Here is a 110,018-nt window from a genome sequence, read left to right as displayed (position 1 = left end):
GCCGGTTGCGCAGGCGGCGACCGGCGCGAGGTTCGGCCCCCGCGCGCCTGTCGCAATCGCGATGTGGCCGCTCGCCGCATCCGGGATGAAGTTCGCCACGAGGAACGGCGTAATCCGCCGCGGCCCCTTCTCCTCGAGGATGCGCTGGTGCTCGAGGATCATGTCCGTGCCGCCGGCGCCCGACCCGAAGATGACGCCCACCATGTCGGCGTTCTCCTCGGTAATCTCCAGCCCGCTGTCGGCCAGGGCGTCCAGCGCCGCGCCAACCCCAAACGTCACCGACCGGTTCATGTACCGTTGCTGCTTCGGGTCCACCCGGCTGCCCAGCTCGTAGCCCTTCACCTCCGCCTGGATGCGGACCGGGTACGGCTCCGGGTCGAACAGCGTAATCGGGCCGATGCCGCTCCGGCCGGCCAGCATCGCCTGCCAGGTCTCCTCCGCCGTGTGGCCCACCGCCGTCACGGCGCCGACCCCGGTCACCACCACCCGCCGGCTCATCGGGCTGCCGCCTCCACCAGCGCCCACCGCTCGGTCAGCAGCCCCTCGTACTCATCGCTGATCGCCACGCTGTTCACGCTGTAGTCGATCCGCCGCACGAGCTTCGTCAGCACCGACCCCGGCCCGACCTCGAGGAACATATCCGCCCCCTCATCGCGCATCCGCTCGATCGTCTTCTGCCACTGCACACCGTGCGTCAGCTGCTCCTTCAGCTCGTGGCAAACCTCCGCGCCCGTCCGCAGCAGGTCCGCGTTCACGTTCCCAACCAGCGGCCGGATCGGGTCCATCACCTTCACCCGGTCGAGGAGCGCCGCCATGCCTTCGCTCGCCTTCGCCATCAGCGGCGAGTGCGACCCGATCGAAATCGGCAGCCGCACGACGCGCCGCGCCTTGGCTTTCTCCGCCAGCTCCATCGCCAGCTTCAGCGGCTTCAGGTAGCCCGAAATCACGCTCTGGCCCTCGCAGTTGGCGTTCGCGAGCCCGACGTACCCCTCCTTCGAGGCCTCCGCGCAGATTTCGAGCACCTTCTCTTCCGGCAGCCCGAGGATGGAGGCCATCCCGCCGGGGTTCTCCTGCCCCGCCTCCTCCATCAGCCGGCCCCGCGCCTCCACCAGCCGGAGGCCGTCTTCGAACGTGATTGACTCCGCCGCCACCGCCGCCGTGAACTCGCCCATCGAGTGCCCGGCGAACAGGTACGGCTGGAACGGCCGCCCGATCGCCGCCCAGCGCTCCTTCAGCGCCTCCAGCCACGCGATCGATGTGACGAAGCTCGCCGGCTGCTGATTCCGCGTCGATTCCAGCTCCTCTGCCGGGCCCTCCCAGCAGAGCTTCGAGAGATTCCGCTCCAGCAGCTCATCCGCGCGCCGGAACACCTCCCGCGCCGCCCGCGAGACCTGCGCCAGCTTCTCTCCCATGCCAACGTGCTGCGAGCCCTGCCCGGGGAAGATCAGGGCGAGCCGCGACCACGGCTTCAGTTCCTGGTCCATGCCGAACCATCCCTTCGCGCACCGGGCCTGCGGGCCCGGCTGGCATGGCAGGATACCAGCACGGCCTTCAGCGGGCGAAGGTTCGCGCCTTCCAAACCGTCACAGCAGGCTCCCCGGGTCGACGTCGACTGCCCACCGCTCGCCCAGCCGCACCTCCGCCACGAGCGCTGCCGGCCGCCGCCCCCGCAGTAGAATCTGCCACCGGTGCTCGCCCCGCACCCGCGGGATGAACGGCCGCGTCGGCCCGAGGATGTCCGGCTCCGCCCGCCCGGCGGCGTCGCGCAGCACCCGCAGCTCGCTCGCCACCCGGCTGGCTTCCTCCAGCCCCGCCTCGAGGTTCGGGTGCCGGTAGATGAGACGCACGAGCCGGCTGAACGGCGGATAGCCTGCCCGCCGCCGGTGCGCGATTTCGGCCTCGTAGAAGCCGCGGTAATCGTGCGCCGCCGCCGCGACGATTGGCGGCGCCTCCGGCTCATACGTCTGGATGACCACCTGCCCCGGCCGGTCCCGCCGCCCGGCCCGCCCGGCCACCTGGCTCAGCAGCTGGAACGTCCGCTCGGCCGCCCGGTAGTCCGGCAGGCTGAGGCCGACGTCCGCGTCCACCACGCCGACCGTCGTCAGTTTCGGCAGGTCGAGCCCCTTCGCCAGCAGCTGCGTCCCGACCACGATGTCGATCGCGCCCGCCTCCAGCTCTGCCACCATCCGCGCGTGCGCGTCTCTTCCCCGCGCCGTGTCGCTGTCCCAGCGCGCCACCCGCGCGCCGGCGAACACCGCTCGCGCCTCTGCCTCGACCCGCTGCGTGCCCACCCCGAACGGCCGGTAGCGCAGGCTGTCGCACTTCGGGCAGCGGTCCTCCAGCCGGCGCGTCCGCCCGCAATGGTGGCAGCGCAGCATCGCGTGGATCGATGCCTCCTGGTCGAGGCTCATCGCCACCTCGCAGGAGGGGCAGAGCGGCAGGTAGCCGCAATCCCGGCAGAGCACGAACCGCGCCGAGCCGCGCCGGTTGACGAACAGGATCGCCTGCTCCCCGCGGCCAGCGCCTGCCGCACCGCCTGCCGCAGCGCCCGGCTGAACATGCTCCGGTTGCCGGCCCGCAGCTCTTCCCGCATGTCCACCACCTCGACGTCCGGCAGCGCGCCTTCCGTCAGCCCCCGCCGGCCGCCGGCGCCACCCGCGCCTTCAGCTCCGCCCGCGCGATCTGCCCCGTCTCCGCCCGGTGGTACGTCACCACGTCCGGCGTCGCGCTCCCGAGGACGACCCGCGCCCCGGTCAGCTCCCCGAGCCGCAGCGCCACCTCCCGCGCGTGGTAGCGCGGCACCGGGTCGGCCTGCTTGTAGCTCCACTCGTGCTCCTCGTCGAGCACGATGAGCCCCGGCTCCCGCGCCGGCGCGAAGATCGCGCTCCGCGAGCCCAGCACCAGCCGCGCCTCGCCGCGGCGCACCCGGAACCACTGGTCGTACAGCTCCCCGGTTGAGAGCTTCGAATGGAACACCGCCAGCTCATCTCCGAACCGCTCGCCGAACCGCCGAATCGCCTGCGGCGTCAGCGAAATCTCCGGCACCAGCACGATGGCGCCCCGGCCCTCGGCCAGCGTCCGCCGCACGAGGTCGAGGTAGACCTCGGTCTTCCCCGCGCCGGTCACGCCGTGTAGCAGCGTCACCCGGGACGCCCACGCCGTCTCCGCCGCTGCCGCCTGCTCCGGCGTCAGCACCGGCGGCGGGCTGCTCCCGCCCCGGACTGCCGCCGCCGGGTCACGCTCCACCCGCCGCTCGTACCGCCGGATGAGTCCCCGGCCCTCCAGCCGCTCGAGGTGCGCCGGCGCCGCGCCCAGCGCCCGCGCCTCGCTCAGCGGGATATCGCCCGCCTCGCTCAGCCGCGCCAGCAGCCGGCCCTCCACCGACCGCTCGCGCGCTCCAGCAGCGCCGCCGCCTCCTCCCGCGCCCGCCCGGCCGGGACAGCCAGCGCGACCCGCCGCTCGAACTTCGGCCGGCCCGCCGGCCGGGCCAGCCCCTGCGCCACGGTGAGGTGCCCGCTCTCCTGCAGCCGCTGGAGGGTTGCCATCTGCACCTGCCCCACGCCCTCCCGCAGCTCATCCAGCGTCACCTGCCCGTGCTCCGCGAGGAACTGGAGGATCGCCCGGTCCTTCGGGTCGACCGGCAGCAGCGGGGGCACCTCGACCGGCGAGACCATCGTCACCGGCTTCTGTCCGAACCCCGCCGGCAGGAAGCACGCCACGCACTCCCACAGCGGCGCGAGGTACTCCTCCGCCATCCAGCGCGCCAGCTCCGTCCGCGCCGGGTCCAGCAGCGGCTCCGGGTCCATCACCGCGGACACCGGCCGCACAGCCTCGACCTCGCTCCGGTCCGTCACCGCGAGCACGATCCCCTGCACGATGCGCGGCCCGAACGGCGCGAACACCGCCATCCCCGGCTCGACCCGCATGCCCGGCGGGATCGCGTAGGTGAACGGCCGCCGCGCCGGCTGCGTCGTGTGGACTGCCACCTCGGCGAACACGGTCCCCGGCGGCGGCACGTACGCCCCGTCGAACCCGGCCGAATCCCCCTCAGCCATGCCGCAATGGTACCCGGGTCCGCGGCCGGCTCAGCCCGCCGCCTCCGCCTCTGCCTCCCCATGCGCCCCGCGACGGCTGACCGGCTCCGCGACCGCCGCGCCGCGCGTCAGCCACAGGAACGCCGGGATGCCGGCCGCCATGATCGCGCCGCCGAAGAAGAACGCCCCTCCAGCGCGAACAGCGACACCACCGCGCCCGAAAGCAGCGACCCCGCCACGATGCCGATGCCGTTCGACGCCGAACTCAGCCCGAGGACGGTCCCCATCCCGGCACGCCGCCCGGCCACCACCTGGATCGCGCCAGCCGAGACCATCGAGAGCGAGCTCGTCGCCCCCATCGCCAGCAGCACCGCCACCGCAGCGCCATAGTTCGGCACGATGCCGAGGCTCGCCAGCAGCGCCGCGTACGCCGCCAGCCCGCCCGCCACCAGCAGCCGCCGGTCCCGCCGGTCCGCGATGCGGCCGAGGATCGGCTGCGCCAGCCCGCCCGTGATGTCCTGCGTCGCGAACGCGATGCCGATCATGATCGGCGTCGCGCCGATGCCCTGCTCCAGCCGCAGCGCGAGGAAGCTCAGGCTCGCCCCCGCCGCCACCGCCACCATCCCCGCGTGCAGCGTCACCGCCAGCACCACGCGGTCGCTCAGCGCCTCCCGGAACGACCGGTCCGTCCGCTCGACCGTCCCCCCGGCCCGCCGCGTCGCCCGCCGCTCCAGCTCGGCCGGGCTGTGCCGCGGCAGCCACATCGTCAGCACCAGCGCCGAGAGCGCCATCATCGACGCCATCGCAACGAATACCGACCGGAAGCCCAGCACCTCGCGCAGCACGCCAGCCACCAGCGGGCCCGTGCCGAACCCGACGATGTCCGCCGTCGCGAATACCCCCAGCCACCTCCCCTCCTGCCCCCGCGGCGTCAGGTCGCCCACGTACGCCCGCGCCACCGAGAAGATCAGGCTCGTGCCCAGCCCGGAGAACGCCCGGAACGCAATCACCTGGTAGAAACTCTGCGCCGTCAGATACCCCAGCGCCGCCACCAGGTAGACCAGCAGCCCCGCCACGATGAACGGTTTCCGCCCGTACCGGTCCGAGAGCCGCCCCGCGAACGGCCCCACGAACGTCTGCACGATGGCGAAGACCGAAAACGTCAGGCCGAGCCAGATGCCCGTCGCGCCCAGCTCCTCCGCGTACACGGGCAGCAGCGGGCTCACCATCGAAATCCCCATCGTCGCCACGAAGACCGCTACGTAGAGGGCGACGAACGGACGCGATCGCATCCCCACGAGCCTACCCGATCCCTTCCTGAACCGCTCGGTGAGCCTACGCGGGGCCGGGTGCTACACTCGCACGAGCCCCATGCCCCGGTCGGCCAGCCCATGAGAAAAATCTTCGACGTCCACATCCACTTCCCGCGCAACTGGGAGAACCCCGACGAAGACCAGGCCCCGATGGTCGACCGCCTCGCCGACATCGCCGTCCGCGTCGGCATCACGAAGGGCTGCATGCTCACCGGCGGCCGCTTCGGCCCCACCTACGAGCGCGGCATGGAGATCCTCGAAAAGTACCGCGACCTCTTCATCCCGGTCGCCGTCATCGACCCGGAAGAAATCGGCCCCGCCGAGGTCCAGCAGCTCTACGACATGGGCTACCGGGGTCTCAAGCTCATCGGCGTCGCCCGCCCCTACGACGAACCCGACTACCTCCCCACCTATGCGAAGGCCGAACAGCTCGGCATGCCCATCCTCTTCCACATCGGCGTCATCGGCGGCGGCCTCGATTACTCCATTACCCACCCGCGCCGCTCCGCCGCCGCCGCGCAGGCCTACCAGCGCATGATGGCCATGCAGAGCCGCATGCCCCCGCGCAACGTCTCAGCGACGCGCATGTCCCCGCTCCACCTCGATACCATCGCCAACCGCTTCCCGAAGCTCAAAATCATTGGCGCCCACGTCGGCAACCAGGGCAACTACGATTACGCCGCCTCTGTCGCCCGCTGGCGTCACAACGTCTGGTTCGACATGAGCGGCGGCGAAACCATCGAGCGCCACCTCGTCGAACGCAAGCTCCTCGCCGCCAACTCCCGGGGCGAGTTCGGCGTCGAAAAACTCGTCTGGGGCAGCGACTGCGGCATGGACGAAATCGCCGAGCACATCCGCCGCTTCGACGCCATGTACGAGCAGCTCGGCCTCACCGAAGACGAGCAGGAGCGGCTCTGGTGGCGCAACGCCGCCGAAATCTACGGCCTCGAAGAGCCGACCTTCGCCGCGGAGTAGCCTCCTGGCCGTGCACTCCATGCCCACGGCGAACGATGGCGGAACGCTGGCGCGCGTCGTCCTCCTGACCCTCGTCGCGGCCGGCGGCCTCATCGCCTCCGTCACCCTCCGCCCCGAACTCCCTGGCTCCCTGGCTCACCGCCGTGCTCGTCGCCTTCGCCACCGACGGCATCGTCCGCCGCCATCCCGGCTGGTCCGGCGGCCCCGTCGATGCGCTCGTCTACACCTTCCTTCCGGCCCTCGGCGTCCTCGGGTCAGCCCTGTTCATCGACCACGCCGTCGAAGGCTATGCCCGCCCTGCGCTCGCCGCCTTCGCCGCGCTCACCGTCGGCGCCGTCGCCTTCGGCGAATACCAGACCGTCGATGTCCGCGCCCGCCTCTACGGTCCCTTCCGCCTCGTCATGGCGGTCGCCACCTACCTCGTCGCCTTCTCCTTCTACGCCGTCCTCTTCACCCGCGACGACCCCTCCCCTCGCGAGCGCCGCCGTCGGCGCGGCGAGCATGCTCCTCGCCCTCGAACTCCTCCGCGAAAGCCGGCTCACCGGCCCCAGCTCCGTCCTCGTTTCCATCGCCATCGGCATTTCGCTCGCCGAACTCCGCCTCGCGCTCTACTTCTTCCCGCTCGATGGCCTCCTCGCCGGCGCCCTCCTCATCATCGCCTTCTACCTCGCAACCGGCATCGTCCACCACCTCCTCGACCACGACCTCGAATGGGCCACCGCCGCCGAGTACGCCGTCGTTACCATCGTCGCCTCGGCAGCGGTTATCTTCGCCCGCGTCTTCGCCTGACCTACGCGGCAGACTGGCCGGGGCCGTGCGCCGCCGCTGCGGGCCAGCCGGCCACGAGCTGCATCCGCTGGATGCCGTGCGACCGCGCCATGTGCCACTCCAGCCACTTCCGCTCGGCGGCCCCGGCAGCGGCGAACCGCGCCATGCATACCGGACACGTCGTCATAGCTTCGCTCCTTTCTCTGCATAAGTATCGTCCGCTCCGTATGAACGAACCGATCAGGGTGAACCCGTCATCACCGCCCGGCATGTCCCCGAGCCGCGCCTTGCCCGCTGCCCCGGATTCGGGTCAACTTTCGCCGTGGCCGCCCTCACCATCTGCTCCTGGAACGTAAACGGCATCCGCTCCGCCCTCAAAGGCGGCCACCTCCAGGCGTGGCTCCAGACCACCGCGCCGGATATCGCCGGCTTCCAGGAAGTCAAGGCCACCCCTGACCAGCTCGACGGCGAGCCCTGGACCGACCTCGGCTACCGGTCGTGGTGGCACCCGGCCCAGCGGGCCGGCTACAGCGGGGCGCTCCTGCTCTCCAAACCCGAGCCGCTCGAAGTCCGCCTTGGGCTCGGCATCGAACGCTTCGACATCGAAGGGCGGGTCATCCAGGCCGATTACCCGGAGTTCACCCTCCTCACATCCTACTACCCCAACGCCGGCCGTGGCGAGGACCGCCTCGCTTACAAGTTCGAGTTCTACGAAGCCTTCCTCGCCCACGTCAACCACCTCCGCAGCCAGGGCCGCTCCCTCGTCTTCATGGGCGACTTCAACATCGCCCACACCGAAATGGACGTCGCCCGCCCGCAGGAGGCCCTCAAAGGCACCGGCTTCCTCCCCGAAGAGCGCGCCTGGATTACGCGCATCATCGAAAACGGCTACGTCGACACCTTCCGCGCCCTCCATCCCGACCAGCGCGACGCCTACACCTACTGGGACCCGTGGCGCGACCGCCGCGCCCGCAACGTCGGCTGGCGCATCGACTACGTCTTCGTCTCCGAAGACCTCATGCCGCGCGTCCGCCGCGCCTTCATCCAGCCCGAGGTCATGGGCTCCGACCACTGTCCCGTTGGCATCGAACTCGACCTCTGACTCCCAGCTCCCAACTCCTTCCCCTCACCCTCGCGTAAACGTACGATTCCCGGTATGCCCCGCCTCCCCGGCGCCGACACCACCTTCCGCGCCCTCCGCCACCGCAACTACCGGCTCCTCTGGCTCGGCCAAACCGGCCATTCCGCCACGCTCTGGATGGACCAGGTCGCCCGCGCCGTCCTCATCCTCGACCTCACCGATTCCGCGGTCATGCTCTCGCTCGTCATCGCGACCCGCCTCGCGCCCATCCTCCTCTTCGGGCTCATCGCCGGCGCCGTGGCGGACCGCTACGACCGGAAGCGCATCCTGACCGTCACCCAGTGCGCCTCCACCGCCTGCCACCTGTTCATCGGCATCGTCGCCGTCGCCGGCATCGTCGAAGTCTGGCACGTCTTCCTCACCGCGGGCGTCGCCGGCACCGCCATGGCCTTCAACCAGCCCGTCCGCCAGTCGCTCATCCCCCGCACCGTCCCGCCCGAGGACCTGCTCAACGCTGTCGCCCTCAACTCCACCGCGCTCAGCTTCATGCGCATCGGCGGCGGCGCCATCGCCGGCGCCCTCCTCGTCGTCACCTCCGTCGGCGGCGTCTACCTCATCACGGCCGGCATCTACCTCCTCGTCATCCTCACCACCCTCCTCATGCGCTTCGACGATGACGGCACATCCCGCCGCCGGAAGGATTCGGGCCTGTTCGCCGACCTCGCCGAGGGCTTCCGCTACGTTGCCAGCCAGCCGGTGCTGTTCGTCGTCACCGGCCTCTCCCTCATCCTGTTCATCTTCGGCTTCCCCTATCAGCAGGTCTTCGTCCCCCTCCTCGCGAAGAAAACACTCGACCTCGGCGATTCCGGGGTCGGCTTCCTTGCCGGCGCGACCGGCGTCGGCGCCTTCGCCGGGTCCCTGTTCGTTGCCTGGAAATCGAACATCGCCCGGCCCGGCCTCCAGCTCGCGATCAACATGCTCGTCTTCGGCGCCGCCCTCGTCGCCATCTCGCTCCAGCAGAACACCTGGCTCACCGCCCTGCTCCTGGCGGTCGCGGGCAGCATGACCGTCACCTACATGGCCTTCACCAACGGTATCCTGCTCTCCAACAGCACGCCGGAGATGCACGGCCGCGTCATGTCGCTGCTCAGCCTCGACAGGGGCCTCATCCCCCTCGGCGCCATCCTCGCCGGCTTCCTCGTGCAGGGCCTCGGCATCCGTCCCGGCCTTTTCACCCTTGGCGCCGCCATCATGGCGATGAGCGGGCTCGTCCTCCTCCTCTTCGGCCGGCGCCTTGCGGACATCCGCTCCGGGGGCGCCGTCCGCGGCCACGTTCCCGCCCCCGAACCGCCCGCCGCAGACACGGCCGGCGGCCGCTCAACCCCGGCCCCGTCCCCTCAGGCCAGTGACCCTGCCTTTGACCCCGCGCGCGCCGCTTCGTATGGTGTAGCGTGGAACGGCGCGCGGACGGCACGCAGCGCCAAGCCCGCCCGGGTCGGGGTGTAGCGCAGCCTGGTAGCGCACTTGAATGGGGTTCAAGAGGTCCCGCGTTCGAATCGCGGCACCCCGACCATCCTCCGCTTCCTACATTGCGGCCGGCCGGAAGTACGGCAGCGTGATCTCCTCCGTCACGTCGTCGAAGACCACCTCGAGCCGCATCCCGATCCGCACCGCGTCCGGGTCGACTTCCACCAGCCGCGACGTCATCCGCGGCCCTTCGTCCAGCTCGACCACCGCAATGACGAACGGCACGTCCGCCTCGAAATCCGGCGACGTCGGCCGCCGCGCCACCGTGTAGCTGTACAGCGTCCCCTTGCCCGAGGCCTCGACCCACTCCAGTCGGTTCGAAAGGCAGCGCGGGCAGTGCGACCGCGGGTAGAAAAACACGTGCCCCGCGTCGCATCGCTGGATGAGCAGCCGGTGCTGCCGCGTCCCGTCCCAGAAGGGCTGCGAAATCGGCGTCGGCACCGGCAGCGGCTCGATGTTCGAACGGTACGTCGGCATCCCGTCATTCCCCCGGAGAATCAGCGAGACCTGCTCGCTCATGAGCCCGCCGTTGCCGTGGACGAACACGGTGTCGCACCGCCGCAGCTGCCGCTCGCCGGCCCGGCCGGTCATCTGCAGGTACGCCTCCGTGATGTGCGACATGCCGCCGGCCATCCCGGCCTGCCCGAAGCTCAGCTGCCCGCCGTGCGTATTCATCGGGAAATCCCCGCGATACGTCAGGTCGTGCTCTTCCACGAACTTCCCGGCCTCGCCCTTTCCGCAGAAGCCCGTATCCTCCAGCGTCAGCAGCACGGTGATCGTGTAGCAGTCGTAGAGCGACGCCAGGTCGATGTCCGAACGCTTCACCCCGGCCATCGCGAACGCCCGGTCGGCTGCCGCCTTGATCGGCGTCTCCGTGAAGCTCGGGTCGTAGGTCACCGAGAGGTGGGTCGTGTTTTCGCCGGCGCCGATGATGTACGCCGGCCGGTGCTTCGCCCGCTTCGCCTTCTCCTTCGACGTCACCACCACCGCAGCGCCCCCGAAGCACGGCATCACGATCTCCAGCATGTGCAGGGGGTCCACGATCACCGGCGAGTTCAGCACATCGTCGATGTCGATCGGGTCGCGGAAGACCGCCTTCGGGTTCGCGGCCGCGTTCGTCCGCTGGTCGACCGCCACCTTCGCCCGCTGCTCATCCGTCAGTCCGTATTCATAGGCGTACCGGTTCGCAATCATCGCGTAGGCATAGTTCTGGCCCACGGCGCCGAATGGATAGTCGAATTCGCCCATCGGCGAGCCCCACGCGCCCATCCGGAACGTCGGGCCGCCGCCCTTCGGATTCTTCGGCCGCGGCAGGGTGTGCACGATGCAGAGCGCGGTTTCGCACAGCCCCAGCTCGATCGCCATCGCCGCCCGGAGGACCGCGCCTGCGCCCGTCGCCCCGCCGAGGTCCACCACTTCGGAGAGGTGCGAACCAATCCCCAGGTACTCCGTCAGGTGGCCCGGCGCGAACAGCCCGCCCGACTCCGCCACATGGCCGGTCATCAGCCCGTCGACGTCATCATGGGTGAAGCCCGCGTCCTCGAGCGCGAGCCGCGCCAGCTCGGCGTACGCCTCCAGCCCCATCCAGGTCCGGTCCGGCCGCCGAACCGGCGCGAACTCGGCGATGCCGACGATCGCCGCCTCGCCGCGCAACCCTCTCATGGGTCGAACCTCCTTCGCGTTTGGAACGCCGGCCGCATCCTACCCGCTCCCGCTCATCAGCGCGATCGGCGCCGGGCAACAAAAAGGCCCCATGGTCGGAGCCTTCGGAGAGGTCTGGAGGCGCCAGCCGGATTCGAACCGGCGGTGAAGGTTTTGCAGACCTCTGCCTTACCACTTGGCCATGGCGCCGGCAATTGTTGCGTTTGGTGCCCAGGGTGAGATTTGAACTCACACGCCTGTACGGCACTGCCCCCTCAAGACAGCGTGTCTGCCATTCCACCACCCGGGCAACGCAATCCACATCCTACGAACCCTCCCCGCCATGCGGCAAGCGCCTGAGGGTCGGCGCCGGGAGACCTGGCAGGGGTGGCAGGACTCGAACCCGCGACACTCGGTTTTGGAGACCGATGCTCTACCAGCTGAGCTACACCCCTGTCCGCCTTCATCGTAGCAAAGCCGGCCCAATGCGGAATCCCCTCCCCTCACGCCGCCCGCGGGTGGCTGCTCAGCGACCCGCACGCCGGGCAGCGCGGCACCCGCGTCACCCGCGGCCGCTCCCCGAACTGGAACCGCGCTCCACACCGGTCGCACTCCAGCTTCCGGAACATCTTCCCCTCGGCAAACTTCGCGGCCCACGTCGGCTGCAGCAGCCTGCGCTCCTCCACGGCGATACCCTCCTGTCATCACTATCGTCACGCGCCCTCAACCGGCGCAGCACCGATCGGACATAAGCCGCCGCGCTTCCTATACTTCCGACGATGCACACGCCCCGCCACCTCCTCAGCTCCGCCGACCTTTCCGCCGACGAAGTTTCCTACCTGCTCGACCTCGCTGCCGCGCTCAAGCGCCGCCCGCAGAAAATCCTGACCGGCAAACACCTCGCCCTCCTCTTCGAAAAAGCCTCCCTCCGCACGCGCGTCAGCTTCGAAATCGCCATGGACCACCTCGGCGCGTTCACTATGTACCTCGACCCCCGCGAGGTCGGCCTCGGCGAACGCGAAGCCATCCGCGATGTCGCGCGCGTCCTCGCGCGCTACGTCGATATCGTCGCCGTCCGCACCTACGGCCAGTCGATCATCGAAGAGTACGCCCGCTTCTCCTCCATTCCCGTCATCAACGCCCTCACCGACGAGGAGCACCCCTGCCAGGCCCTCGCCGACCTCCTCACCCTGCGCGAGCACATGGGCGACCTCCGCGGCCGCTCCCTTGCCTTCGTGGGCGACGGCAACAACGTCTCCACGAGCCTCGTCATCACCGCCGCCGCCCTCGGCATGGACGTTCGCATCGCCTCGCCGCACGGCTACCAGCTCCCCGAATGGGCCATGACCGAAGCCTCCGCCCGTGCCGCCGCCTCCGGCGGAAGCTTCCGCGCCACAACCGACCCCGTCGAAGCCGTGCGCGGCGCCGAAGCCCTCTACACCGACGTCTGGACCTCCATGGGCCAGGAGCGCGAAGCCGAGCGCCGCAAAATCGATTTCGCCGCCTACCAGCTCAACGCCGGGCTCGTCGCCCACGCAAAGCCCGGCGCTTTCATCATGCACGACCTGCCTGCCCACCGCGGTGAAGAAATCACCGACGACGTCTTCGAATCCCCGTCGTCCATCATCTTCGACCAGGCCGAGAACCGCGTCTGGGCCCAGGCGGCCGTCGTCGCCTTCCTCCTCGGCGCCGACCGCCAGGTCGAGCGCTGAACCCGCCGTTCCCCGCCGGCAGCGTATGATGAGGCGGCCCACGCCCCGGGGCCTCCCGCTGCCGCTATGTTCGACCTCGACCACGTCCGCGACGTCCTCGACCAGTTCACGTTTACCAGCGCCGTCGATGTCGTTCTCATCGCCGTCCTGATTTACGCCGCCCTCCGCCTCCTCAGCGGCACCCGCGCGATGACGCAGCTCCGGGGCGTCGTCGCGCTCTTCCTCGTCTTCGTCGTGCTCGGTCGCGTCCTCGACCTCGTCGTCATCAACTTCCTCGTCCAGCACTCCGTCACCGCGCTCCTCGTCGGCGCCGTCATCATCTTCCAGCCCGAAATCCGCCGCGCCCTCGACCGTCTCGGTCGCACCGGCCTCTCCGGCTGGTTCCGCACCGCCGAATACGGCGACGTCATCGATGCCGTCTCCCGCGCTGCCGGCCGGATGGCCGCCGCCCGCCACGGCGGCATCGTCGTCATCGAGCGCGAAACCGGCCTCCAGGACGTCATCGAAACCGGCGTGCCGGTCGATGCCCGCGTCTCCCCGAGCTCCTCACCAGCATCTTCTTCCCCAACTCCCCCTCCACGACATGGCCGTCGTCATCCGCGACCAGCGCGTCGTCGCCGCCGGCTGCGTCCTCCCGCTCGCCTCCGACCCCGCCGACCGCAACCTCGGCACCCGTCACCGCGCGGCGCTCGGCATCACCGAAACCACCGATGCTCTTGCCGTCGTCGTCTCCGAAGAGACCGGCGAAATCAGCGTCGCCCTCAACGGCCGGCTCACCCCGTCCCCGATGAACGCCGCCTCCGGGCCGTCCTCGAATGGGTCCTCGAACCCGATGGGGCCGCCGTCCCCTCCCCCGCCGAGGTGCGCGCGTGAACGGCAACCACCGCCGCCCGTCCCGCCGCCAGGCCGCCCGCCAGGTCCTCGCCGGCTCCGCCCGGTCGCTCCGCGAACACTGGGCCCAGGCCACGTTCAGCCTTCTCGCCGCCTTCGCCATCTGGTTCGTCGTCCAGGACGTGGAAAACCCCCGCGTCTCGGTCACCTTCCCCGAAGAAGGCCAGCCCGCCTCCATCGTCGTCACCGCCGAAAACGCCGGGCCCTACATCGTCCGCGAAAGCCACTCCGTCCGCGTCATCGCCGAAGGACGCGCCGACGACCTCGCCGCCCTCGCGCCGTCCGACTTCGACGCCCGCGTCGACGTCCGCGGCATGCAGCCCGGCGTCGAAGAATTCCGCCAGGTCCGCGTCACCTCCCGCCGGCCCGGCATCCGCGTCCTCCAGGTCATCCCCTCGCAGGTCCGCATCACCCTCGTCGAACCCGCCACCCGCGAAGTGCCGGTCACCATCCGCCGCTCCGGCCAGCTCCCCGCCGGTTTCCGCGAGGACGAATCCGGCACGACCGTCGAGCCCGCCGTCGTTACCATCTCCGGCCTCCCCGAGCGCGTCCAGGCCGTCCAGTCCGTCGACCTCGACGTCAACCTCAGCGGCGTCAAGGACCAGGCCTACGTCGTCACCGGCGAACTCGTCGCCCGGTCCGCCACCGGAACCGTCGAGACTGTCGCCATCTCGCCGCCGCGGGCCACGGCCACCATCCGCATCGTGCAAGCCTTCGTCCAGCGCTCCATCCCGGTCCTCGTCGACCTCAGCGGCGCACCGGCCGTCGGCTACCGCGTCGCCTCCATCACCATCGACCCGCCTGCCGTCACCGTCTCCGGCGAGCGCGCCGTCGTGAACGAGCTGAACGCCGTGACCGCCGAGAAGGTCGACGTCACCGGGGCCCGCACCGAGCTCCGCCTCGTCCGCAACCTCGTCGCCATCCCGAATGTCTCCCTCGACCGCCGCACCGTCACCGTCACCATCAAGTTCGAACCCGTCGAATCAGCCGCGAGCCTCCTCGTCGCTCCCGAGCTCCAAAACCTGCCCCCGGGCTCGCCCGCGACCCGGCGCGGCCGCTCGCCCTCGAAGTCCGCGTCAGCGGCCCCGCCGACCTCGTGTCGGCGCTCCGCCCTTCCGATATCAAGGCCGCGGTCTCCCTCACCGGTGCCACAGCCGGCACCGCAGCCTATCCTGTATCTGTGACCGGTCCCTCTGGACTCAAACTCGAAGCCCCATCGACGGTCACCGTCACCCTCATCCAGGTGCTCCCGTGACCGCAACCGACATCCTCCCCGCGTCGTCATCGTCGGCCGCCCGAACGTGGGCAAGTCGTCGATCTTCAACCGCGTCGTCGGAGAACGCCGCGCCATCGTCGAAGACGAGCCCGGCACCACCCGTGACCGCCTCGAAGCCGACGTCGAATGGCTCGACCGCCGCTTCCGCATCATCGACACCGGCGGCTACGAGACCAACGAACAGAACGTCTACGCCCCCTCATCATGGGGCAGGTCCAGCAGGCCATCGATACGGCTGCGGTCGTCATCTTCGTCGTGGACGCCCGCGACGGCCTCACCGCGAGCGACTACGACATGGCCGATGTCGTCCGCCGCGCCCAAAAACCCACCATCCTCGTTGCCAACAAGGCTGACAACGAGGCGCGCGAACTCGCCGGCATCGCCGAGGCGTCCGCGCTCGGCTTCGGCGAACCGCTCCCTGTCAGCGCCCTCCACGACGTAAACGTCCGCACCATGCTCGACATGGTCGTGGCCCTCTTGCCGGAGATCCCGCTCGTCCCCGAATCGGACCGCACCCGCGTCGCTATCATCGGCCGCCCTAACGTCGGCAAGTCGATGCTTGTCAACGCCATCCTCGGCCAGGAGCGGGTCATCGTCAGCGACGTCGCCGGCACCACCCGCGACGCCATCGACACCGAAATCGACACGCCGGAAGGCTCCTTCGTCCTCATCGATACCGCCGGTGTCCGCCGCCCCGGCAAGCTCGGCAAGGGCGTCGAACGCCACTCCGTCCTCCGCACCACCCGCGCCGTGGAGCGCTGCGATGTCGCCGTCCTCGTCGTCGACGGCAGCGAAGGCGTCACCGCCCAGGACACCCACATCGCCGGCATCGCCGTCGAGAACGCGAAAGGCCTCGTCATCGCCGTCAACAAGACCGACCTCTGGGAGGACCCGGCCGAGCGCAAAGCCTGGGCCGAGCGCCAGATGCGCAGCCGCATCCGCTTCGTGCCCTGGGCCCTCTACACCTTCATTTCCGCGCTCGAACGGCGCGGCCTTCCCGAGCTGCTCCGCCTCGTGCAGGCAGCCCGGGAGGCCCGCCGCCGCCGCATCCCGACGCCCGAATTGAACGCTATCCTCTCCCGCGCCGTCCGCGAGCACGTCCCGCCGCTCGTCCACAACCGGCGCTTCAAACTCTTCTACGCCACCCAGGCCGGCATCGACCCGCCAACCTTCGTCCTCTTCGTGAACGACCCCGAGCTCGTCCATTTCAGCTACCGCCGCTACCTCGAACGCGCCATCCGCGAGGCCGCCGATTTCGAAGGCACCGCCATCAAGCTGGTCTTCAGAGCCCGTTCGGGCGAAGATTCCGCTTCGTGATCCCCTACGTCGTCAACGCCCTCTTCGGTTACCTCCTCGGCTCCCTCCCTGGGGCCTCATCGTCGGCTACCTCTGGCTCGGCCGCGATATCCGCGAATCCGGCAGCGGCAAGACCGGCACCACCAACGTCCTCCGCACCGCCGGCAAAATTCCCGCCGCCATCGTCATGGTCCTCGATATCGCCAAGGGCGCCGTCCCGGCCCTCGTCGGCCGTTACCTCTTCGATTCCAACGAAGTCGCGGCGGTCGGCGCCGGCGCGGCAATCGTCGGCCACGTCTGGCCCGTCTTCGCCGGGTTCCGGGGGCCGCGGCGTCGCCAGCACCTACGGCGGCATCCTCGGCCTCGCCCCGCTCATCTCGCTCTTCTTCCCGCTCATCGGCGCCGTCCTCGTCGGCGCGACCCGCTACGTCTCCTTCATGTCCGTCGTGGGCGTGCCGATCTGCGCGGCGATCATCTGCGGCCTCGCCATCGCCGGGAAGACCGACCCGGCCTTCGCCTGGTACAGCCTCTTCGCCACTGCCCTCGTCGAATACAAGCACATCCCCAATATCCGGCGCCTCCTGAACGGCACCGAACCGCGCATCGGCCAGGGCGGCGACCGGCCCGCCACCGGCTGATGTCCGCCTACGCCGTCCTCGGCGCCACCTCCTGGGGCGTCACCCTCGCCGCCCTCCTCGAACGCGCTGGCAGCGATGTCATCCTCGTCGTCCGCTCGGAACTCGAAGCCCACGCCGTCCGCGCCGCCGGCGGCCTGGAGCGCCTCGGGGCCGGCCGCGTCCTCGGCCCCCGCGTTCACGTCCATCCCGCGCCGCTCACCCCCGGGCACGCAGCCTCCCTCGCCGGCGCGCTCGTCGCCGTCCCCTCGCACGCCGTCCGCGAAAGCGTCCTCGCCAGCGGCCTCCCCGCGACGGTTCCCGTCGTCTCCGCCACCAAGGGCCTCGACCTCGAGACCTCCAGCCGCATGACCGCCCTCCTCGCCGCGCTCGGCTTCGACCCGGCCCGTACGGGCGCCCTCTCCGGTCCGAACCTCGCCCACGAAATCATCCGCGGCCTGCCCGCCGCCGCCGTCGTCGCCGTCCCCGACCCCGACCTCGGCCTCGCGTGGCAGCACGCCCTCTCCCACGGCGCCTTCCGCGTCTACGCTTCCACCGACGTCGTCGGGGTCGAGCTCGCCGGCGCCCTGAAGAACGTCATCGCCATCGCTGCCGGCGCGGCATGGGGGCTCGGCTTCGGCGCCAACGCCGTCGCCGCCATCATGACCCGCGGCCTCGCCGAGATGACGCGTCTCGGGCTCGCCCTCGGTGCCGAACTCGCCACCTTCAACGGCCTCGCCGGCGTCGGCGACCTCGCCGCGACCTGCTTCTCCCCGCTCAGCCGCAACCGCCGCTTCGGCGAACTCCTCGCCGCCGGCCGCTCCCCGCCGAGGCCGCCGCCGAAATCGGCGAAACGGTCGAAGGGGCCCGCACCGCGCCCGTCGCCCTCCGCATGGCCGCCGCTGCCGGCGTCGAGCTCCCCATCACCGCCGAGGTCGCGGCCGTCATCGGCGGCGCCCGCACCGTCCCCGAGGCGATGCTTCGCCTCCTCGGCCGTCCGCTCGCCCGCGAAGAACTCCCCGCCGGTGATGCTACGATCACGGTGATGCCCTCCCCGGGATTCAGCGCTTCCTCGACGCCGTCGCCGCCGGCACCCGGCCCCGGCCCGCGGAGTTCGCCGCCCTCTCCGACCTCGACCGCGCCGATGCCGCCTACCTCCGCGAGCGCTGGCTCGACATCCCCCTCCCGGAGCGCGAATTCCTCCTCGACGAAGCCTACGAACTCGCCGATGAAGACCTCGCCCTCGACTTCACCGCCCTCGGCCGCGTCGGCCTCGCGGACCCCGAGCCGTCCGTCCGCCTCCGCGCCATCCAGGCCCTCTGGGAATCGCTCGACCCGGCCGCCGGCGACCTCCTCGTCACCCTCGTCGAAACCGAGCGCGACCTCGATGTCCGCGCCGCCGCCGCCCGCAGCCTCCTCCGCTTCCTCGAAGCCGCCGAATACGGCCGTCTCGATGAGCGCACCGCCCGGCGCATGACCGCCGCCCTCCTCGAGGCTGCAGCATCCAGCGTGGAAGGCCTCCGCGCTGCTGCGGTCGAGGCGCTCGGCCCCAGCGGCGACCCCCGCGTCCCCGCCGTCATCGAAGCCGCCTACGAAAGCGGCCAGCCCGCCCTCCGCCTCGCCGCCATCCGCGCCATGGGCTATTCCGCGCGCGAAGAATGGGCCGAGTACATCGCCGAACAGCTCGCCGCCGATGACCCCGAAATGCGCTTCGAGGCCGCCCTCGCCGCCGGCGCGCTCGGCTCCGAAGAGCTCGTCCCCGCGCTCGGCGAAGCGCTCAGCGACGACGATGCTGAGGTGCTCTTCGCCGTCATCGAAGCCCTCGGCGACATCGGCGGCGACGAGGGCGTCGAACTCCTCGAATCCTACCGCGACGAAGCGCCGCCCGGCCTCGAAGACGCCGTCGAAGCTGCCCTCGAGGCCGCGCGCGGCATCCAGTTCCGCCGCTTCGGAGAGCTCCCGTGACCTCCCGCTCGCGCCTCCCCATCGAAGACGTCGTCTCCGCCGGCGGCATCCCCGGCGCCGCACCGAAACCGGTGACGTCCAGGTCGCCATCTGCGGCCGCCGCGCCGAGCGCCTCTGGGTGCTCCCCAAGGGCACACCGGATGAGGGGAACCCCTCGAAGAAACGGCCCTCCGCGAAGTCCGCGAAGAAACCGGCCTCGACGTCCGCCTCGGCGAACCGATCGGCAGCATCGAGTACTGGTTCACCGCCAACGGCACCCGCTATCACAAGCGCGTCCACCACTGGCTGATGGAGCCCGTCGGCGGCGACGTCGCTAACCACGACCATGAGTTCGACGAAGTCCGCTGGGTGACCATCCCCGAGGCCCTCGAACTCCTCACCTACGAGGGCGAGCGGAACCTCCTCCGCGAAGCCGCCCGGCGTCTCGGGGTCGAGGTGTGACGCTCGAGACGCCGCCAGCCGGCGACGCTGCCCTCGTCGTCGCCCGCGGCCGGAACGTCCTCCTCCGCCGCCGCCGCCGCAGCGACGCCATCGACGAGTACCACTGGCGGCGCGACCCGGAAACCGCCCGCCTCAACGGCCAGGCGCCCGTCCCCCCTCGTTCGCCCGCTTCCTCGAGACCTTCGAACAGGAAACCCGCCTCGCCGGCTACGGCCGCGACCAGCTCGCCATCGATACCATCGCCGGCGAACACATCGGCACCGTCATGTACTACAACGGTGAAGCCGGCGATTCGGCCGAGCTCGGGATCACCATCGGCGATGCCCGCCGCCGCGGCGCCGGTTTCGGCCGCGAAGCCGTCGTCCTGTTCCTCCGCTACCTCTTCGCCGCCCACCCGTTCCGCGAAATCTACCTCCATACGCTCGAAGCCAACGTGCCCGCCCGCCGCGCCTTTGCCGCCGCCGGCTTCAGCCCCACGGTGGCCGTCCTCCGCGGGGCCGACCGCTACCTCCGCATGGAAGTCCGCCGTGAGTGGTGGCTCCTCTGGGACATGGAAGGCCGCTTCGCCTTCGCCGACCCGCCCCTGCGCCGCCCGGCGGCGACAACCCGCCGTTCACGCCGCTGTCACCCGGGGAATAGCCGCTTCATCACCCCCGGATCTGGGCGCGCTTCCCTGCCTGCCGACCTTCAAGGTAGGGCACGCGCCCCGAACGGCGCTCGGTGCCACGCAGGTAGGTGATATGGAGCACCCATTCCCCCGACCTCCGGGAGCCTCGCCATGCAGCCGGAGTACGCCGAGGAACCGCGCCAGCAGCCGCCGCGCCAGGCCCCCAGCCACCTGCGCGCCTCCCCTCGCTTCCTGAGGCCCCCGACCACATCTACGAACTGGGCCTCCCCGAGCGCTTCATCGAAGACCTCACCCTGAAGACCCTCTACCGCATTACCGTCCCCACGCCCGTCGGCATCGCGAACGCGATGCGCGTCTCTCCCGGCGTCGCCCGCGAGGCCCTCGACGAACTCCGCCGCCAGCGCCTCGTCGAAACGACCTCCGCCTCCGGCCGCCTCGAAACCGAATGGCAGTACCGCCTCACCGAACTCGGCATGCGCGAGGCCGAAAACGCCTTCGGCCGCAGCAAGTATGTCGGCCCCGTGCCCGTCCCCATTCAGGACTACTTCCGCGTCCTCGAACGCGACACCGAAATCGGCGCCCCCGACCCCGTCCGCCTCGCCCGCGCCCTCCAGCAGCTCGTCCTCGCCCGCGACGTCGTCGCCAAAGTCTGCCTCGCGCTCACCAGCGGCCGCCCCGCCATGCTCTGGGGTGCCCCCGGCAACGGCAAGACGACCATCCTCGAACTCACCAGCGAGGCCATCCAGGGCGTCACCCTCATGCCCATGGCTGTCTACGTCAGCGGCCACATCATCCGCCTCTACGACGACCTCGTGCACCAGCCGGTCGAAGGCGATGACACCGCCGACGCTACCTCCCAGTTCGACCGCCGCTGGCTCCGCATCCGCCGGCCCTTCGTCTTCGTCGGCGGCGAACTCCGCCCGGAGGACCTCGACCTCGCCTACGACCCGGCCCTCGGCTACCACCAGGCCCCGGCCCACGTGAAGGCCCACGGCGGCCTCCTCGCCATCGACGACTTCGGCCGCCAGCAGGTCTCCCCCACGCCCTTCTCAACCGCTGGATCGCCGCCCTCGAACGCGGTGAAGACACCATGTCGCTCGTCACCGGCGAGCGCATCACCTTCCCCTTCCGCTCGACCATCTGCTTCAGCACCAACCTCGAGCCGAAGGCGATGCTCGAAGAGGCGCACCTCCGCCGCATCCCGTACAAAATCCGCATCCCCGAACCGACCCCCGAGCAGATGGCCGAAATCTTCCGGCGCTTCGCCGATGCGATGGGCGTCGAAGCCAGCCCCAGGGTATCGAAGTCGCCGTCGAACTCGTCCGCCGCGCCTCGAACGGCAACCTCCGCAGCTGCCACCCGCGCGACATCCTCCAGCTCATCATCGAAGAATCCCGCTTCGTGAAACGTCCGCCCGTGCTCGAGCCCGGCGCCGCCCGCCGCGCCTGCGAGGTCTACTTCGCCGTCGACCCGGGCCCGGTCACGCCGCGCCAGTAACCCCGTCGAGCACTGCCGCGAGCTGCCGCGCCCCGTGCAGCAGGCTCGGCCCCGGCGCCAGGATGTCCGGCGACTTGATTTCGTGCAGCCGGCCGTCGCGCACCGCGCTCACGCGCTCCCAGCCCGGCCGCGCCGCAATCCGCTCGAGCCGCGCCTTCTTCCCGCACCAGCTCGCGATGATGATCTCCGGGTCGCGCCGCGCCACCTCCGCCGGGTCTACCACCCGCTGCCGCGCCGCCCGGCACCCGCGCAGCTCCGGGAAGATGTCCTCCCCGCCGCACCGCTCGATGAGCTCGCTCACCCACGCGATGCCTGAGATCAGCGGGTCGTCCCATTCCTCGAAGTACACCCGCGGCCGCCGCTCCGGCCGGGTCGGCCGCGCCGCAACCGCCTCCAGCGCTGCCTCGAACTGCGCCGCCAGCGCCTCCCCCGCCGCCGGCTCGCCGCACGCCGCCCCGATCAGCCGCATCGCTTGCGCCGTCTCTGCGAGCGTCCGCTGGTTCGTGATGAGCACCGCCACGCCGGCCCGGATGAGCTCCCGCGCAATCTCCGCCTGCAGGTCGCTGAACCCCAGCACGAGGTCCGGCTCGAGCGCCGGGATCCGCTCGACGTGCGCCGTCTGGAAAGCCGCGACCTTCGGCTTCTTCCGCGCCTCCGGCGGCCGGATGGCGTAGCCGCTCACCCCAACGACCCGGTCGCCGGCCCCAACCGCGAATGCGATTTCCGTCGTCTCCGCCGTCAGGCAGACGATCCGCTGCGGCCCGCCGGCCATCTCACGCCTTCTCGAGCTCGAACTCGTACGTCTCGATGACCGGGTTCGCCAGCAGCCGGCTGCACATCTGGTCCACCTGCTCGGCCGCAGCCTTCGCGTCCGCTGCCCGGAGCCGCACCTGGAAGTACTTGCCCGACCGCACGCCTTCGACGCCATCGAACCCGAGCGACCCGAGCGCATTCGCGATGGTCAGCCCCTCCGGGTCGTTCACGGTCGGTTTGAGCGCCACGTACACACGCGCGAGGAACCCCTTCGCCTCGCCCGCCTCCTTCCTGGCCTTTTTCTCGGCCTTCTCCGCCTTCGACTTCCCGTCTTTCTTGCTCACAGCGAAAGCTCCTCTCCAGTCAGCATCCGGTACGCACGGCGGTACCGTTCCGTTGTCGCTTCGACGACGTCGCGCGGCAGCTCCGGGACCGGTTCGCCATCCCGCCAGTTCGCCGCCAGCCAGTCCCGCACCGGCTGCTTGTCGAGGCTCGGCTGCGGCCCGCCGGGCCGGTACTCCTCGGCGAGCCAGAACCGGCTGCTGTCCGGCGTCAGCACCTCGTCGATGAGGATGACCTCCTCGTTCCACCAGCCGAACTCCAGCTTCGTATCGGCGATGATGATCCCCCGCTCCAGCGCCACCGTGTGCGCATACCCGTAGACGGCCATCGTCCGTATCCGCATCGCGTTCGCCGCTTCGGGGCCGACCAGCTCCTCCAGCTCCGAATAGGTGATGTTCCGGTCGTGCCCCTCCGCCGCCTTGGTGCTCGGCGTGAAAATCGGCTCCGGCAGCCGGTCCGACTCGCGCAGCCCCTCAGGCAGCGGGATGCCGCACACCGTCCCCGTCGCCCGGTACTCCTTCCAGCCCGAACCCGAGAGGTACCCCGGGCGATGCACTCCGCGTCCAGCCGTTTCGCCTTCCGCACCAGCATCGACCGCCCGAAGTACTCCGGCCCCAGCTCGAACGGCACCTCGCGGCGGTTCGCCTCCGTCACCACCGCGATGAAGTGGTTCGGCACCACGGCGCCGATGCGCTCGAACCACCACGCCGAGAGCATCGTCAGCACCTTCCCCTTCCCCGGGATTGGGGTCGGCAGCACCACGTCCAGCGCCGAAATCCGGTCCGTCGCCACGATCAGCAGCCGGTCGCCGAGGTCGTACGTATCGCGCACCTTCCCCGGTACACCGGCCACGGCAGCTCCGAGCGGATCATCGTTTCGGCCACGGCTGCGCTCCCTCCAGGTTGAGGTAGAACACCGTCGTCGTCGCGGAGGTGAACGCCACCAGCGGAATCGTCAGGATGCCCTGCAGCACCGAGACGCCCGCCTGCAGCGCGACCTGCGCCCCGCGCGGCCCCGCCACCAGCGCGTCGAGCGCCTGGATGAGCAGGGCGGGCCCGAGGAAGATGAGCAGCGTCAGCAGCATCACTCCCAGCATGCGCAGCATGTGCCCCTGCATCAATGCCCAGCTCCGGCCGAATGCGCCGAACGGCGATCGCCCCTCCAGCAGGAACGCCTGGTGCGTCAGCGCCAGCCGCACCGCGATGTACGGCAGCAGCACCAGCCCGATGAGCGTCAGCGCCAGCCCGGCCGTCACCGCCAGCAAGATGATGAGAATCGCCAGCAGCCCGCCCATCCGCGTGAACGGCGGGTCCAGCGCCTCGCTCAGCGTCAGCCGTTCGCCTCGCAGCAGCCCCGCGATCGACACGATCGCCGCCCCGTGGGCCACCTGCGCGAACAGCGCCTGCGCGGCCGCAGTGATCAGGATGAGGAGCAGGTAGCCGCGGTCGTCGGTCCCGAGTTCGACGTCGCGCAGCACCGTCAGGAGCGCAACCGCCGTCACCCCGGCCGTCAGGACGGCCACCGGGATTTCGACCGCCGCAACCGGCAGCAGCGCCTCCCGCGGCCGCGACGTGATCAGGTCCCACGCCGTGCCGATGACCCGGCGCGCCGGCAGCAGGCCCGCGTTCCCCGGCGCCCCTGCTGCATCACAGGCCGAGGCGCTCGAACGTCGCGCCGATGTTCTTCAGGTAGTAGCCGTAGTCGAACAGCCCCCGCAGCTCCGCTTCCGGCAGCCGCGAGGTCACCTCCGGGTCCGCCAGCAGCAGCTCGAGGAACGGCACCCGCTCGTTCCACGCCCGCATCGCGTTCCGCTGCACGATCGCGTACGCCTCCTGCCGGCTCAGCCCCGTCTCGATGAGCGCCAGCAGCACCCGCTGCGAAAACACCAGCCCGTAGGAGCGTTCGAGATTCTCCCGCATGTGCTCCGGGTAGACCCGCAGGCGCTCCATGATCCCGGTGAACAGGTTCAGCATGTAGTCCAGCACCAGCGTCGCGTCCGGGAACACGATCCGCTCCGTCGACGAGTGGCTGATGTCCCGCTCATGCCACAGGGCCACGTTCTCCATCGCCGTCACGGCGTATCCCCGCAGCACCCGCGCCAGCCCCGTGATCCGCTCGCACAGCTCCGGGTTCCGCTTGTGCGGCATCGCGCTCGAACCCGTCTGTCCCTCGTCGAACGGCTCCTCCGCCTCGCGCACCTCCGTCTTCTGCAGCGCCCGGATCTCCGTCGCGAACTTCTCCAGCGAGGCGCCGATGAGCGCCAGCGTCGTGACGAACTGCGCGTGCCGGTCCCGCTGGATGACCTGCGTCGAGGCCGCCTCGATGCCCAGCCCGAGCTTCTCGCACACCAGCTCCTCCACCCGCGGCGGCACCGAGGCGTGCGTGCCGACCGTCCCCGAGATTGCTCCGACCGCCACGGCATCCCGCGCCGCCACCATCCGCGCGCGGTTCCGGCGCATCTCGTCGACCCACACGGCCAGCTTCAGCCCGAAGGTCGTCGGCTCGGCGTGCACCCCGTGCGTCCGGCCCACGCAGAGCGTATCCCGGTGCGCCCGCGCCTGCCGCTCGAGCACCGCCAGCAGCCCGTCGATATCCGCGATCAGGATGTCGCTCGCATCCCGGAGCTGGAGCGCCGTCGCCGTGTCCCAGACGTCCGAGCTCGTCAGCCCGAAGTGGACGTACCGCCCCTCTTCGCCGAGCGAATCCGCGACCGAGCGGAGGAACGCCGTCACGTCGTGATGCGTGATGGCGAGGTACTCGTTGATCTTCGCGAGGTCGAAGCGCGCATCCCGCCGGATTTTCTCCGCCGCCTCGCGGGGATGACGCCCAGCTCAGCCCACGCCTCGCACGCCGCGACCTCCACATCGAGCCAGCGGCGGTACTTCGCTTCGTCGGTCCAGATGGCGGCCATCTCCGGCCGCGAGTAGCGCGGGATCACCCCGCAATGGTAGCCCGCCGGCCCCGCTCGGAGAAGCCGCGTCAGCCGCCCGCCGCCGCCTCCAGCGCGATGTCCGTCCGGTAGTGCATGTCCTTGAAGTGAATCCGCCGGACGTTGTCGTACACCTTCTCCCGCGCCTCGCGGACCGTCGCGCCCCGCGCGGCAACCGTCAGCGCCCGGCCGCCGCTCGTTACCACCCGCCCGTCGACCAGCTTCGTGCCGCCGTGGAAGACGAACACGTCGGGGTCGACGCGGTCGAGCCCTTCGACCGGGTGGCCGGTCTCGTACTTGCCCGGGTAGCCGCCCGGCACCAGCACCACGCACACCGCCGGCTCCGCTGCCCACCGCACCTCCACCTCCCCCAGCCGCCCCTCCGCCGCCGCGCTCTACGGCGTACAGGTCCGATTCCAGCCGCAGCATGTGCACCTGCGTTTCCGGGTCGCCCGACCGCGCGTTGTACTCGATCACGTTGACGTCGCCGTCCCGCACCATCAGCCCCGGAAAGAGCGTCCCCACGAACGGGTGCCCCTCCGCCGCCATCCCGCGCAGCACCGGGTCGATGACCCGCTCGCGGATGACCGCCGCGAGCCGCTCGTCCACCCCTTTCGTCGGCGCATACGCCCCCATCCCGCCGGTGTTCAGCCCCTGCGCTCCGTCCAGCGCGCGCTTGTAGTCGGTCGCAAACGGCCACAGCACGGCCGTCGTCCCGTCGCAGAACGCATGCGCGCTCGTTTCGAACCCGCTCAGCTCTTCCTCGACCACCACCGTGCTCCCGGCGTCCCCGAACGCCCGCTCGATGAGCATCGACCGCAGGATGCTGATCGCCTCGTCCCGGTTGGCCGCCCCCACGGCGCCCTTCCCGGCCGCGAGCCCCGAGGCCTTCACCCACAGCCGCTGCTCCGGCAGCGATTCGACCCACGCCGCCGCCTCCTCGAACGAGCTGAACGAGCGCCCCCGCGCGGTCGGGATGCCGTGCCGCTCCATGAACGCCTTCGCCCACGCTTTGCTCGCCTCGATGCGCGCCGCCGCCGCCGAGGGGCCGTAGCAGAGCACCCCTCCGCCTGCAGCCGGTCCACGAGCCCCAGCGGCTGCGGGTCGTCCATCGTCGCGAGGTAGAAGTCGACCCGGTGCTCCTTCGCTGCCCGCACCAGCCCGTCGATGTCCGTCGGCCGAATGTCGAGGTTCCGCGCGAGGCTGGCCGTCCCGGCGTTCCCCGGCGCGACGAAGATTTCGCCGACCTGCGGCGACTGCGAAAGCTTCCACGCGACGGCGTGCTCCCGCCCGCCGCTCCCCACCAGAAGGATTCGCGCGCTCATGCGCTCACTCCCACTCGATCGTCCCCGGCGGCTTCGGTGTGATGTCGTACACCACCCGGTTTACCCCGTGGACCTCGTTCACGATCCGGTTCGATATCCGCGAGAGCAGCTCGTGCGGCAGCCGCGCCCAGTCGGCCGTCATCGCGTCGTCGGCCACCACCGCCCGCACGGCCACCGCGTACCCGTACGTTCGGAAGTCGCCCATCACGCCGACCGTCTTCGTGTCGGTGAGCACGGCGAACGCCTGCCAGATGTCCCGGTACAGCCCCGCCTCGCGGATTTCGTCCAGCACGATCCGGTCCGCCTGCCGGAGGATGGCCAGCTTCTCCGCCGTCACCTCGCCGATGCAGCGGATGGCCAGCCCCGGCCCCGGGAACGGGTGGCGCCACACCATCTCCTCCGGCAGGCCGAGCGCCTCGCCGATGCGCCGCACCTCGTCCTTGAACAGGTACCGCAGCGGCTCCACCAGCTCCAGCTTCATGTCCGGCGGCAGCCCGCCGACGTTGTGGTGCGTCTTGATCGTGCTCGCGCCCTTCCCGTGCGAGCCGCTCTCGATGACGTCCGGGTAGAGCGTCCCCTGGCAAAGGAACCGCGCGTCCTCGATCTTCCGCGCCTCCCGTTCGAACACCCGCACGAACGTGTTCCCGATGCGGACGCGCTTCGTCTCCGGGTTCGTCACTTCCGCCAGCTGCGCGAGGAACTCCTCCGCCGCTTCCACGTGCACGAGGTTGATCGCGAGGTTCTTCCGGAAGGTGGTCACCACCTCCTCCGGTTCGCCCGCCCGGAGCAGCCCGTTGTCCACGAAGATGCAGGTGAGCTGGTCGCCCACCGCGCGGTGCACCAGCACCGCCGCGACCGCGCTGTCCACCCCGCCCGAGAGCCCGCAGATGACGCGCCCGCTCCCGACCTGCGCGCGGATGGCCGCCACGGTCTCTTCGATGAAGTTCCCCGGCGTCCACGTCCCTTCGCAGCCGCAGACGCCCTGCACGAAGTTCCGCAGGATGTCCCTGCCCCGCGGGGTGTGCACCACCTCCGGGTGGAACTGCAGGCCGTAGTAGCCCCGGGCCGGGTCGGCCATCACAGCGTGCGGCGAGTTCGCCGTGCTCGCGTACCCCGTAAAGCCCGGCGGCAGCACCTCGATCCGGTCGCCGTGGCTCATCCAGACTTCGAAGTCGGCCGGCAGCCCCTCCAGCAGCGGCGCCGCGTGGTCGCGGTGCGCGACCGCCGGGCCGTACTCCCGCTCCCGCCCCGGTGCGACTTTCCCGCCCAGCTGGTGGGCCATCACCTGCATCCCGTAGCAGATGCCGAGCACCGGCAGCCCCGATTCCCACACCCAGTCCGGCGCCAGCGGCGCGCCGTCCTCGTAGACGCTGTTCGGCCCGCCCGAGAGGATGATGCCCCGCACGTCCATCCCGGCCAGCCGCTCGCGCGGCGTGTCGTACGGCAGCAGCTCGCAGTAGGTGTTCAGCTCACGCACCCGCCGTGCGATGAGCATCGAGAACTGCGACCCGAAATCGAGCACCACGATGCTCTCGTGCCGCTTCGCGGGGTCCTGCGCGCCTGCCGGGGAAGCTGCCGGGTCCGTGCCTGCCATGGAACGCGTTACACTCTGTCCGAACGCTATCCCAACCCGGGGGTCCGGGCAACGGACCCTGCTGCTTGCCGATGACAGCTCCCTCACCGTCCCTCGTCGACCGCGCCGTCGACCTCCTCCGCGCCGGCGAACTCGTCATCCTGCCGACCGACACCGTCTACGGCATCGCCGCCGACGTCCGCATCGACGAGGCCGTGACCGCCATCTACCGCGCGAAACAGCGCGACCCTTCGCAGCCGCTCCAGCTCCTCTTCGGCCGCGACGCTGCGCTCCTCGAGCAATACGCGGCGCCGACCCCGGCCGCGCTCCGCCTCGTCGACGCCCTCGGCCCCGGCGCGTGGACCATCATCGTTCCCGCCCGCCCCGGCTGGTCGAGCCCCGCCCTCTCCGGCGGCGCCACCGTCGGCTTCCGCATCGTCCCCGTCGATATCGTGCTCGATATCGTCGACGCCCTCGGCGCCCCGCTCGCCGCCACGAGCGCCAACGTCCACGGCGGCCCCAGCCCCGTCACCGCCGAAGAAGCCTCGCGCCAGGTCGGCGCCTTCTGCGCGATGACCATCGACGGCGGACCGACCGCCCAGGGCATCGATTCCACCGTCATCGACCTCTCCGGCGGCGAGCCCGTCATCCTCCGCGAAGGCGCCATCGCCGCTCACGACCTCGCCCGTATACTGGGTCTCGCCACCATCCCGGTCCGCAGGAGCGTCCGCTCGTGAAACTCGCCTTCGGCGCCGACCACGCCGGTTTCGAATTGAAAAACCACCTCGCCGACTTCGCCCGCGGCCTGGGCCACGAGGTGCTCGACCTCGGCACCCACTCCTCCGAATCCGTCGACTACCCGGATTTCGCCGAGGCCGTCGCCCGCGCCGTCCTCGACGGCCGCGCCGACCTCGGCGTCGTCCTCTGCTCGAACGGCGTCGGCATCAGCATCACGGCGAACAAAGTCCCCGGCATCCGCTGCGCCCTCTGCCACACCAGCTGGGGCGCCGCCCGCGCCCGCCAGCACGTCGACGCCAACGTCCTCGCCCTCGGCGCATGGGAGATCGGCCGCGGCGTCGCCGAAGACATCCTCCGCGCCTTCCTTGCGAACGAGTTCGAAGGCGGCCGCCACGAACGGCGCGTCGCCAAGCTGCGCGACGTCGAGCGCCGCGGCATCGCGGCGGAAGCGAGCCGCCCGTGAGCGACAGCATCGGCAAGAAGACCGTCCGCGACATCGACGTCCGGGGCAAGCGCGTCCTCGTCCGCGCCGACCTCAACGTCCCCATCGAAGACGGCGTCATCACCGACGACACCCGCATCCGCGAATCCCTGCCCACCATCGAGTACCTGCTCGGGCAGGATGCCCGCGTTATCGTCTGCTCCCACCTCGGCCGGCCGAAAGGCCCCGACCCGGCCCTCTCCCTCGCCCCGGTCGCCGGCCGGATGGCGAACCTCCTCGGCCGCGAAGTCCTCTTCGCCGAGGATTGCGTCGGCCCCGTCGCCGAAGCCGCCGTCGAAGCGATGGGCCGCCACGTCCTCCTCCTCGAGAACCTCCGCTTCCACCCCGGAGAAGAGAAGAACGACCCCGAATTCGCCCGCCAGCTCGCCAGCCTCGCCGACGTCTTCGTCAACGATGCCTTTGGCGCCGCCCACCGCGCGCACGCCTCCACCGAGGGGTGACGCACTACCTGCCCGCCGTCGCCGGTCTCCTCATGGAGAAGGAGGTCCGGTATCTCGGTGCGCTCGTCGCCAGCCCGCCCCGCCCGTTCGCGGCCGTCGTCGGTGGCGCCAAAGTCAGCTCCAAGCTGCCCGCCATCCAGCACCTCCTGCCGAAGGTCGACCTCCTCCTCGTCGGCGGCGGCATGGCGAACACCTTCCTCAAGGCCCGCGGCGTCGACGTCGGCGCATCCCTCGTCGAAGACGACCTGCTCGATGCCGCAGGCGAACTGATGCGCACCGCCGAGTCGCGCGGCGTCGAACTCCACCTCCCCGTCGACGTCGTCGCCGCGAGCCGGTTTGCCGCCGACGCCGAGACGGCCACGGTCCCGGTCGACAGCGTGCCCCGCGGCTACCTCATCCTCGACATCGGCCCCGAAACGGTCCGCCGCTATGCCGAGGCCTTGCGGCGCGCGAAGGCCGTCGTCTGGAACGGCCCGATGGGTGTCTTCGAAATGGAGCCGTTCGCAGCCGGCTCCTTTGAGCTCGCCCGCGCGATCGCAAACCTCGACGCGGTCACGGTCGTCGGCGGCGGCGAGACCGCCGCGGTCGTCGCCGCGACCGGCCTGCAGGACCGCTTCACTCACGTCTCCACCGGCGGCGGTGCATCCCTCGAAATGCTCGAAGGCAAGACCCTCCCAGGCGTGGCGGCCCTCCTCGATGCCTGAGGCGATGCCCGCCTCCCTGCAGCCCCGGCCGTTCCGCTTCCGCGGCCGGTCGCTGCGGCGGCAGCGCTCTGGCTCATCGCCGCCATCCTCGTCGCAGCCGCCGCAGCGACCGGCCGCGTCGCCGTGCAGGACGGCTCCATCCCTGCCGGCTTCGGCGTGATCGTCATCCTCCTCGGCGTCGCGCTCATCGGGTCCATGGCGCTTCGCACCCCCGGTGCCGTCGTCCTTCCCGGCCCCGCCGGTCTCCTCATCCGCTTTCCCCTTGCCATCGACCGCACGATCCCTGGGCCGATATCGAAGCCGCGGAGGTCGTCCGCCATCCCCTCTGGCAGGGGCTCGGCATCCGCCTCTGGCTGGATGGCACCGTCATCCTCGCGACCCTGCCCGGCCCCGCGCTCCAGCTGACCCTCAGCGCGCCTCACCCCGTCACCGTCCTCCCCGGCATCGCGACCGCCCGGCCCCGCCACCTCCGCCTCACGGTCGAGCGGCCCGCCGAGCTCGCCGCCGTCATCGAGAACTACCTCGCCCCGGACAGGAGGCCCTGACCCGTGCGCCGACCCTTCATCGCCGGCAACTGGAAGATGCACACCACCGAGTCCGAAGCCGTCGCCCTCGCGCGGGCCGTCGCCGAGCGCGCCGCCGTCGCAGCCGCGGATGTCGCCGTCTGCGTGCCGTTCCCCCACCTCGCGCCGGTCCGCGAAGCCCTCGGCGGCACCCGCGTCCGCCTCGGCGCGCAGGACGTCTTCTGGGAGCCCGGGGCGCCTACACCGGCGAAGTCAGCGTCCCGATGCTCGAGGACTACTGCCAGCTCGTGATCATCGGCCACTCCGAACGCCGCCAGTACTTCGGCGAGACCGACGACTGGGTCAACCGGAAGCTCCGCGCCGTCCTCGCCTCCCGCCTCGACCCCATCGTCTGCGTCGGCGAAACCCTCGAGCAGCGGCGCGCCGGCGAGACCGAGGCCGTCCTCGAACGCCAGCTCCGCGGCGCGCTCGCCGGCGTCGAACTCACGCACCGCATCACGATCGCCTACGAACCGGTCTGGGCCATCGGCACCGGCGAAACCGCGACTCCCGGGCAGGCCCAGTCCGCCTGCGCCTTCATCCGCGGCCTCCTCCGCCAGCTCGGCGGCGATGTCGCGGAGGTCATCCGAATCCAGTATGGTGGCAGCGTGAACCCCGCCAACGCCGCAGACCTGCTCGCCCAGCCCGACATCGACGGCGCCCTCGTCGGCGGCGCCTCGCTCGATGCCGCCCAGTTTGCCGCCATCGTCGCGGCCGCGCCTGCCTGATGCTCCGCCGCCTCGTCGCCATCGTCGGGCCCACCGGCACCGGCAAGAGCGCTGCCGCGCTCCAGCTCGCGCAGCGGCTCGGCGGCGAGATCGTGAACGCCGACAGCCGCCAGGTCTACCGCGGGATGGACATCGGCACCGCCAAGCCGACGGCCGCCGACCGCCGCCTCGTCCGCCACCATCTCTACGACATCCGCGACCCCCGCGAAGGGTACTCTCTCGCCGAGTACGTCGCCGATGCCCGCGCTGCCTTCGAAAGCGCCTGGGCCCGCGGCACCTTCCCGTGGCTCGTCGGCGGCACCCCCAGTACGCCTGGGCCGTCCTTGAGAACTGGCAGGTCCCCGCCGTCCCGCCCGACCCCGCCCTTCGTGCCGCCCTCGAAGGCGTCGCCCGCGCTGAAGGCCCGGCCGCTCTCCATGCCCGCCTCGCCGCCGTCGACCCCGCGGCAGCCGCGCGCATCGACCCGCGCAACGTCCGCCGCGTCGTCCGCGCGCTCGAGGTCTTCGAAAAGACCGGCCGCCCCATCTCCGCCTGGCAGGAGAAACGCCCGCCTGACTTCGAGTACCTCCTCTTCGCCATCGACGTGCCCCGCAAGGAGCTCTACGAGCGGGTCGACCGCCGCGTCGAGCAGATGTTTGCCGGCGGCCTGCTCGATGAAGTTCGCGCCCTCCTCGAGGCCGGTGTCCCGCCCGATGCCCCCGCCATGTCGTCCATCGGCTACGAAGAAGCGGCCGGCTACCTCCTGGGGCGCTGCACCCTCGACGATGCCATCGAACGGGCGAAGCGCGCCACGCACCGCCTCATCCGCTCCCGGGAGCAGTGGTTCCGCCGTGATGACCCCCGCATCACCTGGGTCCGCGACGCCGAGGACATCGAGCTGCAGGCCAACATCTTCACCGGCGTCTGCACGAACGTCATCCGCGGCGAACGCCGCTAGCGCCGCGCCCGGGTACACTCTCCCCATGCGCGTCACCAAGATGCACGGCCTCGGCAACGACTACGTCTACCTCGCCCCCGCCCGCGAGGACGAACGCGACTGGCCCGAGCTCTCCCGCCGGGTCAGCGACCGCCACTTCGGCGTCGGGAGCGACGGCCTCATCCTCGCCCTGCCGTCGAACGTCGCCGATGTCCGCATGCGCATGTTCAACGCCGACGGCTCCGAAGCCGAGATGTGCGGCAACGGCATCCGCTGCCTCGTCAAGTTCGCCATCGAAGAGGGCCTCGTCCCCGCCGACCGCGACGAGGTCACCGTCGAAACCCTCGCCGGGATCAAGACGCTCCGCGTCATCCGCGAAAACGGCGTCGTCACTGCGGCCCGCGTCGACATGGGCCCGCCCAGCTTCGACCCCGCTTCGCTCCCCGCTGCCGTCGAAGGCCCCGGGCCGGTCATCGACCTCCCCTCTCCGTCGACGGCGTGGACCTCCGCCTCACGCTCGTCAGCATGGGCAACCCCACGCCATCCATTACGTCGACGCCGACCCGGCCGACTTCCCGCTCGAGCGCATCGGCCCGCTCGTCGAGCATCACCCCTCTTTCCGAAACGCGTCAACTTCCAGGTCGTCCGGTGCTCAACCGCGGCGAAGTGAAGCACCGCGTCTGGGAGCGCGGCTCGGGCATCACCCTCGCCTCCGGCACGAGCGCCTCCGCCGTCGCCGCCGCCTCCCGCCTCCGCGGCTTCACCGGCGGCCGCGTCGTCGACCACATGCCCGGCGGCGACCTCATCCTCGAATGGGACGGGGAGGGCTCCGTCTTCATGACCGGCCCGGCCGTCCGCGTCTTCGACGCCGACTGGTACGAAACATAACGGCGAAGGCCGTAACGGCCGCCCGTGGTAGCATGGGAGCCGCCCGCGGGCCGCGCGCCCCGGCGCCCATCCCCACCGCCAGGACTGCTCCCGATGAAACTCGCCCGCCGCGTCGAGGCGCTCCCGCCCTACCTGTTCGCTGAAATCTCCAAGAAAATCGCCGCAAAGCGCGCCAGGGCGTCGACATCGTCACCTTCGGCATCGGCGACCCCGACCTCCCCACGCCCCGCCACATCCTCGACGCGCTCCACCAGGCCGCCGAAGACCCGGTCAACCACCGCTACCCCGAATCCGAAGGCCTGCCCGAGCTCCGCGAGGCGATCGCGCGGTACTACCAGCGCCGCTTCGAGATCTCCTTCGACCCGCTCAAAGAGACGCTCCCCCTCATCGGCTCCAAGGAAGGCATCGGCCATATCGCTCTCTGCTTCATCGACCCCGGCGACATCGCCCTCGTCCCCGACCCCGCCTATCCCGTCTACGAAATCGGCACCATGTTCGCCGGCGGCGAATCGTACCGCCTCGACCTCCGCCGCGAAAACGGCTGGCTGCCCGACCTCGACGCCATCCCCGATGACGTCGCCCGGAAGGCAAAAGTCCTCTGGCTCAACTACCCCAACAACCCCACCGGCGCTGTCGCGCCCCTCGAATTCTTCGAAAAGGCCGTCGCCTGGGCGAAGAAGTACGACGTCGCCATCCTCCACGACAACCCCTACTGCGACGTCGCCTACGACGGCTACGAGCCGGTCAGCATCTTCCAGGTTCCCGGTGCGAAGGACGTCGCCGTCGAGTTCAACTCCTGGTCCAAGGCCTACAACATGACCGGCTGGCGCATCGGCATGGTCGTCGGCAACGCGCAGATGGTCGATGCCCTCATGCGCGTCAAATCCAACCTCGACAGCGGCATCCCGCAGGCCATCCAGAAGATGGCCATCGCCGCCATCGACGGCCCGCAGGACTGCATCGAAGAGCACAACCGCATCTACCAGCGCCGCCGCGACCGCATCGTCGAAGTCCTCCGCAAGTGCGGGCTCGAGGTCGATGTCCCGAAAGCGTCCCTCTACGTCTGGGCGAAGCTGCCCGACGGCGTCACCAGCGCCGATTACGCCGCCCGCCTGATCGACGAGACCGGCGTCGTCGTCACCCCGGGCCGCGGCTACGGCCTCAACGGCGAAGGCTACATCCGCCTTTCCGTCACCACGCCCGATGACCGGCTCGAGGAAGGCATGCGCCGCCTCGAGGCATGGTCCGCGAAGCAGTAGCCGTTCGCCCATTCGCAGGGCCGCCCCCGGCGCGGTACGCTAGGTTCATATGGCCCGTGCGCTCCATCCCACCGCGCCGACCCGCGACCGCGCCATCCTCGTCGCTGCCGAGGTCCCCGGCGCCCTCCTCCCCGCCGACGAATCGCTGAACGAGCTCGCCGAGCTCGCCCGCACCGCCGGCGCGGAGGTCGTCGCCCGCTTCACCCAGCGGGTCGACCACCCCCACCCGGCCACCTACATCGGCAGCGGCAAAGTGCAGGAAGTTACCGAAGCCGTCCGCCTGCACGGCGCCAACGTCGTCATCTTCGACGACGAACTGTCGCCGTCCCAGCAGCGCAACCTCGAAAAGGCCCTCGGCGTCAAGGTCATCGACCGCACCGCCCTCATCCTCGACATCTTTGCGACCCGCGCCCGCACCCGCGAAGGCCGCCTGCAGGTCGAACTCGCCCAGCACCAGTACCTCCTCCCCGTCTCGCTGGCCAGTGGTCCCACCTCGAACGGATGGAAGGCGCCATCGGCACCCGCGGCCCCGGCGAAACCCAGATCGAGACCGACCGTCGCCTCATCCGCAACCGGATTGCGAAAATCCGCCGCGACCTCGAAGAAGTCCGCACCCAGCGCGAGCTCTACCGCCGCCGGCGCGCCCGCAACAACGTCCCCGTCGTCGCCCTCGTCGGCTACACCAACGCCGGCAAGTCGACCCTCATGCGCGCCCTCAGCGGCGCCGACGTCCTCGCTGAAGACCGGCTCTTCGCCACGCTCGACCCCGTCACCCGCCGCATCAGCCTCCCCTCCGGCGAAGTCGTCCTCCTCACCGATACCGTCGGCTTCATCCAGAAGCTCCCCACGGGCCTCGTCGCCGCCTTCCGCGCCACCCTCGAAGAGCTCGAAGACGCCGACCTCCTCCTCCACGTCGTCGATATCGCCCACCCCAACGCCTACCAGCACGTCCAGACCGTCGAGGCCACCCTCCGCGACCTGGGCGTCCACGAAAGCCCCAGCTGATCGCCCTGAACAAGGTCGACCTCCTCCGTCACGAAGACGGCCGCCCCGTCGCCGATTTCGACGAAGCCCGCGCCATCATCCTCGGCGCCGGCGCGCCGCCCGGAACGTCGCCATCATCTCCGCTGCGAAGCGCTGGGGCCTCGACCTCCTCCGCGAGCGCATCGAAGAAGGCCTCGACGGCGGTTTCGAAGCCCTCCCCGTCGAGCTGCCGGCCGTCCTCTCCGCCGCCGTTTGAACGCCGCCGTTCCACCCGGTAGAACTCCGGCTATGAACCCCGAACGGCCGCCAGTTCCGCTCGCCCATCCCGCCGGGCCGCTCGCCGGCTACCGCGTCCTCGACCTCGCCGATGAAAAAGGCCAGCTCGGCACGCGCCTCCTCGCCGAACTCGGTGCGGACGTCATCAAAATCGAGCCGCCCCGCGACGGCGACCCTGCCCGGCAGCACGCCCCGTTCTTCCGCAACGAAGCCGGCGCCGAGACCAGCCTCTTCTGGTGGACCATGAACGCCGGCAAGCGCTCCATCACCCTCCAGCTGAAGCTCGAAGCCGGCCGACAGCTCTTTCACCGCCTCGTCGCCCTCGCCGATATCGTCGTCGAGACGACGATGCCCGGCGAATCAGCCGCCCTTGGCCTCGATTACCCCTCCATCGAACGCGCCAACCCGTCGGCGATTCTCGTCTCCATCACCGGGTTCGGGCAGGACGGACCCTACGCCGGCTGGCACGCGACCGACATCGTCGGCGCCGCGATGGGCGGGCTCATGTACCTCAACGGCGACCCGGAGCGCGGGCCCGTCCGCACCACGGTTCCCCAGGCCTACACCCAGGTGAACGTCCAGGCGATGGTCGGCGCGCTCATCGCGCTCTACGCCCGGCCGCTCAACGGCGGCCGCGGCCAGCACGTCGACGTCTCGATGCAGGAAGCCGTCGCCAACGCCATGGACAACGCCCAGCAGACATGGGACATCCGCCGGGTCAACGCCTCGGGCCCCGGCCTCTACCGCAACACCGCCGGCATCCGCACCGCCCGCTACCTCTTCGAAACCGCCGATGGCTGGGTTGCCGCCCTGCAGGCCGGCGGCCTCATCGGCCAGCAAGCCAACGCCATCATCGACTGGCTCGCCGAACACGGCGAAGCGCGCGGCCTCGATACCCCGAATGGCGCCAGAAGCTCACCTCCCTCCAGCCGCTCGCCCCGGAAGAGCGCGAGTACGTCGAGGAGACCATGGCCGCCTTCTGCCGCACCCGGAAGAAAGAGGAGCTTGTCGCCGAGGCCCAGCGCCGCGGCGCTGGCTGGGCTCCCGTCTTCTCCCCCGCGAAATCGTCGAAAGCAAGCAGCTCGCCGCGCCGGCTGCTGGACCCGCGTCACCCACGAAGACCTCGGCGAATCGTTCATCTATCCCGGCGCGCCCTTCCGCCTCTCCGTCACCCCGTGGATGCAGCGCGGACGCGCCCCGCACATCGGCGAACATAACGAGGAGGTGTACTGCGGCCTCCTCGGCCTCGAACCCAGGAGCTCCGCCGGCTCCGCCTCAGGATGGTGATCTGACCATGTCCGAATCCCCGGAGCAGCCCGTCCGCAAACCCTTCGAAGGCATCCGCGTCGCCGACTTCGCCTGGGTCGGCGTCGGCCCGCTCGTCTCCAAGTACCTGGCCGACCACGGCGCCGAGGTCATCCGCATCGAGAGCGCCACCTACCCCGAGACGCTCCGCCGCGTCGGCCCCTTCGTCGATGACGTCCCCAACGTCGACGGCTCCGGCTACTTCGCGAACTTCAACAGCTCGAAGCTCGGCGTCTCCGTCAACTTCAAGCACCCCAGGGGCCGGAGCTCGTCCGCCGGCTCCTCGCCCGGTGCGATGTCGTCACCGAGTCCTACACCCCGGGCACGATGGCCCGCTTCGGCTTCGACTACGAATCCGTCCGCAAAATCCGCCCGGACGTCATCATGATTTCGATGCCCCTCTACGGCCAGGACGGCCCGTGGGCCCATTACGCCGGCTACGGCCATGTTCTCCAGGCCGCGGCCGGGTTCAATCACTTCACTGGCTGGGAGGACGGCCCGCCCCTCGGCACCGGCGTCGCCTACACCGACTTCCTCGTGCCCCATTTCGCTGCCATCGCTCTCATCGCGGCCCTCGATTACCGCCGGCGCACCGGCGAGGGCCAGTACATCGATTTCTCCCAGTTCGAAGCCGCCATCCACGGCCTCTGGACCGCGGTCCTCGACTGGACCGTGAACGGTCACGAACAAACGCGCCTCGGCAACCACGACCTCGAAGCCGCGCCCCACAACGCCTACCGCTGCCGCGATGGCCGCTGGGTCGTCATCGCCTGCGAAACCGAAAAGCACTGGGAAGGCCTCAAAGCCGCCCTCGGCCGGCCGGAATGGTGCGACATGGAGCGCATGCGCCGCCGCTGGCAGCGCATCAACGAGCAGAAGGAAATCGACCGCCACCTCACCTTCTGGTTCGAAGACTTCACCCGCCTCCCGTCCGAGGCCGCGCTCCAGGTCGAAGAGGGCGTCGACGGCCCGCCCGTCCGCAAGTACACCACCGAGGAGGTGGTCCGGCACTTCCAGTCCTTCGGCGTCCCCTGCGGCATCGTCCAGTCCCCCGAGGAGATGCACGCCGACCCCCAGCTCGCCCACCGCCACCACTACTGGAAGCTCGAGCACCCGGTCATGGGCCTCCGCACCTACGACTCGCCGGCCTTCAAGCTCTCGCTGACGCCGTCCGAGCTCACCCGCCCGGCCCCCTTGCTCGGCGAGCACAACGAGCACGTTTTCAAGCACATCGTCGGCCTCAGCGACGAGGAGTACATCGAGCTCCTCGCCGACGGGGCCTTCGAATAGAGCCCGGCAGGGCAAGTCCGGCTCAGAGCCCGCGGAGACCGCAAACGGCGGGGCCGCCCAGTTAGGCGGCCCCGTCCTTTTCGCAGAGAAACGGCCCCGTCAGCCCCCGGTCGTCGGTGTCGTCCCCGCGCCTGCGCCGGCAGGCGCCTCACCCGTACCGACCGGCCCGCCTTCGACGACCCGGAAGATGCCGTTCATCTGGTCCGGGTGCAGGTCGCAGAGGAAGTAGTACTCCCCGACGCCGGGCGTCGTGAACGTCACCTTCGTCTCGGTCCCGCCGCCGTCGATGATCTCGCCCTCGGCGCCGGGCGCCAGCGTCGGCCCGCCCTTCGTCGTGGTGAAGTGGATGTTGTGCTTCGCGCGGCCATTGTTCACCAGCGTGATGGTAATCTCCGCGTTCGGCCCCGCGACGATCTCCTTCTTGTCGAACCGGTTGTCCGTCGCGACCACCCGGAACGGGTTCGCCGGGACCGTCGGCTGCGGCGTGCCGCCCCCGGTGCCCGTCGATTCACTGGCGAACAGGTTCAGCCCCGCGCCGATCATGAACCCGCCGAGCATCAGCCCCGCGATGACCGTGAAGGCCGCGCCCGTGCCGAACCGGAACGTCACGTCCTTCGTGTCGCGGATGACCTCCATGTCGAACACCTGGACGGTGCCCGGCACCACTTCGTCGGTGTGCTTGGCGATGATGTCCAGCATCGTCTGCCGGGTCTCTTCGTAGGTCGCGAGGCCCTCCCGGTCCGACCACGTCGTTTCCACGAGCACCTGCGACGGTCCCGTCGCAGCGGGCGAGACGATGATGCGGAGGTCCTGGAACCCGTCGAGGTCGCGCAGCTGGTTGTCGCTGCTCTCGAGGTCGTGGATGATGCCGCTCTTCCGCGCCTGGTCGAGCTTGCCCTCTGCCAGCGCGAACGTCACCACCTGCGTGTACCGGGTCGGCTTCGGCTGCCCGTGGGCACCCTCCGCGGCCTTCTTCCGCATCTGGCCGTCCTCGTACGCCCAGCCGAAGACGGCGATGAGCGTGGAGACGATGGCCGCGCCGAGCAGCGGACCGGCGAACGTCTGGTCGTCGACGCGCGACCAGTAAATCAGCGCGCCGCCGAGAAAGAGCGCGGCGACCCCGACGACCAGCGGCCAGATACTCGGGTCTGGCAGGTGGACGTCGTGCTGTTCGCCGTGTGCGTTCGCCTGGTGGTCCATTCGGTGCTATCTCCCCGTGAGTTTCGCGCCTGTGGTGTGTTAGGGAATGATGTAGAGCGTCGTGAACAGCGCGATCCACACCACGTCGACGAAGTGCCAGTAGAACGAGCACGCCTCGACGGCTTCGTGGTTTGCTGCCGTGAACTGCCCGGCGAGTGAGCGCGCCAGGATGATCCCCATGAAGATGACGCCGCCGAGCACGTGCAGGCCGTGGAACCCGGTCAGCGTGTAGAACGTCGTCCCGTAAATCGTGTCTCCGATGCCGAAGTGCAGCTGGCTATAGTCGTACACCTGCATCACGAGGAAGACGAGGCCGAGCACGATCGAAATGAACGTCCAGCGGATGAGCCCCGAGCGGTTCCCGCGCTGGATCGAGAACACCCCGAGCTGGATGGTCACCGAGCTGGTGATGAGGAGAATCGTCGCGATGAACGGCAGCCAGAACTCCACCTCCAGCTTGACGCCCGCGGCCACCTGCTCCGGGGTCAGCAAATACACCGGCGGCCACTCCCGCGCGTCCGAGCGGGCGATGAAGTACGCCGCGAACAGGCCTCCGAAGAACATCACCTCCGAGGCGAGGAACAGGATGAAGCCGAGCATCCCGTTGCTGAGGCCCTGCTTCTCCTGCGTGGCGACCGCGTGCGCTGCCATGAACTCCTCCAGTCTCCCCTGCTATGCCCGTCTGAGCGATGGACCTTCGGCCCCGATTAATGGGCCGCGTTGCCGTGGCGCAGGTCCCAGAGCGGCCGCTCCGAGTGGACCTCCGGCAGGCTGTCGAAGTTGTGCACCGGCGGCGGCGACGTCGTCCACCACTCGAGCGTATTCCCTTCCCACGGGTCGTTCGGCTGGTCCTTCGGCCGAAGGAACGCCATCACCACGTTGATGATGAACGGGATCATCGCCACGCCGATGAGGAACGCCCCGATGGTCGAAATCAGGTTCAGCGTCTCCCAGCCGGCGCTCTCAGAATAGGTGGCGATGCGCCGCGGCATCCCGTCGAGGCCGAGGAGGTGCATCGGGAAGAACGCCAGGTTGAAGCCGATGAACTGCAGCGCGAAGTGGATGCGCGCCAGCCGTTCATCCAGCCGCCTGCCCCAGATCTTCGGGAACCAGTAGTACAGGCCGGCGAACACCGCGAACACCGCGCCGCCGAAGAGGACGTAATGGATGTGCGCCACCACGAAGTACGTGTCGTGAATCGCGAAGTCCACCGGCACCGCCGCGGAGAACGTCCCGTTGATGCCGCCGATGAGGAACATGCTCAGGAAGCCGAGCGCGAACAGCATCGGCGCCTCGAACGTGATCGATCCGCGCCAGAGCGTCCCGAGCCAGTTGAACATCTTCACGCCCGTCGGCACGCCGATCATGAAGGTCATGAAGCCGAACCACGGCTTCAGCACCGCGCCCGTCGTGAACATGTGGTGGGCCCACACGCTGAAGCCGAGGCCGCCGATGCCCATCGTCGCGAAGACGAACGCCTTGTAGCCGAACAGCGGCTTCCGGGCGAATACGGGCAGGATCTCCGAGATGATGCCCATGCCGGGCAGGATCATGATGTAGACCGCGGGGTGCGAATAGAACCAGAAGATGTTCTGCCACAGGATGGCGTTGCCGCCGCCGTTCGGGTCGAAGAACGAGCCGCCGAAGTTCCGGTCGATGTAGAGCATCGCAAGGCCGGAGGCAAGCACCGGCGTCGCGAGCAGCTGCAGCACCGCCGTCACCAGCATCGTCCAGCAGAAGATCGGCATGCGGAACATCGTCATGCCCGGCGCCCGCATCCGGAACATCGTCACCATGAAGTTGGCCGCGCCGATCGTCGAGGAAACGCCGAGGATGATGACGGCGATGATCCACAGGTCCAGCCCGACGCCCGAGCTCCGCGCGAGCGGGCTGTACGCCGTCCAGCCAACGTCAGACGCGCCCCCAAAGAGGAAGCCCGAGAACATCAGCAGCCCCGCGGGCGGGATGAGCCAGAACGACAGCGCATTGATCCGCGGGAACGCCATGTCGGCGGCGCCGATCTGCAGCGGCACGATGTAGTTCCCGAAGCCCGCCCAAACCGGGATGATGAAGAGGAACAGCATCGCCGACGCGTGCATCGTGAAGAGCTGGTTGTACGCGTCGTTGTTCACGAACGTGTTGTCCGCCACGGCCAGCTGCGCCCGGACCAGCAGCGCCAGGATGCCGCCCACCGCGAAGAAGAACATGGTCGTGTAGAGGTAGAGGATCCCCAGTTTCTTGTGGTCGACGGTCGTCAACCAGTCGAGGATCCAGGGCCGTTCGGCGTATGCCGGTCGTGGGATTGCGATGCTCGTCATGCTTCCTCCCGGGCCTCCTTGGCCTCAGCGTTGCTGACCCGCCGGGCTGCCGTCCGGCGTTGAGCCCATCGTGGTGCCGCCGCTCCGCTCACGGCTGCCGCACGGTGGCCTTGTTCGCCACCTGCTCTGCCACCCATGTGTCGAACTCCGCCCGCTCGACCACCCGCACGTGGAACCGCATCAGCGCGTGGTTGATGCCGCACAGCTCAGCGCACTGGCCGGTGAACTCGCCCGTCTGGTTCGCCGTAATCACGAACCGGTTGTCGCGGCCAGGCACGACGTCCAGCTTGTAGTGGAAATTCGGCAGGTAGAACGAGTGGATGACGTCGTTCGACTTCAGCCGGAATTCCACCGGCTCGCCCACCGGGATGACGAAGGTCGGCTCGTTCGCCGCCGTGCCGATGATGGAGAACGTGCCTTCCTGCGCCGGCGCCTGCCCCTGACCGAGGCGCGCCAGGTCGTACGTGAACTGCCACGAGAACTGGAACCCGTCGACCTCGATGCTCAGCGCGTCGCTCGGCGCCTTCTTCTCGACATCCCGCAGCACGATGAAGGAGTACGAGAACAGGGTGATGACGATGAGCACCGGGATCGTCGTCCAGACGATTTCGAGCGCGGTGCTCCCATGGGTCTGCTTCGGCAGTGCGTCGCTCTTCTTCCGGTACCGGATGATGGCGTAGAGCAGCGCGCCCTCGACCGCGAAGAAGACCGCGACGGCGATGATGAGGGTGAACACCCAGAGGTCCTGGATGCGCTTCGCCTGGTCGGTGATCGGCTCCGGCATGCCCCAGCCGGCGAATGCGGGCGAGATGCTTGCGATGGCCAGGAGTGCCGCGGAAATCAGCAGGTTGACCCGGCGGATGACTCGCAGTTTCCCCGTAGACGGCATACTCCTGGCTCCCCTCCCGACCCGTCGCATCCCCGGCTCGCAGGCACACTTCGCGCCAGGGTTTCGGTTGTGAACGGCGTCGCAATCGAGTTATAGACCCGCCCCTCTACCCTGTCAAGGAACGGAAACCCGGCCCCTGAACCTTGTCCCATCGGCCCTTGTCGGCTGGCTGTCATAAGCCCCCGAACGCCGTTCGAGCCCCGCGCCGGCTACAGCGCAGCGTCCACGCCCATCGCAACGAACAGCAGTCCCAGGTACAGCAGCGAGAACTTGTACACCCGCATCGGGGGCATCGAACCCGGCTCCCGCCAGAGCCGCCACGCCATCCACGCGAAGGCCGCGCCGAGCCCCGTCGCAGCCGCGTAGTAGACCAGGCCCATGTCCGCGGCCGGGCCCAGCAGCAGCGTCACCGGGATGAGCATCAGCGTGTACCGCAGGATTTGCGCGCGCGTGTACGCCGGCCCGTCCGTGACGGGCAGCATCGGCACGCCGGCCCGCGCGTAATCGCCCTCGAGGCGCAGCGAGAGCGCCCAAAAATGCGGCGGCGTCCAGAAGAACACGATGGCGAACATCACCCACGCCGCCAGCGGCGCCTCGCCCGTCACCGCCGCCCAGCCCACCACCGGCGGGAACGCTCCCGCCGCGCCGCCGATCACGATGTTCTGCGGCGTCCGCCGCTTCAGCCACATCGTGTAGATGAAGACATAAAACAAGAGCGCGGCCAGCGCGAGCACCGCAGCGGCCAGCGTCGTCGTCGCCCATAAGAATACGAAGGCGCCGGCCCCCAGCGCGATGCCGAACGCCAGCGCGTGTCCCGGCGGCACGGCCCCTGTCACCGTCGGCCGCTCCCGGGTCCGCCGCATGATGGCGTCGATGTCGCGGTCGTACCAGCAGTTGATGACGTTCGCGCCGGCCGCCGAGGCCGTCCCCCGATGAGCGTCGCGAGCACCAGCCACGTCCCCGGCCAGCCGCCGGCCGCCACCACCATCGCCGGCACCGTCGTCACCAGCAGCAGCGAAATCACCCGCGGCTTGGTCAGGATGATGTAATTGCGAACCGTCGCCGCCAGCGAACTCCGGGCCGTGAAGGCCATCTCTGCGGTCATGCGGGCGCCTCAGCTCGCGGCATGGGCGCGCCCCGCCGCGGCGCGGTACGGCTCGTAGAAGGCCAGCGCCGCCCCGGCGCTCAGCACGCCCCAGATGCACCCGGCGATCGCCGTGTGCGCCACCGTCAGCGGGTCCGGGAACGTGTACCAGACGTTCAGCGCGCCGACCAGCACCTGCGCCGCGTACAGCACCCCCAGCGCCAGCGCATACGGCTTCGCCCACGGCAGCTCGCCGCGCCGCCGCCAGGCGGTGATCAGCGCCGGCACCACGAGGAACACGAACCCGCCCGCGAGGTACCGGTGGAGCATATGCGTAATCTCCTGGTCGTCGGCCGCCGGCAGCACGCCGCCGTTGCACAGCGGCCAGCCCGAACAGGCGGTCGCCGCGCCGCTCTCCGCCATATACCCGCCGACCCAGAAGGTGACCGCGAGCCAGCCCAGCCCTGCCGGGCCCACGCGCCGGGCACCCGCCCGATCCCTCGCGTCCGTTCGAAAAAGGCCCGGTGCCGCTCGTCCTCCATGTACATGCCTACCGCCACGACGATGACGCAGGACAGCACGATCATCGCCGTCACGAGGTGTGTCGCCACGATCTCCGGCGGCAGCTCGCGCACGACCGTAATCGCGCCCAGCAGCCCTCGGAACCCGACGAGCGGCACCGTCGCCGTCGCCAGCCACGTGATGAGGGGCACGTGGCGGTAGTACTTCCATGCCAGCACCGCCACGGCGATGACCAGCACGCCGACGATGGACGCGACGAACCGGTGCGAGAACTCGATCCACGCCTCCTGGTGCCCCGGCGGGATCGCCTGCCCGTGGCACAGCGGCCAGTCGGGGCATCCGAGCCCGGAACCGGTCGCCCGGACGAATGCCCCGACCCCGATGAGAACGACGGTGAGAATCGCGGCGAGGATGGCGAGGCGCTGCGCGACGATCATGCCCTGCTACGTAGCCTTTCCTGGCGGCATGGCCAGCCTCGAGCTCTGCTTCGTGCAGGCGGTCCCGCGCCTGCGTTCCCCGTGCCACCAGCGTGCCACCGGCGCCGATGCTCGCGCAAGCGCCAGCGTGAAAAGTGACTGATAGGTCCCCTGTTCAGCGCCCGAACGGCCCCTAAAACCCCTGCGTCCCGTCCAGCCACCGCAGCCCGTCGACCAGCACCCCCGCCACCGAAAGCTCCCAGTGGAGGTGCGGCCCGCTCGAAAGCCCGGTCGACCCGACCCGCCCGACCACGTCGCCGCGCCGCACCGCATGGCCGACTTCCACGCTCCGCTCCGAGAGATGCCCATAACAGGAAAGCACGCCGCCGCCGTGGTCCACCACCACCAGGTTCCCGCGCACCAGCGTCAGTTCGGACATCACCACCGTTCCGTGGTTCGTGCTCCGCACCGGGGTGCCGGCGGGCGCTGCGATATCCGTCCCGCCGTGGTGCCCCGTCCGCGGCCCGCCGTTGAACGACCGCTGCTCGCCGAAATACCCGCTCACCCACACCTCGCCGCCCAGCTCGATCGGGATGATGAACGGCAGCGCCCACTGCCGCGGCGTCACCGTTGCGTACAGGGCATCGAGCCGCGGCTGCTCGGGCTCGAGCGGCGGCCCTTCGGGCGGCGGCGCGTTCGGGTCCGGCGGCGGCAGCCAGATGTCGTCCCACGTCCACTGCGTCGCCCGAACGGTAATCGGCTCCGTGAACCGGAACGTCCCCCGACGGCGTCCGTCGCGGTCACCTCCAGCACGGCCGGGCCCGGCGGGTCGGCTACACCGAAACCGACGAACCCCTCGACGCCCCGCGGCCCCGGGCTCAGCGGCGACACCCGGCCAAAGACCCGGGCCGCCGCCGTCACCGCATGCTCGACTTCCGGGTAAATTGCCCCGCCCTGGAACGGCGTCCGGAATGACAGCCGAACCGCCGGCCGCGGCCCGTCCGTCCCGACGCCCGGCAGCACCACCCGGTGCGGCAGCCCGGCCTGCGCCTGCGCCAGCCCGCCCGGCGCCCCGGCAGCCCGGACCGCCCCGCCGAGGATGGCGCCCGGCGCAGCCAGCCCGAGCCCGAGCGCCGCGATCACCCGCCGACGCGTCGCCATGCGGAGAGGCTACCCGCCCGCGCCGCGGCTGTCATCACCCCGGGGCAAACCGCGCGTTACCGGGTGGTATCGACCGGGCCGAGCGCCCGCCGCGCCGCATCCCGCGCGCCGTCCACCACCGCCAGCAGCCGGGCCGGCTGCGGAATCCCCGGAGCACGAAGTTCTGCACCACGCCCGCCGTCTGGCACTGCACATCGCCGAAGTCGAACAGCGTCTGCAGCACGCCGTGCCGCTCCACCCGCAGGTCCTCGACGTCCACCAGGTCGGTCGATGCCATCTGGTGGTGGAACCAGTGCCGCTTCAGCGAATCCACGAGCCGCTGATTCGTGACCACCCAGATATCGTTCTGGTACCGGTACCACGTGAAGTAGCCGCGAACCGCCCAGTACGCCGCCCCCGCCGCGATGGCGAGCCCGCTCAGCAGCCCGGGCAGCCCGCCGAACCCGTACGTCATCGCCACCGCCGCAATGGCGATGCCAGCCCCGCCGGCGCCTGCGATGACGATCCACGCCATCTTCAGGCTGAAATAGAGCCAGTGCCGCCGCACGAACGCCAGCACCGTCTCCCGGGCTGCAGCGCAAACGGCAGCTTCTTCGACCGCGCGTCCTCGGGCATCGCGCCCGCCATCCTACCCCGCCGCCGGCCGCTTCGGCACCATCACCTTCCGCCGGAAGTAGCACACCTCTTCGCCGCGCTGGTTGAAGCCGCGCGTCTCGACCGTCACGATCCCGCGCGTCCCGTCGGAGGTTTCCTTCTTCTCGAGCACCGTCGTCTCGGCCCGGATCGTGTCCCCGTGGAACGTCGGCTTCAGGTGCTTCAGGCTCTCGATTTCGAGGTTCGCAATCGCTTTCCCCGAGACGTCCGGCACGCTCATCCCCAGCACCAGCGAGTAGACGAGGTTCCCGACGACCACGTTCTGCTTGAAGTGCGTCTCCTCCTCCGCGTACCACCGGTCGCTGTGCAGCGGATGGTGGTTCATCGTGATGTCGCAGAAGAGGTGGTCCATCGCCTCGGTGATCGTCTTCCCGGGCCAGTGCTTATAGACGTCGCCGACTTCGAAATCCTCGTAATACCGCCCGAACTTGTCCCTGCCGTCGTACACGGTCATGCTGCTCTCCCTCCGTGGTCCGAATTGTTCGCCGTCGCCGCGCCCGCCACCGCTAGACGGGGTAATCCTTCACGATGTTCCGGGCGATGACGATCTTCTGGATGTCGCTCGTCCCTTCCGCGATGACCATCAGCGGCGCGTCGCGGTAGTACCGCTCCAGCGGCAGCTCCTTGCTGTAGCCGAGCCCGCCGTGGATGCGCATCGCATCGAGCACGCACTCCTGCGCAATCTCCGTCGCGAACAGCTTTGCCATGCCGGCGTCGAGGTCGCTCCGCACGCCCGAGTCCTTCTTCCGCGCCGCGTCCAGCGTCAGCAGCCGCGCGGCCCGGATCTTCGTAATCATCTCCGCCAGCCGCAGCTGCTGGGCCTGGTGCTCGAAAATCGGCTTCCCGAACGCCTCCCGCTTCTGCGCGTACCGGATCGCGTCGTCGAACGCCGCCTGCGCCACCCCGACGCCGCGGGCCGCCACGTTGATGCGCCCCACCTCCAGCGCGCTCATCACGTGCTGGAAGCCCGGCCTTCCTTCCCGCCGAGCACCTGCGAGGCCGGCACCCGCGCGTCGTCGAACGTCAGCTCCGTCGTCTCGACGCCCTTGTAGCCCAGCTTCTCCAGCTTCCGGCCCGGCGTGAACCCCGGCGTCCCCGCGTCGACGAGGAACGCCGTGATGCCCCGGTGCCGCGGCTGCGCCTCCGGGTCCGTCTTCGTCAGCACGAGGTAGACGCCCGCACGCTGGCCGTTCGTCACCCACATCTTCTGGCCGTTGATGATGTAGTCGTCGCCGTCCCGCCGCGCCGTCGTCTTGATCGCCTGCGCATCGGAGCCCGCGTCCGGCTCCGTGATGCTCAGCGCGCACCGGATCTCCGGCTCCACCAGCCGCGGCAGGTACTTCTGCTTCTGTTCCTCAGTCCCGTACTCGCTGATTGCGTACCCCACGAGGACGTGCGTGTTGATGATGCCCGCGAGGCTCATCCAGCCCCGCGCCAGCTCCATGCAGACGCCCGCGTAGCACTCGAACGTCAGGTCCAGCCCGCCGTACTTCTCCGGGATCTTGATGCCGAAGAGCCCCATCTCCGACATCCCCTTCACCAGCGGCTCCGGGAACTCGTCCGCATGTTCGTAGTGGCTCGCCACCGGCTTCACTTCCCGGTCGACCCACACCCCGACGTTCGTCACGATCTCGCGCGCAATCGGGTCCGCGATGTCAGCTGCGTAGTCCCTGGCCATGCAACAGTCCTGTTTGAGTTCGTGTGTGCGAAGTATCCCCCACCCGCCGGCTAGGGACGATGCGCGCGCCCACTCCCCGCCGCGAACCCGTTAGAATTGCGCGAATGAACGAAAGCCGAACCGCCCTCGGGTTCCCCGGGAGCCGCCCCGGTGGCTGAATTCCGCCCCGCGCCAGCGCTGCCCGGCCGCTCCCGCGGCCCCTCCCTCCGCGCTGCCCTCGTCGTCTTCGATAACCGGCACTACCGGCTGCTCTGGACCTCCTCCCTCTTCTCCTTCACCGGCATGCAGATGCAGATGGTCGCCCGCGCACTCCTCGCGTGGGAGCTGACCGGCTCCTTCGGCGCCGTGGGGCTCATATCGCTCTCCTTCGGCCTGCCGATGCTCCTCTTCTCGCTCGTCGGCGGCTCCCTCGCCGACCGCTTCGAAAGCGCAACCTTACCCTCGCCTCGCAGGTCGCGACTGGCGCCCTCGCGCTCATCAGCGCGCTCATGCTCGTGACGGGCACCATCACCATCGGCTGGCTCTTCCTCCTCGGGCTGGGAGGCGGCACGGCGATGGCCCTCGGCATGCCCGCCCGCATGCCGCTCATGGTCTACCTCGTCGGCCCCCAGAACCTCATGGCCGCCATGGCGATGTCTAACGCCGCCATGAACGCCACCCGCCTCTTCGGCCCCGCTGTCGCCGGCGCGATGGCCGCCGCACTGGAACCTCGAATCCGTTTACTTCACCCAGGCCGCGCTCTACGGCGTCGCCTGTCTCGCCCTCCTCGGCATCCCCACCGGGCTCGGCAGCGCCGTCCCGCACCCCGGCGCCGCCCGCCAGGGCATGTGGCGCGAAATCGGCGACGGCCTCCGCTACGTCCTTTCCGATTCCCGCCTCCGCACGCTCAACCTGATGATGTTCACCGTCGCGTTTTTCGTGATGCCTTACGTCATGCTCCTCGCCGGCTTCGTGCAGGAAGACCTCGGCAAAGGCGAGCGCGAGTACGGCCTCCTGCAATCCGTTTCCGGCGCGGGCGCCCTCCTCGCCTCCCTTGCCATCGCCTCACTCACCGAATTCGACCGGAAGGCGCTCCTCCAGTGGGCCTCCGGCATCGTCGGCGGCGCCGGCCTCGTCGCCCTCGCGGCAGGTTCGCAGGTCTTCGGCTTCGGCGGCGCCCTCGCCGCGACCCTCGTCCTCGGCCTCGCCCTCACTGCCTACCAGACCATCAACAGCACCCTCACCATGGAAGCCGCCCGCCCGGAGTTCTACGGACGGGTCATGAGCATCAACATGCTCAGCTTCAGCGCGATGCCGCTGATGGCACTGGCCCCTCGGCCAGCTCGCCGACGCCATCGGCGCCCGCGCCATGTTCACCGGCCAGGGCCTGTTCGTCGCCGCCTTCCTGGTCGCCATGGCGCTTCTCCAGCCCCGCCACATCTTTGGCCGCTCGCCCGCCGGCTCCCCGGCCGAGCCGGCTCGCCCGGCCCCCGGGCCCGCCCTCGGCAACTGAGTCTGCACTACAGAAACAGCGGACGCCCGGCGTTGGTCGCCGGGCGCCCGCATCAGGCACGTCGCCAAAGGCCCGCCAAGGGGCCCGCGCGTCACGCCCCCTTGAGCGTCTTCAGCCCTTCGCGCGGCGCGCCCACCAGGATCGCCATGTTCCCGTCCGGGTGCCGGTTCTCGTACATCAGCTGGTGGCACAGCCCCGTGTCCTCGAACTTGAACACCTTCGAAAGGCACGGGTCGATCTTGCCCGCCACCACGAGGTCGTTGAACGCATAGGCCTGTTCGTCGTTCGCGAAGTGCGAGCCCTGGAGCCGCTTCTGCCGCATCCACAGGTAGCGCAGGTCGACGTCCGCGTTGTAGCCCGTCGTGCCCGCGCAGATGACCACCATGCCGCCCGTGTCGCACACGAAGATCGAGGTCGGCACCGTGTCCTGGCCCGGGTGTTCGAAGACGATCCGCGGGTTCTTCCGCTCGCCCAGGATGTCCCAGATCGCCTTGCCGAAGGCGCGCGCGCCGGCCGTGAACCGCGCCATCGCCTCGTTGTCCTGCCAGTCCGGCAGCCGGCCCCAGTGGTCGAAGTTCTTCCGGTTGATGCAGCCGACGGCGCCCAGCCGCATGCAGAAATCGAACTTCGATTCGCTCGAAACCACCGCGATCGGCTTCGCGCCGACCTGCGCCGCCAGCTGGATCGCCATCGACCCGAGCCCGCCGGCGCCGCCCCACACCAGCACCACGTCGCCTTCTTTCACCGTGTGCGGCGGCCACCCGAACAGCATCCGGTACGCGGTCGCGCCCACGAGCGTCGGCGCCGCCGCTTCCTCCCACGTCAGGTGCGGCGCCTTCGGCATGCACTGGTGCGCCTGGACGCGCGTGAACTGCGCGAACGATCCCCACGTCGTCTCGTAGCCCCAGATCCGGTAGCTCGGGTGATACATCGGGTCGAGCCCCGCCGCGATCTCCGGCGCGTGCACGTCCCACGTCCCGCAGTGGATGACGACCTCGTCGCCCACCTTCCAGTTCTTCACGTTCGAACCGACGGCCCACACGATGCCCGAGGCATCCGACCCGCCGATGTGGTGGTCCCACGGCTGGCCTTCCTTCTGCCGCGCCGCGATGACGTCCACCGGCACGCCGAGGCCGGCCCAGACGTTGTTGTAGTTCACGCCGGCCGCCATCACGAACACCAGCACGTCGTCCGGCCCCGGCTCCGGCACGTCGATCACCTCGACCTGGAACGCCTGCGTCGGCTGGCCGAAGCGCGATTGCCGGATCACCTGCGCATACATCTTTTTCGGCACATGGCCGAGCGGCGGCATCTCTCCGATTTCGTAGAGGTCTTTTAGCGTCTCCGTCGTCATTCCTTGCTCCTCGGGCGGGCCTCCCGGCCCGTCCCTTCGCGGGTCTGGCACCGGTGAACGGGCCGAATGGCCCCAATGCTAGCCGATCGCTATCGACCGGTAAACGGACATTCGCTTCCAGCCATAGACGGCGCGTATACGACAGCGATGTCGTCTATGCCAGCTGCACCTCAGCACCGTCCCGGGCGCTCCGGTAGCAGGCGTCGACTACCCGGTGGGCCGCCAGCGCCGTCCGGAAGTCGGGAAAAGCGGGCTGTCGCTCCGCCGCGCACCGCAGGAACGCCACGTCTTCCATCATCCCCGCGCGGGCAAGGTCGGCCGTCTCCTCATCCAGCCCGGCCAGCTCCACGTACCGCTCGAACACCTCCTCCGCGCTCATCTCCCGCACCGGCCCGCTGCGGCCTTGCACGCGAATCGGTCCGATGAAGTCGTGCTCGGTCGCGAAATACCCGCCCTCGAAGAACACCTCGAGGTACCGCGTCGACGGCCGGTCATCCAGCCCGTGCCACACCGATGTCAGCGTCGTCTGGTGTCCGCCTTCGTGCTGGAACGTGACGAGCGCCACGTCCTCGATGCCCGGGTGCCCCGGCGTCGCCTCCCGCGTGTGGCACCGCACCGCCGTCACCTCCCCGAACAGCCACCGGAACACGTCCACGTCGTGGATCGAATGCTCGATGAGCGTCCCGCCCCCGGCCCGCTCGAAACTCCCCGCCACGTGCTCCGGTAGTGGCCCCGGATGGGGAAGAACTGGTCATCCCGCAGGTGCGCCGTGAGCAGCGGCCCGAGCCCCGGGTCGCGCATCAGGTCGGCCAGCACTGTCAAGACCGGCGAATACCGCAGCACCAGCCCGACCTGGTTGATGACGCCCGCAGCCTCCACAGCCCCCACCATCTCCTCCACCTCGGTCAGCGTCCGCGCGAGCGGCTTCTCGCAGAACACGTCCAGCCCCCGCCGGGCTGCCTCCCGGACGAGCGCCGGGTGCTCCGCCGTCTCCGTGCAGATGTACACCGCGGTCAGCCCCGGGAACTCGAACAGTTCCGCCGCGTCGTCCGTCACCAGCTCCGCGCCGACGATTGCCCCGAACGCCTCCGCTCGCGCCCGGTCCCGGTCGCATACCGCCACGTAGCGCGCCTCGGCCGCGCCGGCCCGGATGGCGCCGCGCAGGTTGCGCGAGTGGAACCGGCCGATATGGCCGCAGCCGATGAGTCCAACGACGGGAACGGGCACGGGGCGTACCGCCTTCGCGAGTTTTCCGGCATTTTACGGCCGACTTGCCCAATTCCCGGTGAACGCCCCCGCCGCCCGTGCCATGCTCGACTCGCGGCCACCGGCGGGGGATCCACCTGGGGGCGCACGTGACTCCCCGCCGGCGGCCGTCTCCCGTTCTCCCGGGCCGCGCAGATGGAGATGTGATCGAAATCCGGCCCCGAATCAGGGCTCCCGCGGCGGCAACGCCGGCGCCTTCCGGTTGCGCGTCCCGGCCCGCCGTCCGAAACTCAACGTGTTCCCCGGTAGCTCAACGGTAGAGCGCGCGGCTGTTAACCGCTAGGTTCGAGGTTCGAATCCTCGCCGGGGAGCCACTTTCTGACGGCAGGCAACGAAACGGCGCGCCCGGGTCGGCGCGCCGTTGTGCTTGTCCGCTATCGTCGCCTTCGTTGCTCCTCGCGAGATCAGCGCTCGCCGGGTTCACCCCTCGCATGCTCGCCAGCCTCCGCGTTCCCACGCCGAGCCGTGACCCGCGCGAACTCTGCCGGTATACTGCCTGCACGCCAATGGTCGTCCCAGAGTGCGGAAAACGCTGAGAATTGAGCGGCTGAACGAGCGCTCATCGATTCAGGTGATGGTCTCATGGTGTTGATTCGCGAAGAAGATATCATCGACCACGCCGTCGAAAATTGGTCACGGCTGCACATCAACTGTCCTGGTGGCGCAGAAAAGTCGCGGCCGTACTTCGATAAAGAGCGCAACAGGTACACGCTCCTTTGCGACGTTTGCGTTCAGGTGTGTCCGATATGTTTCGATATCTGGTCGAATTGTGGGCACTGGATTGAGGAATTCTACTGGGATGAGGTGATTTGCGCTTCGGCGCTAAAATATGCTGTCCAGGAGTGTTCGGACACGGTTCGAGACCTGGGTTTTTCCAGGTGATCGACGAAGAGACGACGAAGCTTGTCATTTACTCATGGTATAATTCGGTTATAGTCCCGATCGAGGCGGCAGTTAGTATACAGGATATGAGGGAGATCTTCGACTCTGGATTCGACCTTGAATATCCATGGACGAAAGTTGTCACGCAGGATATTGCGTCCGCCGTCTACGCCAGGTCGGAACTGGAAGTCTATGAAGTTCATTATCCGGATCCCCGGGCGTACGTATCGCTGAGGGCGGCTTTACAGCGTTTTTCTGCCAGGACGCCAAGAAAGCGTACTCGGAGCTGGCTCAATTCTTCGACTTCGCAGCCCGCGAGCTCCTCCACATCGTGGCGGAGCTCACGTGACGCCCGCGATCGCTTGACAGCCCGCCCGACCTCCTTATCCTTTCCCCGAAGCGTCCCGAGCGGCAGCGCGAGCTGCCCGGCAACCTGGTAACGCCGCCAAGGTGCCACCATGACGCGGCCCCGCATGACGGGGCAACCAACGGCGGGTATCGCATACCCGCCCCTCGAACCCGGAGGGGCACCGGCAATCCGAACGCCAGCCCCTCCCCGTGAGGGGCTTTTCGCTGCCCCGGAAAGGAGAGCCGCACCGCCCGATTCGCGCCCCCGGCGCAACACCCGGCGGCATCCGCCGCAACCCCATCCCCAATCACGAGTGGCGCGAGGGACCTGGCCCGACGACCGCCCGGCAACCCCGGGGAAACCCCGGAAGGTGCCACAGCCAGGGAACGATTGGAGGTGCACCATGCGCGAAACCCGCTCCTTCCCCGTCACCAACCGCAAGACGCTCGCGGCCCCTATCTCCGGCCGCATCGAGGCCATCCACCACCAGGGCTACGCCGTGGAAGTCCGCCTCGATACCCGGCACTCCTTCCACCTCATCCTCGAAGACGCCCAGGACATCGTCCGCGCCTTCAAAGCCGACCTCCGCGGCCGCTTTGCCGTCTTCGATGGCCGCTTCGTCCACTTCCCGGCAGAGGCGCCAGCCGCCGCCTGACGTGCCCCGGAAAACGACGGTGGCCCGGCCGAAAGGCCGGGCCAGCGGTGCTCGCATGCCTGGTGCTGAGGCTCGGGATCGAACCGAGGACACCGGCATTTTCAGTGCCGTGCTCTACCAACTGAGCTACCTCAGCGCCGTCGCTTCATGCTAGGTTCACTCCCGCCGCCCGGTCAAGGCGTCCTCGCCCGACCGGCGCTATCATTCCCCGCCATGAGCATCCGCCCCTTCACGATCCACGTTCCCGACGAGGTTCTGATCGACCTGCGCGAGCGCCTCGCCCGCACCCGCTGGCCCGACCAGTTCGCCGACGCCGGCTGGGATTACGGCGCAAACCTCAGCTACATCCGCCAGCTCTGCGACTACTGGGCAAACGGCTACGACTGGCGCCTCCACGAAGGCCACCTCAACCGCTACCCCGGCTTCCTCGCGGAGGTCGACGGCGTCGATATCCACTTCTGGCACATCAAAAGCGGCAAGCCCGGCGCACTCCCCTCCTCCTCATCCACGGCTGGCCCGGCTCCATCTTCGAGTTCTACTTCATCATCGACCGCCTCGTGAACCCGGCTGCCCACGGCCACACCGACGCCGACGCCTTCGACCTCGTCATCCCGGCGCTCCCCGGCTTCGGCTTCGGCGGCAAGCCCCGCGAGCGCGGCTGGGGCATCAGCCGCATCGCAGCCGCCTTCCACACCCTCATGACGCAGGAACTCGGCTACCAGCGGTACGGCGTCCAGGGCGGCGACTGGGGCGGCATCATCTCCGCCAAGATGGCCTCCGCCTACCCCGGCCACGTCATCGGCGCCCACCTCAACTTCCTCTTCGTCCAGCCTCCGCCCGACCCCACCGACGAAGACCGCCAGCGCATCGCCGAGCGCGATGCCTTCCAGGCGAACGAAACCGGCTACTCCCTCACCCAGGGAACCAAGCCGGACTCGCTCACGCTCGCGCAGTCCGATTCGCCCGCCGGCCTCGCCGCCTGGGTCATCGAAAAGTTCCACACCTGGGGCGACGTCGGCGACGACATCGAGAAGACGTTCTCGAAGGACGTCCTCCTCACCAACCTCATGTTCTACTGGGCGCCCAACAGCATCGCCAGCGCCGCCCGCATCTATTACGAAGCGCGCCGCGACCCCGCCGGCTTCGTCTATCCGAAAGTCGAAGTCCCGACCGGCGTCGCCGTCTTCCCGCGCGAACCCTGGCGCGTCCCGCGCCGCTGGGCCGAGCAGCGCTTCAACATCGTCCGCTGGACCGAAATGCCCCGCGGCGGGCACTTCGCGGCGCTCGAGCAGCCCGGCCTCCTCGCAGGCGACATCATCACGTTCTTCCGCGGGCTCCGGGCGCGCTGACGCCGCCTACGGCAGGTTGTGGGTGTAGACCTCATTGAAGGTGATGCGGTCGCCCTCCAGCAGCACGAGGTCGAACCCGCGCAGCCGCCGCGTCGACCCGTCCGGCAGCGAAATCGTGCAGTACCAGCGGCCGCAGTAGCCGCCGGGAATGGGCCACACCTCGTCCGGCGTGTAGGTCATCGGCGGCGTCGCCGCGAACAGCCCCTCAAGGTACGCCTGCAGCGCCGCGTGGCCTTTGATGCCGCCCGGCACCTGCGCATCCCGGTACTCCGTCTCCGGGTGGTAGAACTCCAGCAGCCGCGGCACGTCCTTCTCCGTCCACGCCCGCAGCCAATCCGCGTTGTACCGTTCGATGTCCACGCGCGCCTCCGTCCGGCTCAGCAGAGCCGGGGCAAGTCTAGCGCCTGGCCGCTGCCGCGCTACGCCAGCTCGACGATGAGCGTGGCCCGCTCGTTATCAATTGCGTTGATCGAGACCCGCGCGACCCCCGGCAGGTGCATCAGCCGCTCCCGGAAATCGAGCAATTCGCCGAATCCGCTCCCGCGCACGTCCACCTGCACGCGCTGCTGCTGCCGCGCGGGGCGGGTTCGCCGCGCGCCGGTTCCTCCGCCGCCCTCGCCGAGCCGTGCTGGCCCTTCAGTCCGCCGGCGAGCCCCTCGAGCCCCGATACGACCTGCGCGATACCGGCCGCTGCCGCGAGGTACTCCTGCCGGAGCTGCATCAGCGGCGCTGCCAGCGCCTCCGCCAGCGCCGCGCCCACCGGCGTCGCCGGGGCCGCCGGCGCCCGGGTCGCCTCCGCCAGCCGCTCCTCGAGCTCTCCCAGCCGGTCCAGCAGCCGCTCGTAGTCCTGCCGGAGCAGGTCGTACCGCCGCCGGAGCTGGCGCACGGTGGCATCACCCGATGCGGCCTCCTGCAGGCGCTCGAGGATCACATCCTCAGGCTCGCTGTCGTGCTCTCCCACGTCAACCTTCCCGGGAGGCGAGCGCCCGGGAGCCGCGGCCGCGCCTCAGGCCTGCCGCGCCGGGAGCGCCACTCGCTCCCGCCCGCCCTCGAGCCGGTACCCGAAGCCCCGCACCGTCACCAGGTATTGCGGCGCCTCTTCGTTCGGCTCGAGCTTCCGCCGAATCCGGCGGACGTAGACCTTGAACACGTCCTGTGCTTCCCGCGGGAGATAGCGGTAATCGTCCGAGACGGCGTTCAGAATCTCGTGGGGCTTGAGTACCCGCCCGCTGTTGCGGGCCATGTACTCCACGATGCGGAACTCCGCCGCGGTCAGCGGTACCACCATCCCCCGCGCTGCACCTCGCACCGATCAACATCGACCACCAGGTCGCCGACCTGAAGGACGCCGCTGCTGCCCGGCGCACCCGCATCATACGCGCCCGCCCGCCGCAGCACGGCCCGCACCTGCGCCACCACCACTCGCGGGTCCGCTCCCAGCTCGAGGCACGCGTCCGCCCCGGCCGCGAACGCCTCCGCCACCAGCTCCGGCGCCGCTGCTTCGAACACCGCCACGACCGGCCGCCCCCAGCCCGCCAGCCGCGCGATATCGACCAGCCCGCCCACGCCGTCGCCGTCCACCGCCCGGCAGACGATGTCGAACTCTCCCGATTCCGCCATCCGGAGCGCCGTCTCCCCGGGCTCCCGCTCCAGCACCGCCAGCCCCCGCCGTGCAGCGCGCGCACGAATCCCCGCGTCTCCATGCCCGCCGGTGCGACCAGGAGGCAGCTGAGGAAGCGGTACGCGCTGGCCTCGTCCACGTTTACCTGCCGTTTCCCAAACCTTCACCGGCGCGCACGCCGGCATGGTGGCCGAGATTATAAGCACCTTTGTCAAGAGGTAAATACCCTCATTCTGTCAACTGGAATCCCCGACGCCGCGGCCCGCGCACCTTTCGGCCGCAAATCAGGCCAATCCCGCATTGCAGATGGGCGGACCCGCTGCCGAACATGCCGATATGGGACAGGCACAGCGCATCCATACCTACGACGATGACCTCCACGAGCGGCGCCGCCGCCTCGCCATCGTGCGGCCCATCGTCGATTTCGAAGAGGAGCGCCTCAAGCGGCTCCGGGAGAAAGCGCGCGATACCCGCGACCCCTGACCGGGCCGCAGCGCGCGTTTGCCGCCCCCGCTTTCCCGCTCCTATACTTCGGAGACTGCACCGGCGTTCGTGAGAACCCGCCCAAGCGTCCCCGGAGTCGCCAGAGCATGCCGATAACCACCAAGCGCGAGTGGCTGCAGGGCCCCTACGCCAAGGCCATCCAGCGCGCCCCGAGCGCCAGCCCTCCTTCGAAACCACCGGGCGGATGCCCATCGAGCCCATCTACACACAGGACGACCTCGAAGGCTGGGACCCCGTCACGCAGCTCGGGTTCCCCGGCGAATTCCCCTTCACCCGCGGCATCCAGCCCACCATGTACCGCGGCCGCTTCTGGACCATGCGCCAGTACGCCGGCTTCGGCACCGCCGAGGAATCCAACCAGCGCTACCGCTACCTCCTCGCCCAGGGCCAGACCGGCCTTTCCGTCGCCTTCGACCTTCCCACCCAGATCGGCTACGACTCCGACGACCCGATGGCCGCCGGTGAAGTCGGCAAAGTCGGCGTCGCCATCGACTCCATCGAGGACATGCTGACCCTCTTCGACGGCATCCCCCTCGATAAGGTCACCACCTCGATGACCATCAACGCGACCGCCGCCATCCTCCTCGCCCTCTACGTCGCCGTCGGCAAGCAGCAGGGCGTCTCCCCGACAAGCTCGGCGGAACCGTCCAGAACGACATCCTCAAGGAATACATCGCCCGCGGCACCTATATCTACCCGCCGAAGCCTTCCATGCGGCTCATCACCGACATCTTTGCCTACTGCAAAGACCACGTGCCGCAGTGGAACACCATCTCCATCTCCGGCTACCACATGCGCGAGGCCGGCTGCACCGCCGCCCAGGAGATCGCTTTCACCCTCGCCAACGGCATCGCCTACGTCGAAGCCGCCATCGGCGCCGGCCTCGATGTCGATGACTTCGCCGGCCGCCTCAGCTTCTTCTTCGCCTGCCACAACAACTTCCTCGAGGAAGTCGCCAAGTTCCGCGCCGCCCGCCGCCTCTGGGCCCACATCATGCGCGACCGCTTCGAGGCGAAGAACCCGCGCTCCCAGATGCTCCGCTTCCACACGCAGACCGGCGGCGCCACCCTCACCGCGCAGCAGCCCGAGAACAACATCGTCCGCACCACCGTCCAGGCCCTCGCGGCCGTCCTCGGCGGCACCCAGTCCCTCCACACCAATTCCATGGACGAAGCCCTCGCCCTCCCCACCGAGAAGGCCGTCCAGATCGCGCTCCGAACACAGCAGATCCTCGCCTACGAAAGCGGCGTCGCCGATGTTGTCGACCCGCTCGGCGGTTCCTACTTCGTCGAAGACCTCACCAACCGCCTCGAAGCCGAGGCCCGCGAGTACATCGCCGCCATCGACAGCATGGGCGGCGCCCTCGCGGCCATCGAACAGGGCTTCCAGCAGAAGGAGATCCAGGAAGCCGCCTACCGCTACCAGATGCAGGTCGAAAACAAAGAGCGCATCATCGTCGGCGTCAACGAGTTCATCGTCGCCGAAGAAGAGCAGCCCGAAATCCTCCGCGTCGACCCCGCCATCGGCCAGCGGCAGGTCGAAAAGCTCCGCAATCTCCGCGCCACCCGCGACAACGCCGCCGTTGAGCACATGCTCAGCCGCATCGAAGAAGCCGCCCGCGGCACCGAAAACCTCGTCCCCCTCATGGTCGAGGCCGTCGAAAACCGCGTCACCCTCGGCGAAATCTCCCACCGCCTCCGCAAGGTCTGGGGCGAGCAGCGCGAACCGGTGTTCATCTGATGAGCGACGACGACGTCCGGACCCGCGCCGACGAGCGGCGCCGCCTCCTCGCCGAGCTCGAACTCGAGCGGAACCAGCTCATCCGGAACGTCGAGACGTGCCGCATCCGCGATATCGAGCGCCCGTTCATCGGCGAATGGTCCGTCAAAGATATCGTCGGCCACGTCGCCAGCTGGGAAGCTGAGGTCGTCACCGCCATCCGCGAACTCCGCGAAGGCCGCCGGCCAGAACTCTACGACTTCAACCGCTCCCGCCTCGACGCCTGGAACCGCGAGCACGTCGAGCGCAAACGCAGCCTCGACTTCTTCAGCGTCCTCGAACAGCTCCGCACCGGCCGCCAGCGGCTCCTCGACGAACTCGCGCACATCAGCGACGACGACCTCGCCGATGAGGGCTCCCGCTACCGCCGGCTCGTCACGGCCGTCATCGACCACGATCGCGAACACTGGCACGCCATCGCCGCCCGCCTTGCCGGCATGGAAGGCGCCCGCCGCACCGGCGCCCAGTCCATCATCGAAGAAGCCACGTCCTGAGGGGTACCAGCCGCCATGCTCACTAAGATTCACCACGTCGGCATCGTCGTGCACTCCGCCGATGAAGCCCTCAAGTTCTACCGCGACGCCCTCGGCCTGCCCGTCACCGCCGATAAAGTCATCGAAGACCAGGGCGTCCGCGGCGTCCTCCTCCAGATCGGCAACTCCGAAATCGAACTCCTCGAACCCACCCGCGACGACACCGGCGTTGCCCGCTTCCTCGCCAGCCGCGGCGAAGGCATGCACCACATCTGCTTCGAATCCGATGACGTCGCGAAAGAGCTCGAAGCAGCCCGCCAGAAAGGCATCGAACTCATCGACCAGGCGCCCCGCGTCGGACTCGCCGGCATGATCTGCTTCCTCCACCCCCGCTCCAACCACGGCGTCCTGGTCGAATTCGCCACACCCATCGAAGGCCAGCACGGGCACTAGGCCACCCCCATGGACGGCATCGGCGCCACCCACATCGACCACATCGTCATCGCCTCGAACGATTCCGGGGCGGTCGCCGAGACGTTCCGCCGCAACCTTGGCCTCGAAATCAAGCGCACCATGACCCGGCCGGGCACCGGCGCGCAGCTCGCCTTCGCAAAACTCCAGGAAGTCGTCCTCGAGTTCGCCGGCCCGCCCGAACCGAAGCCCGGCGAAGAAGTCAGAGCGCGCCTCTGGGGGCTCGTCCTCGCCGTCCGCGATATCCGCGCCGCCGTCGAGCGCCTCCGCGCCTTCGGCTGCGAGGTCGGCGAACCCAAACCCGCCGTCCAGCCCGGCGCCCTCATCGCCACCGTCAAAACCGGCACCCACGGCGTGCCATTCGCCCTCATCCAGTACGACGCCATCCCACCCGCAACCGGAGCATCCGCATGAAAGCCCTGCGCATCGACCACGTCGGCATCGTCGTCAAAGACCTCGACCAGGCCACCGCCACCTACGCCCGCCACTTCGACCTCCAGGTCGACCCCTCCCGCGGCGGCGAAATCCCCGCCCTCGGCATCAAGAACGCCTTCATGCCCATCGGCGACAGCGCCCTCGAATTTATCCAGCCCCTCACCGACCAGGGCCCCGTCGCCCAGTTCGCCAAAGAGCGCGGCGAAGGCCAGTACCTCCTCTCCATCGAAGTCGACGACGTCGCCGCGGCCGTCGAACACCTCCGCGGCCTCGGCTACCGCGTCGGCGACCCGAACAACGGCATCGCCTTCGTCTCGCCGAAGTCCTCCCACGGCGTCAACCTCCAGCTCATCCAGCGCACTGCGCGCTAGCTCGCTACCATAACGCTCACCTGCACCACCACCACCGAGGGGAGCCATGTCGACAGCAACCGCAACCGGCAAAATCAGGGTGCTCATCGCGAAACCCGGCCTCGATGGCCATGACCGCGGCGCGAAGGTCGTCGCCCGCGCCCTCCGCGACGGCGGCTGTGAGGTCATCTACACCGGCATCCGCCAGACCCCGAGATGATCGCCGAGGCGGCACTCCAGGAAGACGTCGACGTCGTCGGCCTCTCCATCCTCTCCGGCGCCCACCTCGAACTCTTCCCCGCGTCGTCGAAGAACTGAAAAAGCGCGGCCTCGACGACGTCCTCCTCTTCTGCGGCGGCATCATTCCCGAAGAAGACACGGAAGCCCTCCAGAAGCTCGGCTTCAAAGCCATCTTCCGCCCCGGGACGAACACCCAGGACATCGTCAAGTTCGTCTACGACAACGTGAAGAAGTAACGTGGACGAGCTCGTCCAGCGCTTCCTCGCGGGCGACCGCCGCGCGCTCGCCCGCGTCATCACCCGCGTCGAAAACGGCACCCTCGAAGGCCGCGATTACGTCCGCGCCCTCTTCCCGCACTCCGGCCGCGCCCACATCGTCGGCATCACCGGCGGCGCCGGCTCCGGAAAGAGCACTCTCACCGGCGCGCTCGCAGCCGAACTTCGCCGCCGCGGCAAGACCGTCGCCATCATCGCCGTCGATCCCTCCAGCCCCTTCACCCACGGCGCCCTCCTCGGCGACCGCATCCGCATGCAGGACGTCACCATGGATCCCGGCGTCTACATGCGCTCCATGGCCGGCCGCGGCGCGCTCGGCGGCCTCGCACCTGCCATCGCCGACGTCGTCGCCGTCGTCGACGCCTTCGGCTTCGACTACGTCATCATCGAGACCATCGGCGCCGGCCAGGACGAAGTCGAAATCGCCGGCACCGCCATGACCACCGTCCTCGTCAACAACCCCGGCACCGGCGATGACATCCAGGCGCTCAAGGCCGGCATCATCGAAATCGCCGATATCCTCGTCGTCAACAAAGCCGACCACCCCGGCGCCGACGTCCTCGTCAGCCAGCTGCAGGCCCTCCTCGCGCTCTCGCCGGCCGACCAGCGCCGCCCGCCGATTCTCAAGACCATCGCGACCCGGGGTGAAGGCCTCGGCCCGCTCGTCGATGCCATCGACGACCACCGCGCCTACCTCGAGTCCACCGGCCAGCTCGCCGCGCACCGCGCCGAGGATGCCCGCCACCAGCTCTTGGCCATCACCCAGCAGCTTATCCTCGAAGAAATTCGCAAGGCGGCGCCCTCGGCCGTCATCGAAACCCTGACCGAGCGCATCGCCAGCCGCGAACTCGACCCCCATACGGCCGCCGAAGAGCTCGCCGCCCGCGTCCTCCCCGGTCCTGACCCCGCGCCGTGCTACCATCGGCAGCGTGAGCAGCCAGCAGCGCATCCGCACCTGGTTCCGCAAAGGCGAGCGCGTCCGCTACATCTCCCACCTCGATGTGCTCCGTTTCTGGGAGCGCGCCATCCGCCGCGCCGGCCTGCCGCTCGCTTATTCGCAGGGCTTCACTCCCCACCCGAAGCTCTTCTTCGCCTCCCCGCTCCCCCTCGGCTTCACGGCGGAGCAGGAAGTGATGGACGTCATCCTCGAATCCCGCATCGACCCCGCCGAATTCCAGGCCCGGCTCGCCGCACAGGCCACCGGCGACCTCGCCCTCGTCGGCGCGCGCGAGGTCCCCCTCGGCGCGCCCCAGCCCCAGGCCGCCATGCTCTGGTCCGATTACCGCGCCGCCATTCCGGGGCTCGACCCCGCCGTCGCGCGCGCCCGGGTCGATGAGTTCCTCGCCCTCCCCGCGCTCGAATGGCGCGAAGAGCGCGGCGAACGCGAACGCACCTACGACCTCCGCGCTGCCACCGCCTGGCTGACCGCCCGCCCCATCGACGGCGGCACCGAACTCGCCATGCGCCTCCGCACCGACCAGCACATCACCGCCCGCCCGGAAGCTATACTGGCCGCGCTCGTTCCCGGCTTCGAGCCGCAGAGCTTCGTGCGAACCGGCATCGTCCTCGACGACCGCTCGCCAGCGAGGGAACTATGGCGACGCCACGGCCAGTACCTCTGACGGCATTCCAGGTCCGCCCTGCCGTCGCGGCCGATGCCGGCACGCTCTACCCGCTCTGGCTCCGCGCCCGCGAACACAACGCCCGCGTCGACCCGCGCATCGTCCTCGCCCCCGTTGCACCGGAGCAGTTCGAAGCGGCCCTGCGCAGCCAGGTCGAACGCGGCACCGCCAGCGTCTTCGTCGCGGAGTGCGGCGGCGACATCGCCGGCTTCATCTCTGGCGCCATCGAGTCGGCCGGCCCCGACCGGCTCCCCGAACGCCACGCCACCATCGGCTACCTCTGGGTCGAGCCCATGTACCGGCGCCGCGGCATCGCCCGCGCGCTCGTCGGCGCGATCGCCCGCTGGGCCGCCGCCATCGATGGCGTCCGCCACTTCGAAATGCCCGTCCTCGCCGCCGACGAAGAGGCCGCCCGCTTCTGGGCGGCGCTCGGCTTCCGCCCCTTCATCGCCCGCCTCTGGGCGCCCCTCGAGCCCGGGAGGAGGCCCTCCCGTGAGCCTGCTCTACCTCGTTCGCCACGGTGAAACTAACCATAACGCCGAAGAGCGCGGGCTCGGCCGCGCCGACGTGCCCCTCTCGCCCCGCGGCCGTCTCCAGGCCGAGCTCCTCGCTGCCCGCTTTGCCCGCGTGCCCATCGACGCCGTCCTCTCCTCCCCGCTGCAGCGCGCCCTCGCCATCGCCCGCGCCATCGCCGACCACCACGCCCTCGCGGTCGACGTCCGGCCCGAGCTGACCGAGCTCGATGTCGGAGAGACCGAAGGCCTCACCTACGCCGAGATTCGCGAACGCTTCCCCGACTTCTACCGGGCCTGGACCGGCGACGACCCCGCCGCCGTCCCGATGCCCGGCGGCGAATCTCTCGCCGACCTCGCGCGCCGCCTCGAACCGCTCGCCGCCGAACTGCTCGCCGGCCCCGACCGCGTCGCCGTCATCGCCTCCCACAACTTCACACTCCGGGTCCTGGTCTGCCAGCTCCTCGGCATCCCGGTCGCCAGCTTCCGCAACTTCCGGCTGGACCTCGCGTCCGTCACCACCATCTCCATCCAGCACGGCCGCGCCGCCATCCAGGCTCTCAACGACGTCTGCCATCTCGAAGAACCCTTGAACCTTGCCGCCCCCGCGCGTAGCGTCTCCACCTGAGTCATGGCGCCGCCGCTGCTGAGCCGTTCCCGCCTCGTCATCGTCGTCAGCCTCCTCATCGGCGGCTACTTCGTCTACACCGCCGTCCTCGGCATGTACCGCTCCAGCCAGCTGAGCGAATCCCGCGCCCGCGCCGAAGAGCAGCTCCGCGCCCTCGAAGAACAGAAGGCCTACCTCGAAGCCGTCCGCGCCTACGTCGCCTCCGATGCCTACGTCGAACAGGAGGCCCGCCGCCGCTACGGCTACATCCGCGAAGGGAAATCCCGTTTGTCGTCATCAGCCCCCGGCCGCCGAAGAAGCGCAGCCCTCAGGCACCTGGTGGCAGCGGCTCTTCCCCGCTGAACAGTCTCCCGGCCCTGGCTGGGCGCCCTTCCCCGGCGCTCCTGGGCCGTCCGAACCGCCCGCCCGCGCCTCTCGTGCCCTCAGGCAGGCCCTCCGGCGTGTCGAGCGCTTCGCCGCCGAGGAGCGTCTCTTCCGCGGCCGCACCCGCCTCCTCGTCGCCGTCTCCGGCGGCCCCGATTCCCTCGCCCTCCTCCACCTCCTGCTCCGCCTCCGCGAGCGGTTCGGCCTCGACCTGAAGGTCGCCCACTTCGACCACCAGCTCCGGCCAGGCTCCGCCGAGGACCTCCAGTTCGTCCGCGAACATGCCGCCGCCCTCGGCCTCGAAGCCGTCACGGGCGAAGGCCCGGTCCGCGAAGTCGCCGCCCGCCAGCGCCGCGGCATCGAGGAGACCGCCCGCCTCATGCGCTACCAGTTCCTCGCCTTCGCCGCCGAAAAGAGCAGTGCGACGCCGTCGTCACCGGCCACACGGGCGACGACCAGGCCGAAACCGTCCTGCTCCATCTCCTCCGCGGCACGGGCGTCCGCGGCCTCCGTGGCATGCTCCCGGCAGGACAGGTGCCCGGCGCGGCCGGGCGCCCTCCTCCGCCCGCTGCTCAGCCTCCGGCGCGCCGACACCCTCGCCGTCTGCCGCGACCTCGGCCTCCAGCCGCGCGCCGACGAATCCAACCGCGACCCGGTCCACACGCGCAACCGCATCCGGAGCGAACTGCTGCCGGCGCTCTCCGCCTTCAATCCCTCCATCGATGACGCGCTCCTCGGCCTCGCCGAGAGTGCGCGTGACGCCTTCGGTCTCCTCGAACGCCGCTCGTTCGAAGCCCGCGCGGTCGACCGCGGCCCCGTCGGCGCCGTCTACGAGGCCGCCGCGCTCGCCGGCCTCCCCGCCGAGTCGCTCTGGCTCGTCGTCGAGCGCGAGGCCGCGTTCTTCCACCTCGAACCGGCCGTCAACCGCACCCGGCTCGAGAACCTCCGGCAGGTGCTCCGCCGCGGTTCCGGCTCGGTCGCGTTCGGCGACACCGCCGTCGACGTCTCGGCGGGCCGCGTCCGCATCGGCCCGCGCCTCGAACCCGTCGAGCCCCTGCCGCCGGTGCTCCCGGACGTCCCCGGCAGCCGGCGCTTCGGGCCGTGGCGCGTCGACGTCCTCACCTCCCCCGCGGAACCGGCACCGCAGTCCCCTGTCGCGGGACTCGCCGCCGCGAGTCTCCGCGGCGCTCTCCGCGCCCGCCACCTCCAGCCCGGCGACCGCATCGCCTGGCGCGGCGTCACGCGGAAGGTCTCGGACCTGCTCATCGACCAGAAGGTGCCGGCCTGGGAGCGCCCCGGCGCGGTCGCCATCACCGATGCCGGCGGCCCGGCGGCCATTTTCACCGCCTCCGGGGTCTTCGTCCGCGATGCCGGCGAGCCGCCCGACCTCTGGGTCAGGCTCGCGCCGCTCCCCGCTGACCTTCGGCGGCGCGAACAGCGGCACCACCTCATCGAGCAGCCGCGCGGTCTGCGCCGCCAGGTCGTCGTCGTTCTCAGCGATGGGCCGCACCACGAACTTCGACACCCCGGCTGCGATGAACTCGCGGAAGCGCTGCGCGATCTCCTCCGCGCCGCCCACCGCGACGAGCGCGGCGGGGTCGCCGACGCCCGGCAGGCGCGCCAGGCCGGCCAGCTGCCGCTGCACCGCCGGCTCATCGATGCTCCCGAACCGGTAAGAGAAGCCGGCCCCGTAGTGGTCTTCATCGATCGTTCGCCCCGCCTCTGCCGCGGCCCGTTTGACCGCCGCCACGACGGGCGCCACCTGCGCCGGCGTCTGCAGGCCCGCCAGCCAGCCCGTCCCCAGCCGCGCCGTCCGCCGGATGGCGGCCTCTGAACTCCCGCCAATCCAGAGTGGCAGCGGCTGCTGCACCGGCAGCGGCGAGATGACCGCCTCCCGGTAACGGAAGTGCCGGCCTTCGAACGTGAGCCGCTCGCCCGTCCACAACCGCGCCATGATCTCCAGCGCCTCGTCCGCTGCTGCTCCGCGGCCCCGCGGGTCGCGGCCGGTCGCCCGCCATTCCGGTGCTCGCTCGTCGCCGACCCCGAACACCGGCAGCAGCCGCCCGCCGCTCAGGTAATCGAGCGTGGCGCACTCCTTCGCCAGCACCAGCGGGTCGCGGAACGGAACCACCACGGCATTCATCCCCGCCTTCAGCCGCCGCGTCCTTCCCAGCGCCATCCCGATGGCCGCCATTGGCTCCAGCGTCGGCGTGCTCGAAACCAGCCGCTCGCTGAACCAGACGGAATCCGCGCCGCGCTCCTCCAGCAGGTCGATCCACCGCCCGAACGCGTCCGCCGACGAAAACGGGAACCCCGCGACGCCGAACCCGATGCCGATGCCCATGGCCTGCCTCCCTGCGGGCTACCCCGCGCGAACTGCATGAAGAAGCGTGTCAGCCGTTCGTGCAGCCCCGGTTCCGCCGCCAGCAGCCCGCGCACCACCGGCCGCGGCTGGTTGAACCGGAGCGGGTCGCCCAGCACCCCGGTCACCCGGAGCCCGGCCGCCCGGCAGAGCGCCACGCCCGCCGCGACGTCCCACTCCGCCCGGCCGAAGCCCGTCAGTGTTGCGTTGCCGTCGCCCTGCGCCAGCCGCGCCAGCCGGTACGCGACGCTCCCCATCGGCCGCACCAGCGTGCCTTCCGGCAGCGGCGGCAGGTCGTCCCACGCATGCTCGCCGCGCCCGACCAGCGCCTCGAACGGCTGGCCCGTCGGCTCGGTCGCCGGGCGCTCCTCCGCCCCGCAGCAGGCCGCCGCGAACAGCTCGCCCGTCGCCGGGTTGTGCACCACCCCGAGCACCGGCTCGCCGTCCGCCACCAGCGCGATGGAGACCGCAAACTCCGGCACGCCTTCGAGGTACTCCCGCGTCCCGTCGATCGGGTCGACGACCCACGTCCGCGCCGCCCGGAGCCGCGCGGGCGAGTCGCGGTGCTCTTCGCTCAGCCAGCCGTCATCGGGGAACGCCCCCAGCAGCCGCCGTTCGAGCAGCGCCGCCGCCGCGAGGTCCGCCTCCGAGACGAGCTCCCGGCCGGCCTTCCGGCCGTACCGGACGCCTTCCCGCCGAAAGCGCTCGATGACCCCTCCCGCCGCCAGCGCTGCCTCCTTCGCCGCCTCCAGTTCGCGCTCGAACACGCCACCCATTGTAGGGAGGCGCGCCCGCCGGCGTCACGCGAAGGCAGCGAACAGCTCCTCGAACGCCTTCACCTGCCCGCCCTTCGTCGAAGACGGCACCACGATCGGCGTCTTCACCCCGGCCGCGAACCACTGCTCCAGCCCCTCCAGCACCTGCTTCCGGGTGCCGTACAGGGTGCAATCCGAAAGCCAGCGCTCCGACATGAGCCCCGGCAGCGCCTCCCGGTCGCCAGCGCGCAGCGCCGCTTCGATCGCCTTCATCTCCTCGACGTATCCGGCTTCCTTCCAGTAGTTCCGGTAGTTCGGCAGCATCACGTACCCGGTCAGCACGCGCTTCATCACGTTCGCCGCCGCCGCCGGGTCCTCGTCGTCGATGCACATCGGGATCATGTCGCCGATGAAGAAGTCGCCTTCCCGCTTCTCCGCGGGAATGTGCGAGAGCGACTCCGGCATGTGGCTGCGCGCTGCGTTCGCCCAGACTGCGCCCTCGGCAATCTCCACGGCCAGCTCCACCATCTTCTTCCGCAGCGTCGCGAGCACGATCGGCGGCAGCGGGCCGACCTGCTGCGAAGCCGCCCGCATCGCCTCCACGTACTGCCGCATGTCGCTCAGCGGCTTGCCGGGCTTCGCCCCGATGCGCGCGTTCGCCGGCGCGTGGCTTACCCCGATGCCGAGGTAGAACCGCCCATCGCTGATTTCGTGGATGTACGCCGCCGACTGTGCGAGGTCGAACGGAACCCGGTAATAAATCGGGATGATCGACGTCCCGAACTTGATCGTCGATGTCGCGTGCGCAATCGAGAGGCAGAGCCCCATCCCGTCCCCGAAGCTCGCGCAGTAAATCCCCGCGAACCCCGCCGCCTCGAGCTGCTTCGCCGTCTCTGCGGTCCATTTCCTGCGGCCGACCGCCGCCGCGAGCGCCACTGCCGGCTTCTGCATGCGAATCCCCTCCTGGGCTGAACGTCGTGCCCGCGACTATACGGCTCCCGGCCCTTACCGGCCCGGCGGCCTCACGCCTCCTGCCGATACCGCAGCATCCGCCCGCTCCCGGCGCCGGTGTGCCGGCCGTCGTCGTATGCCACCTGCCCGTTCACCACCACCATCCGGATGCCGCGCGGCTCCTGCTTCGGCTGCTCGTAGGTCGCGAGGTCCTCGACGGTCGCCGGGTCGAACAGGACCAGGTCAGCGAACCACCCCTCCCGCACCTGCCCCCGCTTTGCCAGCCCGAACCGTTCGCACGGCGCCGAGGTCATCTTCCTGATGGCCTCTTCGAGCGTCAGCACGCCCCGCTCCCGCACGTACCGCGCCAGCACCCGCGGCATCGTCCCGAACAGCCGCGGGTGCGGGTTCCCTTCAGCACCGGGATGCCGTCCGAGCCGATGAACATCCGCGGGTGGCGCAGGTTCGTCTCGATATCCGCTTCATCGATGATGAACTGGATGCAGATGACCTCCTTGCCACGCGGCGCCGTGAGGATCTGCCGCACCGCCTCCTCGACCGACCACCCCTCGCTCGCCGCGATGTCGGGGACCATCCGCCCCTCGAACTCCCGCCGGTCCGGGCAGCTCGCGATCATCACGTTCTCCGCCCACTCCCGGTCGATCGCTTCGAGGTTCACGTACTGCCACATCGGCCCGCTGCCCGCCGTGTACGGGTAGACGTCGAGCGTCACGCTCGTCCCCGCGGCATGGGCCGCGTCGGCCTTCGCCAGCGATTCGCCCACCCGGCCCCAGTTCCGCCGCCCCGCCGCCTTGTGGTGCGAAATGTGGAGCCCCGTGCCCGCCTCCCGCGCGACGGTGATCGCCTCGTCCACCGCCTCCAGCAGCCGGTCCGCCTCGTTCCGCATGTGCGTCGCGTACAGTCCGCCGTACGGCGCGGCCTCCCGGGCCAGCGCGATGACCTCCTCGGTCCGCGCGTACCGCCCCGGCTCGTAGATCAGCCCCGTCGAGAGCCCTGCGGCGCCCTGCTCCATCGCCCGCGCGACGTGCCCCCGCATCGCCGCCAGCTCGTCCGGCGTCGGCGCCCGCCGCTCCAACCCCATCACGTGCGCCCGGACCCGGTTGTGCCCGACCAGCATCAGGTTGTTGATCGCCGGCCGCTTTGCCATGCACGCCGCGAAGTAGCTCGCGAGGTCCGTCCACCCCGCGCCCGGCCCCGAGATGTCCCCCGGCATGTACTCGCGCCCGGGCTCGTTCGGCACCGTGCTGAAGCCGCAGTTCCCGCTCACGTCCGTCGTCACGCCCTGCGCCAGCTTGAACGCCATATCCGGGTGCCGCAGGAACGCGCCGTCGTCGTGCGAATGCGTGTCCACGAAACCGGGGCAGAGCACCAGCCCCCGCGCGTCCACCTCCCGCCGCCCGGCGGGCGCCTCGCCCACTGCGGCGATGCGGTCCCCCTCGACCGCCACGTCCGCCAGGAAGCCCGGCGCCCCCGTCCCATCGATGACCAGCGCGTTCCGAAAGACCAGGTCAGCTGCCATGCGCGGCATTCTGCGCCTGCCTGCCCCGGCTGTCGACAGCAGCGCACACGCGAATCCTGTACCGTGGAACCCATGCCGAACCGCCTTGCGAACGAAACCAGCCCCTACCTCCGTCAGCACGCCGACAACCCCGTCGATTGGTACCCGTGGGGCAGCGAGGCGTTCGAACGGGCCCGCGCCGAGCAAAGCCGATCCTCCTCTCCGTCGGCTACAGCTCCTGCCACTGGTGCCACGTGATGGCCCACGAATCCTTCGAAAACCCGGCCATCGCCGACCTCATGAACCGCTACTTCGTCAACGTCAAAGTCGACCGCGAAGAGCGCCCCGATGTCGACGCTGTCTACATGGCCGCCGTGCAGGCGATCTCCGGCCAGGGCGGCTGGCCGATGACCGTCTTCCTCACCCCGGAGGGCGAGCCGTTCTATGCCGGCACCTACTTCCCGCCCGAAGACGCCCACGGCCGCCCCGGGTTCCCCGCGTCCTCCAGTTCCTCGCCGAGAAATGGCAGACCGACCGCGAGCGCATCCTCGACTCCGCCCGCGGGCTCACCGAGCACCTCCGCGCCGCTGCCGCCCGCGCAGCCGGCCCCGGCGACGGCATCGCGCCCGCGACGCTCGCCCGCGCAGTCGAGCAATTCGCCGAGGTCTTCGATACCGCCTGGGGCGGCTTCGGCATGGCGCCGAAGTTCCCCTCGCCCGCGAACCTCGAATTCCTCCTCGCGCACTTCGCCGCCAACCCCGGCACCGAAACCGGCCAGGCGGCCGCCGCCATGGCGCTCCACACCCTCCGCGGCATGGCCACCGGCGGCATGTACGACCAGGTCGGCGGCGGCTTCGCCCGCTACAGCGTCGATGAAGCGTGGGTCGTCCCCCACTTCGAAAAGATGCTCTACGACAACGCTCAGCTCGCCCGCGTCTACCTCCACGGCTACCAGCTCACGGGCGACGGCGGCTTCGCCCGCGTCGTCCACGAAACCCTCGAATTCCTCCTCCGCGAGATGCAGGACCCGGCCGGCGGCTTCTACGCCGCTCTCGACGCCGACAGCGAAGGCATCGAAGGCAAGTACTACCTCTGGACCGTCCCCGAACTCGAACAGGTGCTCGGACCCGACGCGCCCCTCGCCATGGCCTGGTACGGCGTGACGCCGGAAGGCAACTTCCGCGACCCGCACCACCCTGAACTCACCGGCCGCAGCGTCCTCACCGCCCGCCCCGATATCGAAGACCTCGAGCGCCGCTTTGGGCTCTCCCAGGACGAGATCCTCGACCGCATCGAGGAGATCCGGGAGCGGCTCTTCTACGCCCGCCAGGAGCGCGTCCCGCCCGGTCTCGACGACAAGGTGCTCACGGACTGGAACGGGCTCGCCCTCGCTGCCTTCGCCGAAGCTGCCCGCGTGCTCGAAGAGCCGGCCTACGCCATGGCCGCGACCCGCCTGGCGGAATTCCTCCGCGCCAACCTCTGGCGCGACGGTGTCCTTTACCACACCTGGAAGGCCGGCGAAGCCCGCGTCCCGGGCATGCTCGAGGACTACACGTATCTCGGCCTCGGCCTTGTCGAACTCTACAAGACGACCGGTGACCTCGCGTGGCTCGATTGGGCCCGCGACCTCTGGGAGGCCGCCCTCGCACGCTTCCGCGACCCCCAAACCGGCACCTTCTTCGATACCGCCAGCGACGCCGAGCAGCTCATCGTCCGCCAGCGCAGCTTTTCCGATGCCGCCACCCCGTCCGGCAACGGCGCCGCCGCCCTCCTCGGCCTCTGGCTCGGCCGCTACTACGGCCCCGCCGAGTGGGAGCGCGTCGTGGAGGACGTCGTGGCCGCCGTCGCCGACCACCTGCTCCGCGCGGTGACCGGCTTCGGCACCATCCTCCACGCGATGGAGTTCGCGCTCGCGCCGCACCGCGAAATCGTCATCGTCGGCGATCCCTCCGCCCGCGCGCCGTTCGAAGGCGTCCTCGCCGCGCGCTACCTCCCCTTCACCGTCGTCGCGCCGACGGCCGACGCCGAGGGCCTGCCCCTGTTCGAAGGCCGCGAGCCGGCGGGCCGCGCTCTCGCCTACGTTTGCGAGAACATGGCTTGCATGGCGCCCACCGAATCCCCGGCCGACCTCGAACGCCAGCTCGGCCCGGCCCCCGCCTTCGCCTGAGCGCTGCCGCCCGTCAGGCGTGGAGCCGTTCGACCGCCGCCAGCGGCGGTTTCGCCGGGTCGACGAGGTACCGCAGCTCCGGCATCGCCACGTCCGCCACGGCGTACGAAGCGCTCACCGGCCAGTACGGGTCGGCCCCCGGCAGGCCCCACGCCTCGCCGTCGAACGCGAGCAGCTCCGGCATCCCGCGGTCCGCGCTGTGGAACTGGTACTCCGGGTCGACCTGGATGAGCCGCGCCGCCGCCGTGCCCTCCCGCTCCACCCGCGCCGTGTTCAGCGTCGCGAGGTACTGGATGTCGGCCCCGCTGATCGCTTCCGGGTCGACGAGATGCGCATCGAGGACTGTGCGGCCGCCGGCCCGGACCGTCACCCAGCACCGGTCGTACCGCCGCGCGAAGTCGATGTCCGCCTCGCTCGCCGGGTAGCCCCAGCGCGCCGCCAGCGCCTCCCGCGCGGCCGCCGAATCGCAGTACGCCCGCACCGAGAGCGCCCGCGGCCGCGCGCCGGAGCGGCAGCCGACCTTCGCCTCCGCCAGCGTGAACGGGCCCGCCGGGCTCTCCGGCACCCGCCACGCCGTCACGACGAGCGTCGGCGGGATGGTCGGGTGGAGCGCGGGCGGCAGGAGGCTCGTCATCGCTCCCTGCTCCAGCTCGTACATCACCTGCAGGATCTGCACGCGCGGCAGCACCCACGGCTCGCCGCCCGGGCGCAGCAGCGGCCCATGCTCGAAATCCGTCGTCGGCCGGGTTCCCACGAGCGGCATCAGTTCCCTCCCACCGCCGCCGGGGCCTTCGCCCCCGGCTTCTCCGCGAACTTCGGCATCACTTCCTTCGCGAACAGCCGCAGGCTCGCCAGCACCTCCTCCTGCGGCACCGTTTCGATCGCATTCAGCAGGAAGTTGATCCGGTCCACACCGACCGACTCCCACTTCTTGATGACCTCGATGATCCGGTCCGGGTTGCCGATGCACAGTCCTTCCGGGATCTGCCCCTCCGGCGCGCTCGTCGCCTCCCGCCGCAGCGCCGGCAGCAGCCCGAGGTTCGGATACGACCGCGTCGGGTAGGCCTGCCGCGCCGCCAGCAGCTGCTCCGCGAGGTAGTTGAACGTCCCCGCCAGCCGCTGGCCCGTCTTCGCCCCGTACTCGTTGTCCTCGTGGCAAAGAGGAAGTTCACCGTGTTCACTTGCTCGTTCACGAACGAGCCCACCGGGTTGCAGTACTTGATGCGCCGCCGGTACTCCGCAATCTTCTGCTCCTGCTCCGCGAAACCCCCGAACGTCAACCCCGGGCTTCCCATCCCCCGGTCCGCGGCGTCCAGCTCCGTCCCCGGGCTCGTCACCGCCACCCACATCGGCGGGTGCGGCTTCTGCAGCGGCTTCGGCAGCACCGCCCGCTGCGGCATGCTGAAGCGCGCCCTGGTAGCCGAACCGCTCCTCCGTCCACATCTTCGGGATGATCCGCACCCATTCGTCCCACGTCTTCTTCGTCTCATCCGGGTCGGCCGACATCCCCCCAGCTCGGTCCACGTCGCCGACCGCCCGGTCCCGAACTCCAGCCGCCCGCCGGAGACGATGTCCATCGTCGCCGCGACCTCGGCCGCCTTGATCGGGTTGTTGAACTCCGGGACGCAGACGACGATGCCGCGCCCGATGCGGATGTTCTTCGTCACCATCGCGCACGCGGTGAGGAACACCTCCGGCGCCGAGCAGTGGGAGTACTCCTCGAGGAAGTGGTGCTCCACCGCCCACACCTGGTCGAAGCCGAGCTCATCGGCCAGCTTCACCTGTTCGAGGCAGTTCTGGTACACCTCGTATTCGGTCGTCGGCCCCCACGGCCGCGGCACCGAAATTTCGTAGAAGATGCCGAATTTCATCGTGCAGGCTCCCTTCTCCTTGCTGTCTGCCCGCCCGGTTGGCGGAATCTAGCACAGCGGCGGCTGCCCTGCCCGCCGCGGTTGCGCACGCTCAGCCGAGCAGCATCGGCGCCGGGACCGCTGCCGGCCCCACCCGCAGCGTTCCCTCGACGATGCACGCCGAGATTGGCAGCAGCGTCCGCAGCTGCCGCCACGGGCTCCCCGGTCGACCCCGGCCGACGGCGTCATCGCCGCGCCCTTCGAAAGCCGCGCCGAGGCCGCCTCGACGCTCACCGGCGCTTCTGCCAGCACCGTCCTGCCGCCCTCCGGCGCGTACACCACCCAGCCGTCCCACCGCAGCATCGCCGGGTCGATGGCGTACGGCGCCGGCAGCCGCGCCTCGGCCAGCGGCCCCGCCGGCCCGGCGATGCGCACGGTCACGTCGTCGCCCTCCCGCTCGATGCGAATGTCGCCCGGCTCGGCCGGGCCTGCCAGCGCCGGGAGCCGCCCCGCGCCTTCGGCGACCGCCGCGACGAGCACGTTCCGCGGCATCATCCGGAACCGCCCGCCGACGCCCAGCGCCGCAAACCGCAGCGGGCCGGCCGCCGTCTCCCCTCGGCGACCAGCAGCCGCGCGTAGCACGGGATGGGGCGGGTCACGTCGGCCGGCATCCACCGCAGCGCGGCATCCCGGTCGACCTCGAAGGTCAGCTGCAGCCAGCGGCCCCGCAGCTCCAGCGGCCCGGCGTCGAACTCCGCCGGCGCCAGCCCGTCGATCGCCAGTGTCCCCCGGTCTGGCATCTCAGTTCCCTCCTGCGCCCGCGGGCGCCGCGCCGATGGCGACCGCGCCCGGCCCGACGACCGCGCCAATCGCCATCGAGAGTTCTGTCACGATGAGCCGCTCCACGTCGTACTGCCGCCGCACCCGGTCGGCCGCCTCTTCCGCCAGCCCCGGCGCCGCTGCGTGCGCCACCACGACGTTCAGCGGCGCGCCGCCGGCCCGCTGGCCCACCCGCCGCACCGCGTCCTCCAGCGCCGCTTCGTGCGTCGCCGCCCGCGCGACGCCGGTCACCCGCGTCCCGATGCGCAGCACCGGCAGGTCCTCCTCCAGCTCCCCGAGCTTCTCCTCGACCAGCGCCAGCCGCCCGCACTCCTCCAGCCACCGCGTCGCTGCCGGCACGACCAGCGCGTCCGCCCGGGGCTCGAGTTCTTCCAGCGCCGCCAGCAGGTCGTCCAGCCCGGCGCCGCCCTGTGCCAGCCCGGCCACCGTCGTCAGCAGCGCCCCGAGCCCTGCGTGGCCCACGCCCGGGTTCGAAATCTTGATCCGCGCGCCCGGCAGGTCGTCCTGCACCGTCAGCATCGCCGCCGAGGCCGTCGTGAAGCTCGGGCTCACGTCGAACGGCGTCACGAGGCAGAGCACCTCCCGCCCGGCCTCCGCCGCCGGCCGGAAGTGGGCGAGGTACGCCGACTCCGGCGGTGCGAACGTCCGCGGCAGCCGCTCCCCGCGCGGATGCGTTCGTAGGCTGCCCGCCACGCCCGCTCATCATCCGCCATCCGCTCGTCCTCGAAGGCAAAGCTCCCTGCCGCCGCGAGTACGCCGAGCTCCGCCGCCGCTTCGGCCCCGAGGCAGGTCGTCGAATCTGTCACCAGCTGAACCTTCGTCACAGGCACCCCCAACGCGGGCTGGCAGGATGCTAGCATAATCGTTAGCCTTCGGCTTACGACCTCCGGGTGGTGCACCAGTGAAATTCGGCATCTTCTACGAACACTCCGTCCTCAAGCCCTGGGACGACCGCTCCGAGCACCGCGTCCTTCACCAGGCCGTCGAACAGGTCGTCCTTGCCGATGAGCTGGGCTTCGACCAGGTCTGGGAGGTCGAACACCACTTCCTCGAGGAGTACTCCCACTCCTCCGCGCCGGAGGTCTTCCTCTCGTACTGCGCCGCGAAGACGAAGCGCATCCGCTTCGGCCACGGCATCGCCCTCATGCTCCCGCCCATCAACCACCCCGCGCGCGTGGCCGAGCGCGCCGCCACCCTCGATATCCTCAGCGACGGCCGCCTCGAATTCGGCACCGGCCGCTCCGCCACCTGGACCGAACTCGCCGCCTTCGGCTGCGAACCTGACCTCACCAAGGAGATGTGGGACGAGTGCACCCGCGCCGTCGTCAAGATGTGGACGACGGACAACTTCTCCTGGAACGGCCGGCATTTCAAAATGCCCCAGCGGAACGTCATCCCCAAACCCCTCCAGAAGCCCCACCCGCCGCTCTGGGTCGCGGTCCAGTCGCCTGAAACCGCCGTCCAGGCGGGCGAGCGCGGCATGGGGATGCTCGGGGTCACGCTCGGCGCTCCGCTCGATTACCAGCAGATGGTGAAGGACTACCGCCGCGCCATCCGCACCTGCGAACCCGTCGGCGAAACCGTCAACGAACAGGTCAACGGCGTCGCCTTCATGTACTGCGACGAAGACGACGCCCGCGCGAAAGCCGTCGGCGGCATGGCCGCCCTGCAGTTCGGCCTCCGCGCGGCTCACCTCGTCGGCGTCGGCGGCATCTACCCGTCGCCGGCCTACCACGCCCACGCCAGCGCCGCCCCGCTCCGCAACCGCCCCGGCGATGTCGTCGGCCCCGTCCGCGAAGGCACCCCTATCGGCGACCCGAAGGCCTGCATCGAAGCCCTCAAGTGGTGGGAAGAGGTCGGCGTCGACCGGATGGTCTTCCTCATCAACACCGGCGAGACCATCCCGCAGGAGCAGGTGCTCAACAGCCTCCGCCTCTTCGCGCGCGAAGTCATGCCGGAGTTCACCCGGAAAGAACGCGCCGAGGCCAAGAAGGCCGCCGAGGCCGCCGCCCGCGAAGCTGCCCAGCGCGCCGCCGCCGGTACGCCGATGCCCGCCTGAGGCTCCTGCGCCGTCAGGCCCGGTCGCGGTACTCCGCCGCGAGCCCCGGGTTCGAAACCTCCAGCTTGTCCAGCGTGACCGTCCGGAGGTGGCTGAGCACGGCCAGCCGCCACGGCCCTTCGTCAGCGTCGCCCCTCCGGATGCGCTCGCACAGGTCGCCGTTCCGCCGGAGCAGCGCCTCCCGCACCTGCGCCAGCCGGGCGGCATCGGCTCGACCCCCAGCAGCCGGTCCAGGCCGTCCCACTCCCGCGCGAGGTGCTCCTCCATCGTCGCCAGCTCCCGCCGGAGCATCTCGACGACGTTCATCGAGACCCGCGCGTGGAAGCTCAGCCGGCCCTGCGTGTTCGGCATCACGTCGTCCCGCAGGTAGCCCGCCACCGCCTCCAGCAGCTCATCAAACGTCGGCCGGTCCTGCATCAGTCCCACCTCCCTTCCAGCAGCTCCAGCAGCACGATCTCCGTCTCCGCCGTCCGCCGGCCGATAGCTGCCAGCTCGACGCTCCGGTTCCGGCCGGTCAGGTACGTGGCTGCCTGCGTCATCGTAATGACGCCCCACTTCAGGTTCCCGAACATCTCGTACCAGAGGAAGTGCTGCCGGTTCACCGGCCGCCCGCCGGCCGCTTCGTACGCCTCGATGAACGCCTCCCGCGTGCCGACCCCGGCCATCGGCTGCTTCCCGCCGAACCGCCACGACTTCACCGCCAGCCAGCCGAGGTCCTCCATCGGGTCGCCCCAGTGCGCCAGCTCCCAGTCGAGGATGCCGCGCACGCCCGTCTCATCGAAGATGAAGTTCCCCAGCCGGAAGTCGCCGTGCACCAGCACTTCCTCGCCCGGGGCGGCAGATGCTGCCGCAGCCAGCGAATCGCCAGCTCGAACACCGGGTGCGGGTCCAGCTCCGCCGTCCGGTAGTTGTTCTCGTAATAGTCGAGCTGCGCCTCGGCCGAGGTCTTCCCCGCCGGCGGATGCTCGAGCCGGGCCAGCTCCGGGTGGTCCGCCTCGCGGATGCTGTGGATGCGCGCGAGGTCAGCGCGCGAGCTGCGCCGGCACCACCTCGCGCGCCTTCGCGTACTGCTCCCCGCGGATGAGCCGCGCCCCGAGCGTCTCGCCCGGCACCCGTCGCATCACGAAGAACGCCACCGGGAACGTGTCGTCCCCGTCCCAGAGCGGCTCCGGCACCGTCACGCCGGCATCCCACGCCGCCTTGATCAGGTGGTATTCCAGCTCCCGCCCCGGGATCGTCGGGGCCCCCGGCACCGGGTCCGCCCGCAGGATCCCCTCGATGCGCCCCGCGGGCGTCTCCGCGTCGAACGACCACGTCTCCCGCGACGCGCCGCCGGAGAGCCGGGCCAGGTTCGAAACCGTGACCGGCCCCCGGTTCGCGCCGCGATGAACCGCTCCAGCCCCTGCTGGACTTCGTCCTTCTGCACGGCCCTACTCGACCTGGTCGAGGTACTCGCTCAGGCCGTAGCCCTTGCGCTCCCCGTCGAGGAGGTACTCGGTCATCCCCTCCCCGATGTGGCTGAACATCCCCGCGCGCCGGTTCCGCAGCGGGATGAACCCCCGCACCGTCCCCTCGACCCGGTGCACTTCGCCGTTGGCGAGCGTCACCGTCGCTTTCAGCGCCTTGTGGTAGTTCGTGTCGCCCTCGTACTCGGTCTCGAGCTCGATGTGCTTGACCTGCACGATGGTGTCCTTCCCCTTGTGGAACACCCCGCCGATGCGGTCGCCCACGATGGAGAGCACCATCCCGAGGTCGTCCCCGAAATTCCCCGTGATCCACCGGTAGCTCGGCGTCGATTGCCAGTACCGCGGCCCCCACGAATGGTCGCGCAGCCCGTGCCCGCTGATGTGCAGCACCGGGCCGTCTTCCACCTGCAGCGTGCCGGTCACGCGCATGTGCTGCTCATAGTGCGCCCGCGCGAACTCGTTCTGCGAGCCGGCGCCGCCCGGCTCCGCAACGTGCCCGTAGATCGGCCCGACCCCTTCGTGCACGAGGTCGAGCCTGATCCGCCTGTGCGGGTTCTCTTTGAACGCCACGCTCGGCTCCCGCATCTCGCGCGGGTCCTTCAGGTAGACGACCGACCCTTCGTAGGTGGTGCGCAGCCGTTCGCCCGGCTCCAGCACCTCGACCTTCAGGCCGCCGGCGTTCCAGCCGTCGTTGCTCGAAATCTGGGGCCGTTTGTAGTTGAACAGCGCCGAACCATCGGGCTGGTAAACGATGACCGTGACCTCGGCGTACCCCTCGTTCGCCCGGTTGCCGATGCGCAGGAAGCCGCCCATCTGCTGCTCCCGGTCGAAGAAGTTGAAGTAGACCGATTCGTTGAAGTTTTCCTCCGGCCCGAGCGGGTGGGTGTAGTCGTCCTCGGGCTTCACGTTGCCGATGATGGTGACCATCGTTCGAACCTCCTGCCGGTGCTGTCTCCCGGCAGGCCCGGATCATACCGGAGCCGCGTCCCGGCCGCCCGCTACTGCGTCGCCGGCGCCAGCGTGCGCAGGTAGTTCACGAGGTGCCAGATCTCCTCGTCGGTCAGCCCCTGCTCCTTCCACGCCGGCATCGCCGTCCCCGGGATGCCGTCCGCGATGAACCGGAACAGCTGCCCGTCCGGGTGCTGCGGCACGTGCACTGTGAGGTCCAGCGGATACGGGTTCAGGTCGAGCCCCGGCGGCGGCACGCCCGTCCGCCCGTGACAGGCGATGCAGTTCGCCTCGTAGAGCGCCCGCCCCGCGCGATCGAATCCGCATCCGGGAACACCGGGTTCGTCGGCAGCCCCGCCGGCGGCTCGTGCGCGTGCACCCCGAACAGCAGCAGCACCCCGAGTCCGAACCCGGCCATCGTGCCGGTGCTCGCCGCCCACCCGAGCCGCCGGTTCAGCTCCCGCGCCGTCCCGCGGCTGAGCGCGAACCCGAGCCCCGCCAGCAGCAGCACCAGCCCGCCGAACTGGTTCCACGACAGCCCGGCCGTCGGCAGCGACCACGGCCCGCCCCGCTGCATCACAGCCGCGGCGAATGCCCCCGCGGGCCGCACATCGAAGAACGTCCGCGCGTCGTCGGCATCCGCCCGCCGGACCTCCACCTCCACCCGCCAGCGCCCCTCGAGCGGCATGTACGGCCCCTGTCCGCTGAATTCGCCCGGTCCCGCCGGCGCCAGCACCAGCGTCGACGGACCGAGCGACTGGTCCTCCTGGTACCGGAACACCAGCCGCACCCGCTGCGCCTCCGCGGGTGCGCCGGCGCCGTCCGCCAGCGCGACGCGGTAGGTGTTGAGGCCCGTCTGGTTCGGGTCGATCCGCAGCGTGACGCGCAGGTCGTTCGCGGGCGCGGCCATCTCGAACGGCCGCCGCTCCGGCGCGATGACGATCGAACGGCTCGTCGTCGTCTGGCTCATCAGCGCCGCCGCCGTGACGACGAGTACGCCCAGCCCCACCTCTGCCGCCGCGCTGAACATGAACCGCCGCGGTTCGCCCGGCCGCTCGCCCGCCAGCCGCGCCTTTCCCCACCGCGCGTTGTACAGCGCCACCGCCAGCAGCGGCGCCGCCAGCCCCAGCTTCGCCAGCAGCACCAGCCCGTACCGCGTCTCGGTCAGCTTCTGCACCGAATCGACGTGGATGAGCGCGCCGAGCAGCCCGGTCGCCAGCAGCACGAAGACGAAGACCGACGCCAGCCGCGCGAACCGCCGCATCAGCGGCCGCCACGCGTCCCGCCGCCGGCCGAACCGGGCCGCAACGACCGCGCCCGCGACCGCGCCCAGCCATCCCACCGCCGCCGCGGCGTGGGTGACGTCGATTGCCATCGCCCACGCGCTCCCCGGCACGGCCGCCGCATGGCTCGTCGCCGTGAACGTGACGAGCTGCCCTGCCGCAAGGGCGACGAGCGCCCCGCCGCCGCCCGCGGCCGCCGCCCGTAGAGCGCCGCCGCCGCCGCGGCGGCCGCCGCCAGCAGCGCCCGCGCCAGCCAGTACCGCCCGAACCGCGTCTCGAAGACCGCTGCCGCGGCGCCGGCGCCGGAATACGTTTCGATCAGCAGCGCGAGGCTGAGTCCCGCCGCGACGAGGCCCGCTGCCGCCCCGAGCACCGCAGCCTGCCCGAGCCGCCGCCGGGTCGCGGCCGGCGCCTCCGGCCACAGCAGCGTCACCAGCCCCGCCCCCGCGGTCAGCATCAGCCCGAGCAGCGCCAGCAGCCGCGTCGCCGTCCCGTCCGGCCGCCCCAACCGGTCAGCCCCGGAACCGACCGCGCCGACGGTGTTCATCGCATCGGGCACCGTCCCGTCCGGGTTGAGCACCGTAAACGGGTACGAGCCGGTCAGCGCGTGGCCGTCGACCAGCGACACATTCGTCCAGATCACGTTGTAGATGCCGGGGTCGAGCGCCGGCAGCCGTGCGCGCATCCGTCCCTGCGTCACGACCGGCGCGCCAATCGCAATCTCGCGGCCCGCGCCGTCGAGCAGCCGGATGCCGCTCGCCCGCGGGTCGATCGGCTCCGTGAAGTCGAGGATCACTTCCGCGGGCGCCTGCCGGAGGAAGGCGTTCGCCGCCGGCTCCGAGGCGACCAGCGCCGCGTGCGCCTGCCCATCGTGAACCGGCAGCGCGAGCGCCAGCACGGTGAAGGCGGCCAGCGCCGCCAGCAGCGCCCGCCTCATTCCCCTCGCCTGCTGAAGACCACGCCCGCCCCGACCCCGACGACGAGCATCACCGCCCCGACGGCCGCCGCGAGCACCCACCCCGTTCCGCTCGACTCGCCCCGCGGCAGCGCCGCCGCGGCCGGCCCCGGCGTCGGGTTCCCCCGAGCAGGCTTTCCTGCAGCACCTCGCGGCCCGGGCTCGGCGCCGCCGCCGGGTCGTAGCGGAACCGCAGCTCGCCGCTGGCCGTGTCGCCGTCGTCGGCGCTCAGCGTCGTCCACCGCACGACGTACTCGCCCGGGGCGAGGTCCGCCGGCAGCGCGACCGAAAGCCGCCGCCGGTCGTTCGGGTCGATGACGGCCGCCTCCCGCGTCACCTCGTTCCCCGCGGCATCGAACACCTTGATGTCGTTGGCGCCCGCCTGCCGGGCCATGTCCTGCGTCATCACGAGGACGATTTCCGTGGGCGGCTCGTTCAGCACCGCGCCGTCGCCCGGCGTCGCCCGGCTCGGCTCGGCGTGGGCGAAGGCCGCTGACGCCGCCGCAAGGGCAAGCAGTCCCGCCGCGATCGCCGCCGCCAGCTTCATGATGCCCAGTCTAGGCCGTCCTCCACGGCGGACAAGGAGCGGCGAGCCCGTGCGCCGCGGCCTTTCCCCAACGCGAACCGGCCCGGCGCGAGCGCCGGGCCGGCCCTGAGGAGGAACCTCCTCCGATCAGCCGCGCGGCAGCCCCAGCCCCCGCGTGGCGATGATGTTCCGCTGGATTTCGCTCGTCCCGCCGGCAATCGTCGAGGCGACCGTCTGCAGGTAGCTGCCCGGCGCGCGCCCTTCATCGGCGCCTCCCGGCCCGTGAGCAGCGCCGACGTGCCGAGCGCCTTCATCGCCGTCCGCGCGATACGCTGGCTCAGCTCCGTGTTGAACAGCTTCGCAATCGAGGCTTCGTGGTTCGGAACCCGGCCCGCAGCCTGGATGCTGATCACCCGGTAGCTGAGCATCTTCGCCGTCGCGGCCTCGATCCACCGGTCCGCGAACTCCGACGCGAACGCCGCGCTCGCGCTCGCCGTCTCCGGCTTCCCCGGTGCTCCTTCCAGTACCGCAGGTAGTACTCCAAAGTCTGCCGCTGGCCCACCGCGTTCCCGATCGACGAGCGCTCGAAATCCGGGGTCGTCGTCCCGATGTACCAGCCCCGGTTGATCTCCCCGACCACGTTCCGGGCCGGCACCCGCACGTCCTCGAAGAACACTTCGTTGAACTGGTGCCCGCCCGCCATGTTGATCAGCGGCCGCACCGTGATGCCCGGGCTGTTCATATCGACGAGGAAGTACGTGATGCCCCGGTGCTTCGGCGCATCCGGGTCCGTCCGCGCCAGCATGAACATCCAGTCCGCGTTGTGCGCGCCGGAGGTCCAGATCTTCTGCCCGTTGATGACGAAGTCGTCGCCGTCCCGGACGGCCCGGGTCTGCAGGCTCGCGAGGTCCGAACCGGAGCCCGGCTCGCTGTACCCCGGCACCACTGCACTTCGCCCCGGAGGATCGCCCCAGGTGCTCCCGCTTCTGGTCATCGTTGCCGTGGATGATGAGCGTCGGTCCGATCATCGAGACGCCCATGCCGCCGACCTGCGGCGCCCGCGCCTCGGCGAATTCCTCGTTCATGATGAACTGCTCCATCACGCCGAGGCCCGCGCCGCCGTACTCCTTCGGCCACGCCGGGGCGATCCAGCCCTTCTTCGCCAGCTTGTCCCGCCACTCACGGAGCACGCCGCCCCGCTCCCGCGCCAGCTCCATCGGGTTCATGTCGGGGTCCACACGCGGCCGCTCCTTCTCGAGGAACTCGCGCACCTCGGCCCGCCATGCGGCCTGTTCAGGCGTATCCCGGAAATCCATCGCCTTCTCCTGCCAAGTCGTTAGGGGCTTTGCGGAACTGTAACGAACCGCAACCCTGACGTAAAGGGAAAGGTCGCGCGGTTCACCGTTCCTGTGCAGGGCGGTCCGGCTCCGCGTAGACTTCGCCCGCACACGAACTCCCTGCCCCGAGAAAGGAACGTCCCCATGAAGGTCGGTTCAGGTTTCGGCGGCACCTGGCTTACCGCCGTCCCCGAGCAGGCGCGCCGCGCCGAAGAGCTCGGGTACGACTTCGCCAGCACGCCCGAAACGCAGCACGATTCCATCCTCGCCGCCACGCTCGCTGCCTACAGCACCGAAAAGCTCGAAGTCCAGACGAGCGTCACCATCGCCTTCCCGCGCAGTCCCACCGTCCTCGCCATGGAAGCCTGGGATATCCAGCACATGAGCAAGGGCCGCTTCGTCCTCGGCCTTGGCTCCCAGGTGAAGGGCCACAACCAGCATCGCTTCAGCGTCGACTGGCCGGGCGCCCCCGCCACGCGCATGAAGGAGTACATCAAGATGCTCCATGCCGTCTGGGACTCCTTCCAGGACGGCAAGAAGCCCGAGTTCATCGGCAAGTTCTACCACTTCACCCTCATGACCCCGAACTTCAATCCGGGGCCGATCCCTACCCGCGCCCGAAAGTCGGCCTCGCCTGCGTCGGCGACGCCATGGCGCGCGTCGCCGGCGAAGTCGCCGACGTGGTCATGCCCCACGGCTTCATGACCGACAAGTACATGCGCGAGGTCGTCCTCCCCAACGTCGCCATCGGCCTGAAGCGCTCCGGCCGCACCTGGCAGGACATCGAAATCGCCGGCGGCGGCTTCACCGTCTTCGGCGAAACCGAGTCCGAAATCGAGCAGGGCCTCGAGCGTCTCCGCCAGCCCATCTCCTTCTACGGCTCCACCCGCTCCTACCACGAAGTCTTCGAAGTCCACGGCCTCAAGAGCCTCGGCATGCAGCTCCACGAGCTCTCGCTCCAGGGCAAGTGGGACGAGATGCAGCGCGTCATCCCGGAGGACGTCCTCCGCGTCTTCGCGCAGACCTCCACCTACGACAAACTGCCCGAATTCGTGGCGAACCACCGGGAGTACGCCTCGCGCATCAGCCTCCCGCTGCCCGCCTCCACCCCTGAGCAGCGCGAGCGCGCGAAGTACATCATCGAGCAGGTTCGCAAGGTCCAGGTCCCGCGGGTGCCGCGCGGCCTCGAAGACCTCTCAGCCGTCCCCGACCGCCCGAAGACCACGGCCTGATCGGTCCCGCCCGCGCTGCCGCCCCGCCCGTGCGAGAATCCGGCCATGACCGGCACCGCCTTCGCACGCGGCGGCGCGGCCGCGTTTGCCGCGGGCGGCGCGTCTCTCGTCGCCGCCGCCGGCTGGCAGCGCGCCGGCGAATTCGCGCTGCTCGAGCGCCCGTGGGATGCCTCAGCGCTCACCTGGGCTGCGCTCGTCGCGCTCGGCGGCTGCGTCGCCGGCCTTCGCTCCTCCCTCGGCGCCGCCCTGCTCCTGCTCGCTGCCGCCTGGTCGGTCGCCGTCATCGCGAGCCTCGGCAGGGTCGAACCTCCCGGGTACGCGGGCGCCGTGCTGCTCGCCGGGGCCGGCATGGCGTTCGCCGCGCTGGCGAGCCGCCGCCGGCCCCGCGCCGCGCTGGCGTCCTTCGCTGCGCTCGCAGCAGTCGCCGCCGCTGCGACGTTCGCCGGCGCCCGCGTCCACGACGCCTACCTCGGCCCCACCCACCCCGCCTCGCCCCTCCGCGCCGCCCCGGTCGACCTCGTCGCATGGGCATGGGCCGGCGCGGTCACCCCGAATTCCTTCGCCGTCACCGCGCAGCTGTCGCATCCCGCCGCTGCTGCCGACCTCGCCCTCGTCGTCCGCCGAGAACCCGGCGGCGCGGAAGTCGGCCGCTTCCCGGCGGCGGCCCTCAGCCCCGCCGGGGCCGCCCGTTTCGATGCCGCCGGACTCCAGCCCGCCACGCGCTACCGCTGGGCCGTCGCCGTCGCTGGCCGCGAAGACCGCTACCGCAGCGGCGCGCTGACCACCCTCCCGGACGGGCGGGCCTCGTTCACCCTCGCCTTCGGCTCCTGCGCGAGCACCGGCTCGAACGGCCAGGTGTTCGACCGCATCCGCGAAACGGCGCCGCTCCTCTTCATCCACACCGGCGATTTCCACTACGAAGACATCGACGACGACGCCCCGGAGGCCATCCGCGCCGCCTACGCGCACTCCCTGCGCGCGCCCGCCCAGCAGGCGCTCTGGCTCGAAGTGCCCGTCCTCTATACGTGGGACGACCACGACTACGGCGGCAACGACAGCGACCGCACGACCCGCTCCCGCGCCGCCGCGCGTGCGGTCTACCGCGAAATCGTTCCCCACTACCCGCTCCCGCTCGATGGCCCCATCGCCCAGGCGGTCACCATTGGCCGCGTTCGCATCATCGTCACCGACAGCCGCTCCGAGCGCGACCCCTCGCGCTCGCCGAACGTCCCCGGGAAGTCCATGCTCGGCGCGCCCCAGCTGGCGTGGCTCTTCGAAGAGCTGCTCCGCGGCCGCGATGAGGCGGCGCTCATCGTCTGGGTCAACAGTGTCCCGTGGATTTCCAGCGAATCCAGCGGCGACAGCTGGGCGGCGTACGCCGACGAACGCCGCCGCATCGCCGACTTCCTCGTCGAGCACCGCATCGACAACCTCGTGATGCTCAGCGGCGACGCCCACATGCTCGCCGCCGATGACGGTTCGAACAACCGCTTCGCGTCGGATGGGCTCGGCCCCGGCTTCCCGGTCTACCACGCCGCCGCGCTCGACCGCCGCGGCTCGGTGAAGGGCGGCCCCTACAGCGAAGGCGCCCGCCCCGGCGGCGGCCAGTTCGGCCTCCTCACCATCGACGACCTCGGGCCCGAGATCCGCGTCACGTTCAGCGGCCGCGACTGGCGCGGCGCCGAACTCCTCCGCCACGAGCGGGTGTTCACCGTCGCGCAGCGGTAGCCGCCGGCGCAGGGTGCCGGTACGCTCCCGCATGGCCCGCACCGTTCGCGTCGTCAACGCCCGCACCGGCGAGCCGGTCGCCGACCGGGTCACCGTCGCTGACTCGTTCTGGAGCCGGTTCCGCGGCCTGATGCTTCGCCGGCCGCTCGAGCCCGGCGAGGGCCTCCTCATCGAGCCCTGCTCCTCGATTCACATGCTGTTCATGCGCTTCGCCATCGATGCCGTCTTCATCGATGGCGAGGGCCGCGTCGTCCGGGTCGCGCGCTACGTGCGGCCGTGGACCGGCGTCGCCGCGGCCCGCGGCGCCCGGGCCGTCATCGAACTCCCTGCCGGCGCCGCCGCAGACCTCGCCGAGGAGAGTTCCTCCGGCTCGAACCTGCCTAGCCGCTCTCGCACCCGATCCCGTCGCGGTCCCGGTCGAACCCGTGCGGGTCCGCCCCGACGACGCGGAACCGCCGGAACGGCATGTCCCCGCAATCGAGGTCGGGCGGGTACGGCGGGATGCACACGTCCGGGTAGGAAGGGTCGCAGTTGGCGCGAGGCGGCTCGGCGATGGGCACCCGGGGTATTCGCGTGGGCGTTGCCTGGAATGGACGCGGCGCCGGCGTCGAAGTCCGGTAGTCATTGCCGATGAACCCCGCCGGGCGAACCCCGGGCTCTCCCTCCCCTCTCCGCAGCCAGCCAGGCAGGCCCACGCGGCGAACAGGGCGAGCCAGAATCTTCGCACGTCATACATCGTAGGCCGCTCGTCAAGTGCGCATCATGCGCCCGGAACGCCCGGCGCCGACGAACCGGGGAGGCGCAACGCGCCTCCCCGGTGAATGCTGAGCGTGCCGGCCCTTGGGGCCTCGCTACTGCTGGACCGGCGTATCCTTCGAGTTCCCCCACTCGGCCCAGGAACCGTCGTACACCTTGTTCCCCTTCCCGAGCCCCACCAGCCGGAGCGTGAAGAGCGAATGTGCCGCGCGCACGCCCGTCTGGCAGTACGTGATCACTTCCGTGTCCTTCGTGATGCCCGCCTTCGCGAACTGCGCCCGCAGCTGGTCCGCCGGCTTCCACACCTTCGGGTCGCCGTCCGTGAGCGAGGCCTGCCAGTCGAGGTTCACCGAAGTTGGCACGTGACCGCCCCGCGCCGCGCGCACATCCGCGCCCGTGTACTCCGCCTGCGAGCGCACGTCGAGGATGACCACGTTGGGGTTCGGGTTCGTCGCCTTCTCTTTGACGTAATCCAGCGCGCAGATCACGTCAGGGTTCGGCTTCGCCGCGAACGTCGCCTTCGCGGGCGTCGGCGCTTCCTTCGAGACCGCCTTGCCCTCCTTCTCCCACTTCGCCCAGCCCCCGTTCAGCACCCGGGCCTTGTCGTGCCCGTAGTAGTCGAGCACCCACCAGAGCCGCGTCGCCCACAGCCCCGTGCCGTCGTCGTAAATGACGACCTCCTTCGCATTGTCGATGCCGAGCGCGCCGACCTTCTCCGCGAACAGGCTCTCACGGATGACATACAGCTTCTCGTCCGGGTCCTTCAGCGCCGCCTGGTCGTACCAGACCGCTCCCGGGATGTGGCCGGCGTCGTACGCCTCTTTCTTTCGGATATCCACGACCACGAGCGAGGGATTTCCGAGCTGCCCCGCCAGCCAGTCCGTCTCGGCGAGCAGATTCGGCTCCGCGTAGCCAGCCGGCTCCGCGGTGCTGCCGTCTGCCGGCGCCGTGCCCGGGTCGTCATCATCGCCGCCGCAGGCCGCCGCCAGGGGAGCGCCAGCAGCACCGCCAGCGCGAGCCCCAGCCACGGCAGCCGAAGTCGCAACAGTCGTTCCATCGTCGAACCTCCAGATCAGCCTTTCGAAAGTTCCGCGGCGCGGCGCGAGATCTCCGCCAGCGCCTGCTTCTGGTCGAGCTTGCCCTCCGCAGGTTCGAGGCGAATCCGCCACGTCCCGCGCCCGGCCGGCTCGATGGTCGAGCGGTAGTTCAGCTTCGCCCCTCCCACGGCACCGTCGAAAGCGCCGGCGCGTGGTCGGTCAGCACCTCGAGACATTCGCCCGCCGGCAGCTTCCCGAGCGCCTCCCGCGCCTTCATCGCCGGGTAGGGGCACATCTCACCGCGGACGTCGAGTTCCATCGTTCCCTCCTTGCTCATCGATTACGGCAGCCGCCGGATCAGCGCCACGCCGATCCAGGCCCCGCCGAAGAGCGCAATGCCATAGACCCACCCCGCCAGCGCCAGCGAGGGATCGACGAAAAGAACGCCCCGATGGTGCAGCCGATGGCGATCACCGAGGCGTACCCCATCAGCAGCCCGCCGGCGCCAGCCTGCACGTACCGGCTCCACTGCCGCGGCCGCCGAATCCGGAATTCGCCGGAAAGCATCGACGCCGTGAACGCCCCGGCCACGAGCCCCAGCATCGTCGCCGTCCGCACCGTGAACCACTTCTCCGCGCCCCCGGGCGTGCAGCCGGCAAGCAGCTCGCTGCCCTTCAGCGGCAGCGAGCTCGCGTTGAACCAGCCGAGGACGTTGTCGGCCCATAGCGAAATCCCGCCCGTCACACCCAGCGGCACCTGCAGCCCGAGCGCGAACACCGAGACGACCGCGAGCGCGATAGCGCCCGTCGCATAGCTCCAGCCGTGCCCGCCCCAGACCTTCTCCCAGCCTTGCCGCAGCTGGTCGCGCCAGCCGAAGGCCGGCTCAGGCGGCGGCGCCGGGAACTCCGGCATCTTCGGCGTCCGCGATTCCCACCACAGCACCGCGACGTAGAGCGCTGCGAGGCCCGCAAGCGTCAGCGCCAGGGCCGCCGGGTAGCCGCCCAGCTCAGCCGGCAGCCACACCGCCGTCCGCTCGCGGATGTCGTTGTCGTACCACCATGCCCACTGGCGGTTCGCGACGATGGTGCCGGCCACGATCCCTGCCATGGCGACCCACGAGGCCACGTACCCCTCGCCCATCCGCCACAGCGACCCCGAGACGCAGCCGCCGGCCAGGACCATCCCGACGCCGAACAGCACGCCGCCGACCACTGTCGCGATGCCGACGGGCTGGATGTGCGGACCGGCCGGCGCGATGCCGAAGCCCGGGTTCGGCGCCAGCCGCGCCTCGAGCAGCACGAAGCCCACCGCCGCCACCGCCAGCCCGAGGAGAATCGCGCGGAAGAGCCGCCCATCGCCCAGCAGGATGAGGTCGCGGAACGCCCCCGCGAAGCACAGCCGGCTCCGCTGGAGGATGACCCCGAACGCTACGCCGATGAGCCAGAACGCCCCGATGGCGAATCCGCGCTGGTCGAGCAGGAGCCACACCGCGACGATGGCGGCGCCGAGCGCCAGCGGCTTGAGCGGAACGCGTTCTCGCAGCGGGGGAGCGGGGGCAGCAGGTTGAGCGACAGCCATGGCCGCTACGCTAACAAAGTTGACCAACTCGGTCAACTAATGACGCTGCGCCATGCCGAGCGAACGGGAAACTGGCCGCATCGCCAGCGGGGCAGCCGCCGCTGCGACCCGCGCACGTGTCGCCTGAGTCTCGAGACTGCCGGACGCCGTCGGGGGTCTGCGCCGGGAGACTGGCAGTTCGCGTCCGCTGACCTGCCGCCGGGAGGCCAGGGCCGCGGACCGCGCCGCCAGCGCCGCGGGGTCCAGGTGCTGGTAGCAGGGGAGGCTCGAACTCCCGACCTCACGATTATGAGTCGTGCGCTCTGACCGGCTGAGCTACCCTGCCCCGTCTCACCGTCAATCTACCACGGCCCGCCCTAACGCGGCAGCTTCGACGGCTCGAGCCAGGCCAGGTCCGGAGAGCGCGGGTTGATGGTGAACTGGAAGAATTGTCGTCGGTAGTGCGCGAATCTGTCGGCGCGGCGCAGATACGGCCCGTAGTTCTTCGACCACCAGACGATACCGACGACCTGTTCAGGGGCCAGAGAAACGTGCGTCAGGGTCCGAGCGAGACCCGCAGCGACCTCACCGTTCGACAGGGCGCCAGGGCTGGCAATCAGGTCGTCCAGCGCGATGCGCCCCGCGGGCGTCGGCTCCGGCAGGGCGCGGCTGTCGCCGGCCACGGCCGCTGCCAGCTTCCGAAACTTCCCGCTCAGCATCGGATTCGGCACGTCGACCCAGCCGCGGTCGACAGCCCGGATCAGCCATTCCAGGTAGAAGGCCGGGATGTCCGTCCGCTTGCTCGCCGACAGCAGGCGCGGCCGTTTCGGAAGCCCGTAGCCCGTGACTCCGTGGACGCACTCCGGCGTGTTGACATCGCGAGCAGGCGACGGCCATAGCGTGCCCTGTCCCGCCGGCGACCTGCTTGCATTCGCCTCGTGCGTTCCCACGGGGACATAACCTACACGGTTCGAACTCAGGCCGCCATACCGGAATTCCCCGGCCGCCTGGAATGCGCAGCGCGGGGGCCGACTGCCGTGAGTTCCGTGCTCCCGTGAAGGGCGCCCGCATGCATGACGCTGACGACCCCCGGTTCGCCTGAAACCATCATCACCGCGTCGCCGCCCGACCGCGGGCAGACGTGCAGCTCCCCGCGCCCGCTGCCCCGCAGGCGTCCCTCAGCTCCGCTCCCGGGCTCGCTCGCCGCGGAGCGCCCGCGCCACGCTCGCCCGGGAGCTCAGCGTCACGGCGCCGAGCTCCTCCTGGGTAAGGCTGCGGAGCGCCGCCCGCCGTTCGGCGCTGCCGTGGGCGAGCAGCCGCCGAAACGCCCGCAGCCTCCCCGCGACGCCCCGTTCCGACAGCATCGCCAGCCATGTCTCCATCTCGGCCAGCCGCCGCGCCAGCGCGGTTTCGACCGGGTTCTCCTGGTCCAGCTCATGGACCGCCGCCGTCACGCCCGTCTGTGCGACATAATCCGGGTGAAACACCCCGTCCCGGTGGCAGACGACCGCCTCTCCGGGCCCGGCAAAGCCGACGATCGACGCCGTCCCGTCATCGTGCACCGCTTCGACGCGCACGACCCCGGAAAGCACCACCAGCACCCGCCCGGGCGAAACCCCGACCGGCCGGCCCTTCGGAATCGTTCGAACCGCGGGTTCGGCAGTCCTTCCGCCCATGGTAAAATGATACAGAATCTCATCTCTTCCGCGACAGCGCCCGGCTGTCGACGACCTCGACCTGGGCAGCCTGCGAAAGCACCGCGAGCATCCGCGACGCCTCGTCTTGCGGGTCCCCGCCGGGCGTCAGCGGGACGTTCGCCCGGCCGTCGCTCAAGACGAGCGCGCGCGCTGCGGCTGGCTCGTACCGGCGCGCCAGCCGCAGCGCCGCCGCGTAGGCCGAGGCAAGCGGCGTCCCCCTCCGCTCGGGAGTTCCCGCAATGCCCTCTCGCCCGCGCGATGGCGCGTGTCGGCGCAAGGGCGAGATAGGCCTCCCGTCCCCGCGCCGCGACGATAGCGACCGAAGTCCGGTCCACATACGCCCGGTCGAGCACCCGGAGCACCAGCCCTTTCGCCTGGCGAATCGCACCCTGCGCCATGCTCCCGGATGCATCCACGACGATGATCAGGAGACTGCCGGTCTTCGAATGGCGCCGCCGCGCGCGAAGGTCGCCGGGCATCAGGCGAAGGACGTTCCCGGGCCGCCACCCCGCAGCGCTGCCCGCGGCAGCGCGTAGGCGACCGTCGCCGGCACGTCAGCACGCTCGCCGTACCGCCAGGAAACGTCCGGCCCGGCGCGCCGCGCGCTGGATGCGGTCCTCGCGGTCCGCGCCGACCGGGGAGCGGCCGCCGGACCCGGCCGCGGAGCGCCGCCGTGACCGGCGGGTCGCCGGGCCACGCCCCCGGCGGTTCCACCGAGGTCGCTCCGTCCGCCGCACCATCGTTCGAGGGCCGGCCGGGATCCTCCCCGGCGGACTCGGCCTCGGCCGGAGGCGGCGGCGCGGGCGACGCCTGCCTCGCGCGGGGAGCGAAGACCCAGCGTTCGAGGAAGGGCATCGGTTCGAGCCCAAGCCGTATCGCTGCCCGCGCTGCCGGGGCTGCCCGGTACTCCAGCTCGTGGCTCTCCAGCCCGAACCGTAGAGAAGCCTCCACCGCGGTTCGCGCTTCGAGGTCCGGCGCTGCCGCCGGCGCGGCGCGGGCGGCCGCCGCGGCCGCTGCCGCTGCGGCCCGCTCCCATGGCGCAGACGACTCCAGCGCAGCCGGGCCCGGGGTCGGGTCGAACGCCACCGCGAGCGCGCACCGCTCAGCAATCGCGCTCGGCGCGTGTCCGGGCGAGGGGGCCACGGCAGCGATGCCCCATGCCCGCCGGCTTCGTGCCACCCGGGCCGGGTCATCGAACACCAGGGGCGACAGCAGGACGACAGCATCGTCCGGCGGACCCGGCCACAGGTCATCCGCCGGGCCGAAACGGCGCACCGCATCCGGCTGCAGCTGCCGGGCGAGCGCCCGGCTGGCCTCCTCGGCCTGCGAGCGGTCGCCGGTCAGCAGGATGCCGATGCGCGGGTCGAGCAGGAACGCCGCAAATGGCGCCGCCGCGTCTTCGACTGCCGGGGTCACCCCGTGCACCCCGCGCGCTCAACGGCCGCCGCAATCCGCGCCGCGATGGCCTCCTCGTCGTCGAACGGGGCCCGCGCGCACCGGTGGCGCAGCGCCATCACCGCGACTGCCCCGATGTCGCCAGGGCCGACCGATGTCCGGCCGGCAAGCGCAGCGTGGGCGCGGGCTGCCCGCGCGACGACGATCTCTCCCCGGTGGCCGGTCGTTCCCGCCTCGATGACCAGGCTGACGATCCGGTCGATGACCTCCGGCCCGAGTTCGACCCCGGCAGCCGGTCCCTCGCCGCGCAGACACGCGCTGCCAGTGCCGCATCCTGCGCGTGCCATGCCGCGCAAAACCCCGCCGGGTCGTCGCCGAACGCCAGCCGCCGCCGCACGATCTCCCGCCGGGTGTCGGCGTCGCGAATGGTTCGCACGTGGACCGCCAGCCCAAAGCGGTCCTCGAGTTGCGGCCGAAGCTCACCCTCCTCCGGGTTGCCCGACCCCACCAGCACGAAGTGCGCCGCGTGCGTCACGCTCAGGCCGTCGCGCTCCACGTGGTTCACCCCCGACGCAGCCACATCCAGCAGCAGGTCCACGAGGTAGTCGTCCAGCAGATTGACCTCGTCGATGTACAGGAACCCGCTGTGCGCTTCTGCCAGCAATCCGGGCGCGAACCGCTTTTCCCCGTGGACGAGGGCAGCCTCGAGATCCAGCGAGCCGAGCACCCGGTCGTCGCTGGCACCCAGCGGCAGCGTGACCACCGGCATCTCGAGCCCGGCGAGGCGCAGCATCTGCCCCAGCGCCCGGACCGTCGTTGACTTCGCGGTGCCCCGGTCGCCCAGCGCGAGCATCCCGCCGATTCCCGGGTCGATCGCGTTGAGCAGGAGGCCCAGCTTCATCTCCTCCTGCCCGAGAATGGCGGAGAACGGAAAGACGGCCGCTTCTCCCGACCCAGCGTCAGCCCGCATGCAGCACTGCCCCTCGACCGCGTCGTCGAGCCGCCCCGCAACGTCCCGCAGGGATTCCACCAGCCCGGAAGGCGCATCCCACAGGCCGCGCTCGGCGGCCTCCACCAGCCGATCTGCCATCCGCTTCACGGCCAGCGGGTTCTCCGCCGCCATTCGTTCCCGGAGCGCATCATTCAGCAAGTACTCCCGCGCGACATCCTCCAGCAGCCTCCCGTCCACCGCTGACGTGGTCGCCGCCCAGCCGTACGTGTTGTCCAGCCGCATCGCAACCTGGGCCACGCCGTTGTACCCGTGCTCGAGCATCGCGTCCCGCCACTTCGGGTTCAGCAGCCGGCTTCGCGTTTCCATCCACAGCGCTTCCGCAAGGCTTCGGACTCGTCCCCGGGCCGGAAGGTATCCGCGATGTACGCCGCCGGCTCCGCTCCCCGCGCCGCCCCCACCGCATTGGACAGCCCGCCCAGGTACTCGAAATAGTGGTCCACGTCAGAAAGCGAGACCTCCGTCGAGTCGATGTTCTGGAAGGTCGCCTCGACCGTCCGCAGCAGGCCATGGAAGACGGCCGGCGCCGACACCGATGTCCTCCGCTCACCGTAGGCAAACGCCATCGTGTGCTGGAACGCATTCGCAAGGTCGTCGTTCCCTTCCCATTCCGACGAGAGCACGAGGTCATTGACGCCGGTTCCGTACCTTCCCGCGCACTGCGAGAAGACGCGCGCCGCGGCTTCGCCCGGGTCGATGTCCAGTGCCTTCGCGAGCTCGAGCGCGTGTTTCCGCACGTAGTTCTGCTCCGGCGGCTCCTCCAAGGCAGCAACCGCGCGGAAAGCCCGGTCCAGGAGTTCCGTCGCAGGCAGGAACAGGTCCCGGAAAATACCTGACACCGTCAGCACGACGTCGACTCTCGGCCGTCCCAGCTCCTCGATGGGGACGATGCGGAACCGCGTCATGCGCCCGAACGCATCAGGCTCCGGCCGCGCGCCGATCAGCCAGAGCACCTGGGCGATCGCCTCGCCGCGGGCTTTGATGGTCTCCAAACCCCAGACCACGACGCCGACCGTCTCGGGAAGCCGGCCGTCCGCAGCCGCCGCAGCCTCCAGGAGCTGCTCCGCGAGACGCTCACCGGCACGCGCCGCTGCGGCCGTGGGCACGCGGTACGGGTCGAGCGCGACGAGCCCGCGGCCTGTAGGCAGCGCGTCAGGCTCGCGCACCGGGTCACCGCCCGGCGACGGCGGGATGTATCTGCCCGCCAACGCCGCCACGAGGCCGTCCAGCTCCGCGGCTGCGTCGAGCAGCCGGAGCCGCTCCGTCAGCCCGCGGTGCCACCGCTCCAGCGTGCCTTCGGGAAGCGCCGTGAACGGTGGCCCCGCCGGTTTCCCCGCGCCGGCGGCGACGGCGTCTGCAAAGCCCCGGGCCGCCTTCCGGGCCTCCTCCTCGGAGCCGAGGACGGCAGTCAGTTCATCCACCAGCGAGAGTCCAGCCTGGCCCGGCAGCGGATACTCGCATGCCGCGGCCAGGATGCCGCGCGCCTCATCGGGATCGATCCCCGCCCAAGCACATGAAGCCCCAGCGGAATGAGCGTCCGCTCCAGGTCGTCTAACGCGCGCGTCACCCGTTCGAGGTAGGCCAGCGGCTCTGCCTCGCAGTCGGAGGGGTCCGCGACCGCATCGAGACCCGCGGCTGCGGCGGCCTCCCGCAGCTCGGCGGCCCGCGCCGGGTTGCCGGGATCGTCGCGGAGCGCCGCGGCCGCAGCCCGGGCTGCCTCGAGCGCGCCGTACAGCCCCGATGCCTCGACCGGCGGGCTCAGGTACGAAACGATCTCAGAGGCCGAACGGCGCCGCGCGATCGCCGCCTCCGCCGGGTTGTTCATGCAGTAGTAGTAGACGTGCGGCAGGTCGCCGATGAGCGCGTCAGGAAAATCCGTCGGCAGCAGTCCCGCCTGTTTGCCCGGCATGAACTCCAGCGCCCCGTGGGTGCCGAAATGCAGCACGACGTCCGCTCCGAACCCGTTGCGGATCCAGTCGTAACAGGCAGTGAAGCTGTGACTCGGGCTCGCATCGTCCCGGTAGAGAAGCCCGATCGGGTCGCTGTAACCGCCATTGTCCGGCTGGATGACGACCGCCACGTTCCCGAGAACCGCCCCGCGGATGAGAAAATCCCGTCCATCCGTATCGATGTCCCCGGGGCTTCGCCCCAGCACCGCGTCACCCGTTCGAGACCCGGCGCGGTCTCGACATACCGCCGGGCCGGGTACCGCGCCGCGATGCGCGTGCCGGTCCGCGCGCCCCCGCGCTGTCATCGACCAGCAGGTTCAGCAGCTCGCCGGCATCGGCCGGCACGTCGACCGTGTAGCCCTCCTCCCGCAGCCGCGCGAGGAGCGCATGGAGCGAAGTGAACACATCGAGGTAGGCCGCTGTCCCGACGGCACCGGCGTCCGGCGGCACGCAAAGAGCACGATGGCGACGCGTTTCTCGCGGTTCGGCCTGGTGCGCAGCTGGATGAGCCGCGCGGCGTGTGCGGCGACCCGGTCCGCCTGAGCGGTCGCCGCCATCCGGTCGTCGTCCGCAGCGCGCCCCGCGAAGACCCGTGGCGCCAGCGCGGCCTCGAGCTCGGGCACTGCCACCTGCATCGCCACCGCCATCGGCAGCAGACCCACCGGCTCCCGTTCCCATTGCTCCAGCGATTGGAACAGCAGCGGCACTGCATTCAGGTGCGGGACGTCCCACCGGCGCAGCAGCTCGACGTCGCCCGCGATGTTTGGCTGGCCGTGGGTGCCCGTCAGCGTGAAGCCGGATGCATTGATGACGAGGTCGATGGCCGGCACCTTGAGCACCTCGCCGACCTCCCCCGCAGCGTCGAGTGCGCCGAACCACGGCACCGCCTCGATGCCCCGCCGTTCGAGTGCGGCGATCAGGCTCCGCAGGTGCGCGTCGTTGCCCCCGGTCACCTGCGTCGAGAACACCACGACGAGCGCCCGGCCGACCCGCTCCCGGCCGCGCCACCGCCGCTCCAGCGCTGCTTCGAACTCCGCCCACCGGGCGAACACCCCGGCGTCCGGGTGCCAGAAGCCGCAGGCCGGGTAGATTTCCGGCCAACCCGGGTCCGGGATCTGCCCCGGCTCCGCCTCATGCGCAACTGCCGCGAACGCCAGGGCCGCGTTCTCTGGCGAGAGATTCAGCAGCGCCTGCAGCACCCGACCCAGCCGCCGGAGCTCAGGCTGATCCTCCGGGACCAGGTGCGCCGCCTGCGGGAGCACCGTCGCGACCAGGCCCGGCACGGGCGGCACCGGTTTGCCCGCCGCGGCGCAGGCGGCCGCTGCTGCGGCCAGCGCACCGGCCGCGCCCGGGTCGTCCAGCGCCAGGCCGGGCACGCGAGCCATCGCCGATATCTCGAACAGGTTCGGCGCGCTCGGGTAGAAACGGGGCGCCGAACCCGCCAGCGCCCTGGCCGCCGGCAGAAACCGTTCTTCCGTCAGCGCCGCAACGAATACCGCATCAGCCGTTCGCGCGAGCTGCGCGGCGCTTTCGGGGTCGAGGGTGCCTGCCTCCTCCCGGTCCAGGACCTCCACGTCGACTTCGACGCCGAAACGCTCCTGCGCCCGCGCCGCGCCGAGGCGAATCGGGTAGGCGCGGTGCGCATCGAAACCGATGCACACGACCCGCACGCGGCCCCGCATCTCAAAACGCCTCCGGGTGCAGCGCTTTCGCAATCACTTCCAGCCCGAGGAAGACCCGGTCAGTCGGCAGAAACGCCTGCCATGCCGGCACGACGACGATGCGGTTCTCCTTGACCGCCGGCAGCGCCTGGACCGCCGGCGAATCCAGCAGCGCCCGGTAGTGCTCCAGCCCCTTCCCCAGACGTCGATGATGACGATCACGTCCGGATTCAGCGCCAAGATGCGTTCTGCCTGCGCGGGGCCTCCTGGTCCGCGACCACATCGCCGCCCGCCATCTCGATGAGCGGCGCCGTGATCCCGCCGCCAGACTTCCCGATGACGAACGGCCGCTGAGCCTGGTCCGACATGGCCAGCACCCGCGGTCGGCCCGAAGCCTTCGCCAGCGCCTTTTCGACCCGCGCCATGCCCTCCTCCATCTCGCGCACCAGCTGCTCCGCCTTCTCCGGCACTCCGAGCGCCTGGCCGAGCACGCGCACGTTCTCCGCAATCTCCCCGGGCGAACCCCAGTGAGCGAACATCAGCATCGGCACGCCGACCTGCTCCAGCAGCTTCGCGGCGTCCTGCTCGCCGCCGTGCCGGGTGGTGATGAGGACGAGATCGGGGCGCAGCGCGACGATCTGCTCCGGTTCGGGGTTCGTTCCCGGCGGCAGCTTCGTCGCCACGGCACCCACCAGTGAGGCTGATGCAGCCAGCGACGGCGTCGCATTCGATGCCGGCACCGCGACCACCCGTTCCGGCCCCGCGAGCCGCAGGGCGATGTCCGCGACATCGTTCGAAAGCGCGACGATTCGGCGCGGCTCGGCCGCGATCGTCACGCTCCGCCCCTCGTGCCGAATCGTCACCGGGAAAGCGGCCGCCGTTGTCGGAGACGGCGAGGCTCCCGGCGATGGAGCTGCCGCCGTCGGTGAACTCTCGCCCGGCAGGGAACTGTCGTCGCCGCTCCCGCCGCACGCGGCAAGCCCGAGCGAGGCAGCGAGGATCATGCACGCCGCAAGGGCGCTCTTCGAAAGACGAAACATCTTCAACCTCCCGTTGATGTCGAACCGGCCAGGGCCGGGGATTCGTCACCAGCACCGGGCTCTGCCCGCGTGGCAGCGCCGGCTCCATCCATTGCCCCGTGCAGCCGCTCGATGAGGTGGTCGAGCCGCTCGACCTCGACCCGCTCCACCTCGAGCAGCCTCGTCAAACCGGGCGGCGGCGGACCGAAAGCCCAGGCCTTCGCCTTCGTCCCGGGTCCAGCCGCTATCTCGCCGGGGGCTACCGTCTCGAAGCCGAGCGCCTCGGCCGCCGCGGCCTCCGGTGAACCCGGAGGGACGATGACCCGCGCGTGGACGCACCCCCGCCGGAACAGGGCGGCGAGTGCTCCGACCAGCTCAGGTCCGCTGCCCGAAATGGCCGCAGGCCCGCCTTCGCGCGGCGCGACGGCGACCACCGAAGGACATGCCAGGACGTCGTCGCTCCGCACTGCGACGCCGACCCGGTAGGCCGACCGTAGCGGCAGCGGCCGCAGCACCTCCGGTGGCGCGCCTGAGGCCCGCAGCTGGCCCTGCTCCAGCAGCAAGATCCGGTCGCAGTACCGTGCAGCCAGGTTCAGGTCGTGGAGAATCACCACGCACCCGCCGCCGCCCGCTGCGAACTCCCGAACCACCTGCAGCGCCAGCAGCTGATGCCGCAAATCGAGCGCAGAGACCGGTTCGTCCAGCAGCAGGAGCCGCGGCTCCCCGGCCAGCGCGCGCGCCAGCATCACGAGCTGCCGCTCGCCCCCGAGAGCGTCGAATACCGCCGGTCCCGGTACCCCAGGATCCCGACGCGCGCCATCGCCGACTCCGCAGCCGCGAAATCGCGCGCCGAATCGACCGACAGGCGCCGGCCGTGCGGGTGCCGGCCCAGCAGCACCACCTGTTCGACCGACAGCGGAAAATCGATGCGCGTGTCCTGCGGGACGAAGCCCAGCGTCCGCGCGCGGTCTCGCCGCGTCATGCTGTCGAGGCCCCGCCCGTCCAGCTGCACGCTTCCTGCCGCCGCGCGCTGCAGCCCGGCCGCGACGCGCAGGAGCGTCGATTTCCCGGCGCCGTTCGGGCCCACGAGTCCCACGACCTCCCCGGCGTCCGCCTCGAACGAAACACCCCGGAGCACTTCCGCAGAGCCGTACCGCACGTGAATGTCGGATGCCTCGAGCAGCCGCCTCACAGGGCGAACTCCTTCCGGCTGCGGAGCACCAGCGCGAGGAAGAGCGGCCCGCCGACGAGCGACGTGACGACGCCCACCTGCAGCGTCACCGGCTGGAACAGCATCCGCGCGACGGTGTCGCAAACGACCAGGAACGCTCCCCGGCCAGGGCGCTGGCCGGCAGCAGCAGACGATGGTCCGAACCGACCACCAGCCGCAGGGCGTGGGGAATCACCAGCCCGACGAACGAAATCACCCCCGTGACGGCCACCGCCGCGCCCGTAGCGAGCGCTGCCAGCCCGAGCACCGCCCAGCGCACCGGCCGCACGGCCACCCCCGCCGCCCCCGCCAGGTCATCGCCGAGCAGCAGCAGGTTGAGGTCGCGCCCAAGCGCCGCAAGTCCGACCACCCCGACCGCGATCGGGCCGACAGCGAGGCGAACATGCTCCCAGGTCCGCGCCTCCAGTCCGCCCTGCAGCCAGAAGATGATGCTCCGGATTTCTGACTCGTTCCGCGCGTTCGCCACGAACGCGCTGACCACGCCGCCGAGGAATGCGTTGACCGCCAGCCCGACCAGCACGATGGTCGCCAGGGACGCACGGCCCGTGCCCGCAGCAATCCCGTACACCGCGGCGACCGTTATCCCGGCGGCGAGAAATGCACCGAGAGGCAGCACCAGCGGATGCCACGCATCGAGGTTCCAGAACAGCACCGCCACCGCCCCGAGCGAAGCCCCGGACGAGACGCCGGTGACGCCCGGCTCAGCCAGCGGGTTCCGAAATACCGCCTGCAGGGCCGCCCCGGCAACGCCGAGACCGGCGCCGCAAATCGCTGCCAGCAGCACCCGCGGCAGCCTCAGCTGCATCACCACTGCCTCGTCGCGCTCGCTCACCGCGAGGTCCAGCGGCAGGCCCAGCTCACGCGCGATGACGCCCCAGACCCGTAACGGCGCGACCTGCACCGGCCCGAGCGACGTTGCGATGACGACCGCCGCCGCGAGGATGAGCGCCAGGACGGTGAGGGTGACGGCTATCCGAAGCCGAAGCGCAACCGCCCGCGCCGCAGCCTGCGGCACCGCCGTGACGTCAGTGGCTGAAATCGACATGAGCCTAAGTCTCAGTTACCGCCCACACTCCTGCAGCGGCAAATGAGACGGCAACGGCGTCGCAAATACAACATCGAGTCCCGGAGCCCGGCCTCAATCGCGCGCGCTGGCTGGATTGCCCGCCGCTGTTCCCCGCTCCCCCGCACCCTACCCGTCCACCCGCTCCGTCCGCCAGCGCACGCCCCAGGGCCGAAATCCACCACGGCGCAGAGCCCCGCTCGCCTGTTCGCATCGCTCAGCGGCATCGGCGCGCCCGAATAGACCGCCGTCACGCCGCCCCGGCTCACGTCCGCGTGCGGCTCCCAGTGCCCCAGGGCGATGTAGTCCCACTCCCCGCGCGCCGCCGCGATCTCCCGCTCGTGAATCGGCAGCGACCGGTGCGATTCGCCGCCCTCCGGCACGAAGTGCCCGTGCGCCAGCGCAATGTGCCAGCGGCCGTCCACCCGGCCCGGCAGCCCTTCCAGCGGCCGAAAATGCCAGTCGCTGTCCAGGTACGCCCGGCCCCAGAGCACCAGATCCAGCCCCTCCGGCTCGATCAGCTCGCCCCGGTGCTGCCGCACGATCGTCAGCCGCCGCGCGATTGCCTCCATGTCGTTCCGCCAGTAGATGCTCCCCGGGTCCATCGGGTCGTGGTTCCCCGGGATGAGGAACGCCTGGCCTTCGAACCGCGCAATCTGCGCCGCGGCCCACTCCACCGTCTCCGCCGGCACCCGGTCGTTGTCGAAGATGTCCCCGCGAGAATCAGCGCGTCGGCGCCTTCCCGGTTCGCAAGGTCGATGACGCGGCAGAACGCTGCCTCCATCCGGCGGCGCCGCTCGACCCAGCCCGGGCTATCGTTCCCCGCGTACGCCCCGAGGTGCACGTCGGACGTATGCACCACCCGCAGCGGCCGCGGCTCACGCACCGAGCGCCTCCCGCATGGCCGCCAGCTGCCGCGCGTGGTCTTTCGCGTGCAGGCGCAGGAACAGGAACCATTCCCGCCAGTTCAGCGGCCCGAAGAACGGGTGCTCCCAGCGAAGCTCGAGAAACCCGCCGGGGTCCGCCGCCCGCACATGCTCGTACAGCGACGCGATGCCCTCGTCGTGCGCCGCCAGCATTCCGTCCCGGTCGCCCGGCAGCTCGACCGGGCCGTCAGCCGGCAGCTCCCCGTGAGCGCCGCGTGCAGCACCGCCCGCGCCACCCGCAGGTTCCACTCCACCACGTGGCCGAGGCAATCCGCCGGGCACCACTCATCGCCCGGGGGCGGTCGCCGTACCGCTCGGGAGGGATCGCCAGCGCTGCCGCCCGCAGCTCGCGCATCCCCTCCTCGACCCGTTCGATCAGCTCCTCGGTCCCCTTGCTTGCCGCCTGCTCGACCAGGTACTGCCGAATCCGCTCCCGTTCCGAAGCCGGCATCGTCATCGCTGTTCCTCCTGCCCGGCATCGCGCCGGTAAAACGTCAGCCGCGAAAATCCCGCTCGCCGCACGGCCGCAGCCCGGACACCCGGCGGCACCGGCCACCGGTGCCAGCGGTGCTCGACCGTCACGATGCTGCCCCCGGGCGCACGGCCTGGACTGCTGCTGCGAACGCCGGGCCCCGCTCGTCTGCCGGCAGATGCCCGACATAATGCGCTTCGATCACGGCATCGAACACGCCGGCCACCTGCTCCAGCCGCCGCGCGTCGCCGTGCACCACGACCGCGTTTCCCCGGCGCGCGTGTCCCGGCGACGAAATACGGCGAGAGCTCCACCGCCCGGAACTCCACGGCGGGCAGGCGCTCGCTCAGCCGCGCCAGCAGCCGCCCCGGCCCGGGCGCCAGTTCGAGCACCCGGCGGGCCCCCGTCCGCTCCAGCCACCGCGCAATGAGCCGCGCGGCCCGCCCTCGCTCCCGGCCCAGTAGACGGGCCGAATCACCCGGTCGTACAGCCTGGCGCTCCGCTCCGAAAGGTACCCCTCCGGCAGGAAATGCCACCGCTTGAAGTACCACTCGGGGTAGCTGACCCCTCCGCTGCTGCCGGGTGGCGCTGCGCCTCATCCCGGAGCAGCTCCGCCTGGTCCGCCGGCATCGTCTGGAGCCACATCGCCCCGCATTCTGGGCTCCGACCTGGGTTTTGTCACGCAACCCGTTACGCAGCCGTAGAATGCCCCGGCAAATCCCCGGAGGTCCTGCCCCGTGATCACCATCGTCGCCAAGCTCCAGGCGCAGCCCGGCAAGGAAGCCGAGCTCCGCGCCGCCCTCACCGAAATGGTCGCCGCCGTCAAAGCCAACGAAGCCGGCGCCGTCCCCGCCTATTCGCTCCACGTCGCCGACAGCGACCCGGCGACCTTCCTCTTCTACGAGAACTACCGCGACGCCGCCGCCTTCGAAGCCCACGGCAAGACCGACCACATGCGCGCTCGGCGCGAAACTCGCCGGCCTCCTCGCCGGCCGCCCCGTCATCGAACGCTATACGAAAATCGCCGGCGTCGACTGAACCGCGGCTTTCCCCGCCGCCGTTGCCCCTTAGGCGCGGCACGGCGAACGTTCCCCGTGGACCTCGTTCGCGCCGTCATCCTGGGATCGTGCAGGGCGTCGCTGAGTTCCTGCCGATCTCCAGCTCGGGCCACCTCATCCTCGTTCCCGCCCTCTTCGGCTGGGAGGACCAGGGCCTCGCCTTCGATGTCGGCCTCCACGGCGGCACGCTCCTCGCACTCCTCGCCTACTTCTGGCGCGACTGGTACGTGATGTTCCGGACCGGCCTGGCGGACCTCGTCCGCCACGGCGCGCGCGTAGCCGCCTGGCGCACCGACACCCGCCTCCTCTGGCTCCTCGCTGTCGGCTCCGTTCCCGCCGCGGTCGCCGGCCTCCTGTTCGACAGCTGGATCGAATCTCACGTCCGGCAGCCCTGGCTGGTCGCCATCATGCTCGCCCTCATGGGCACCGTGATGCTCGCGGCCGACAGTCTCGCCCCCAAGCGCCGTCCGATGGCCTCCGTCGGCATCCGCGACGCGCTGTACATCGGCGTCGGCCAGGCGTTCGCCCTCATCCCCGGCGTCTCCCGCTCCGGCGCCACCGTCACCGTCGCGCTCGCCCGCGGTCTCCGCCGCGAAGACGCCGTGCGCTTCGCGTTCCTCCTCGGCACGCCGGCGTTCGTCGGCGCGCTCCTGCTCAAGTCGGCCGACCTCGCTGCCCTCTCCGGCGCCGAGGCCCGCCAGATGGTCGTCGGCTTCGTCACCTCGGCCGTCGTCGGCTTCGCCGCCATCCACTTCCTCCTCCGCTGGGTGCGGACCCGCTCCCTCCTCGTGTTCGTGCTCTACCGCTACGCCGTCGCCATCATCACGCTCGCGATCGGGGCCTACCGCATCGCCGGCTGAGCGGCCCCCAACCGCGCTCCCCGTATCATGGCCCGCACCACACCACCCCCGGAGGTTCCCATGGTCCTCGAACGTCTCCGGCTCGATGGGCCCCCGCGCCGGGTCGTCATCGTGACCGGCGGCGGCCGCGGCCTCGGCAAGGCGATGGCGATCGCCCTCGCCGAAGCCGGCGCCGACATCTGCATCGCCAGCCGCACCCGCGCCCAGCTCGAAGAAGCCGCCGCCGACATCCGCGCCGCCAGCGGCCGCGACCCCCTCATCGTCCCGACCGACGTTCGCGTCCGCGAACAGTGCGACGCCCTCATCGAACGCACCGTCGAGCACTTCGGCCGCCTCGATGTCATGCTCAACAACGCCGGCATCGGCGACCGCCGCGGCGCCGGCAACCGCATCCAGGACCTCGAGGATGACGACTGGCGCGACACCATCGAGGTCAACCTTTACAGCACGTTCTACTGCTCCCGCGCTGCCGCCCGGCAGCTCCTGAAGCAGGGCACCGGCGGCGTCATCGTCAACGTCGCCAGCGGCACCGCCCTCCGCTCGTCACCGCAGTCGCTCGCGTACGCCGCCGCGAAGGCCGGGGTCATCTCCCTCACCAAGAGCCTCGCCGCTCAGCTCATCGGCGAAAACATCCGCGTCAACTGCATCATCCCCGGCTTCGTCGCCCAGCAGCCGCCCCGCTCCGAGGAAGAAGCCGCGATGCGCGCCCAGCGCGGCCGCTTCATCACCGTCCGCCGCCTCGGCGAAGCCTGGGAGCTCGGGCCGCTCGCCGTCTTCCTCTGCTCCGATGCCTCCAGCTACATCACCGGCGAATCCTTCGTGATCGACGGCGGCGGCCTCGCCGGCGGCGTCGCCCCGACCGGGTGGGTCGTCACCGAACCGGCGGAGGTGCGCCATGGCTGAGTGGAACCGGAAACCCGCCTTCGACCTCTCCGGCAAGAAGGCCCTCGTCGTCGGCTGCGCCAACCCTGCCGGCCGCGCCATCGCCCTCGCGCTCGCCGAGGCCGGCGCCGACGTCGCCATCGCCTCCGCCACCACCGACGGCGACGAGATGCTCGAAGCGAAGCGCATCGCGAAGGAGGTTGCCGCCCTCGGCCGCCAGTCCTTCTCGCAGGGCTGGGACGTCACCCTCCCCACCAATGTCCAGGTCAGTCTCAAGCAGCTCGGCAAGGAGTTCGGCCGGCCCACCATCCTCGTCTACAACGCCGACCTCCCCTCGCGAAGCCCTTCGAGAAGGTGACCGATACCGAGTTCGCGCGCCTCCAGGCCGTCAACCAGAACGGCGCGTTCTTCACCGCGCGCAGCTTCGTCCGTGAGTTTCCCGAGGGCGAAGGCCCCGGCCGCCTCATCTTCGTCACCTCCATCTTCGCCGAGCGCGGCGTCGAAGGGCTCGCCGCCTACACCGCCGTCAAGTCGGGCGTCATCGGCCTCTCGACCGCCCTCAGCCAGGAGCTCGCCGCCCGCGGCTTCACCTCCAACTGCATCGCCACCGGCTGGATGGACTGGACGCCGGGCCGCGGCCCCGACGAAATCGGCGCCAACCTCCTCATGCGCTTCATCCCGATGCGCCGCTTCGGCCGCGCCGACGAACTCGGCGCGCTTGCCGTCCTCCTCGCCTCCGAGGCTGCCGGCTACATCTCCGGCCAGGTCTTCCACGTCGACGGCGGCGTCAGCCAGCACCTCTAGGTCTGCGCCGGCCGGCGCACCGCCCGGGGCGGCTGCCGCTACTCGCGGTGGCCGCCCTCGGCCTTCTGGCGCTCGAGCACCCGGCCCAGCGCCCGCCCCTTGTCCGGCGTCGGGTCCTTCACCAGCCCGTAGATTTCGCGCCCCTCGTGCCCTTCGGGCAGGTACTCCGTAATCGGCAGCCCTTCTTCGGTCACGAACAGGAGGCAGTGGCAGTACTTGTAGATCTGCATCTCGTCGCATGCGCAGATCCACGTCCGCCGCTTCACCTCCTCCTCTTTCGGGAGGTAGAGCCCCTCCGGCCAGTTCCCGTTCTCGTCCTTCGACGGGTAGAAGTTGCAGGGGCAGAGCGGCCGCCCGTACTGGTCGAGGTTCGCCGCCAGCCCGAGAATCACCCCTCGGTGATGTACCGGTCCGGGTGGAAGTGCGTCCCCGACTTCTCCGCGAACTTCTCCGCGTATGCCCACATCTTGTCGATCGAAGCCTGGCTCGGCTGTTCCAAGGGTTCGGACCTCCTCAGCTGCTGCCTCCGATTATCAGGCCCCCGCGCGAACCCTGCTCGCAGCGCGTACCATGCCCCCATGCCAGCCCTCCACCCCCTCGCCGGCCCCATCGCCGACGCCATGCGCGACGCCGCCCTCACGCTCGGCTGCCACCCCACCCTCGGCGAGGTGGCCGAAGTCTCCGGGTTCACCTGCATCGATGCCGGCCTCGGCGTCTCGCCCGCCAACGTCGCCATCCCGCGCGACCTCCAAGGTCCTGCGCTGCCCGCGCTCCGCGCCGCCGCCGAATGGTTCACGGCGCGCGGCCTCAACTTCCGCGTCGACATCCCCGGCGATGCCCCCTCCGACCTCATGGCCGCCGCCATGACCCTCGGACTCCGCTTCTGGGAGCGCCAGCCCGTCATGCTCCTCGATGCTATCTGGCCGCAGCCGCTCCCCGGCGAGCTGGATATCCGCACCGTCGAGTCCGACGAGGACGTCGAGGCGTTCGCAGCGGTCGACGCCGCCGAGCACGCAGGCGAACCGCTCCCCGCCGGCATCATCGCGGCCGCCCGGGACAATCCCCGGTGTGGCTCCTCATCGGCGGCTCCGGGGCCGAGTGCGTCGCCCGCATCGCGGTCATGCTCCACGGCAGCCTCGCGACGCTCCACAGCCTCTACGTCCACCCCTCCGTCCGCCGCCGCGGCTTTGGCTCCGAAATGACGCTTGCCGCCCTCGCGGCTGCCGGGGCCGAAGGCGCGGACGCCGCCGCCCTCGCCTCGACGCTCGCTGCCGCGCCGCTCTACGAACGGCTCGGCTTCCGCGCCATCCGCGACATCATCGTCATGGGCTGCGACGCCCCGCTCCTCTGACGCCCCGCCTCAGATCGTCAGCCCGCCCAGCCCCTGCACGCCGCGCACGTACTCGATCTCCCCGACGTGGCGGTAGCCGTGGCTCAGGCACACCCCGTAAATCCCGTCCCAGAGCGACATCTCGCCCAGCGGCTTGATCGTGACCGTGCGCTGATCGAACTCCTCCGGCGACATCCCCGCGAGGTACCGGTCCGTCGCCTCCCAGACCTTCTGCTGGTACTCGTGCCACTTCGCCACGTCGCTGATGCGGATGGCGTTCGCCTCCTCCTCCGTCATCCCCGTGCCCTGGCTCGTCCGCGGCAGGCCGAAATACTCGTGGTAGTTCCCTTCCAGCCACACCGTCGGCTTCTGCTGCGCCACCCAGTTGATGATGTTGTCCTCGGTCCGCACGTAGTGCCACAGGCTGAAGAACGCGCTCACGCCGCCCTCCTGCGGGCGGAAGTTCAGCTGCTCCGCCGTCATCCCTTCGACGGCCTTGTCCAGCAGGTCGTGCATCGATTTCAGCGACGTGCGCAGGATTTCGTGGGCGGTCCGGGCCATGCTGCCTCCAGAGTGCAGGGGTTTCGCCGCCCGATTCTACGCGAACCGCGGCGCTGCGCCTGTACCCTCAAACCGCCACGGCCGTCCGCTTCGGCTCCTCCAGCGCGTACCCCGCGCCCCACCGGTTGACGATGTACACCGGCCGGCTCGGGTCGTCCTCCAGCTTCTGCCGCAGATACCGGATGTACAGCCGCAGGTAGTGCGTCTCCGCCGTGTACTGGTTGCCCCACACCCGGGCGATCAGCGCTTTCGATGGCACCACTTCGCCCGCGTGTTCGGCCAGTGTCCACAGCAGCCGGTACTCCGTCGGCGACAGCGGCACCTCCCTGCCGTCTTTCCATACCGTCTGTGACGCCGGGTCGATTTCGATCGCGCCGACCCGCACCCGGCGCGGCTCCTCCTGCGCGGACCTCGTGTCGTGGCCGTTCGCCATCCCGATCCGCCGCAGCAGGGCCCGCAGCCGCAGGTCGATTTCGTCCGTGCTGCACTGCGGCCGGCAGTAGTCGTCGGCGCCCGCTTCGAGGCAGCGCAGCATCTCCGCCAGCGTGCCGCTGCACCCGACCGCCACGATTGGCGCGTCGGTCGCACTCCGCAGCTTCGCCACTGCGTCCGCCGGGAAGCCGACCTCCCGCCCGAGGTCCACGACCGCCGCGTCGGGCGCATGCCGCTCGACCGCCGCGACGGCGCTGCCGACGTCGCCGAAGGCCGCCACCCGGTAGCCGATCGCCTCGAGCCCGCGCGCCCGGTCGTACGCGCGGTCCAGCCCCTGCGAGACGACCATCACTCGCAGTCCAACCGGCGGCGGCAGCCCGGCAACCTCACGGGAACGCAGGCCCGGCATGGCAGCTCTCCCTCCCCATCGGTGCCTTCCCCGATGTTTCGACGCGCAGGGCCGGCCGAAAGTACCGGTATGCGCAGGCTCTCGATGCTCCCGGTGCTTCTCGGCGGCGCGGCAGTCTGCTCCGCCCGGCCCTCGCGGCGCTCCGCCTCGAAACCCCGGCCGGGGCAGCGCACCCCGCACCCCAAATGTCGGCAGCCGCAGCCCCGATCAGCGCTG

At 70.4% G+C, this 110,018-nt stretch carries 111 protein-coding genes, 7 tRNA genes, 37 pseudogenes and 2 riboswitches (1 of these 157 only partly in view); of the genes and pseudogenes, 62 read left to right on the top strand and 93 right to left on the bottom strand.

Annotated elements, in window-relative coordinates; translation table 11 throughout:
- From fabF to O0235_RS01115, 6 genes and pseudogenes are all read right to left on the bottom strand, one after another.
- Positions 1-498, bottom strand: partial view of a beta-ketoacyl-ACP synthase II gene (fabF, locus tag O0235_RS01140; protein ID WP_270056766.1) — the start only. Its footprint begins 741 nt before the window's first position; 498 of the gene's 1,239 nt are visible here — the first part of the coding sequence; its start codon is at positions 496-498; the stop codon falls past the left edge of the window.
- Positions 495-1,484 (bottom strand): ACP S-malonyltransferase, encoded by a 990-nt coding sequence (gene fabD / locus O0235_RS01135; protein ID WP_270056765.1) that lies wholly within the window; start codon positions 1,482-1,484, stop codon positions 495-497. The genes fabF and fabD overlap by 4 nt, the downstream gene beginning before the upstream one ends.
- A gap of 99 nt (positions 1,485-1,583) precedes the next feature.
- Positions 1,584-2,504, bottom strand: a pseudogene (gene priA / locus O0235_RS01130) (replication restart helicase PriA); the annotation flags it as partial.
- Between the two features lie 124 nt (positions 2,505-2,628).
- Positions 2,629-3,381, bottom strand: coding sequence for a DEAD/DEAH box helicase (locus tag O0235_RS01125; RefSeq protein ID WP_270056764.1), 753 nt, complete (start codon positions 3,379-3,381; stop codon positions 2,629-2,631).
- On the bottom strand, positions 3,354-4,055 hold the full coding sequence (locus tag O0235_RS01120) for a primosomal protein N' family DNA-binding protein (protein ID WP_270056763.1): 702 nt from the start codon (positions 4,053-4,055) through the stop codon (positions 3,354-3,356). The genes O0235_RS01125 and O0235_RS01120 overlap by 28 nt, the downstream gene beginning before the upstream one ends.
- Before the next feature lie 107 nt (positions 4,056-4,162).
- Entirely contained in the window at positions 4,163-5,326 is a 1,164-nt protein-coding gene (locus O0235_RS01115) for an MFS transporter (protein ID WP_270056762.1), read from the bottom strand.
- 99 nt (positions 5,327-5,425) lie between these two features.
- Here O0235_RS01115 and O0235_RS01110 point away from each other — a divergent pair, with 99 nt between their 5' ends.
- The 3 genes and pseudogenes from O0235_RS01110 to O0235_RS01100 all read left to right on the top strand — a co-directional run bounded on the left by O0235_RS01110 (position 5,426) and on the right by O0235_RS01100 (position 7,111).
- Positions 5,426-6,322, top strand: coding sequence for an amidohydrolase family protein (locus O0235_RS01110; protein WP_270056761.1), 897 nt, complete (start codon positions 5,426-5,428; stop codon positions 6,320-6,322).
- Between the two features lie 143 nt (positions 6,323-6,465).
- A pseudogene (locus O0235_RS15250) lies at positions 6,466-6,717 on the top strand (DUF5656 family protein); the annotation flags it as partial.
- 106 nt (positions 6,718-6,823) lie between these two features.
- Positions 6,824-7,111 carry a DUF5656 family protein gene (locus tag O0235_RS01100; RefSeq protein WP_270056759.1) on the top strand — a complete coding sequence of 96 codons (288 nt, stop codon included), beginning with the start codon at positions 6,824-6,826 and terminating at the stop codon, positions 7,109-7,111.
- A 1-nt stretch (position 7,112) separates the two neighbouring features.
- Here O0235_RS01100 and O0235_RS01095 read toward each other — a convergent pair whose 3' ends face one another.
- Complete coding sequence (locus O0235_RS01095; protein WP_270056758.1) at positions 7,113-7,277, bottom strand: hypothetical protein; 165 nt, start codon at positions 7,275-7,277, stop codon at positions 7,113-7,115.
- Between the two features lie 135 nt (positions 7,278-7,412).
- Between O0235_RS01095 and O0235_RS01090 the strand changes: the two genes are divergently transcribed.
- The 3 genes from O0235_RS01090 to O0235_RS01080 all read left to right on the top strand — a co-directional run bounded on the left by O0235_RS01090 (position 7,413) and on the right by O0235_RS01080 (position 9,744).
- Positions 7,413-8,192, top strand: a complete 780-nt coding sequence (locus O0235_RS01090; protein WP_270056757.1) for an exodeoxyribonuclease III — start codon at positions 7,413-7,415, stop codon at positions 8,190-8,192.
- A gap of 54 nt (positions 8,193-8,246) precedes the next feature.
- Positions 8,247-9,677 (top strand): MFS transporter, encoded by a 1,431-nt coding sequence (locus O0235_RS01085; RefSeq protein WP_270056756.1) that lies wholly within the window; start codon positions 8,247-8,249, stop codon positions 9,675-9,677.
- A tRNA-Pro gene (locus O0235_RS01080) sits at positions 9,668-9,744 on the top strand. Before O0235_RS01085 ends, O0235_RS01080 begins: the two co-directional genes overlap by 10 nt.
- Before the next feature lie 11 nt (positions 9,745-9,755).
- Here the strand turns inward: O0235_RS01080 and O0235_RS15245 are convergent.
- The 6 genes and pseudogenes from O0235_RS15245 to O0235_RS01055 all read right to left on the bottom strand — a co-directional run bounded on the left by O0235_RS15245 (position 9,756) and on the right by O0235_RS01055 (position 12,025).
- On the bottom strand, positions 9,756-10,175 hold the full coding sequence (locus tag O0235_RS15245) for a Zn-ribbon domain-containing OB-fold protein (RefSeq protein WP_373324398.1): 420 nt from the start codon (positions 10,173-10,175) through the stop codon (positions 9,756-9,758).
- Between the two features lie 9 nt (positions 10,176-10,184).
- Positions 10,185-11,360: pseudogene (locus tag O0235_RS01075) on the bottom strand (thiolase family protein); the annotation flags it as partial.
- Positions 11,361-11,475: 115 nt separating this feature from the next.
- Positions 11,476-11,549 (bottom strand) — tRNA-Cys (locus O0235_RS01070).
- A gap of 15 nt (positions 11,550-11,564) precedes the next feature.
- Positions 11,565-11,649 (bottom strand) — tRNA-Leu (locus O0235_RS01065).
- Positions 11,650-11,718: 69 nt separating this feature from the next.
- Positions 11,719-11,794 (bottom strand) — tRNA-Trp (locus tag O0235_RS01060).
- 48 nt (positions 11,795-11,842) lie between these two features.
- A complete protein-coding gene (locus O0235_RS01055) occupies positions 11,843-12,025 on the bottom strand; it encodes a hypothetical protein (RefSeq protein ID WP_270056754.1) in 183 nt (60 codons plus the stop codon).
- A 93-nt stretch (positions 12,026-12,118) separates the two neighbouring features.
- Between O0235_RS01055 and argF the strand changes: the two genes are divergently transcribed.
- From argF to O0235_RS01005, 12 genes and pseudogenes are all read left to right on the top strand, one after another.
- A complete protein-coding gene (gene argF / locus O0235_RS01050; protein WP_270056753.1) occupies positions 12,119-13,051 on the top strand; it encodes an ornithine carbamoyltransferase in 933 nt (310 codons plus the stop codon).
- A gap of 66 nt (positions 13,052-13,117) precedes the next feature.
- Positions 13,118-13,375 (top strand): annotated as a pseudogene (locus O0235_RS15240) (hypothetical protein); the annotation flags it as partial.
- Positions 13,376-13,463: 88 nt separating this feature from the next.
- Positions 13,464-13,763, top strand: a pseudogene (locus O0235_RS15235) (diadenylate cyclase); the annotation flags it as partial.
- Positions 13,764-13,866: 103 nt separating this feature from the next.
- Positions 13,867-14,895, top strand: a pseudogene (locus O0235_RS01040) (CdaR family protein); the annotation flags it as partial.
- A 143-nt stretch (positions 14,896-15,038) separates the two neighbouring features.
- Positions 15,039-15,197 carry a hypothetical protein gene (locus O0235_RS15230; protein WP_506005447.1) on the top strand — a complete coding sequence of 53 codons (159 nt, stop codon included), beginning with the start codon at positions 15,039-15,041 and terminating at the stop codon, positions 15,195-15,197.
- A 46-nt stretch (positions 15,198-15,243) separates the two neighbouring features.
- A pseudogene (locus O0235_RS15225) lies at positions 15,244-15,342 on the top strand (GTPase); the annotation flags it as partial.
- Positions 15,343-15,422: 80 nt separating this feature from the next.
- A complete protein-coding gene (gene der, locus O0235_RS01035) occupies positions 15,423-16,535 on the top strand; it encodes a ribosome biogenesis GTPase Der (protein WP_373324343.1) in 1,113 nt (370 codons plus the stop codon).
- Positions 16,423-17,152: pseudogene (locus O0235_RS15220) on the top strand (glycerol-3-phosphate acyltransferase). Before der ends, O0235_RS15220 begins: the two are co-directional and overlap by 113 nt.
- Positions 17,152-18,174 (top strand): NAD(P)H-dependent glycerol-3-phosphate dehydrogenase, encoded by a 1,023-nt coding sequence (locus O0235_RS01020; protein ID WP_270056749.1) that lies wholly within the window; start codon positions 17,152-17,154, stop codon positions 18,172-18,174. The pseudogene O0235_RS15220 and the gene O0235_RS01020 overlap by 1 nt, the downstream one beginning before the upstream one ends.
- Before the next feature lie 13 nt (positions 18,175-18,187).
- The gene (locus tag O0235_RS01015; RefSeq protein ID WP_308445664.1) at positions 18,188-19,093 is read left to right on the top strand and encodes a HEAT repeat domain-containing protein; all 906 of its coding nucleotides are present in this window, start codon (positions 18,188-18,190) and stop codon (positions 19,091-19,093) included.
- A gap of 204 nt (positions 19,094-19,297) precedes the next feature.
- Positions 19,298-19,534: pseudogene (locus tag O0235_RS01010) on the top strand (NUDIX domain-containing protein); the annotation flags it as partial.
- A gap of 103 nt (positions 19,535-19,637) precedes the next feature.
- Positions 19,638-20,273 (top strand): GNAT family N-acetyltransferase, encoded by a 636-nt coding sequence (locus O0235_RS01005; RefSeq protein WP_270057995.1) that lies wholly within the window; start codon positions 19,638-19,640, stop codon positions 20,271-20,273.
- On the opposite strand, the gene O0235_RS01000 is transcribed toward O0235_RS01005, so the two are convergent.
- Complete coding sequence (locus O0235_RS01000) at positions 20,222-21,154, bottom strand: hypothetical protein (RefSeq protein WP_270056748.1); 933 nt, start codon at positions 21,152-21,154, stop codon at positions 20,222-20,224. The genes O0235_RS01005 and O0235_RS01000 overlap by 52 nt on opposite strands.
- A gap of 148 nt (positions 21,155-21,302) precedes the next feature.
- Between O0235_RS01000 and O0235_RS00995 the strand changes: the two are divergent.
- Positions 21,303-21,554 (top strand): annotated as a pseudogene (locus O0235_RS00995) (hypothetical protein); the annotation flags it as partial.
- A gap of 88 nt (positions 21,555-21,642) precedes the next feature.
- Here the strand turns inward: O0235_RS00995 and O0235_RS00990 are convergent.
- The 9 genes and pseudogenes from O0235_RS00990 to guaA all read right to left on the bottom strand — a co-directional run bounded on the left by O0235_RS00990 (position 21,643) and on the right by guaA (position 28,602).
- Positions 21,643-22,431: a cobalamin-binding protein gene (locus O0235_RS00990; protein WP_270056746.1), complete on the bottom strand. Its 789-nt coding sequence runs from the start codon at positions 22,429-22,431 to the stop codon at positions 21,643-21,645.
- 1 nt (position 22,432) lies between these two features.
- Complete coding sequence (purS, locus tag O0235_RS00985; RefSeq protein WP_270056745.1) at positions 22,433-22,756, bottom strand: phosphoribosylformylglycinamidine synthase subunit PurS; 324 nt, start codon at positions 22,754-22,756, stop codon at positions 22,433-22,435.
- Positions 22,753-23,606, bottom strand: a pseudogene (locus tag O0235_RS00980) (phosphoribosylaminoimidazolesuccinocarboxamide synthase). The gene purS and the pseudogene O0235_RS00980 overlap by 4 nt, the downstream one beginning before the upstream one ends.
- A 16-nt stretch (positions 23,607-23,622) precedes the next feature.
- Positions 23,623-24,276 carry a hypothetical protein gene (locus O0235_RS00975; RefSeq protein ID WP_270056743.1) on the bottom strand — a complete coding sequence of 218 codons (654 nt, stop codon included), beginning with the start codon at positions 24,274-24,276 and terminating at the stop codon, positions 23,623-23,625.
- Positions 24,277-24,400: 124 nt separating this feature from the next.
- Positions 24,401-25,692: pseudogene (gene purB / locus O0235_RS00970) on the bottom strand (adenylosuccinate lyase).
- 41 nt (positions 25,693-25,733) lie between these two features.
- Complete coding sequence (locus O0235_RS00960; protein WP_270056741.1) at positions 25,734-26,042, bottom strand: phosphoribosylglycinamide synthetase C domain-containing protein; 309 nt, start codon at positions 26,040-26,042, stop codon at positions 25,734-25,736.
- A gap of 139 nt (positions 26,043-26,181) precedes the next feature.
- A pseudogene (locus O0235_RS15215) lies at positions 26,182-26,676 on the bottom strand (phosphoribosylamine--glycine ligase); the annotation flags it as partial.
- Positions 26,574-27,008, bottom strand: a complete 435-nt coding sequence (locus O0235_RS15210; protein ID WP_373324341.1) for a phosphoribosylamine--glycine ligase N-terminal domain-containing protein — start codon at positions 27,006-27,008, stop codon at positions 26,574-26,576. The pseudogene O0235_RS15215 and the gene O0235_RS15210, both read right to left, overlap by 103 nt.
- Positions 27,009-27,012: 4 nt before the next feature.
- Positions 27,013-28,602, bottom strand: a complete 1,590-nt coding sequence (gene guaA, locus O0235_RS00950) for a glutamine-hydrolyzing GMP synthase (RefSeq protein ID WP_270056739.1) — start codon at positions 28,600-28,602, stop codon at positions 27,013-27,015.
- Positions 28,603-28,673: 71 nt separating this feature from the next.
- On the opposite strand from guaA, the gene O0235_RS00945 reads away from it, so the two are divergent.
- The 10 genes and pseudogenes from O0235_RS00945 (at position 28,674) to hflX (ending at position 36,324) form a co-directional block, all read left to right on the top strand.
- Complete coding sequence (locus O0235_RS00945) at positions 28,674-29,318, top strand: L-threonylcarbamoyladenylate synthase (protein WP_270056738.1); 645 nt, start codon at positions 28,674-28,676, stop codon at positions 29,316-29,318.
- Complete coding sequence (gene rpiB / locus O0235_RS00940; protein ID WP_270056737.1) at positions 29,315-29,782, top strand: ribose 5-phosphate isomerase B; 468 nt, start codon at positions 29,315-29,317, stop codon at positions 29,780-29,782. Before O0235_RS00945 ends, rpiB begins: the two co-directional genes overlap by 4 nt.
- Before the next feature lie 8 nt (positions 29,783-29,790).
- Positions 29,791-30,965 (top strand): annotated as a pseudogene (locus O0235_RS15205) (phosphoglycerate kinase).
- Between the two features lie 548 nt (positions 30,966-31,513).
- Positions 31,514-32,256, top strand: a pseudogene (gene tpiA / locus O0235_RS00920) (triose-phosphate isomerase).
- A pseudogene (gene miaA, locus O0235_RS00915) lies at positions 32,256-33,193 on the top strand (tRNA (adenosine(37)-N6)-dimethylallyltransferase MiaA). Before tpiA ends, miaA begins: the two co-directional pseudogenes overlap by 1 nt.
- Positions 33,194-33,218: 25 nt before the next feature.
- Positions 33,219-33,842, top strand: a complete 624-nt coding sequence (dapF, locus tag O0235_RS00910; protein WP_270056731.1) for a diaminopimelate epimerase — start codon at positions 33,219-33,221, stop codon at positions 33,840-33,842.
- Complete coding sequence (locus O0235_RS00905; protein ID WP_270056730.1) at positions 33,821-34,060, top strand: diaminopimelate epimerase; 240 nt, start codon at positions 33,821-33,823, stop codon at positions 34,058-34,060. Before dapF ends, O0235_RS00905 begins: the two co-directional genes overlap by 22 nt.
- A gap of 93 nt (positions 34,061-34,153) precedes the next feature.
- Positions 34,154-35,319, top strand: a pseudogene (locus O0235_RS00900) (LL-diaminopimelate aminotransferase).
- Positions 35,320-35,368: 49 nt separating this feature from the next.
- A pseudogene (locus tag O0235_RS15200) lies at positions 35,369-35,662 on the top strand (HflX-like GTP-binding protein); the annotation flags it as partial.
- 158 nt (positions 35,663-35,820) lie between these two features.
- A complete protein-coding gene (gene hflX / locus O0235_RS00890; protein ID WP_373324340.1) occupies positions 35,821-36,324 on the top strand; it encodes a GTPase HflX in 504 nt (167 codons plus the stop codon).
- A 28-nt stretch (positions 36,325-36,352) separates the two neighbouring features.
- Here hflX and O0235_RS00885 read toward each other — a convergent pair whose 3' ends face one another.
- Positions 36,353-36,574 carry a hypothetical protein gene (locus tag O0235_RS00885; RefSeq protein ID WP_270056728.1) on the bottom strand — a complete coding sequence of 74 codons (222 nt, stop codon included), beginning with the start codon at positions 36,572-36,574 and terminating at the stop codon, positions 36,353-36,355.
- Positions 36,575-36,591: 17 nt separating this feature from the next.
- Between O0235_RS00885 and O0235_RS00880 the strand changes: the two genes are divergently transcribed.
- Both O0235_RS00880 and O0235_RS00870 read left to right on the top strand, forming a co-directional pair.
- Positions 36,592-37,866, top strand: a complete 1,275-nt coding sequence (locus tag O0235_RS00880; RefSeq protein ID WP_270056727.1) for a CaiB/BaiF CoA transferase family protein — start codon at positions 36,592-36,594, stop codon at positions 37,864-37,866.
- A gap of 7 nt (positions 37,867-37,873) precedes the next feature.
- Positions 37,874-39,174 (top strand): annotated as a pseudogene (locus tag O0235_RS00870) (CaiB/BaiF CoA transferase family protein).
- A gap of 99 nt (positions 39,175-39,273) precedes the next feature.
- On the opposite strand, the gene O0235_RS00865 reads toward O0235_RS00870, so the two are convergent.
- The 13 genes and pseudogenes from O0235_RS00865 to O0235_RS15195 all read right to left on the bottom strand — a co-directional run bounded on the left by O0235_RS00865 (position 39,274) and on the right by O0235_RS15195 (position 49,096).
- Positions 39,274-40,374: a cupredoxin domain-containing protein gene (locus O0235_RS00865; RefSeq protein ID WP_270056725.1), complete on the bottom strand. Its 1,101-nt coding sequence runs from the start codon at positions 40,372-40,374 to the stop codon at positions 39,274-39,276.
- A 39-nt stretch (positions 40,375-40,413) separates the two neighbouring features.
- Positions 40,414-41,025: a cytochrome c oxidase subunit 3 gene (locus O0235_RS00860; RefSeq protein WP_270056724.1), complete on the bottom strand. Its 612-nt coding sequence runs from the start codon at positions 41,023-41,025 to the stop codon at positions 40,414-40,416.
- 56 nt (positions 41,026-41,081) lie between these two features.
- Positions 41,082-42,692, bottom strand: a complete 1,611-nt coding sequence (gene ctaD, locus O0235_RS00855) for a cytochrome c oxidase subunit I (protein WP_270056723.1) — start codon at positions 42,690-42,692, stop codon at positions 41,082-41,084.
- An 88-nt stretch (positions 42,693-42,780) separates the two neighbouring features.
- Positions 42,781-43,476: a cytochrome c oxidase subunit II gene (gene coxB / locus O0235_RS00850; protein WP_270056722.1), complete on the bottom strand. Its 696-nt coding sequence runs from the start codon at positions 43,474-43,476 to the stop codon at positions 42,781-42,783.
- Positions 43,477-43,790: 314 nt separating this feature from the next.
- On the bottom strand, positions 43,791-44,456 hold the full coding sequence (locus O0235_RS00845; RefSeq protein WP_270057992.1) for a heme o synthase: 666 nt from the start codon (positions 44,454-44,456) through the stop codon (positions 43,791-43,793).
- On the bottom strand, positions 44,414-44,686 hold the full coding sequence (locus tag O0235_RS00840) for a hypothetical protein (RefSeq protein WP_270056721.1): 273 nt from the start codon (positions 44,684-44,686) through the stop codon (positions 44,414-44,416). Before O0235_RS00840 ends, O0235_RS00845 begins: the two co-directional genes overlap by 43 nt.
- Positions 44,687-44,695: 9 nt before the next feature.
- Positions 44,696-45,142, bottom strand: a complete 447-nt coding sequence (locus O0235_RS00835; RefSeq protein WP_270056720.1) for a COX15/CtaA family protein — start codon at positions 45,140-45,142, stop codon at positions 44,696-44,698.
- A 65-nt stretch (positions 45,143-45,207) separates the two neighbouring features.
- Positions 45,208-45,624: pseudogene (locus O0235_RS00830) on the bottom strand (COX15/CtaA family protein); the annotation flags it as partial.
- A gap of 172 nt (positions 45,625-45,796) precedes the next feature.
- Positions 45,797-46,231: a M23 family metallopeptidase gene (locus tag O0235_RS00825; protein ID WP_270056719.1), complete on the bottom strand. Its 435-nt coding sequence runs from the start codon at positions 46,229-46,231 to the stop codon at positions 45,797-45,799.
- Entirely contained in the window at positions 46,228-46,764 is a 537-nt protein-coding gene (locus tag O0235_RS00820) for a hypothetical protein (RefSeq protein ID WP_270056718.1), read from the bottom strand. Before O0235_RS00820 ends, O0235_RS00825 begins: the two co-directional genes overlap by 4 nt.
- A gap of 34 nt (positions 46,765-46,798) precedes the next feature.
- Entirely contained in the window at positions 46,799-47,323 is a 525-nt protein-coding gene (locus tag O0235_RS00815; protein WP_270056717.1) for a hypothetical protein, read from the bottom strand.
- A gap of 69 nt (positions 47,324-47,392) precedes the next feature.
- Complete coding sequence (locus O0235_RS00810) at positions 47,393-47,872, bottom strand: MaoC family dehydratase (RefSeq protein WP_270056716.1); 480 nt, start codon at positions 47,870-47,872, stop codon at positions 47,393-47,395.
- A gap of 52 nt (positions 47,873-47,924) precedes the next feature.
- Positions 47,925-49,096 (bottom strand): annotated as a pseudogene (locus O0235_RS15195) (acyl-CoA dehydrogenase family protein).
- A gap of 150 nt (positions 49,097-49,246) precedes the next feature.
- On the opposite strand from O0235_RS15195, the gene O0235_RS00795 reads away from it, so the two are divergent.
- The gene (locus O0235_RS00795; protein ID WP_270056713.1) at positions 49,247-49,594 is read left to right on the top strand and encodes an MFS transporter; all 348 of its coding nucleotides are present in this window, start codon (positions 49,247-49,249) and stop codon (positions 49,592-49,594) included.
- A 546-nt stretch (positions 49,595-50,140) separates the two neighbouring features.
- Here the strand turns inward: O0235_RS00795 and O0235_RS00790 are convergent.
- The 4 genes from O0235_RS00790 to O0235_RS00775 all read right to left on the bottom strand — a co-directional run bounded on the left by O0235_RS00790 (position 50,141) and on the right by O0235_RS00775 (position 53,169).
- On the bottom strand, positions 50,141-50,491 hold the full coding sequence (locus O0235_RS00790) for a hypothetical protein (protein ID WP_270056712.1): 351 nt from the start codon (positions 50,489-50,491) through the stop codon (positions 50,141-50,143).
- Between the two features lie 188 nt (positions 50,492-50,679).
- Positions 50,680-51,942, bottom strand: a complete 1,263-nt coding sequence (gene ccrA, locus O0235_RS00785) for a crotonyl-CoA carboxylase/reductase (RefSeq protein ID WP_270056711.1) — start codon at positions 51,940-51,942, stop codon at positions 50,680-50,682.
- A gap of 154 nt (positions 51,943-52,096) precedes the next feature.
- Positions 52,097-52,597 (bottom strand): Gfo/Idh/MocA family oxidoreductase, encoded by a 501-nt coding sequence (locus tag O0235_RS00780; RefSeq protein WP_270056710.1) that lies wholly within the window; start codon positions 52,595-52,597, stop codon positions 52,097-52,099.
- The gene (locus O0235_RS00775) at positions 52,564-53,169 is read right to left on the bottom strand and encodes a Gfo/Idh/MocA family protein (RefSeq protein WP_270056709.1); all 606 of its coding nucleotides are present in this window, start codon (positions 53,167-53,169) and stop codon (positions 52,564-52,566) included. Before O0235_RS00775 ends, O0235_RS00780 begins: the two co-directional genes overlap by 34 nt.
- Positions 53,170-53,447: 278 nt before the next feature.
- On the opposite strand from O0235_RS00775, the gene O0235_RS00770 reads away from it, so the two are divergent.
- Positions 53,448-53,522 (top strand) — tRNA-Asn (locus O0235_RS00770).
- Positions 53,523-54,484: 962 nt separating this feature from the next.
- Positions 54,485-54,589, top strand: a riboswitch (SAM-I-IV-variant riboswitch).
- A gap of 151 nt (positions 54,590-54,740) precedes the next feature.
- Positions 54,741-54,835, top strand: a riboswitch (SAM riboswitch).
- A 7-nt stretch (positions 54,836-54,842) separates the two neighbouring features.
- Positions 54,843-55,094 (top strand): hypothetical protein, encoded by a 252-nt coding sequence (locus O0235_RS00765; RefSeq protein ID WP_270056708.1) that lies wholly within the window; start codon positions 54,843-54,845, stop codon positions 55,092-55,094.
- A 60-nt stretch (positions 55,095-55,154) separates the two neighbouring features.
- On the opposite strand, the gene O0235_RS00760 is transcribed toward O0235_RS00765, so the two are convergent.
- Positions 55,155-55,230: transfer RNA gene (locus O0235_RS00760), tRNA-Phe, on the bottom strand.
- A 77-nt stretch (positions 55,231-55,307) separates the two neighbouring features.
- On the opposite strand from O0235_RS00760, the gene O0235_RS00755 reads away from it, so the two are divergent.
- Together O0235_RS00755 and O0235_RS00750 are read left to right on the top strand one after the other, a co-directional pair.
- Positions 55,308-55,655 (top strand): epoxide hydrolase N-terminal domain-containing protein, encoded by a 348-nt coding sequence (locus O0235_RS00755; protein ID WP_270056707.1) that lies wholly within the window; start codon positions 55,308-55,310, stop codon positions 55,653-55,655.
- Complete coding sequence (locus tag O0235_RS00750) at positions 55,553-56,443, top strand: alpha/beta fold hydrolase (protein ID WP_308445683.1); 891 nt, start codon at positions 55,553-55,555, stop codon at positions 56,441-56,443. The genes O0235_RS00755 and O0235_RS00750 overlap by 103 nt, the downstream gene beginning before the upstream one ends.
- Before the next feature lie 6 nt (positions 56,444-56,449).
- Here O0235_RS00750 and O0235_RS00745 read toward each other — a convergent pair whose 3' ends face one another.
- The 4 genes from O0235_RS00745 to O0235_RS00730 all read right to left on the bottom strand — a co-directional run bounded on the left by O0235_RS00745 (position 56,450) and on the right by O0235_RS00730 (position 58,063).
- On the bottom strand, positions 56,450-56,803 hold the full coding sequence (locus O0235_RS00745) for a nuclear transport factor 2 family protein (RefSeq protein WP_270056706.1): 354 nt from the start codon (positions 56,801-56,803) through the stop codon (positions 56,450-56,452).
- Positions 56,804-56,942: 139 nt separating this feature from the next.
- Positions 56,943-57,404, bottom strand: coding sequence for a hypothetical protein (locus tag O0235_RS00740; protein WP_270056705.1), 462 nt, complete (start codon positions 57,402-57,404; stop codon positions 56,943-56,945).
- Between the two features lie 45 nt (positions 57,405-57,449).
- A complete protein-coding gene (locus O0235_RS00735) occupies positions 57,450-57,731 on the bottom strand; it encodes a winged helix-turn-helix domain-containing protein (protein WP_270056704.1) in 282 nt (93 codons plus the stop codon).
- Entirely contained in the window at positions 57,716-58,063 is a 348-nt protein-coding gene (locus O0235_RS00730) for a hypothetical protein (protein WP_270056703.1), read from the bottom strand. Before O0235_RS00730 ends, O0235_RS00735 begins: the two co-directional genes overlap by 16 nt.
- Before the next feature lie 337 nt (positions 58,064-58,400).
- On the opposite strand from O0235_RS00730, the gene O0235_RS00725 reads away from it, so the two are divergent.
- From O0235_RS00725 to tilS, 13 genes and pseudogenes are all read left to right on the top strand, one after another.
- A complete protein-coding gene (locus tag O0235_RS00725; RefSeq protein ID WP_270056702.1) occupies positions 58,401-58,547 on the top strand; it encodes a hypothetical protein in 147 nt (48 codons plus the stop codon).
- Between the two features lie 205 nt (positions 58,548-58,752).
- Positions 58,753-60,308 (top strand): annotated as a pseudogene (locus O0235_RS00720) (acyl-CoA mutase large subunit family protein).
- Positions 60,308-60,841 carry a DinB family protein gene (locus O0235_RS00715; RefSeq protein WP_270056701.1) on the top strand — a complete coding sequence of 178 codons (534 nt, stop codon included), beginning with the start codon at positions 60,308-60,310 and terminating at the stop codon, positions 60,839-60,841. The pseudogene O0235_RS00720 and the gene O0235_RS00715 overlap by 1 nt, the downstream one beginning before the upstream one ends.
- 15 nt (positions 60,842-60,856) lie before the next feature.
- Entirely contained in the window at positions 60,857-61,273 is a 417-nt protein-coding gene (mce, locus tag O0235_RS00710) for a methylmalonyl-CoA epimerase (protein WP_270056700.1), read from the top strand.
- A gap of 9 nt (positions 61,274-61,282) precedes the next feature.
- Positions 61,283-61,705, top strand: a complete 423-nt coding sequence (locus O0235_RS00705; protein WP_270056699.1) for a VOC family protein — start codon at positions 61,283-61,285, stop codon at positions 61,703-61,705.
- Positions 61,702-62,097 (top strand): VOC family protein, encoded by a 396-nt coding sequence (locus O0235_RS00700; RefSeq protein WP_270056698.1) that lies wholly within the window; start codon positions 61,702-61,704, stop codon positions 62,095-62,097. Before O0235_RS00705 ends, O0235_RS00700 begins: the two co-directional genes overlap by 4 nt.
- A 46-nt stretch (positions 62,098-62,143) precedes the next feature.
- Positions 62,144-62,552: pseudogene (locus O0235_RS15190) on the top strand (cobalamin B12-binding domain-containing protein).
- Position 62,553: 1 nt separating this feature from the next.
- Positions 62,554-63,408: pseudogene (meaB, locus tag O0235_RS15185) on the top strand (methylmalonyl Co-A mutase-associated GTPase MeaB); the annotation flags it as partial.
- A gap of 112 nt (positions 63,409-63,520) precedes the next feature.
- The gene (locus tag O0235_RS00685; RefSeq protein ID WP_270056695.1) at positions 63,521-64,213 is read left to right on the top strand and encodes a TIGR03936 family radical SAM-associated protein; all 693 of its coding nucleotides are present in this window, start codon (positions 63,521-63,523) and stop codon (positions 64,211-64,213) included.
- Positions 64,186-64,737 carry a GNAT family N-acetyltransferase gene (locus tag O0235_RS00680; RefSeq protein ID WP_270056694.1) on the top strand — a complete coding sequence of 184 codons (552 nt, stop codon included), beginning with the start codon at positions 64,186-64,188 and terminating at the stop codon, positions 64,735-64,737. Before O0235_RS00685 ends, O0235_RS00680 begins: the two co-directional genes overlap by 28 nt.
- A complete protein-coding gene (locus tag O0235_RS00675) occupies positions 64,706-65,353 on the top strand; it encodes a histidine phosphatase family protein (protein ID WP_270056693.1) in 648 nt (215 codons plus the stop codon). The genes O0235_RS00680 and O0235_RS00675 overlap by 32 nt, the downstream gene beginning before the upstream one ends.
- Positions 65,354-65,356: 3 nt before the next feature.
- Entirely contained in the window at positions 65,357-65,695 is a 339-nt protein-coding gene (locus O0235_RS00670) for an FtsB family cell division protein (RefSeq protein WP_270056692.1), read from the top strand.
- A 106-nt stretch (positions 65,696-65,801) separates the two neighbouring features.
- Positions 65,802-67,070: pseudogene (tilS, locus tag O0235_RS15180) on the top strand (tRNA lysidine(34) synthetase TilS); the annotation flags it as partial.
- Between the two features lie 351 nt (positions 67,071-67,421).
- Here the strand turns inward: tilS and O0235_RS15175 are convergent.
- The 5 genes and pseudogenes from O0235_RS15175 to O0235_RS00640 form a co-directional block, all read right to left on the bottom strand.
- Positions 67,422-67,982: pseudogene (locus tag O0235_RS15175) on the bottom strand (LLM class flavin-dependent oxidoreductase); the annotation flags it as partial.
- Positions 67,868-68,845, bottom strand: a complete 978-nt coding sequence (locus O0235_RS00655; RefSeq protein WP_270056691.1) for an inositol monophosphatase family protein — start codon at positions 68,843-68,845, stop codon at positions 67,868-67,870. The pseudogene O0235_RS15175 and the gene O0235_RS00655, both read right to left, overlap by 115 nt.
- A gap of 33 nt (positions 68,846-68,878) precedes the next feature.
- Positions 68,879-69,784, bottom strand: a complete 906-nt coding sequence (locus O0235_RS00650) for an LLM class flavin-dependent oxidoreductase (protein ID WP_270056690.1) — start codon at positions 69,782-69,784, stop codon at positions 68,879-68,881.
- A 71-nt stretch (positions 69,785-69,855) separates the two neighbouring features.
- Positions 69,856-70,158, bottom strand: a complete 303-nt coding sequence (locus tag O0235_RS00645) for an amidohydrolase family protein (RefSeq protein ID WP_270056689.1) — start codon at positions 70,156-70,158, stop codon at positions 69,856-69,858.
- The gene (locus O0235_RS00640) at positions 70,122-71,324 is read right to left on the bottom strand and encodes an N-acyl-D-amino-acid deacylase family protein (protein ID WP_270056688.1); all 1,203 of its coding nucleotides are present in this window, start codon (positions 71,322-71,324) and stop codon (positions 70,122-70,124) included. Before O0235_RS00640 ends, O0235_RS00645 begins: the two co-directional genes overlap by 37 nt.
- Before the next feature lie 72 nt (positions 71,325-71,396).
- Between O0235_RS00640 and O0235_RS15170 the strand changes: the two are divergent.
- Both O0235_RS15170 and O0235_RS00635 read left to right on the top strand, forming a co-directional pair.
- Positions 71,397-71,740 (top strand): annotated as a pseudogene (locus O0235_RS15170) (DUF255 domain-containing protein); the annotation flags it as partial.
- A 257-nt stretch (positions 71,741-71,997) separates the two neighbouring features.
- Complete coding sequence (locus O0235_RS00635; protein WP_270056687.1) at positions 71,998-73,470, top strand: thioredoxin domain-containing protein; 1,473 nt, start codon at positions 71,998-72,000, stop codon at positions 73,468-73,470.
- A 13-nt stretch (positions 73,471-73,483) separates the two neighbouring features.
- Here the strand turns inward: O0235_RS00635 and O0235_RS00630 are convergent, their stop codons facing one another.
- From O0235_RS00630 to O0235_RS00605, 6 genes are read right to left on the bottom strand one after another with little or no spacing between them, the layout of a single operon-like run.
- The gene (locus O0235_RS00630) at positions 73,484-74,233 is read right to left on the bottom strand and encodes an acetoacetate decarboxylase family protein (protein WP_270056686.1); all 750 of its coding nucleotides are present in this window, start codon (positions 74,231-74,233) and stop codon (positions 73,484-73,486) included.
- On the bottom strand, positions 74,233-74,382 hold the full coding sequence (locus tag O0235_RS15165) for a hypothetical protein (protein ID WP_373324339.1): 150 nt from the start codon (positions 74,380-74,382) through the stop codon (positions 74,233-74,235). Before O0235_RS15165 ends, O0235_RS00630 begins: the two co-directional genes overlap by 1 nt.
- Positions 74,358-75,341, bottom strand: a complete 984-nt coding sequence (locus O0235_RS15160; RefSeq protein WP_373324338.1) for an LLM class flavin-dependent oxidoreductase — start codon at positions 75,339-75,341, stop codon at positions 74,358-74,360. The genes O0235_RS15165 and O0235_RS15160 overlap by 25 nt, the downstream gene beginning before the upstream one ends.
- Before the next feature lie 48 nt (positions 75,342-75,389).
- A complete protein-coding gene (locus tag O0235_RS00615) occupies positions 75,390-75,875 on the bottom strand; it encodes a hypothetical protein (protein ID WP_270056683.1) in 486 nt (161 codons plus the stop codon).
- On the bottom strand, positions 75,872-76,120 hold the full coding sequence (locus O0235_RS00610) for a hypothetical protein (protein ID WP_270056682.1): 249 nt from the start codon (positions 76,118-76,120) through the stop codon (positions 75,872-75,874). The genes O0235_RS00615 and O0235_RS00610 overlap by 4 nt, the downstream gene beginning before the upstream one ends.
- A 1-nt stretch (position 76,121) precedes the next feature.
- Positions 76,122-76,853, bottom strand: a complete 732-nt coding sequence (locus O0235_RS00605) for a DegV family protein (RefSeq protein ID WP_270056681.1) — start codon at positions 76,851-76,853, stop codon at positions 76,122-76,124.
- 208 nt (positions 76,854-77,061) lie between these two features.
- Here O0235_RS00605 and O0235_RS00600 point away from each other — a divergent pair, with 208 nt between their 5' ends.
- Positions 77,062-78,219 (top strand): LLM class flavin-dependent oxidoreductase, encoded by a 1,158-nt coding sequence (locus O0235_RS00600; RefSeq protein WP_270056680.1) that lies wholly within the window; start codon positions 77,062-77,064, stop codon positions 78,217-78,219.
- A gap of 13 nt (positions 78,220-78,232) precedes the next feature.
- Here the strand turns inward: O0235_RS00600 and O0235_RS00595 are convergent, their stop codons facing one another.
- The 10 genes and pseudogenes from O0235_RS00595 to O0235_RS16180 all read right to left on the bottom strand — a co-directional run bounded on the left by O0235_RS00595 (position 78,233) and on the right by O0235_RS16180 (position 84,713).
- A complete protein-coding gene (locus O0235_RS00595) occupies positions 78,233-78,463 on the bottom strand; it encodes a DUF6285 domain-containing protein (protein WP_270056679.1) in 231 nt (76 codons plus the stop codon).
- A 14-nt stretch (positions 78,464-78,477) separates the two neighbouring features.
- Positions 78,478-78,570 (bottom strand): annotated as a pseudogene (locus O0235_RS15155) (DUF6285 domain-containing protein); the annotation flags it as partial.
- Positions 78,571-78,635: 65 nt separating this feature from the next.
- A pseudogene (locus O0235_RS00590) lies at positions 78,636-79,133 on the bottom strand (phosphotransferase); the annotation flags it as partial.
- A 108-nt stretch (positions 79,134-79,241) separates the two neighbouring features.
- Positions 79,242-79,472, bottom strand: coding sequence for a protein kinase family protein (locus O0235_RS00585; RefSeq protein ID WP_270056678.1), 231 nt, complete (start codon positions 79,470-79,472; stop codon positions 79,242-79,244).
- Between the two features lie 177 nt (positions 79,473-79,649).
- Entirely contained in the window at positions 79,650-80,612 is a 963-nt protein-coding gene (locus O0235_RS00580) for a DUF7064 domain-containing protein (RefSeq protein WP_270056677.1), read from the bottom strand.
- A gap of 71 nt (positions 80,613-80,683) precedes the next feature.
- Complete coding sequence (locus O0235_RS00575; protein ID WP_270056676.1) at positions 80,684-80,890, bottom strand: c-type cytochrome; 207 nt, start codon at positions 80,888-80,890, stop codon at positions 80,684-80,686.
- Complete coding sequence (locus tag O0235_RS00570; RefSeq protein ID WP_270056675.1) at positions 80,866-82,008, bottom strand: CopD family protein; 1,143 nt, start codon at positions 82,006-82,008, stop codon at positions 80,866-80,868. The genes O0235_RS00575 and O0235_RS00570 overlap by 25 nt, the downstream gene beginning before the upstream one ends.
- Positions 81,897-82,853 (bottom strand): copper resistance CopC family protein, encoded by a 957-nt coding sequence (locus O0235_RS00565; RefSeq protein ID WP_270056674.1) that lies wholly within the window; start codon positions 82,851-82,853, stop codon positions 81,897-81,899. The genes O0235_RS00570 and O0235_RS00565 overlap by 112 nt, the downstream gene beginning before the upstream one ends.
- A 49-nt stretch (positions 82,854-82,902) precedes the next feature.
- Positions 82,903-83,418: a copper resistance CopC family protein gene (locus O0235_RS00560; protein WP_270056673.1), complete on the bottom strand. Its 516-nt coding sequence runs from the start codon at positions 83,416-83,418 to the stop codon at positions 82,903-82,905.
- Positions 83,419-83,544: 126 nt separating this feature from the next.
- Positions 83,545-84,713, bottom strand: a pseudogene (locus O0235_RS16180) (acyl-CoA dehydrogenase family protein).
- 165 nt (positions 84,714-84,878) lie between these two features.
- On the opposite strand from O0235_RS16180, the pseudogene O0235_RS00545 reads away from it, so the two are divergent.
- The 3 genes and pseudogenes from O0235_RS00545 to O0235_RS15140 all read left to right on the top strand — a co-directional run.
- Positions 84,879-85,966 (top strand): annotated as a pseudogene (locus tag O0235_RS00545) (TIGR03617 family F420-dependent LLM class oxidoreductase).
- Between the two features lie 45 nt (positions 85,967-86,011).
- Complete coding sequence (locus O0235_RS00540; protein ID WP_270056671.1) at positions 86,012-87,694, top strand: alkaline phosphatase D family protein; 1,683 nt, start codon at positions 86,012-86,014, stop codon at positions 87,692-87,694.
- A gap of 31 nt (positions 87,695-87,725) precedes the next feature.
- Positions 87,726-88,031: pseudogene (locus tag O0235_RS15140) on the top strand (DUF192 domain-containing protein); the annotation flags it as partial.
- 43 nt (positions 88,032-88,074) lie between these two features.
- Here O0235_RS15140 and O0235_RS00535 read toward each other — a convergent pair.
- The 23 genes and pseudogenes from O0235_RS00535 to O0235_RS00425 form a co-directional block, all read right to left on the bottom strand.
- Entirely contained in the window at positions 88,075-88,254 is a 180-nt protein-coding gene (locus O0235_RS00535) for a hypothetical protein (RefSeq protein WP_270056670.1), read from the bottom strand.
- Positions 88,255-88,545: 291 nt separating this feature from the next.
- Positions 88,546-89,478 (bottom strand): sulfurtransferase, encoded by a 933-nt coding sequence (locus O0235_RS00530; protein WP_270056669.1) that lies wholly within the window; start codon positions 89,476-89,478, stop codon positions 88,546-88,548.
- 44 nt (positions 89,479-89,522) lie between these two features.
- Complete coding sequence (locus tag O0235_RS00525; RefSeq protein ID WP_270056668.1) at positions 89,523-89,675, bottom strand: hypothetical protein; 153 nt, start codon at positions 89,673-89,675, stop codon at positions 89,523-89,525.
- Positions 89,657-89,806 carry a sulfurtransferase TusA family protein gene (locus tag O0235_RS00520; RefSeq protein ID WP_270056667.1) on the bottom strand — a complete coding sequence of 50 codons (150 nt, stop codon included), beginning with the start codon at positions 89,804-89,806 and terminating at the stop codon, positions 89,657-89,659. Before O0235_RS00520 ends, O0235_RS00525 begins: the two co-directional genes overlap by 19 nt.
- Positions 89,807-89,844: 38 nt before the next feature.
- Positions 89,845-91,065 carry a YeeE/YedE family protein gene (locus O0235_RS00515; RefSeq protein ID WP_270056666.1) on the bottom strand — a complete coding sequence of 407 codons (1,221 nt, stop codon included), beginning with the start codon at positions 91,063-91,065 and terminating at the stop codon, positions 89,845-89,847.
- Between the two features lie 250 nt (positions 91,066-91,315).
- Positions 91,316-91,390 (bottom strand) — tRNA-Met (locus O0235_RS00510).
- 31 nt (positions 91,391-91,421) lie between these two features.
- Complete coding sequence (locus O0235_RS00505; protein ID WP_270056665.1) at positions 91,422-91,994, bottom strand: DUF1848 family protein; 573 nt, start codon at positions 91,992-91,994, stop codon at positions 91,422-91,424.
- Positions 91,995-92,222: 228 nt separating this feature from the next.
- Positions 92,223-92,720, bottom strand: a complete 498-nt coding sequence (locus tag O0235_RS00500; protein ID WP_270056664.1) for a Crp/Fnr family transcriptional regulator — start codon at positions 92,718-92,720, stop codon at positions 92,223-92,225.
- A 19-nt stretch (positions 92,721-92,739) separates the two neighbouring features.
- On the bottom strand, positions 92,740-92,877 hold the full coding sequence (locus O0235_RS00495) for a hypothetical protein (RefSeq protein ID WP_270056663.1): 138 nt from the start codon (positions 92,875-92,877) through the stop codon (positions 92,740-92,742).
- Between the two features lie 1,276 nt (positions 92,878-94,153).
- Entirely contained in the window at positions 94,154-94,342 is a 189-nt protein-coding gene (locus O0235_RS15135) for a hypothetical protein (RefSeq protein ID WP_373324458.1), read from the bottom strand.
- The gene (locus tag O0235_RS00490) at positions 94,255-94,929 is read right to left on the bottom strand and encodes an ATP-binding protein (RefSeq protein WP_373324457.1); all 675 of its coding nucleotides are present in this window, start codon (positions 94,927-94,929) and stop codon (positions 94,255-94,257) included. The genes O0235_RS15135 and O0235_RS00490 overlap by 88 nt, the downstream gene beginning before the upstream one ends.
- 306 nt (positions 94,930-95,235) lie before the next feature.
- A pseudogene (locus tag O0235_RS00485) lies at positions 95,236-96,566 on the bottom strand (cobaltochelatase subunit CobN); the annotation flags it as partial.
- A complete protein-coding gene (locus O0235_RS00480) occupies positions 96,554-97,399 on the bottom strand; it encodes a cobaltochelatase subunit CobN (RefSeq protein ID WP_270056662.1) in 846 nt (281 codons plus the stop codon). The pseudogene O0235_RS00485 and the gene O0235_RS00480, both read right to left, overlap by 13 nt.
- A pseudogene (locus O0235_RS00475) lies at positions 97,305-98,479 on the bottom strand (cobaltochelatase subunit CobN). Before O0235_RS00475 ends, O0235_RS00480 begins: the two are co-directional and overlap by 95 nt.
- Positions 98,480-98,777: 298 nt before the next feature.
- Entirely contained in the window at positions 98,778-99,038 is a 261-nt protein-coding gene (locus O0235_RS00470; protein WP_270056660.1) for a substrate-binding domain-containing protein, read from the bottom strand.
- Positions 98,986-99,795 carry an ABC transporter substrate-binding protein gene (locus O0235_RS00465; protein ID WP_270056659.1) on the bottom strand — a complete coding sequence of 270 codons (810 nt, stop codon included), beginning with the start codon at positions 99,793-99,795 and terminating at the stop codon, positions 98,986-98,988. Before O0235_RS00465 ends, O0235_RS00470 begins: the two co-directional genes overlap by 53 nt.
- A 2-nt stretch (positions 99,796-99,797) precedes the next feature.
- Entirely contained in the window at positions 99,798-100,523 is a 726-nt protein-coding gene (locus O0235_RS00460) for an ATP-binding cassette domain-containing protein (RefSeq protein WP_270056658.1), read from the bottom strand.
- Positions 100,520-100,966 carry an ABC transporter ATP-binding protein gene (locus O0235_RS00455; RefSeq protein WP_270056657.1) on the bottom strand — a complete coding sequence of 149 codons (447 nt, stop codon included), beginning with the start codon at positions 100,964-100,966 and terminating at the stop codon, positions 100,520-100,522. Before O0235_RS00455 ends, O0235_RS00460 begins: the two co-directional genes overlap by 4 nt.
- Positions 100,963-102,050, bottom strand: a pseudogene (locus tag O0235_RS00445) (FecCD family ABC transporter permease). The gene O0235_RS00455 and the pseudogene O0235_RS00445 overlap by 4 nt, the downstream one beginning before the upstream one ends.
- A gap of 11 nt (positions 102,051-102,061) precedes the next feature.
- Entirely contained in the window at positions 102,062-102,778 is a 717-nt protein-coding gene (locus O0235_RS00440; RefSeq protein WP_373324456.1) for a metallophosphoesterase family protein, read from the bottom strand.
- A 168-nt stretch (positions 102,779-102,946) separates the two neighbouring features.
- Entirely contained in the window at positions 102,947-103,147 is a 201-nt protein-coding gene (locus tag O0235_RS00435; protein ID WP_270056653.1) for a hypothetical protein, read from the bottom strand.
- A gap of 34 nt (positions 103,148-103,181) precedes the next feature.
- The gene (locus O0235_RS00430) at positions 103,182-103,451 is read right to left on the bottom strand and encodes a hypothetical protein (protein WP_270056652.1); all 270 of its coding nucleotides are present in this window, start codon (positions 103,449-103,451) and stop codon (positions 103,182-103,184) included.
- Positions 103,452-103,572: 121 nt separating this feature from the next.
- A complete protein-coding gene (locus O0235_RS00425; protein ID WP_270056651.1) occupies positions 103,573-103,725 on the bottom strand; it encodes a class I SAM-dependent methyltransferase in 153 nt (50 codons plus the stop codon).
- Positions 103,726-104,203: 478 nt separating this feature from the next.
- On the opposite strand from O0235_RS00425, the pseudogene O0235_RS15130 reads away from it, so the two are divergent.
- From O0235_RS15130 to O0235_RS00405, 5 genes and pseudogenes are all read left to right on the top strand, one after another.
- Positions 104,204-104,416: pseudogene (locus O0235_RS15130) on the top strand (putative quinol monooxygenase); the annotation flags it as partial.
- A gap of 176 nt (positions 104,417-104,592) precedes the next feature.
- On the top strand, positions 104,593-105,384 hold the full coding sequence (locus O0235_RS00420; RefSeq protein WP_270056650.1) for an undecaprenyl-diphosphate phosphatase: 792 nt from the start codon (positions 104,593-104,595) through the stop codon (positions 105,382-105,384).
- A 60-nt stretch (positions 105,385-105,444) separates the two neighbouring features.
- Complete coding sequence (locus O0235_RS00415; RefSeq protein ID WP_270056649.1) at positions 105,445-106,287, top strand: SDR family NAD(P)-dependent oxidoreductase; 843 nt, start codon at positions 105,445-105,447, stop codon at positions 106,285-106,287.
- A complete protein-coding gene (locus O0235_RS00410) occupies positions 106,280-106,624 on the top strand; it encodes an SDR family NAD(P)-dependent oxidoreductase (RefSeq protein WP_270056648.1) in 345 nt (114 codons plus the stop codon). Before O0235_RS00415 ends, O0235_RS00410 begins: the two co-directional genes overlap by 8 nt.
- Entirely contained in the window at positions 106,621-107,070 is a 450-nt protein-coding gene (locus O0235_RS00405; protein WP_270056647.1) for an SDR family NAD(P)-dependent oxidoreductase, read from the top strand. Before O0235_RS00410 ends, O0235_RS00405 begins: the two co-directional genes overlap by 4 nt.
- Positions 107,071-107,108: 38 nt before the next feature.
- On the opposite strand, the pseudogene O0235_RS00400 reads toward O0235_RS00405, so the two are convergent.
- Positions 107,109-107,536: pseudogene (locus O0235_RS00400) on the bottom strand (ferredoxin-thioredoxin reductase catalytic domain-containing protein).
- 112 nt (positions 107,537-107,648) lie between these two features.
- On the opposite strand from O0235_RS00400, the gene O0235_RS00395 reads away from it, so the two are divergent.
- Both O0235_RS00395 and O0235_RS00390 read left to right on the top strand, forming a co-directional pair.
- A complete protein-coding gene (locus tag O0235_RS00395) occupies positions 107,649-108,272 on the top strand; it encodes a hypothetical protein (RefSeq protein WP_270056645.1) in 624 nt (207 codons plus the stop codon).
- On the top strand, positions 108,191-108,421 hold the full coding sequence (locus O0235_RS00390; protein ID WP_270056644.1) for a GNAT family N-acetyltransferase: 231 nt from the start codon (positions 108,191-108,193) through the stop codon (positions 108,419-108,421). Before O0235_RS00395 ends, O0235_RS00390 begins: the two co-directional genes overlap by 82 nt.
- A 9-nt stretch (positions 108,422-108,430) precedes the next feature.
- On the opposite strand, the gene O0235_RS00385 is transcribed toward O0235_RS00390, so the two are convergent.
- Together O0235_RS00385 and O0235_RS00380 are read right to left on the bottom strand one after the other, a co-directional pair.
- Positions 108,431-108,961 carry a DinB family protein gene (locus tag O0235_RS00385; protein WP_270056643.1) on the bottom strand — a complete coding sequence of 177 codons (531 nt, stop codon included), beginning with the start codon at positions 108,959-108,961 and terminating at the stop codon, positions 108,431-108,433.
- Positions 108,962-109,028: 67 nt separating this feature from the next.
- Complete coding sequence (locus O0235_RS00380) at positions 109,029-109,802, bottom strand: winged helix-turn-helix transcriptional regulator (RefSeq protein ID WP_270056642.1); 774 nt, start codon at positions 109,800-109,802, stop codon at positions 109,029-109,031.
- Between the last annotated feature and the right edge of the window lie 216 nt (positions 109,803-110,018).

The sequence above is a fragment of the Tepidiforma flava genome, assembly GCF_027594505.1.
In the GTDB taxonomy this organism is placed as follows: domain Bacteria; phylum Chloroflexota; class Dehalococcoidia; order Tepidiformales; family Tepidiformaceae; genus Tepidiforma; species Tepidiforma flava.
The sequence above is the reverse complement of the archived record's forward strand: the minus strand, read 5'-3'. Positions and strand labels throughout refer to the sequence as shown.

Coding starts and splice junctions, on each gene's coding strand:
- fabD (WP_270056765.1), bottom strand. CDS start 1,484: ATGGACCAGGAACTGAAGCCGTGGTCGCGGCTCGCCCTGATCTTCCCC.
- O0235_RS01120 (WP_270056763.1), bottom strand. CDS start 4,055: ATGGCTGAGGGGGATTCGGCCGGGTTCGACGGGGCGTACGTGCCGCCG.
- O0235_RS01115 (WP_270056762.1), bottom strand. CDS start 5,326: ATGCGATCGCGTCCGTTCGTCGCCCTCTACGTAGCGGTCTTCGTGGCG.
- O0235_RS01110 (WP_270056761.1), top strand. CDS start 5,426: ATGAGAAAAATCTTCGACGTCCACATCCACTTCCCGCGCAACTGGGAG.
- O0235_RS01100 (WP_270056759.1), top strand. CDS start 6,824: ATGCTCCTCGCCCTCGAACTCCTCCGCGAAAGCCGGCTCACCGGCCCC.
- O0235_RS01095 (WP_270056758.1), bottom strand. CDS start 7,277: ATGACGACGTGTCCGGTATGCATGGCGCGGTTCGCCGCTGCCGGGGCC.
- O0235_RS01085 (WP_270056756.1), top strand. CDS start 8,247: ATGCCCCGCCTCCCCGGCGCCGACACCACCTTCCGCGCCCTCCGCCAC.
- O0235_RS15245 (WP_373324398.1), bottom strand. CDS start 10,175: ATGCCGACGTACCGTTCGAACATCGAGCCGCTGCCGGTGCCGACGCCG.
- argF (WP_270056753.1), top strand. CDS start 12,119: ATGCACACGCCCCGCCACCTCCTCAGCTCCGCCGACCTTTCCGCCGAC.
- der (WP_373324343.1), top strand. CDS start 15,423: ATGGGGCAGGTCCAGCAGGCCATCGATACGGCTGCGGTCGTCATCTTC.
- O0235_RS01020 (WP_270056749.1), top strand. CDS start 17,152: ATGTCCGCCTACGCCGTCCTCGGCGCCACCTCCTGGGGCGTCACCCTC.
- O0235_RS00990 (WP_270056746.1), bottom strand. CDS start 22,431: ATGGCCGGCGGGCCGCAGCGGATCGTCTGCCTGACGGCGGAGACGACG.
- O0235_RS15210 (WP_373324341.1), bottom strand. CDS start 27,008: ATGAGCGCGCGAATCCTTCTGGTGGGGAGCGGCGGGCGGGAGCACGCC.
- guaA (WP_270056739.1), bottom strand. CDS start 28,602: ATGGCAGGCACGGACCCGGCAGCTTCCCCGGCAGGCGCGCAGGACCCC.
- O0235_RS00945 (WP_270056738.1), top strand. CDS start 28,674: ATGACAGCTCCCTCACCGTCCCTCGTCGACCGCGCCGTCGACCTCCTC.
- dapF (WP_270056731.1), top strand. CDS start 33,219: ATGCGCGTCACCAAGATGCACGGCCTCGGCAACGACTACGTCTACCTC.
- hflX (WP_373324340.1), top strand. CDS start 35,821: ATGGAAGGCGCCATCGGCACCCGCGGCCCCGGCGAAACCCAGATCGAG.
- O0235_RS00880 (WP_270056727.1), top strand. CDS start 36,592: ATGAACCCCGAACGGCCGCCAGTTCCGCTCGCCCATCCCGCCGGGCCG.
- O0235_RS00865 (WP_270056725.1), bottom strand. CDS start 40,374: ATGGACCACCAGGCGAACGCACACGGCGAACAGCACGACGTCCACCTG.
- O0235_RS00860 (WP_270056724.1), bottom strand. CDS start 41,025: ATGGCAGCGCACGCGGTCGCCACGCAGGAGAAGCAGGGCCTCAGCAAC.
- ctaD (WP_270056723.1), bottom strand. CDS start 42,692: ATGACGAGCATCGCAATCCCACGACCGGCATACGCCGAACGGCCCTGG.
- coxB (WP_270056722.1), bottom strand. CDS start 43,476: ATGCCGGAGCCGATCACCGACCAGGCGAAGCGCATCCAGGACCTCTGG.
- O0235_RS00840 (WP_270056721.1), bottom strand. CDS start 44,686: ATGACCGCAGAGATGGCCTTCACGGCCCGGAGTTCGCTGGCGGCGACG.
- O0235_RS00820 (WP_270056718.1), bottom strand. CDS start 46,764: ATGGCGACGCGTCGGCGGGTGATCGCGGCGCTCGGGCTCGGGCTGGCT.
- O0235_RS00810 (WP_270056716.1), bottom strand. CDS start 47,872: ATGACCGTGTACGACGGCAGGGACAAGTTCGGGCGGTATTACGAGGAT.
- O0235_RS00790 (WP_270056712.1), bottom strand. CDS start 50,491: ATGGCGACCAGGAAGGCGGCGACGAACAGGCCCTGGCCGGTGAACATG.
- ccrA (WP_270056711.1), bottom strand. CDS start 51,942: ATGACGACGGAGACGCTAAAAGACCTCTACGAAATCGGAGAGATGCCG.
- O0235_RS00765 (WP_270056708.1), top strand. CDS start 54,843: ATGCGCGAAACCCGCTCCTTCCCCGTCACCAACCGCAAGACGCTCGCG.
- O0235_RS00755 (WP_270056707.1), top strand. CDS start 55,308: ATGAGCATCCGCCCCTTCACGATCCACGTTCCCGACGAGGTTCTGATC.
- O0235_RS00735 (WP_270056704.1), bottom strand. CDS start 57,731: ATGGTGGTACCGCTGACCGCGGCGGAGTTCCGCATCGTGGAGTACATG.
- O0235_RS00730 (WP_270056703.1), bottom strand. CDS start 58,063: ATGGCGGAATCGGGAGAGTTCGACATCGTCTGCCGGGCGGTGGACGGC.
- O0235_RS00725 (WP_270056702.1), top strand. CDS start 58,401: ATGGGACAGGCACAGCGCATCCATACCTACGACGATGACCTCCACGAG.
- O0235_RS00715 (WP_270056701.1), top strand. CDS start 60,308: ATGAGCGACGACGACGTCCGGACCCGCGCCGACGAGCGGCGCCGCCTC.
- mce (WP_270056700.1), top strand. CDS start 60,857: ATGCTCACTAAGATTCACCACGTCGGCATCGTCGTGCACTCCGCCGAT.
- O0235_RS00705 (WP_270056699.1), top strand. CDS start 61,283: ATGGACGGCATCGGCGCCACCCACATCGACCACATCGTCATCGCCTCG.
- O0235_RS00700 (WP_270056698.1), top strand. CDS start 61,702: ATGAAAGCCCTGCGCATCGACCACGTCGGCATCGTCGTCAAAGACCTC.
- O0235_RS00680 (WP_270056694.1), top strand. CDS start 64,186: ATGGCGACGCCACGGCCAGTACCTCTGACGGCATTCCAGGTCCGCCCT.
- O0235_RS00670 (WP_270056692.1), top strand. CDS start 65,357: ATGGCGCCGCCGCTGCTGAGCCGTTCCCGCCTCGTCATCGTCGTCAGC.
- O0235_RS00650 (WP_270056690.1), bottom strand. CDS start 69,784: ATGCAGAAGCCGGCAGTGGCGCTCGCGGCGGCGGTCGGCCGCAGGAAA.
- O0235_RS00640 (WP_270056688.1), bottom strand. CDS start 71,324: ATGGCAGCTGACCTGGTCTTTCGGAACGCGCTGGTCATCGATGGGACG.
- O0235_RS00635 (WP_270056687.1), top strand. CDS start 71,998: ATGGCGCCGAAGTTCCCCTCGCCCGCGAACCTCGAATTCCTCCTCGCG.
- O0235_RS00630 (WP_270056686.1), bottom strand. CDS start 74,233: ATGCCGCTCGTGGGAACCCGGCCGACGACGGATTTCGAGCATGGGCCG.
- O0235_RS15160 (WP_373324338.1), bottom strand. CDS start 75,341: ATGAAATTCGGCATCTTCTACGAAATTTCGGTGCCGCGGCCGTGGGGG.
- O0235_RS00615 (WP_270056683.1), bottom strand. CDS start 75,875: ATGATGCCGCGGAACGTGCTCGTCGCGGCGGTCGCCGAAGGCGCGGGG.
- O0235_RS00610 (WP_270056682.1), bottom strand. CDS start 76,120: ATGCCAGACCGGGGGACACTGGCGATCGACGGGCTGGCGCCGGCGGAG.
- O0235_RS00580 (WP_270056677.1), bottom strand. CDS start 80,612: ATGGTCACCATCATCGGCAACGTGAAGCCCGAGGACGACTACACCCAC.
- O0235_RS00570 (WP_270056675.1), bottom strand. CDS start 82,008: ATGGCAATCGACGTCACCCACGCCGCGGCGGCGGTGGGATGGCTGGGC.
- O0235_RS00565 (WP_270056674.1), bottom strand. CDS start 82,853: ATGAGGCGGGCGCTGCTGGCGGCGCTGGCCGCCTTCACCGTGCTGGCG.
- O0235_RS00560 (WP_270056673.1), bottom strand. CDS start 83,418: ATGAAGCTGGCGGCGGCGATCGCGGCGGGACTGCTTGCCCTTGCGGCG.
- O0235_RS00540 (WP_270056671.1), top strand. CDS start 86,012: ATGACCGGCACCGCCTTCGCACGCGGCGGCGCGGCCGCGTTTGCCGCG.
- O0235_RS00520 (WP_270056667.1), bottom strand. CDS start 89,806: ATGGAACTCGACGTCCGCGGTGAGATGTGCCCCTACCCGGCGATGAAG.
- O0235_RS00515 (WP_270056666.1), bottom strand. CDS start 91,065: ATGGCTGTCGCTCAACCTGCTGCCCCCGCTCCCCCGCTGCGAGAACGC.
- O0235_RS00500 (WP_270056664.1), bottom strand. CDS start 92,720: ATGGGCGGAAGGACTGCCGAACCCGCGGTTCGAACGATTCCGAAGGGC.
- O0235_RS00490 (WP_373324457.1), bottom strand. CDS start 94,929: ATGCTGCGCCTCGCCGGGCTCGAGATGCCGGTGGTCACGCTGCCGCTG.
- O0235_RS00480 (WP_270056662.1), bottom strand. CDS start 97,399: ATGACAGCGCGGGGGCGCGCGGACCGGCACGCGCATCGCGGCGCGGTA.
- O0235_RS00470 (WP_270056660.1), bottom strand. CDS start 99,038: ATGTGGTCGCGGACCAGGAGGCCCCGCGCAGGCAGAACGCATCTTGGC.
- O0235_RS00465 (WP_270056659.1), bottom strand. CDS start 99,795: ATGTTTCGTCTTTCGAAGAGCGCCCTTGCGGCGTGCATGATCCTCGCT.
- O0235_RS00435 (WP_270056653.1), bottom strand. CDS start 103,147: ATGCTGGCGGCGCACGACGAGGGCATCGCGTCGCTGTACGAGCATGTG.
- O0235_RS00430 (WP_270056652.1), bottom strand. CDS start 103,451: ATGACGATGCCGGCTTCGGAACGGGAGCGGATTCGGCAGTACCTGGTC.
- O0235_RS00415 (WP_270056649.1), top strand. CDS start 105,445: ATGGTCCTCGAACGTCTCCGGCTCGATGGGCCCCCGCGCCGGGTCGTC.
- O0235_RS00410 (WP_270056648.1), top strand. CDS start 106,280: ATGGCTGAGTGGAACCGGAAACCCGCCTTCGACCTCTCCGGCAAGAAG.
- O0235_RS00395 (WP_270056645.1), top strand. CDS start 107,649: ATGCCAGCCCTCCACCCCCTCGCCGGCCCCATCGCCGACGCCATGCGC.
- O0235_RS00390 (WP_270056644.1), top strand. CDS start 108,191: ATGCTCCACGGCAGCCTCGCGACGCTCCACAGCCTCTACGTCCACCCC.
- O0235_RS00385 (WP_270056643.1), bottom strand. CDS start 108,961: ATGGCCCGGACCGCCCACGAAATCCTGCGCACGTCGCTGAAATCGATG.
- O0235_RS00380 (WP_270056642.1), bottom strand. CDS start 109,802: ATGCCGGGCCTGCGTTCCCGTGAGGTTGCCGGGCTGCCGCCGCCGGTT.